The organism is Pseudomonas sp. JZ114, assembly GCF_051027705.1.
Lineage (GTDB): Bacteria > Pseudomonadota > Gammaproteobacteria > Pseudomonadales > Pseudomonadaceae > Chryseomonas > Chryseomonas luteola.
Map to the genome: position 1 here is coordinate 1,607,595 of NZ_CP069256.1, position 114,404 is coordinate 1,721,998.

The 114,404-nt window shown below is 52.3% G+C and carries 107 protein-coding genes, 2 tRNA genes and 1 pseudogene (2 of these 110 cut by a window edge); 88 read left to right on the forward strand and 22 right to left on the reverse strand.

The window, feature by feature from the left end:
- Window positions 1-179, reverse strand: partial view of a methionine--tRNA ligase gene (metG, locus tag JQR90_RS07525; RefSeq protein ID WP_010797825.1) — the 5' portion only. It extends 1,867 nt beyond the left edge of the window; 179 of the gene's 2,046 nt are visible here — the first part of the coding sequence; its start codon is at window positions 177-179; its stop codon lies off the left edge, out of view.
- A 162-nt stretch (window positions 180-341) separates the two neighbouring features.
- Between metG and apbC the strand changes: the two genes are divergently transcribed.
- The 4 genes from apbC (at window position 342) to JQR90_RS07545 (ending at window position 4,217) form a co-directional block, all read left to right on the forward strand.
- The gene (gene apbC / locus JQR90_RS07530; protein WP_010797826.1) at window positions 342-1,436 is read left to right on the forward strand and encodes an iron-sulfur cluster carrier protein ApbC; all 1,095 of its coding nucleotides are present in this window, start codon (window positions 342-344) and stop codon (window positions 1,434-1,436) included.
- 125 nt (window positions 1,437-1,561) lie between these two features.
- Window positions 1,562-2,128: a dCTP deaminase gene (dcd, locus tag JQR90_RS07535; RefSeq protein ID WP_010797827.1), complete on the forward strand. Its 567-nt coding sequence runs from the start codon at window positions 1,562-1,564 to the stop codon at window positions 2,126-2,128.
- 256 nt (window positions 2,129-2,384) lie between these two features.
- A complete protein-coding gene (locus JQR90_RS07540; protein ID WP_010797828.1) occupies window positions 2,385-3,314 on the forward strand; it encodes a chemotaxis protein CheV in 930 nt (309 codons plus the stop codon).
- Between the two features lie 96 nt (window positions 3,315-3,410).
- Complete coding sequence (locus JQR90_RS07545; protein ID WP_010797829.1) at window positions 3,411-4,217, forward strand: MOSC domain-containing protein; 807 nt, start codon at window positions 3,411-3,413, stop codon at window positions 4,215-4,217.
- Window positions 4,218-4,260: 43 nt separating this feature from the next.
- Here JQR90_RS07545 and rapA read toward each other — a convergent pair whose 3' ends face one another.
- Window positions 4,261-7,083, reverse strand: coding sequence for an RNA polymerase-associated protein RapA (gene rapA / locus JQR90_RS07550; RefSeq protein ID WP_010797830.1), 2,823 nt, complete (start codon window positions 7,081-7,083; stop codon window positions 4,261-4,263).
- Window positions 7,084-7,198: 115 nt separating this feature from the next.
- Here rapA and JQR90_RS07555 point away from each other — a divergent pair, with 115 nt between their 5' ends.
- The 4 genes from JQR90_RS07555 to ccoM all read left to right on the forward strand — a co-directional run bounded on the left by JQR90_RS07555 (window position 7,199) and on the right by ccoM (window position 8,509).
- The gene (locus tag JQR90_RS07555; protein ID WP_010797831.1) at window positions 7,199-7,465 is read left to right on the forward strand and encodes a hypothetical protein; all 267 of its coding nucleotides are present in this window, start codon (window positions 7,199-7,201) and stop codon (window positions 7,463-7,465) included.
- A gap of 99 nt (window positions 7,466-7,564) precedes the next feature.
- The gene (locus JQR90_RS07560) at window positions 7,565-8,146 is read left to right on the forward strand and encodes an alpha-ketoglutarate-dependent dioxygenase AlkB family protein (RefSeq protein WP_010797832.1); all 582 of its coding nucleotides are present in this window, start codon (window positions 7,565-7,567) and stop codon (window positions 8,144-8,146) included.
- Window positions 8,143-8,301 carry a hypothetical protein gene (locus JQR90_RS07565; protein WP_010797833.1) on the forward strand — a complete coding sequence of 53 codons (159 nt, stop codon included), beginning with the start codon at window positions 8,143-8,145 and terminating at the stop codon, window positions 8,299-8,301. Before JQR90_RS07560 ends, JQR90_RS07565 begins: the two co-directional genes overlap by 4 nt.
- A 100-nt stretch (window positions 8,302-8,401) precedes the next feature.
- The gene (gene ccoM, locus JQR90_RS07570) at window positions 8,402-8,509 is read left to right on the forward strand and encodes a cytochrome c oxidase subunit CcoM (protein ID WP_010797834.1); all 108 of its coding nucleotides are present in this window, start codon (window positions 8,402-8,404) and stop codon (window positions 8,507-8,509) included.
- A gap of 108 nt (window positions 8,510-8,617) precedes the next feature.
- Here ccoM and JQR90_RS07575 read toward each other — a convergent pair whose 3' ends face one another.
- The 4 genes from JQR90_RS07575 to JQR90_RS07590 all read right to left on the reverse strand — a co-directional run bounded on the left by JQR90_RS07575 (window position 8,618) and on the right by JQR90_RS07590 (window position 13,888).
- On the reverse strand, window positions 8,618-9,853 hold the full coding sequence (locus JQR90_RS07575) for a sugar MFS transporter (protein WP_010797835.1): 1,236 nt from the start codon (window positions 9,851-9,853) through the stop codon (window positions 8,618-8,620).
- Window positions 9,854-10,078: 225 nt separating this feature from the next.
- On the reverse strand, window positions 10,079-11,296 hold the full coding sequence (fabB, locus tag JQR90_RS07580; protein WP_010797836.1) for a beta-ketoacyl-ACP synthase I: 1,218 nt from the start codon (window positions 11,294-11,296) through the stop codon (window positions 10,079-10,081).
- 12 nt (window positions 11,297-11,308) lie between these two features.
- Complete coding sequence (gene fabA, locus JQR90_RS07585) at window positions 11,309-11,824, reverse strand: 3-hydroxyacyl-[acyl-carrier-protein] dehydratase FabA (protein ID WP_010797837.1); 516 nt, start codon at window positions 11,822-11,824, stop codon at window positions 11,309-11,311.
- A 180-nt stretch (window positions 11,825-12,004) separates the two neighbouring features.
- A complete protein-coding gene (locus JQR90_RS07590; protein WP_010797838.1) occupies window positions 12,005-13,888 on the reverse strand; it encodes an ATP-binding protein in 1,884 nt (627 codons plus the stop codon).
- A gap of 196 nt (window positions 13,889-14,084) precedes the next feature.
- Here JQR90_RS07590 and JQR90_RS07595 point away from each other — a divergent pair, with 196 nt between their 5' ends.
- The 7 genes from JQR90_RS07595 to JQR90_RS07625 all read left to right on the forward strand — a co-directional run bounded on the left by JQR90_RS07595 (window position 14,085) and on the right by JQR90_RS07625 (window position 19,692).
- On the forward strand, window positions 14,085-15,113 hold the full coding sequence (locus JQR90_RS07595) for an NAD(P)H-dependent glycerol-3-phosphate dehydrogenase (protein WP_010797839.1): 1,029 nt from the start codon (window positions 14,085-14,087) through the stop codon (window positions 15,111-15,113).
- A gap of 8 nt (window positions 15,114-15,121) precedes the next feature.
- Complete coding sequence (locus JQR90_RS07600) at window positions 15,122-15,415, forward strand: DUF4389 domain-containing protein (protein ID WP_010797840.1); 294 nt, start codon at window positions 15,122-15,124, stop codon at window positions 15,413-15,415.
- On the forward strand, window positions 15,412-15,867 hold the full coding sequence (gene sixA / locus JQR90_RS07605) for a phosphohistidine phosphatase SixA (protein WP_010797841.1): 456 nt from the start codon (window positions 15,412-15,414) through the stop codon (window positions 15,865-15,867). The genes JQR90_RS07600 and sixA overlap by 4 nt, the downstream gene beginning before the upstream one ends.
- Window positions 15,868-15,963: 96 nt before the next feature.
- Window positions 15,964-16,401 (forward strand): hotdog fold thioesterase, encoded by a 438-nt coding sequence (locus JQR90_RS07610; RefSeq protein ID WP_010797842.1) that lies wholly within the window; start codon window positions 15,964-15,966, stop codon window positions 16,399-16,401.
- A 159-nt stretch (window positions 16,402-16,560) separates the two neighbouring features.
- Window positions 16,561-17,427: an alpha/beta fold hydrolase gene (locus JQR90_RS07615; protein ID WP_010797843.1), complete on the forward strand. Its 867-nt coding sequence runs from the start codon at window positions 16,561-16,563 to the stop codon at window positions 17,425-17,427.
- A gap of 247 nt (window positions 17,428-17,674) precedes the next feature.
- On the forward strand, window positions 17,675-18,475 hold the full coding sequence (locus tag JQR90_RS07620) for a DUF4892 domain-containing protein (RefSeq protein ID WP_037030141.1): 801 nt from the start codon (window positions 17,675-17,677) through the stop codon (window positions 18,473-18,475).
- Between the two features lie 164 nt (window positions 18,476-18,639).
- On the forward strand, window positions 18,640-19,692 hold the full coding sequence (locus tag JQR90_RS07625; protein WP_037030858.1) for an AI-2E family transporter: 1,053 nt from the start codon (window positions 18,640-18,642) through the stop codon (window positions 19,690-19,692).
- Window positions 19,693-19,736: 44 nt separating this feature from the next.
- On the opposite strand, the gene JQR90_RS07630 is transcribed toward JQR90_RS07625, so the two are convergent.
- Window positions 19,737-20,942 carry a CynX/NimT family MFS transporter gene (locus JQR90_RS07630; protein WP_037030143.1) on the reverse strand — a complete coding sequence of 402 codons (1,206 nt, stop codon included), beginning with the start codon at window positions 20,940-20,942 and terminating at the stop codon, window positions 19,737-19,739.
- Window positions 20,943-21,481: 539 nt separating this feature from the next.
- Between JQR90_RS07630 and selD the strand changes: the two genes are divergently transcribed.
- From selD to JQR90_RS07645, 3 genes are all read left to right on the forward strand, one after another.
- Window positions 21,482-22,516, forward strand: a complete 1,035-nt coding sequence (gene selD, locus JQR90_RS07635) for a selenide, water dikinase SelD (protein ID WP_150347677.1) — start codon at window positions 21,482-21,484, stop codon at window positions 22,514-22,516.
- Window positions 22,516-23,607: a tRNA 2-selenouridine(34) synthase MnmH gene (mnmH, locus tag JQR90_RS07640; RefSeq protein ID WP_010797848.1), complete on the forward strand. Its 1,092-nt coding sequence runs from the start codon at window positions 22,516-22,518 to the stop codon at window positions 23,605-23,607. Before selD ends, mnmH begins: the two co-directional genes overlap by 1 nt.
- A gap of 64 nt (window positions 23,608-23,671) precedes the next feature.
- A complete protein-coding gene (locus tag JQR90_RS07645; RefSeq protein ID WP_010797849.1) occupies window positions 23,672-23,953 on the forward strand; it encodes a hypothetical protein in 282 nt (93 codons plus the stop codon).
- A gap of 57 nt (window positions 23,954-24,010) precedes the next feature.
- On the opposite strand, the gene JQR90_RS07650 is transcribed toward JQR90_RS07645, so the two are convergent.
- From JQR90_RS07650 to JQR90_RS07665, 4 genes are all read right to left on the reverse strand, one after another.
- Window positions 24,011-24,754 carry a YciK family oxidoreductase gene (locus JQR90_RS07650; protein ID WP_010797850.1) on the reverse strand — a complete coding sequence of 248 codons (744 nt, stop codon included), beginning with the start codon at window positions 24,752-24,754 and terminating at the stop codon, window positions 24,011-24,013.
- 38 nt (window positions 24,755-24,792) lie between these two features.
- Window positions 24,793-25,464: an N-acetylmuramic acid 6-phosphate phosphatase MupP gene (gene mupP / locus JQR90_RS07655; RefSeq protein WP_010797851.1), complete on the reverse strand. Its 672-nt coding sequence runs from the start codon at window positions 25,462-25,464 to the stop codon at window positions 24,793-24,795.
- 4 nt (window positions 25,465-25,468) lie between these two features.
- A complete protein-coding gene (gene ubiG, locus JQR90_RS07660) occupies window positions 25,469-26,167 on the reverse strand; it encodes a bifunctional 2-polyprenyl-6-hydroxyphenol methylase/3-demethylubiquinol 3-O-methyltransferase UbiG (RefSeq protein WP_010797852.1) in 699 nt (232 codons plus the stop codon).
- Between the two features lie 89 nt (window positions 26,168-26,256).
- Window positions 26,257-27,579: a TRZ/ATZ family hydrolase gene (locus tag JQR90_RS07665; RefSeq protein WP_010797853.1), complete on the reverse strand. Its 1,323-nt coding sequence runs from the start codon at window positions 27,577-27,579 to the stop codon at window positions 26,257-26,259.
- Window positions 27,580-27,761: 182 nt separating this feature from the next.
- On the opposite strand from JQR90_RS07665, the gene mtnA reads away from it, so the two are divergent.
- From mtnA to pheA, 4 genes are all read left to right on the forward strand, one after another.
- Window positions 27,762-28,838 carry an S-methyl-5-thioribose-1-phosphate isomerase gene (gene mtnA, locus JQR90_RS07670; protein WP_010797854.1) on the forward strand — a complete coding sequence of 359 codons (1,077 nt, stop codon included), beginning with the start codon at window positions 27,762-27,764 and terminating at the stop codon, window positions 28,836-28,838.
- Between the two features lie 116 nt (window positions 28,839-28,954).
- Window positions 28,955-31,774, forward strand: a complete 2,820-nt coding sequence (gyrA, locus tag JQR90_RS07675) for a DNA gyrase subunit A (protein WP_010797855.1) — start codon at window positions 28,955-28,957, stop codon at window positions 31,772-31,774.
- Window positions 31,774-32,859: a 3-phosphoserine/phosphohydroxythreonine transaminase gene (gene serC / locus JQR90_RS07680; RefSeq protein ID WP_010797856.1), complete on the forward strand. Its 1,086-nt coding sequence runs from the start codon at window positions 31,774-31,776 to the stop codon at window positions 32,857-32,859. The genes gyrA and serC overlap by 1 nt, the downstream gene beginning before the upstream one ends.
- A gap of 3 nt (window positions 32,860-32,862) precedes the next feature.
- Entirely contained in the window at window positions 32,863-33,957 is a 1,095-nt protein-coding gene (gene pheA / locus JQR90_RS07685) for a prephenate dehydratase (protein ID WP_010797857.1), read from the forward strand.
- Window positions 33,958-33,975: 18 nt separating this feature from the next.
- Here pheA and bamE read toward each other — a convergent pair whose 3' ends face one another.
- The gene (gene bamE / locus JQR90_RS07690; protein WP_010797858.1) at window positions 33,976-34,509 is read right to left on the reverse strand and encodes an outer membrane protein assembly factor BamE domain-containing protein; all 534 of its coding nucleotides are present in this window, start codon (window positions 34,507-34,509) and stop codon (window positions 33,976-33,978) included.
- 301 nt (window positions 34,510-34,810) lie between these two features.
- On the opposite strand from bamE, the gene mgtE reads away from it, so the two are divergent.
- Complete coding sequence (mgtE, locus tag JQR90_RS07695) at window positions 34,811-36,244, forward strand: magnesium transporter (RefSeq protein WP_010797859.1); 1,434 nt, start codon at window positions 34,811-34,813, stop codon at window positions 36,242-36,244.
- 48 nt (window positions 36,245-36,292) lie between these two features.
- On the opposite strand, the gene JQR90_RS07700 is transcribed toward mgtE, so the two are convergent.
- Window positions 36,293-36,610 (reverse strand): Arc family DNA-binding protein, encoded by a 318-nt coding sequence (locus tag JQR90_RS07700; protein ID WP_010797860.1) that lies wholly within the window; start codon window positions 36,608-36,610, stop codon window positions 36,293-36,295.
- 282 nt (window positions 36,611-36,892) lie between these two features.
- Between JQR90_RS07700 and JQR90_RS07705 the strand changes: the two genes are divergently transcribed.
- From JQR90_RS07705 to JQR90_RS07745, 9 genes are all read left to right on the forward strand, one after another.
- A tRNA-Arg gene (locus JQR90_RS07705) sits at window positions 36,893-36,969 on the forward strand.
- A gap of 522 nt (window positions 36,970-37,491) precedes the next feature.
- Complete coding sequence (locus JQR90_RS07710; RefSeq protein ID WP_010797861.1) at window positions 37,492-38,517, forward strand: glycosyltransferase; 1,026 nt, start codon at window positions 37,492-37,494, stop codon at window positions 38,515-38,517.
- A gap of 14 nt (window positions 38,518-38,531) precedes the next feature.
- The gene (locus JQR90_RS07715) at window positions 38,532-39,638 is read left to right on the forward strand and encodes an FAD-dependent oxidoreductase (RefSeq protein WP_010797862.1); all 1,107 of its coding nucleotides are present in this window, start codon (window positions 38,532-38,534) and stop codon (window positions 39,636-39,638) included.
- On the forward strand, window positions 39,619-41,268 hold the full coding sequence (locus JQR90_RS07720) for a hypothetical protein (RefSeq protein ID WP_010797863.1): 1,650 nt from the start codon (window positions 39,619-39,621) through the stop codon (window positions 41,266-41,268). The genes JQR90_RS07715 and JQR90_RS07720 overlap by 20 nt, the downstream gene beginning before the upstream one ends.
- Before the next feature lie 5 nt (window positions 41,269-41,273).
- Complete coding sequence (locus tag JQR90_RS07725; protein ID WP_010797864.1) at window positions 41,274-42,071, forward strand: NAD(P)-dependent oxidoreductase; 798 nt, start codon at window positions 41,274-41,276, stop codon at window positions 42,069-42,071.
- Window positions 42,071-42,910 (forward strand): sugar phosphate isomerase/epimerase family protein, encoded by an 840-nt coding sequence (locus tag JQR90_RS07730; RefSeq protein WP_010797865.1) that lies wholly within the window; start codon window positions 42,071-42,073, stop codon window positions 42,908-42,910. Before JQR90_RS07725 ends, JQR90_RS07730 begins: the two co-directional genes overlap by 1 nt.
- Window positions 42,907-43,266 carry an EamA family transporter gene (locus JQR90_RS07735; protein WP_010797866.1) on the forward strand — a complete coding sequence of 120 codons (360 nt, stop codon included), beginning with the start codon at window positions 42,907-42,909 and terminating at the stop codon, window positions 43,264-43,266. The genes JQR90_RS07730 and JQR90_RS07735 overlap by 4 nt, the downstream gene beginning before the upstream one ends.
- A gap of 7 nt (window positions 43,267-43,273) precedes the next feature.
- The gene (locus JQR90_RS07740) at window positions 43,274-44,086 is read left to right on the forward strand and encodes a glycosyltransferase family 2 protein (RefSeq protein WP_230382325.1); all 813 of its coding nucleotides are present in this window, start codon (window positions 43,274-43,276) and stop codon (window positions 44,084-44,086) included.
- A 187-nt stretch (window positions 44,087-44,273) separates the two neighbouring features.
- Window positions 44,274-45,647 (forward strand): MFS transporter, encoded by a 1,374-nt coding sequence (locus JQR90_RS07745; protein WP_010797868.1) that lies wholly within the window; start codon window positions 44,274-44,276, stop codon window positions 45,645-45,647.
- Here the strand turns inward: JQR90_RS07745 and JQR90_RS07750 are convergent.
- The 4 genes from JQR90_RS07750 to flgA all read right to left on the reverse strand — a co-directional run bounded on the left by JQR90_RS07750 (window position 45,644) and on the right by flgA (window position 48,160).
- Window positions 45,644-46,378 (reverse strand): flagellar brake protein, encoded by a 735-nt coding sequence (locus JQR90_RS07750; RefSeq protein ID WP_010797869.1) that lies wholly within the window; start codon window positions 46,376-46,378, stop codon window positions 45,644-45,646. The two genes, JQR90_RS07745 and JQR90_RS07750, sit on opposite strands and share 4 nt — an antisense overlap.
- Before the next feature lie 74 nt (window positions 46,379-46,452).
- Window positions 46,453-46,920, reverse strand: coding sequence for a flagella synthesis protein FlgN (locus JQR90_RS07755; RefSeq protein ID WP_434140690.1), 468 nt, complete (start codon window positions 46,918-46,920; stop codon window positions 46,453-46,455).
- A 41-nt stretch (window positions 46,921-46,961) separates the two neighbouring features.
- Window positions 46,962-47,288 (reverse strand): flagellar biosynthesis anti-sigma factor FlgM, encoded by a 327-nt coding sequence (gene flgM, locus JQR90_RS07760; RefSeq protein WP_010797871.1) that lies wholly within the window; start codon window positions 47,286-47,288, stop codon window positions 46,962-46,964.
- Between the two features lie 146 nt (window positions 47,289-47,434).
- Window positions 47,435-48,160: a flagellar basal body P-ring formation chaperone FlgA gene (flgA, locus tag JQR90_RS07765; RefSeq protein WP_010797872.1), complete on the reverse strand. Its 726-nt coding sequence runs from the start codon at window positions 48,158-48,160 to the stop codon at window positions 47,435-47,437.
- A gap of 98 nt (window positions 48,161-48,258) precedes the next feature.
- Between flgA and JQR90_RS07770 the strand changes: the two genes are divergently transcribed.
- The 23 genes from JQR90_RS07770 (at window position 48,259) to JQR90_RS07880 (ending at window position 72,723) form a co-directional block, all read left to right on the forward strand.
- Entirely contained in the window at window positions 48,259-49,191 is a 933-nt protein-coding gene (locus tag JQR90_RS07770; RefSeq protein ID WP_010797873.1) for a chemotaxis protein CheV, read from the forward strand.
- Between the two features lie 43 nt (window positions 49,192-49,234).
- Window positions 49,235-50,062 (forward strand): protein-glutamate O-methyltransferase CheR, encoded by an 828-nt coding sequence (gene cheR, locus JQR90_RS07775; RefSeq protein ID WP_010797874.1) that lies wholly within the window; start codon window positions 49,235-49,237, stop codon window positions 50,060-50,062.
- Window positions 50,063-50,288: 226 nt separating this feature from the next.
- Window positions 50,289-50,702, forward strand: coding sequence for a flagellar basal body rod protein FlgB (gene flgB / locus JQR90_RS07780; RefSeq protein ID WP_010797875.1), 414 nt, complete (start codon window positions 50,289-50,291; stop codon window positions 50,700-50,702).
- A gap of 2 nt (window positions 50,703-50,704) precedes the next feature.
- Window positions 50,705-51,148: a flagellar basal body rod protein FlgC gene (gene flgC / locus JQR90_RS07785; RefSeq protein WP_010797876.1), complete on the forward strand. Its 444-nt coding sequence runs from the start codon at window positions 50,705-50,707 to the stop codon at window positions 51,146-51,148.
- Between the two features lie 13 nt (window positions 51,149-51,161).
- Window positions 51,162-51,872 carry a flagellar hook assembly protein FlgD gene (locus JQR90_RS07790; protein WP_010797877.1) on the forward strand — a complete coding sequence of 237 codons (711 nt, stop codon included), beginning with the start codon at window positions 51,162-51,164 and terminating at the stop codon, window positions 51,870-51,872.
- Between the two features lie 27 nt (window positions 51,873-51,899).
- Complete coding sequence (gene flgE, locus JQR90_RS07795) at window positions 51,900-53,207, forward strand: flagellar hook protein FlgE (RefSeq protein ID WP_010797878.1); 1,308 nt, start codon at window positions 51,900-51,902, stop codon at window positions 53,205-53,207.
- Between the two features lie 184 nt (window positions 53,208-53,391).
- Window positions 53,392-54,129 carry a flagellar basal-body rod protein FlgF gene (gene flgF / locus JQR90_RS07800; RefSeq protein ID WP_010797879.1) on the forward strand — a complete coding sequence of 246 codons (738 nt, stop codon included), beginning with the start codon at window positions 53,392-53,394 and terminating at the stop codon, window positions 54,127-54,129.
- 52 nt (window positions 54,130-54,181) lie between these two features.
- A complete protein-coding gene (gene flgG, locus JQR90_RS07805; protein WP_010797880.1) occupies window positions 54,182-54,967 on the forward strand; it encodes a flagellar basal-body rod protein FlgG in 786 nt (261 codons plus the stop codon).
- 29 nt (window positions 54,968-54,996) lie between these two features.
- Window positions 54,997-55,692, forward strand: coding sequence for a flagellar basal body L-ring protein FlgH (flgH, locus tag JQR90_RS07810; RefSeq protein WP_010797881.1), 696 nt, complete (start codon window positions 54,997-54,999; stop codon window positions 55,690-55,692).
- A gap of 11 nt (window positions 55,693-55,703) precedes the next feature.
- Complete coding sequence (locus JQR90_RS07815; RefSeq protein ID WP_239380463.1) at window positions 55,704-56,804, forward strand: flagellar basal body P-ring protein FlgI; 1,101 nt, start codon at window positions 55,704-55,706, stop codon at window positions 56,802-56,804.
- A gap of 13 nt (window positions 56,805-56,817) precedes the next feature.
- Window positions 56,818-58,041: a flagellar assembly peptidoglycan hydrolase FlgJ gene (flgJ, locus tag JQR90_RS07820; protein WP_434140691.1), complete on the forward strand. Its 1,224-nt coding sequence runs from the start codon at window positions 56,818-56,820 to the stop codon at window positions 58,039-58,041.
- A gap of 9 nt (window positions 58,042-58,050) precedes the next feature.
- Entirely contained in the window at window positions 58,051-60,102 is a 2,052-nt protein-coding gene (gene flgK, locus JQR90_RS07825) for a flagellar hook-associated protein FlgK (protein ID WP_010797884.1), read from the forward strand.
- An 11-nt stretch (window positions 60,103-60,113) separates the two neighbouring features.
- Window positions 60,114-61,667 carry a flagellar hook-associated protein 3 gene (locus tag JQR90_RS07830; protein WP_434140692.1) on the forward strand — a complete coding sequence of 518 codons (1,554 nt, stop codon included), beginning with the start codon at window positions 60,114-60,116 and terminating at the stop codon, window positions 61,665-61,667.
- A 341-nt stretch (window positions 61,668-62,008) separates the two neighbouring features.
- A complete protein-coding gene (locus tag JQR90_RS07835) occupies window positions 62,009-62,857 on the forward strand; it encodes a flagellin domain-containing protein (RefSeq protein ID WP_312507840.1) in 849 nt (282 codons plus the stop codon).
- 588 nt (window positions 62,858-63,445) lie between these two features.
- Complete coding sequence (locus tag JQR90_RS07840; protein ID WP_312507840.1) at window positions 63,446-64,294, forward strand: flagellin domain-containing protein; 849 nt, start codon at window positions 63,446-63,448, stop codon at window positions 64,292-64,294.
- Window positions 64,295-64,852: 558 nt separating this feature from the next.
- Complete coding sequence (locus tag JQR90_RS07845) at window positions 64,853-65,701, forward strand: flagellin domain-containing protein (protein ID WP_312507841.1); 849 nt, start codon at window positions 64,853-64,855, stop codon at window positions 65,699-65,701.
- Between the two features lie 71 nt (window positions 65,702-65,772).
- A complete protein-coding gene (locus JQR90_RS07850; protein ID WP_010797888.1) occupies window positions 65,773-66,126 on the forward strand; it encodes a flagellar protein FlaG in 354 nt (117 codons plus the stop codon).
- Between the two features lie 70 nt (window positions 66,127-66,196).
- Window positions 66,197-67,612: a flagellar filament capping protein FliD gene (gene fliD / locus JQR90_RS07855; protein ID WP_312507842.1), complete on the forward strand. Its 1,416-nt coding sequence runs from the start codon at window positions 66,197-66,199 to the stop codon at window positions 67,610-67,612.
- Between the two features lie 107 nt (window positions 67,613-67,719).
- A complete protein-coding gene (gene fliS / locus JQR90_RS07860) occupies window positions 67,720-68,106 on the forward strand; it encodes a flagellar export chaperone FliS (RefSeq protein WP_312507843.1) in 387 nt (128 codons plus the stop codon).
- A 19-nt stretch (window positions 68,107-68,125) separates the two neighbouring features.
- A complete protein-coding gene (locus tag JQR90_RS07865; protein WP_010797891.1) occupies window positions 68,126-68,422 on the forward strand; it encodes a hypothetical protein in 297 nt (98 codons plus the stop codon).
- A gap of 125 nt (window positions 68,423-68,547) precedes the next feature.
- Window positions 68,548-70,029, forward strand: a complete 1,482-nt coding sequence (locus tag JQR90_RS07870; RefSeq protein ID WP_010797892.1) for a sigma-54 dependent transcriptional regulator — start codon at window positions 68,548-68,550, stop codon at window positions 70,027-70,029.
- A gap of 91 nt (window positions 70,030-70,120) precedes the next feature.
- On the forward strand, window positions 70,121-71,326 hold the full coding sequence (locus JQR90_RS07875) for a sensor histidine kinase (protein ID WP_434140693.1): 1,206 nt from the start codon (window positions 70,121-70,123) through the stop codon (window positions 71,324-71,326).
- Entirely contained in the window at window positions 71,323-72,723 is a 1,401-nt protein-coding gene (locus JQR90_RS07880; protein WP_434140694.1) for a sigma-54-dependent transcriptional regulator, read from the forward strand. Before JQR90_RS07875 ends, JQR90_RS07880 begins: the two co-directional genes overlap by 4 nt.
- Before the next feature lie 29 nt (window positions 72,724-72,752).
- Here the strand turns inward: JQR90_RS07880 and JQR90_RS07885 are convergent, their stop codons facing one another.
- The 3 genes from JQR90_RS07885 to JQR90_RS07895 all read right to left on the reverse strand — a co-directional run bounded on the left by JQR90_RS07885 (window position 72,753) and on the right by JQR90_RS07895 (window position 75,882).
- Window positions 72,753-74,270, reverse strand: a complete 1,518-nt coding sequence (locus JQR90_RS07885; RefSeq protein ID WP_150347647.1) for an amino acid permease — start codon at window positions 74,268-74,270, stop codon at window positions 72,753-72,755.
- Between the two features lie 273 nt (window positions 74,271-74,543).
- Window positions 74,544-74,619: transfer RNA gene (locus JQR90_RS07890), tRNA-Asn, on the reverse strand.
- A gap of 66 nt (window positions 74,620-74,685) precedes the next feature.
- Window positions 74,686-75,882 carry an amino acid aminotransferase gene (locus JQR90_RS07895; protein ID WP_286790826.1) on the reverse strand — a complete coding sequence of 399 codons (1,197 nt, stop codon included), beginning with the start codon at window positions 75,880-75,882 and terminating at the stop codon, window positions 74,686-74,688.
- A 297-nt stretch (window positions 75,883-76,179) separates the two neighbouring features.
- Between JQR90_RS07895 and uvrB the strand changes: the two genes are divergently transcribed.
- The 8 genes and pseudogenes from uvrB to JQR90_RS07935 all read left to right on the forward strand — a co-directional run bounded on the left by uvrB (window position 76,180) and on the right by JQR90_RS07935 (window position 88,647).
- Window positions 76,180-78,189, forward strand: coding sequence for an excinuclease ABC subunit UvrB (gene uvrB, locus JQR90_RS07900; RefSeq protein WP_010797897.1), 2,010 nt, complete (start codon window positions 76,180-76,182; stop codon window positions 78,187-78,189).
- Between the two features lie 119 nt (window positions 78,190-78,308).
- Entirely contained in the window at window positions 78,309-79,790 is a 1,482-nt protein-coding gene (gltX, locus tag JQR90_RS07905) for a glutamate--tRNA ligase (RefSeq protein WP_010797898.1), read from the forward strand.
- A 211-nt stretch (window positions 79,791-80,001) separates the two neighbouring features.
- Entirely contained in the window at window positions 80,002-81,114 is a 1,113-nt protein-coding gene (hisC, locus tag JQR90_RS07910; RefSeq protein ID WP_434136027.1) for a histidinol-phosphate transaminase, read from the forward strand.
- Between the two features lie 16 nt (window positions 81,115-81,130).
- A complete protein-coding gene (locus tag JQR90_RS07915; protein ID WP_037030159.1) occupies window positions 81,131-83,338 on the forward strand; it encodes a bifunctional prephenate dehydrogenase/3-phosphoshikimate 1-carboxyvinyltransferase in 2,208 nt (735 codons plus the stop codon).
- The gene (cmk, locus tag JQR90_RS07920) at window positions 83,335-84,021 is read left to right on the forward strand and encodes a (d)CMP kinase (RefSeq protein ID WP_010797901.1); all 687 of its coding nucleotides are present in this window, start codon (window positions 83,335-83,337) and stop codon (window positions 84,019-84,021) included. The genes JQR90_RS07915 and cmk overlap by 4 nt, the downstream gene beginning before the upstream one ends.
- A 147-nt stretch (window positions 84,022-84,168) precedes the next feature.
- Window positions 84,169-85,848, forward strand: coding sequence for a 30S ribosomal protein S1 (rpsA, locus tag JQR90_RS07925; protein WP_010797902.1), 1,680 nt, complete (start codon window positions 84,169-84,171; stop codon window positions 85,846-85,848).
- 201 nt (window positions 85,849-86,049) lie between these two features.
- A complete protein-coding gene (ihfB, locus tag JQR90_RS07930) occupies window positions 86,050-86,334 on the forward strand; it encodes an integration host factor subunit beta (protein ID WP_010797903.1) in 285 nt (94 codons plus the stop codon).
- A 1,476-nt stretch (window positions 86,335-87,810) separates the two neighbouring features.
- Window positions 87,811-88,647 (forward strand): annotated as a pseudogene (locus JQR90_RS07935) (IS5 family transposase).
- A gap of 473 nt (window positions 88,648-89,120) precedes the next feature.
- Here JQR90_RS07935 and JQR90_RS07940 read toward each other — a convergent pair.
- Both JQR90_RS07940 and JQR90_RS07945 read right to left on the reverse strand, forming a co-directional pair.
- Entirely contained in the window at window positions 89,121-89,345 is a 225-nt protein-coding gene (locus JQR90_RS07940) for a hypothetical protein (protein WP_010797905.1), read from the reverse strand.
- Window positions 89,342-90,616, reverse strand: coding sequence for a rhamnan synthesis F family protein (locus tag JQR90_RS07945; protein ID WP_010797906.1), 1,275 nt, complete (start codon window positions 90,614-90,616; stop codon window positions 89,342-89,344). The genes JQR90_RS07940 and JQR90_RS07945 overlap by 4 nt, the downstream gene beginning before the upstream one ends.
- Before the next feature lie 1,031 nt (window positions 90,617-91,647).
- On the opposite strand from JQR90_RS07945, the gene JQR90_RS07950 reads away from it, so the two are divergent.
- The 25 genes from JQR90_RS07950 to fliR form a co-directional block, all read left to right on the forward strand.
- Window positions 91,648-92,553, forward strand: a complete 906-nt coding sequence (locus JQR90_RS07950) for a glycosyltransferase family 2 protein (protein WP_010797908.1) — start codon at window positions 91,648-91,650, stop codon at window positions 92,551-92,553.
- On the forward strand, window positions 92,543-93,454 hold the full coding sequence (locus JQR90_RS07955) for a glycosyltransferase (RefSeq protein ID WP_010797909.1): 912 nt from the start codon (window positions 92,543-92,545) through the stop codon (window positions 93,452-93,454). The genes JQR90_RS07950 and JQR90_RS07955 overlap by 11 nt, the downstream gene beginning before the upstream one ends.
- A complete protein-coding gene (locus JQR90_RS07960) occupies window positions 93,455-94,414 on the forward strand; it encodes a UDP-glucose 4-epimerase family protein (RefSeq protein ID WP_010797910.1) in 960 nt (319 codons plus the stop codon).
- Entirely contained in the window at window positions 94,414-95,433 is a 1,020-nt protein-coding gene (locus JQR90_RS07965; protein WP_010797911.1) for an MraY family glycosyltransferase, read from the forward strand. Before JQR90_RS07960 ends, JQR90_RS07965 begins: the two co-directional genes overlap by 1 nt.
- A gap of 44 nt (window positions 95,434-95,477) precedes the next feature.
- On the forward strand, window positions 95,478-97,466 hold the full coding sequence (locus JQR90_RS07970) for a polysaccharide biosynthesis protein (RefSeq protein WP_010797912.1): 1,989 nt from the start codon (window positions 95,478-95,480) through the stop codon (window positions 97,464-97,466).
- Between the two features lie 339 nt (window positions 97,467-97,805).
- A complete protein-coding gene (gene rfbB, locus JQR90_RS07975) occupies window positions 97,806-98,870 on the forward strand; it encodes a dTDP-glucose 4,6-dehydratase (RefSeq protein WP_010797913.1) in 1,065 nt (354 codons plus the stop codon).
- 62 nt (window positions 98,871-98,932) lie between these two features.
- Window positions 98,933-99,814: a glucose-1-phosphate thymidylyltransferase RfbA gene (gene rfbA, locus JQR90_RS07980; RefSeq protein ID WP_010797914.1), complete on the forward strand. Its 882-nt coding sequence runs from the start codon at window positions 98,933-98,935 to the stop codon at window positions 99,812-99,814.
- Window positions 99,814-100,350: a dTDP-4-dehydrorhamnose 3,5-epimerase gene (gene rfbC, locus JQR90_RS07985; protein WP_010797915.1), complete on the forward strand. Its 537-nt coding sequence runs from the start codon at window positions 99,814-99,816 to the stop codon at window positions 100,348-100,350. Before rfbA ends, rfbC begins: the two co-directional genes overlap by 1 nt.
- The gene (gene rfbD, locus JQR90_RS07990; protein WP_010797916.1) at window positions 100,347-101,276 is read left to right on the forward strand and encodes a dTDP-4-dehydrorhamnose reductase; all 930 of its coding nucleotides are present in this window, start codon (window positions 100,347-100,349) and stop codon (window positions 101,274-101,276) included. Before rfbC ends, rfbD begins: the two co-directional genes overlap by 4 nt.
- 154 nt (window positions 101,277-101,430) lie before the next feature.
- Window positions 101,431-101,799, forward strand: a complete 369-nt coding sequence (locus JQR90_RS07995) for a ComEA family DNA-binding protein (protein WP_010797917.1) — start codon at window positions 101,431-101,433, stop codon at window positions 101,797-101,799.
- Window positions 101,800-102,130: 331 nt separating this feature from the next.
- On the forward strand, window positions 102,131-102,469 hold the full coding sequence (fliE, locus tag JQR90_RS08000; RefSeq protein ID WP_010797918.1) for a flagellar hook-basal body complex protein FliE: 339 nt from the start codon (window positions 102,131-102,133) through the stop codon (window positions 102,467-102,469).
- Window positions 102,470-102,480: 11 nt separating this feature from the next.
- A complete protein-coding gene (fliF, locus tag JQR90_RS08005; protein WP_010797919.1) occupies window positions 102,481-104,292 on the forward strand; it encodes a flagellar basal-body MS-ring/collar protein FliF in 1,812 nt (603 codons plus the stop codon).
- Window positions 104,279-105,292: a flagellar motor switch protein FliG gene (gene fliG, locus JQR90_RS08010; protein WP_010797920.1), complete on the forward strand. Its 1,014-nt coding sequence runs from the start codon at window positions 104,279-104,281 to the stop codon at window positions 105,290-105,292. The genes fliF and fliG overlap by 14 nt, the downstream gene beginning before the upstream one ends.
- A 121-nt stretch (window positions 105,293-105,413) precedes the next feature.
- Window positions 105,414-106,196, forward strand: a complete 783-nt coding sequence (gene fliH / locus JQR90_RS08015; RefSeq protein ID WP_010797921.1) for a flagellar assembly protein FliH — start codon at window positions 105,414-105,416, stop codon at window positions 106,194-106,196.
- Complete coding sequence (fliI, locus tag JQR90_RS08020; protein ID WP_010797922.1) at window positions 106,186-107,532, forward strand: flagellar protein export ATPase FliI; 1,347 nt, start codon at window positions 106,186-106,188, stop codon at window positions 107,530-107,532. The genes fliH and fliI overlap by 11 nt, the downstream gene beginning before the upstream one ends.
- Before the next feature lie 6 nt (window positions 107,533-107,538).
- Complete coding sequence (gene fliJ, locus JQR90_RS08025) at window positions 107,539-107,985, forward strand: flagellar export protein FliJ (protein ID WP_434156948.1); 447 nt, start codon at window positions 107,539-107,541, stop codon at window positions 107,983-107,985.
- 425 nt (window positions 107,986-108,410) lie between these two features.
- Window positions 108,411-108,764, forward strand: a complete 354-nt coding sequence (locus tag JQR90_RS08030; protein ID WP_010797924.1) for an Hpt domain-containing protein — start codon at window positions 108,411-108,413, stop codon at window positions 108,762-108,764.
- A gap of 74 nt (window positions 108,765-108,838) precedes the next feature.
- A complete protein-coding gene (locus tag JQR90_RS08035) occupies window positions 108,839-110,158 on the forward strand; it encodes a flagellar hook-length control protein FliK (RefSeq protein ID WP_010797925.1) in 1,320 nt (439 codons plus the stop codon).
- A 159-nt stretch (window positions 110,159-110,317) separates the two neighbouring features.
- Window positions 110,318-110,830: a flagellar basal body-associated protein FliL gene (gene fliL / locus JQR90_RS08040; RefSeq protein ID WP_010797926.1), complete on the forward strand. Its 513-nt coding sequence runs from the start codon at window positions 110,318-110,320 to the stop codon at window positions 110,828-110,830.
- 8 nt (window positions 110,831-110,838) lie between these two features.
- The gene (fliM, locus tag JQR90_RS08045; RefSeq protein WP_010797927.1) at window positions 110,839-111,810 is read left to right on the forward strand and encodes a flagellar motor switch protein FliM; all 972 of its coding nucleotides are present in this window, start codon (window positions 110,839-110,841) and stop codon (window positions 111,808-111,810) included.
- A gap of 67 nt (window positions 111,811-111,877) precedes the next feature.
- Window positions 111,878-112,333, forward strand: a complete 456-nt coding sequence (gene fliN, locus JQR90_RS08050) for a flagellar motor switch protein FliN (protein ID WP_010797928.1) — start codon at window positions 111,878-111,880, stop codon at window positions 112,331-112,333.
- A gap of 4 nt (window positions 112,334-112,337) precedes the next feature.
- Window positions 112,338-112,751 carry a flagellar biosynthetic protein FliO gene (fliO, locus tag JQR90_RS08055; RefSeq protein ID WP_010797929.1) on the forward strand — a complete coding sequence of 138 codons (414 nt, stop codon included), beginning with the start codon at window positions 112,338-112,340 and terminating at the stop codon, window positions 112,749-112,751.
- 82 nt (window positions 112,752-112,833) lie between these two features.
- Window positions 112,834-113,616: a flagellar type III secretion system pore protein FliP gene (fliP, locus tag JQR90_RS08060; protein ID WP_371106385.1), complete on the forward strand. Its 783-nt coding sequence runs from the start codon at window positions 112,834-112,836 to the stop codon at window positions 113,614-113,616.
- Between the two features lie 13 nt (window positions 113,617-113,629).
- Window positions 113,630-113,899 carry a flagellar biosynthesis protein FliQ gene (gene fliQ, locus JQR90_RS08065; protein WP_010797931.1) on the forward strand — a complete coding sequence of 90 codons (270 nt, stop codon included), beginning with the start codon at window positions 113,630-113,632 and terminating at the stop codon, window positions 113,897-113,899.
- Window positions 113,900-113,902: 3 nt separating this feature from the next.
- A protein-coding gene (fliR, locus tag JQR90_RS08070) for a flagellar biosynthetic protein FliR (RefSeq protein ID WP_010797932.1) crosses the window boundary here: on the forward strand, window positions 113,903-114,404 show its 5' portion. It continues 275 nt past the right edge of the window; 502 of the gene's 777 nt are visible here — the first part of the coding sequence; the start codon lies at window positions 113,903-113,905; its stop codon lies beyond the right edge, outside the window.

Below are 114,404 nucleotides of genomic sequence, written 5' to 3' on the forward strand. Positions count from 1 at the left end.
AGCATGATGGCGGAGCCATGGGCATCATCGGCACAGACATAGATGCACTGATTGCCGCGCAGTTTTTGATAGCGCACCCAGATATCAGTCTGGATGTACTCCAGCATATGGCCAAGGTGAATCGAACCGTTGGCATAGGGGAGGGCGCTAGTGACAAGAATCTTCCGGGGTTCGGACATAGGGCTCGACTGTCAATTAAGGCTAAAAATAATTGAACACTATAAAGGCCGAACCGTTTTTTTTCACGCCTGGTCCAATAGCTGAGTATTTGGGTAGGTTTTATCCTGTCTGACCGGTAGCATAGTGACTACGATTACACCGTACCCTTGTTTGGAGCTGTTATGAGCGCACTTACCCGCGAAGTGGTAGAAGCCACTCTGCGCCAGTACACCGATCCCTACCTCAACCAGGACCTGGTCACCGCAGGTTGCCTGCGCGATGTCACCCTTAACGGCGGACACATCGTCGTTAGCATCGAACTGGGTTATGCGGCGGGACTGTTCAAGAATGGCATGGCACAGGTGCTCAAGAATTCGTTGGAAAACCTGCCAGGTGTGACCCAGGCGGATGTCCAGATCCAGTGTGTCATCAAGCCCCATGCGGCTCAGCCTCAGGTTGAGGCGATGTCGAACGTAAAGAATATTATTGCGGTCGCGTCTGGTAAGGGTGGGGTCGGCAAGTCCACGACTTCTGCCAACCTCGCGCTGGCCCTGGCACGTGAAGGGGCTCGAGTAGGTATCCTGGATGCCGACATTTACGGCCCCAGCCAGGGCATCATGTTTGGTTTGCCTGAAGGTACACGTCCCAAGATCCAGGATGAGAAGTGGTTCATTCCGCTGGTGGCACATGGGGTCGAAGTCATGTCCATGGCTTTCCTGACCGATGAGCGCACACCTGTGGTGTGGCGTGGTCCGATGGTGTCGGGCGCGCTGCTGCAGCTGATTACTCAGACCGCTTGGAATAATCTGGATTACCTCGTCATCGATATGCCGCCAGGCACGGGTGACATCCAGCTTACGCTGGCCCAGAAGGTTCCTGTAGCTGGTTCTGTCATCGTAACGACTCCGCAGGATCTGGCCCTTCTTGATGCCAAGAAGGGCGTTGAGATGTTCCGTAAGGTCAATATTCCAGTGTTGGGCGTAGTCGAGAATATGGCTGTGCACATCTGCTCAAATTGTGGTCATGCCGAGCATTTGTTTGGCGAGGGCGGCGGCAACAAGCTTGCCAGTCAGTATGGGGTTGATCTTCTAGCCTCTCTGCCGTTATCCATGGCTATTCGCGAGCAGGCGGACCAAGGACGTCCTACGGCCATCGCTGATCCAGACAGCCAGATCGCCATGATTTATCAGGATATGGCGCGTCATGTTGGCGCACGCATTGCCCAGAGTGGAAAAAAGGCTGCCATCATGCCCACCATCACGGTTTCGGACGACTGATACCATTGACGAGCGAGGGACTGAATAGCGTTGGTCCTTCGCTTTCTCATGGTTTAGGTCTTTGATGAGTGCCGCCGTACCGGTAAGATGTGCGGTTATGTTTTTACCCCTGACAGGACAGTGCCATGAGCATCAAAGCAGATAAGTGGATTCGCCGCATGGCCCAGGAACACGGCATGATCGAGCCGTTCGTTGAGCGGCAGATGCGTGGGGAGGGAGCCGACCGGCTGATCTCTTTTGGCGTGTCCAGCTACGGTTACGATGTGCGCTGCGCTGATGAGTTCAAAGTATTCACCAACATCCATTCAGCTACCGTCGACCCGAAGAATTTCGATGAAAAAAGCTTCGTCGATATCAAGGGAGATGTTTGCGTTATTCCGCCAAACTCCTTTGCGCTGGCGCGTACCGTCGAGTACTTCCGTATTCCTCGTAACGTATTGACCATCTGCCTTGGCAAAAGCACTTATGCCCGCTGTGGCATTATCGTGAATGTCACGCCGCTTGAGCCGGAGTGGGAAGGGCACGTAACACTGGAGTTCTCCAATACTACAAACCTGCCGGCCAAAATCTACGCCAATGAGGGCGTGGCTCAAATGCTGTTCCTGGAATCTGACGAGCCTTGCGAGGTGTCTTACAAGGATCGTGGTGGAAAGTATCAGGGGCAACGCGGTGTAACACTGCCGAAAGCCTGACTGACAATAGTGGAAGAAGCCGGGCGTGTCCCGGCTTTTTCATGCCTGCTGATCTAACCAGTCTGCTCAACTGTATTAAGAGGCCGGTTAGACGGAGGCATAATAAACGCTTTAAGTAGACCCTACCGCATGCCGATACAGTAAGAGCCATACAGCCATCTGTCGTGGCTGAGCGGACGGGCTTTTGCAGAGTTTCGCTTCAAGGTCCTTGCAAGATGGCCGATACCTAGGAAACGCTATTCTTAGGAGATTTGGCATGGCTAGCATTCTTGACTCTGTCGACCAGCGCACGCAGCTGGTAGGCGAGAACCGTCTGGAAATTCTGATGTTTCGTCTGTCCAGTCGGCAGATGTTTGCCATCAACGTGTTTAAGGTGCAGGAAGTATTGCACCTGCCCAAACTGACTTTAATGCCCAAGCGTAATCCGATGGTCTGCGGTGTCATTCATCTGCGCGGACAAACACTGCCGGTTATTGACCTGGCATGTGCCATTGGCATGAGGCCGATTGTGCCTGATCAAAACAGCACGATTATCGTCACTGAGTACAACCGCACCGTCCAGGCGTTCCTGGTAGGAAGCGTGGATCGCATCATCAACCTTAACTGGGACAGCATCCAACCACCTCCGGGTGGAGCCGGTCGTCAACATTATCTGACGGCTATTACCAAGTTTGAGGACAAGCTGATCGAAGTCATCGATGTAGAAAAAGTACTGGCTGAAATCGTGCCTTATAACGTCAAGGTTTCCCGCGAGCGCTTGGACGACTCGTTGCTGACCAAGGCGAAGTCACGTGAAATTATGTTGGTGGATGACTCCAGCACCGCGCTCAATCAGATGCGCGATACGTTGACGCAGCTCGGTTTGACGTTCCACATCGCTACGGATGGTCTCAAGGCGTTGCAAAAGCTCAAGCAATGGGCCAAGGACGGGGTCAATGTCTCTGAAAAGCTGCTAATGCTTATTACAGACGCTGAAATGCCGGAAATGGATGGCTATCGCCTAACGACGGAGATCCGTCAGGATCCTCAGCTCAGTAGCCTCTACGTCGTACTCCATACCTCGCTATCCGGTAGTTTCAACGAGGCGATGGTCAAGAAAGTAGGCTGCAACGCATTCCTGTCCAAGTTCCAGCCTGATTTGTTGGTTGAGGCGGTACGAACCCGATTGAGCCTGCTAGACCAATAAGTGTAGGTCCTGACGATAATTTTGTCCGTCAAGCCTGCACACAGGCGCTGATCTTTTCTAGACTCACGGCTTCTTTGGTCGACAGGAAGCCGTGCCATGTTTCATCTCAGCGGACTTTATCGTTATCCCGTCAAATCTACTGCGCCTGAGCCTCTTGAGCGTGCCGATATTGATTGCCTAGGCGTGGCGGGTGATCGGCGATGGATGGTGGTAGAGGCTTCGACAGGACGTTTCCTGACCCAGCGATTGTTACCCAGCATGGGGCAGATTGTAGCCCGTTGGATCAGTAACGGTTGTCTCTCGCTTGATGCCCCTGGAATGTCAACGCTTGAAATTTCCGTTCCTCTGCCAGATGAGGCCTTGCAGGGCGTCACACTCTGGCGAGACACGTTCCAGGTTCCAGAGGCAGGAGAAGAAGCCAATGCCTGGTTAAGCACCTTCTTGGACAGACCTTGTCGCTTGGTGTACATGCCCGAAAGTCGGGCGCGTCAGGTTGATACTGCTTATGCCAGTCCTGGTGATTACGTTAATTTCGCAGATGGTTTTCCATTGCTACTGATTGGCCAAGCCTCTCTGGATGATCTGGCTCAGCGCGTGGGCCGGCCTTTGGATATGAGGCGGTTCAGACCTAATCTGGTCGTTGAAGGTAGCAAGGCTTACGCGGAGGATAAATGGACGCATATACGAATAGGGGAGGTTGAATTTCGTATTGTGAAGCCTTGCTCTCGGTGTGTACTGATTACTGTTGATCCGGTTACCAGCGTGCGCAGTCATGACCGGGAGCCTTTAGCAACACTGAAGACTTATAGAGAACATGAGGGCGCCGTTTACTTTGGGCAGAATCTGATCCAGCTTAATCCAGGCGCAGTGAATATCGGTATGCCTGTTGAGGTGCTGGCATAGCGCAGTGGAAATGAAAAGGCCCTTCTGAGAAGGGCCTTTGTCATCAACCAGCTACTAGAACCCGTATGGATTCAAGGCGTAGCGATGCTTTGTCCAAGTGGGTAATACCTTCTTCACGCTGCTGACGCAGGGTGTCGATTTCAGTATCACGAACACTTGGGTTGACGGCTTGCAATGCCGTCAAGCGAGCCAGCTCCTCGTCCATGTTAGCAACGAAACGCTGACGTGCCAGTTCGACGCGCTCGTTATGACGAGGCAATACCTTGCCTTCGCCAGCCGCCACGAGTTTGCTCAAGGCGTCACGCTGGGCTTGAACAAACTTGTTGGCGCTTCCGCGTGGTACGCTTTCCAGCTGATCATTAAGCGTCTCGAACGAAACGCGTGCAGCCAGATCATTGCCGTTTGCATCCAGCAGGCAGCGAAGGGCAATAGGGGGCAGGAAGCGAGTCAACTGAAGTGAACGTGGGGCTACCGCCTCGCTGACGTAAAGCAATTCAAGCAGTACTGTGCCAGGCTTGAGTGCCTTGTTCTTGATCAGCGCTACCGCCGTGTTGCCCATCGAGCCTGATAGCACAAGGTCCATGCCGCCCTGGACCATGGGGTGCTCCCAGGTAAGAAACTGCATGTCTTCGCGTGCCAAGGCCAGATCCCGATCATAGGTAATCGTCACACCTTCATCGTTACCCAGCGGGAAGCCTGCATCGAGCATTTTTTCGCTGGGCTTGAGAATGAGCGCATTATCGGAGTGGTCTTCGCTGTCAACACCAAAGGCATCCAATAGCTTCTCCATATAGATCGGCAGTGCAAACTCGTCATCCTGTTCCAGGATCGCCTCCTGAAGCTCTTCACCTTCGCCGGAGCCACTGGAGTTAAGCTCAAGCAACCGATCGCGGCCTATATGCAGCTCGGCTTCAAGTGCTTCACGTGTGCGGCGACCCTCTTCAAGCAGAGCTTGCCAGCTGTCTTCATCTCCACCAGGGAGCAGCGTGTTGAGCTGTTCACCGAAGCGCTGCTCTAGCGTATTGCCGGTAGGGCAGGTTGACAGAAACGCATTCAGTGCATGGTGATACCACTGGAACTTGCGCTCCTGTGCGCTACCTTCGAGGTAAGGAACATGCAGCTGAATAGTGTGGCGCTGACCGATCCGGTCCAAACGGCCGATTCGCTGTTCCAGCAAGTCAGGGTGCGCGGGTAGATCGAACAACACGAGATGATGGGCAAACTGGAAGTTGCGTCCTTCACTACCAATTTCAGAGCAGATTAGTACCTGCGCCCCAAATTCTTCGTCAGCGAAGTAGGCGGCAGCCCGGTCACGCTCAAGAATGCTCATCCGCTCATGGAAAACCGTGGCCGGAATACCCGAGCGCAGTCGCAAGGCGTCTTCCAAATCCAGTGCAGTCTCTGCATGTGCACAGATGACTAGAACCTTGAATTTTTTCAAGCTCTTGAGGGTTTCAATCAGCCACTCTACACGTGGGTCATGGCGCCACCAGCGATCGTTTTCATCCTCTGGAACATACAGTGTTTCAGGATACAGCGAGGCGCTGGCATCCATGTACTGATCCGGGAAGGGCAAGGCTGATGCGTCCAGGTTTCGCTCTGGAAAGCCCAGCACTGCGGCGCGAGTATTACGGAAAAGAACCCGACCTGTCCCGTGACGGTCCAGCAGCTCACGAATAAGACGTGAGCGAGCCTCTTCATCACCAGCCGCAGCGGATGTAAGCAGCGTGTCGCCTTCCTCGCCCAGGAAGCCATGAATGGCAGCACGTGAAGCATCGCTCATCGTGCCGTGATCCAGCAGCTCTTGAACAGCTTCGGCAACCGGGCGGTAATTGGCACTTTCATTACGGAATGCTTCAAGATCGTGGAAGCGATTAGGATCCAGCAGGCGCAGGCGGGCAAAGTGGCTGTCTTGACCAAGCTGTTCGGGCGTAGCGGTCAGAAGCAGGACGCCAGGGATGACTTCAGCCAGCTGCTCGACCAGAGCATATTCGGGACTTACCTGTTCCGGGTGCCATACAAGGTGATGGGCTTCATCCACAACCATAAGGTCCCAGCCGGCTGCAAACGCGGCGTCCTGGGCGCGCTCATCACGCTTTAGCCAGTCCAAAGAGACCAAAGCAATCTGATTATCTTCAAAAGGATTGGTCGCGTCACTGGCGCGGAAGCGCTCTGAATCGAACAGGGCGACTTCCAGATTGAAGCGCCGGCGCATCTCTACCAGCCACTGATGCTGGAGGTTTTCAGGCACAAGAATCAGAATGCGACGCGCACGACCACTGAGCAGCTGGCGATGGATAACAAGACCTGCTTCGATCGTCTTGCCAAGGCCCACTTCGTCGGCCAAAAGGACACGTGGAGCAATACGGTCAGCTACACTACGGGCAATATGCAGCTGGTGTGGGATAGGTTGGGCTCGAGCGCCTGCCAGCCCCCAGAGTGGCGATTGTAAGAGACGACTGCTGTGTTCAAGTGTGTGGTAACGCAGGCTGAACCAGGAAAGCGGGTCGATTTGACCTGCGAAAAGACGATCACTTGCCAGACGGAACTGAATAAAGTTGGACAGTTCAGCCTCGGTCATCGTGCGAGGTTCGTTTTTGGCATTCAAACCGTGATAGGTGAGCAGGCCTTCGTTTTCTTCCACCTCACGAACGGTGAGTTTCCAGCCTTCAAAGTGGGTGATTTCATCACCTGGTGCGAAGCGTACGCGGGTCAAGGGTGCGTTGCGTTGAGCATACTGGCGTGTTTCTCCGGTAGCCGGATACAGTACGGTCAGAAGGCGTCCATCCTGTGCCAGGATGGTACCGAGCCCCAGCTCGGCTTCACTGTCACTGATCCAACGTTGCCCAGGTTGATACTGCGCCATGTAGTAGCTTCTCCCGCCCATTCAAAAAGCCGGTTATGTTAACGAATGCGCCCGCCGAGGCCAAAGCCTGATGGCATAAAATCTTTAAATAGGTATATCGCGAGAGGACAAGTTGATGTTACCGCCCATACCGCAAGCCTTGATTCCGATCACTACGCAGCACGATTCCGTAAAGCCTCGACCGGACATCGCTCCAGTAACAGCTGTCGCCCATGCAAAGGACGCGGGCTTTCAATCCGTTCTGGATGAGCAAAAGCTGGAGCAGGAAAGCGAAAAACGTCGCAAGCGTAAGCGGGGACTGCAGGTTTTACTGCCGGATGAGCGTGCCGAAGCATTGATGGAACCTTCCGAAAAAGGGCAGTGTGTTGATATCAAAGTTTAGGCGGCGGCTGGGTTCTATCAAGCCATATATAGCGCTCTGTATAAGTCAATGCCAAGAGAGGGTCGGCCGCAAGCCCTCTCGGGAAGGAGAAGGGAGGCCATGACTCAGACAGGTTTGGCGAATGCCGATGTGACGCTCTATGAGTCTTGGGTTGTTTCTCAGGAAGCTGACGACTGGATGGCGGAGCTGATTAAACAAACGCCATGGGAGCAGCCGCAGGTGCAGGTTTACGGCAAGAGCTATCCAATTCCCAGGCTCGTTGCTTGGTATGGTGATCCTGGAATCAGTTATGGATATTCCAGTCTTGCGCATCCTTCTTTGCCTTGGACGGAGCTTCTTGGCGATATTCGTGGTCGAGTAAGTCGGTTTTGTGAACACCCATTCAATGGGGTGTTGATCAACTATTATCGTAACGGCCAAGATGCCATGGGTTGGCATAGTGATAGCGAGGCCGTGCTGGGCCGAAACCCTACAATTGCTTCGTTAAGCTTGGGAGAGGCGCGACGTTTCGACCTGCGTCGTCGCGGTGTGCAACGTATCGAGCATTCCATCGAGCTAACGCACGGCTCGCTTCTGGTTATGCGAGGTGCTACCCAGCATTATTGGCAGCATCAAGTTGCCCGTACAAAACGGTCCATGTCTTCTCGACTCAATCTTACTTTTCGTTGGATACGAACGTGAGCGATAACAACCTGATTGATTTTACTTCCGAGCGAAGCAAGCGCATCCATGATTTGAATGAAAAACGGCTGAACGAGATGCGTCAGGCGTTCGAACAGGCTCTGCCATTGGCGAAGCCCAAAAAGAAAGGCAAGTCAAAGCCCAAGAAACGTTGAGTGTCAGTTACCTACCTACCCAACCATTGACTGAGGTCAATAATCCGAAGCTGTCTCTCGTTTAACGTATACCCATTGCTTGGCCGCAGAGATCATCACCATGTTTATCGATGATGTCATCACAATGGGTATCGGCGCGTTGGCTTCGATTTCGCTATTTATTGCGGTTGTAGGTTTCATCGTCTGGAAGGATATGCATAAACGCTGACCTTCTGGACAAAGGGCACGCAAGGCACTTGGGCGACTTCGGTCGCCTTTTTTTTGCTTTATTTTCAGGGATTAGAAAAAGGCTGGCTAAAAAGCCAGCCTTTTGTGTTTAGTGAGCAACTACAGGTTTGGTGCGATAGCCTTTCAAACCGTAGAAGAGAATGTAGACATAGCCCAGCATCGGAACAAAGAACGACATCAGCAGGCCGATAGAGTCAGCAAACATAGCCTGGATAAACGGAACCAGTGCGCCGCCAACGATGCCCATGCACAGCAGACCAGAGCCCTTACTGGTGAACTTGCCTAGGCCGTCTAGAGCCAGGGAGAAGATGGTGGGGAACATAATGGAGTTGAACAGACCAATGCAAAGCAGAGCCCACATTGCTGCCTTACCACTGACTGCCATGGCAATCGCAAGCAATACGACGTTTGCAACGCTGTTGAAGGCCAGCACATAGTTAGGTCTGACGCGTGCCATGATCACACCACCGACAAAGCGGCCTACCATCGCGCCGCCCCAGTACAGAGCCAGGTAGCGTCCAGCTACATCACTCGAGAGGCCTGCCACGTCAGGGCTTTCCATCAGGCTGATCAGGTAGGTGCCGATCGATACCTCGGAGCCTACATACATGAAAATACCGATAACACCGAGAAGAAGGTGCTTGTACTGCCAGATGCTTTTGGCTTCGTGCTGAGGAGCGCTGTTCTGCTGGGTCTGAACTTCGTCATTACCGCCTTTGATTTGCGGCAATTTGATAAAGCCAATGATCACGGCAATTGCCAGAAGCATACCGGCCAGAATCAGGTAGGGCATCTGTACCGAAGAGGCATCTGTGCTGTGCTCGACCAGTGCCAGAATGGTTACGGCGCCAATCAGCGGGCCTACGGTTGTGCCCAGGGAGTTGAAGGCCTGAGTCAGGGTCAGACGGCTTGCAGCGGTTTCCGGCTTACCAAGAACAGTAACGTAGGGGTTGGCTGCCACCTGAAGGACAGTGATACCACCCGCTAGTACGAATAGGGCCAGTAGGAAGAAGGCGTAGGAGTGCGCTCCGGCAGCTGGATAAAACAGCAAACAGCCAACAGCAGCTGTACATAAACCGAAGATAATTCCCTTCTTGTAGCCAAGCCCCTCAACCAGGCGACCTGCCGGGAACGAGACGATGAAGTACGCGGTAAAGAAACAGAACTGAATCAGCGAGGCTTGAACGTAGCTCAGCGTGAAGACAGCCTTGAGGTGAGGAACCAGAATATCATTCAGCGAGGTAATCAATCCCCACATGAAGAACAGTACGGTCAGTACCGACAGGGGGCCTCTGTAATTTGGAACTTCGTTGGAATTATTCATCTTCTCTCCAAAGGGGTAGGCGACTCAAATAAACGCCCGTTTAAAGCTCGCATATGATTGATCCAATCCGTTTCGGTTCAATCCGCGCGGAATAATAGTTATGAACCGTGCAGAAATCGATTCAGCGAGAGGTTAAATTTTTAAAAAGTTCGTCTAAAGTCATGTTTTGGTTGTAAAAAAACCCGCACGGTGTGCGGGTTTTAGGGTGTTGCACGCGGCGCTGGATCAGCTATTCCAGCGCTTGAGAATCAGCGTGGCGTTGGTTCCACCAAAGCCAAAGCTGTTGCTCATGACGACGTCGAGCTTGGCATTCTCCTGAGTCTCACGAAGAATGGGCAAGTCTGCTACCTGAGAGTCGAGCTCATCGATATTGGCTGAGCCAGCGATGAAGTTGCCTTCCATCATCAACATGCAGTAGATCGCTTCATGAACACCAGCGGCGCCCAAAGAGTGACCTGACAGGCTCTTTGTAGAGCTGATGGCCGGGGTCTTGTCACCAAAGACTTCTCGTACCGCCTTGATCTCCGCAACATCACCCACCGGGGTGGAGGTGCCGTGGGTGTTCAGGTAGTCAATCGGGGCGTCCACTGTAGACATCGCCTGGCGCATGCAGCGTGCAGCGCCTTCACCGCTCGGCGCAACCATGTCATAGCCATCGGATGTTGCACCGTAGCCTACGATTTCTGCATAAATCTTGGCACCACGAGCAAGGGCATGCTCGAGTTCCTCGACTACAACCATACCGCCGCCGCCAGCGATGACAAAGCCATCACGATTGGCATCGTACGCGCGGGAAGCTTTTTCAGGGGTTTCGTTGTACTGGCTAGACAGGGCGCCCATGGCGTCGAACAGGAAGGACTGGGACCAATGTTCCTCTTCACCGCCACCGGCAAACACGACGTCCTGCTTGCCCAGTTGAATCTGCTCCATCGCCAGGCCAATGCAGTGCGCACTGGTTGCGCAGGCCGATGCCACGGAATAGTTCAGGCCTTTAATTTTGAAAGGCGTTGCAAGGCAAGCCGATACCGTGCTGCTCATAGTACGAGTAACCCGGTAGGGGCCGACACGCTTGACGCCTTTTTCGCGCAAGATATCCAGCGCTTCCATCTGGTTGAACGTAGAGGCGCCCCCGGAGCCGGCAATCAGGCCGGTACGTGGGTTTGAAACCTGCTCTTCGGTCAAGCCTGAGTCTTTGACAGCCTGTTCCATTGCCAGGTAGGCATAGGCGGCTGCATCACCCACGAAGCGCTTGACCTTGCGGTCGATCAGCTCTTCCAGGTTCAGGTCGACGGACCCGGACACTTGGCTGCGAAGCCCCATTTCGGCATATTCCGGATTGAAACGAATGCCGGGACGACCTGCGCGCAGGTTGGCGGAAACGGTGTCTTTGTCATTGCCGAGGCAAGAAACAATGCCCAAGCCGGTGATCACGACGCGACGCATGCGGAAGGACCCTTAGAAACTTTCTGTTGAAGTGAATAGGCCGACACGAAGACCTTCGGCCGAGTAAATCTCGCGACCATCAACGCTAACCGTACCATCTGCAATGGCTAGAATTAGCGAACGTGTAATGGTGCGCTTGATATGTATGTTGTAGGTCACTTTCTTGGCAGTGGGCAGTACCTGGCCAAAAAACTTGACCTCTCCTGAGCCCAGCGCACGGCCGCGGCCAGGATTTCCCTGCCAGCCAAGATAGAAACCTACCAATTGCCACATGGCATCCAAGCCCAGGCAGCCTGGCATTACCGGGTCACCTTCGAAATGGCATTTAAAGAACCAGAGATCTGGATTGATATCCAGCTCGGCGACCAGTTCACCCTTACCGTACTTGCCGCCTACATCGCTGATATGAGTGATCCGATCGATCATCAGCATGTTCGGGGCGGGCAGTTGCGCATTACCCGGGCCGAATAGCTCGCCACGGCTGCAGCGCAGCAAGTCTTCGTGGGTGAAGGCGTGTTGTTTGGTCATGCAAGCTCCTGTAGCTGGCCTGGTGATCAATGTCGGCGATTATAGTGTCGCTCTCGCTATTGGACAGCCACCACATAGACAGCCAAGCCATTTTTAAAGTCACAGCGAGGCGGTAAAACCTCGCGAAAGACGAATTGTGCACGTTGGAGATCAAATACTCCAATAGTGATGCATATCCGATTACAAGGACGTTGCTCCTCGAGACCGCTCGGGCTGGCTAATCCAGCGTTGCAGCATCTGCTGAAGATCAGCTCGCTTGAAGGGTTTTGCCAGATAATCATTCATTCCGGCAGCCAGACAATTTTCCCGATCCCCCTGCAGCGCATTAGCCGTCAGTGCAATGATGGGAACCATAGGTCCAGGCTGTTGGCGGATCAGGCGAGTAGCCTGATAGCCATCCAGCACCGGTAAGCGACAGTCCATGAGAATTGCACTGAAAGACTGCTGTTCGGCCAGACTTACCGCCTGGGCTCCATCCCCTGCGATAGTAATATGATACCCCAGGCTGCGTAACATGGCTTCGATAACTGTCTGATTGACCGGGTTATCCTCAACCAGCAGGACGTTCAGTCCATTGACCTGAAACTCCTGAAGAGGAGACTGGTTGCGCTCTGTCTGCTGGACATGTCGGAAGGGAAGCGGCAATTCGAGCGTAAAGGTTGATCCCTGGCTTTCCTGGCTTATGGCATGAAGCGATCCACCCATCCGCTCCGCCAGTGTGCGTGCGATGGACAGGCCAAGCCCGGTACCTCCGTAACGGCGACTGATGGTTGGGTCAGCCTGCTGGAAGGCATCAAACATGCGCTCCAGACGTTCTGCCGAAATACCTATGCCGCTATCGTGTACCGAGCAGGTGAGCCAGAGCAGGCGCTCATCCAGCGGTTGGCAGTAGCATTTAACCTCGATTGAGCCGCTCTCGGTAAATTTGAGTGCATTGCCAACCAGATTGACCAGGATCTGCCTCAGGCGCGTCGGGTCTCCGGTAACCTCCAGTCGCTCCAGACTTTCGGCGCCTTCAAGCGCCAGCTGCAGACCACGTTGTGTTGCACTGTGCTGGAAAACCTGCACCGAACCTGTAATCAGGTCGGCCAGATTGAATGGAATGCTTTCCAGCTCCAGCGCACCACGCTCGATACGTGAGAAATCCAAAACATCGTTGATGACTTTCAGCAAATGCTCTGTGGATTCGGTAGCAAGGCTGGTGTATTCACTTTGCTCGCGGGATTGCTCTGTGGTTTCAAGGAGCTGCAACATGCCCAGTACGCCATTGAGTGGTGTACGAAGCTCATGACTCATCATGGCGAGGAAGTCTGATTTGGCGCGGTTGGCCTGCTCGGCCTCTTCACGTGCCGCAACCAGCTGATCAATGCTGCGCTGTTGCTCTTCACTGGCCCGCTGCAGGGCTTGGGCAAGATCATTGATCAGATGCGCCAATACGCCCATTTCGGAGTTGTCTGGTACCGGAAGACGGCTGTGGTAGTCGCCTGCGCGAATGGCATTCACGGTACGACCCATGTCGCTTAGCGGCGCGGAAAGGCGCTTGGCCAGGCGCCAGGCCAGCAAGAAGGTAAGCCCAAGTGCCAGTAAGGCCAGTGCGCCTGCCTTGGTCAAAATAGCCTGTTGGCGCTCATGGAAGGCTTCGTTGGTCACGCCAACGGCAACACGGCCAAGGGACCCATTCGAATTGGGTGTGCCCGAGCGGCTGATGCTTGCGTGAAATATCTCTACCTGTGAAGCCGATTGCGCATTGGGGGGCGGATTATGCGCATACATGATGATGCGCTCCTGACGATCGCGGATTTCGATAAAGCGAACGTAGCGGGTCGCCAGTGTGGCCTCCAGGAGGTTGCGTAGCATCGGGAGGTTATCGGTTGAGACCCCATATTCACTGGCAGATGCCAACTGAATTGCAATCAGCTGACCTGTGTGACTGAGTTCGTGATGCAGATCCTGAAGGCGGGCGTATGTGAAATAGCCCGTCAGTACCAATGTAATAATCAGGGCAGGTCCCAGGCTGATGGCTAAAGTACGGGTACGTATGCCCCAGCCGCGTCGCTTGTCCAATAGAGCGTTCTCCGTGAGCCTTGAGCTCGATGCTCTTACTACAATAGGCCATTCTGGCCGTTATGGTGTTAGCGTCCACCTTCAGGAAGAAGGATACGGTAATTACACATGGTTCAATAAAAGAGAGCGGAATGTTAAATAGGGGCTTCGTATAATGTGGATACCGTCGCACATTGCGGCATAAATGGATAACCCGATGAGTGTAAAGCAATCCATAGCAGTCTTGGGCGGAGGCAGTTTTGGAACTGCCCTGGCCAATCTGCTGGCGGAGAATGGTCATCCTGTAAAGCTCTGGATGCGCGATCCTGAGCAGGCTGAAGCTATTCGTCAAGTTCGTGAGAATCCGCGATATCTAAAGGGCATAAAGGTTCATCAATCTGTCGAGCCGGGATGTGATCTTGATGCCTCTCTGGCAGGGTGTGACATTGTCTTTGTCGCGCTGCCCTCCAGTGCGTTACGTAATGTGCTTGCCCCGGTAGCCGATCGCCTGGCGGGTAAGGCGTTGGTCAGCCTCACCAAAGGAATTGAAGCGCATACCTTCAAGCTGATGAGCCAGATCCTTGAGGAGATCGCACCGAAAGCCAGAATTGGTGTGATTTCAGGACCTAACCTGGCGCGAGAGATTGCAGAGCACGCACTGACGGCTACCGTTATTGCCAGTGAAGATGATGCGCTCTGCCAGCAGGTGCAGGCTGTTCTCCATGGGCGTACTTTCAGGGTCTATGCTAGCCGTGACCGGCTGGGAGTAGAGCTGGCCGGAGCCTTGAAGAACGTATATGCCATCATGGCGGGGCTGGCAGCTGCGCTGAATATGGGTGAAAACACCCGCAGCATGCTGATTACCCGCGCGCTCGCCGAGATGACTCGCTTTGCCGTACAGCAGGGTGCCAATCCTATTACATTCATGGGTTTGGCCGGGGTAGGTGATCTTATCGTCACTTGTTCTTCGCCCAAGAGCCGCAACTATCAGGTAGGGCACGCGCTTGGCGAGGGCCTTACGCTTGAGGCGGCAGTTGCTCGAATGGGGGAGACGGCGGAAGGAATTAACACCTTGCGTGTCCTCAAGGAAAAAGCCGATGAACTCGGCGTCTACATGCCACTGGTGCAAGGCCTGTATGCGGTACTGTTCGAGTCCCGCACGCTGGATCAGGTTATTGCTGCGTTGATGCGTGGAGAGCCGAAAACCGATGTCGATTTCTATTTGCCGATAGGCTCCGAAACTTAGGAGAGAATATGTCAGCAGACACTCATGAACGCGAAAGCCTCGCGTTGCGTCTTATCTGGATGGTGATTTTCCTGCTTGTATGGTTAGTGTCGCAGTACATTTTTGCAGGCGTGGTAATTGCTCAGCTGGGCTATCGCCTCGTCAAAGGTACACCAAGTGACGCCTTAAGTGAATTTGGTTCGAGTTTGTCCTGCTATCTGGCGCAGATTGTTCGTTTCGGAACCTTTGCTACAGAAGAAAAGCCATGGCCTCTTGCTGACTGGCCCGATACCGCTTCCTCTATGCAAGAGAAGCAGCCATGACGCTCTGGTTGCTAAGGCATGGTGAGGCGGAGCCGCGTTCAGAGGGCGATGAGTTCAGGCCGTTGACGGATAGAGGGCGTACTGAGGTCAGGCGCAGTGCAGAGCGGCTATTAGGGCAAAGAATCGATGTGATTTATGCCAGTCCATACGTCCGAGCCCAGCAGACAGCCGAGCTGGTCAGGGGTGTTCTAGGGCACAAAGAGCCCATTGTCACTCTGCCCTGGATAACGCCTGATGATGACGTGATCAAGGCTATTGATCTTCTGGATGATCTTTCCGGCAGTAATATCCTGTTAACTACCCATAATCCCTTTGTCAGCTATCTGGCTGGTCTTCTGGTTCATGGAAACCTACAGCAGCCACTGAGTATGGCTACAGGCTCACTGGCTACGCTTGAAGGGGAAATGCGCATTGCAGGTGCTATGGAGCTGGTTGAGCTTTTCCATCCTTGACTGATTCGACGATTCCATAATTTCTAACAAAAAAGAGGTCGTTATGTTAATTGATGCATCAGGTGTGTCTTTACGGGTCTATGCGGAGTACCTGGTATGAGTATCTGGTTCACCGAGCCGGACCTCGCTGCGCTGGATGAGAGTTTGCAAAACACTATTTGCGAGCGCGTGGATATTCATTTTGAGGCTTATGATGAAGATTCGCTCACTGCAAGCATGGCGGTAGATGAGCGTACCCACCAGCCGTTTGGGTTGCTTCATGGAGGGGCTTCTGTTGTCTTGGCAGAAACCGTCGGCTCCATTGCCAGTCTGCTCTGTATCGACAGGAGCCAGTACACCTGCGTGGGGCTTGAGGTCAATGCCAATCATTTGCGCGCTGTTAGACGTGGACGGGTGACCGCTGTGGCAAAGCCTGTCCATCTGGGTCGAAGTACTCATGTATGGGATATCCGATTGTCAGATGAAGCGGGGCGTGCAACCTGCATTTCGCGTTTAACGGTAGCTGTCATCCCCAAAGACCGCATTTCGTCCTGATGCCGCGCCTGGACCAGCCCTTTCGGTTATTAGGTGTTGGTCTTGCGCCTCTTTATATCTAGAGCATTTACTGGTTCGTCGAGCATGAGCGCCATTGCTCTGCGAAGCCCTTCTGCTTGCTTTATTGTCTGATCTGAAAATCAATTATGAGAACTAGACATGACTGCCCATGTACAGGAGTTGCGCCTTAACTTACCCCACCTTGAGCTTGCGGCTCGTTTATTCGGCCCTGAAGACGGGCGGCCAGTGCTGGCTTTGCATGGCTGGTTAGATAATGCCATGACGTTCTCGCGATTGGCCCCTTATCTGGAGGGGTTGCGCATTGTTGCAGTCGACCTGCCGGGGCATGGTTTATCCGCTCATCGCCCGGCCGGTGTTGGCTACCTGCTGCAAGACTACGTGCAGGACGTCTTGATGGCAGCAGAGCAGCTAGGGTGGGAGCGCTTCTCGTTACTGGGTCACTCACTCGGGGCCATTATTTCGGTGCTTTTCGCAGCAGCATTGCCGGAACGTGTCGAGCGTCTGGCGTTGATCGACGGGCTGCTACCGTACACGACAGAGCCGGATGAGGCGCCTGAAAAACTAGGCAATGCCTTGCGTGCTCAGCTTAATTTGCCCAATAAGCGCAAGCCGGTTTATGAGACTGTTCAGCAGGCCGCTCAAGCCAGACTCAAAGGTGTGGGATCGGTCAGTATGGAGGCTGCAGAGCTACTGGCAGAGCGAGGGTTGATGCCTATTCCAGGAGGGTATACCTGGCGCTCCGATGCTCGTTTAACCTTGCCGGCCACATTAAGGCTGACGCATGAGCAGGCCTTGGCGTTCATTAAAAAAGTGCAGTGCCCCGCGAGTCTCGTTGTGGCTGACAAGGGGCTGCTCGTCAACATTCCCGGTATCGATGGACTTCTACAGGAGCTTGCTTGCTATGAAGTTACCCGTTTGGCTGGAGGGCATCACTTGCATCTGGATAACGAGGTTGGCGCAAGAGCGGTAGCAGATTGTTTCAATCGCTTTTTCTCTGCAGCTTGACTCGAATACGGGTATTGATAAGGCTTGTTATGCATAAAGGATCAATAGCGATCAAGTCACAGGGAGCCATGCCTCTAAAGAATGCAGCGTTTGGGCGGTTTTTGAACGTGTATTCGCTCTGTCAGATTCGCCTGTCAGTCCTCAGACAGGAAAAAGCGCGTGCCGGTATAACACGCCACTCTAGGTAAATATGTCCCGCTATTATTTATGGGTCTTTAAATTAATTCAGGGTGATTCACTAATATATATGCGACTTTTTTTTGCGCTTGGTCTGGGGTTCATGACGTGTGCTGCTGTTGCGGCAGATATGCCAGGCGGTGTCGATCTTCCAGTGCTGGCGCGACCTGCCCATGCCGAAATTATTGATTATCGTGAGGCTGGGGCTGTCGAGAAAATGTACCCACAGGGCGCTGTAATTCGTATAGGGGGCAAGTTGCGCCTGGAGGGAGACGTCCAAGCAGAGGGTAAGCTCGTCACGCTGACCTATGAATTACCCCGTGGACATGACCCTATTGCGGCACTCAATGAGGCTAGAAGTACATTGCAGAAGCAGTCTGCGATACCGTTATCGTGGTGTGAAGGACGCGATTGTGGCTCCAGTAATGTGTTTGCCAATGCTATTTTTGGCAAATCGCAGTTGTATGGGCCGGACGAGCAGCAGTCGTATCTCCTATTGCGTCTCGCTCCACCACAAGACGAGACATTGCTGGCGCTTTACGCGATTACTCGGGGTAATCGAAGGGGTTATCTGCACGTGGAACAGCTCGAGGCTTCCACACCTTTGGGCAAGCTGGTAGCAAGTCCTGCAACATTGCTTCGTCAATTGCGGCAAGATGGTGAATTACATCTTCCTGCGTTAGCCGATCCACCAGACGATATCTGGCTGGACCTGGTAGGGCAGTGCCTTAATCTGGACACGGGTACCCGAGTGATCATCGGTGGGCCGCAAGCGGGCAAGTGGGAAAAAGCGTTGCTGGCCAGGCGTATACGAGCGGCCCGGCTTGAAGCTGATCCGAATCGTGAGCCTGGGCTCTATCTGCAGCCATAATCCATCTAGCGGTAACGACAGGTATCTGCCGGGGCGTTAAGCTCTGACACTATCGCTTGCCTGTCCGGCGGATGGAGCCGCTTAAGCAGGACAGTGATTCGATTGTCATCTTAGGAATTTATATGCGGCTTCCTGCTGGTCAGTCTCCCCAATTACCTCCGCCCATGTATGAGCACGATCGCCTGCTCGTCCGCATACTTCTCCTGTCACTCCTTGGTGCCTGTCTATGGGTGTTGCTGCCATTCATGTCGGCCCTATTTTGGGCTGCGGTACTGGCTTACGCCAGTTGGCCTCTGATGCGGGGCTTGACCCGCAGGCTGAACGGCCGTAATACGGTGGCCGCTGCGATTCTTACGATCGGTTGGATATTGTTGGTGGCATTGCCGCTTGTATGGGTCGGTATCGGACTTGCTGATCATGTGCGTGGAACGATTGAGTTAGTTCGCAGCATTCAAGTGGGCGGTTTGCCGCCTGTGCCAGAGTGGGTAGTGCGGTTGCCTCTTGTTGGCGACCGGCTGGCCAGTCTATGGCAAACCCTGGATGCACGAGGTACTGCCTATTTTGACAGCTTGAAGCCCTATCTGGGGCAGATGGGGAATTGGCTTCTGGCGCGAAGTGCGCGCGTAGGTGGCGGCTTTTTAGAGCTGGCGCTAAGTCTTGTCCTGGTGTTTTTCTTCTACCGTGACGGACCTCGGCTGGCTACCTTGGTTGAGAAGCTGCTCGTCAGGCTGATTGGTGCTCAAGCCGGCCATTATATGCAACTGGTCGGCGGCACAGTGCATCGAGTCGTTAATGGAATTCTAGGAACGGCGGCGGCTCAAGGTGTCTTGGCGATGATAGGCCTAATGATCGCTGGGGTGCCCGGCGCGTTAGGATTGGCGCTGTTGACCTTTGCATTGAGCTTGATCCCTGTAGGGCCTCCGCTGGTCTGGATACCTTCAACGATCTGGCTGGTGCTCCAGCAGGAATATGGATACGCCATATTCATGGGACTTTGGGGGCTCTTTGTCATTAGCGGTGTAGATAATATTCTCAAGCCGTATTTGATTAGTCGGGGAGGGGATCTGCCATTGGTAGTCGTATTGCTTGGTGTCTTTGGCGGCCTGCTGGCGTTTGGTTTTATGGGATTGTTTCTGGGGCCTATTCTTTTGGCCGTTGCCTACAATCTGATTCGTGACTGGATGGCAGGCGCTACAGATCAGGTCCCAAAGCCATAACCAAACGAGTGGGGCAAACAAGACGTTTTACCCACTCAAGCACGTTATAGCGGAAGGCTCTTGGCGTTTACATGCAGGTTGCGTCCTGCAAGCAGGCCAAATAACGCGGCTGAAATGGCGATTCCAATAAACAGGATGTCCACACTGCTCCAGCCGCTGCTCATGTCATGGATCACGCCTACCAGCAGGGGACCCATGGCTGCCAATGTATAGCCTACGCCTTGGGACATTCCTGACAGGCGAGCTGCAATATGCGCATCAGGCGAACGAAGTACGATCAAGGCCAGGGCTATACTGAAGGTTCCGCCTTGGCCCAGGCCTAGAATGCAAGCCCAGAACCATAGACTGCCGAGGGAACCGTACAGGCAGCCAAGAAGGCCGGTTAGCGTCATGCTCAGCACCAGGATGATGGCCAGGCGCTGGTCCTTGCCTCGGGTAGCCAGCCAGGGCGTGATAAGCGCGGTCAGTAATTGAAGTAGGACTGAAATGGACAGCATGAGTCCTGCCTCTACAGCGCTGAGACCTCGATCAATCAGGATGGAGGGTAGCCATCCAAAAACAATATAGGCGAGCGACGATTGAAGCCCCATATAAAGAGTGACCTGCCAAGCCAGCTTATCCTGCCATAAGCCTACCACCTGCCATTTCTGGCTGTTCGCATGATGATTAGCGCGGGTTTGCGGCAACCAGACGATTGCTGCCAGGATCGCTGGCGTTGCCCAGAAAGCCAAGGCCGGTTGCCAGCGGTCGTTGAACATATGCTCCAGTGGGGCTGTTGCACCGGCGGCGAGGGCGGCACCCAGGCATAGCGCCATGGTATAGGCGCCCATGAGCATGCCTGCCTGCTCCGGAAAGTCCCGCTTGATAATGCCGGGTAATAGAACGCCGATGACTCCAATGCTGGCACCTGCAACAAGACTGCCTATAAACAGGCCGGCAGGGGGTAACAGACTACGTAAGACAATACCGCCTGCCAGTGTAAGCAGTATCACCAGCACAGTTCTTTCGCTGCCCAGCCACCGGGAGAGGCGAGGCGCCAATGGCGCAAAAAGTCCCAGACACAGGACGGGTGCTGTGGTCAGTAGTCCGGCTGCCGAGCTGGACAACCCGGTCGAGGCCTCGATCTGACGAAGCAGAGGGGAAAGACTTGATAAGGCGGGCCTTAAGTTAAGTGCGACAAGAAAGAGTCCCAGCAGGAGTAACCACGCACGTGCGGGTACAGATGAGGTGTGGGTTGATGGGGCAGACATTAAGTAATCCAAATGTATAAACATGCTCATCCTACCTCAAACAATCGGCAGGACATTTTTGTAGTTGGGGTGGCGAGATATACACACCCGACTAAAACGCCATTGGGCGTAATGTCAAGGGGTTGTAATGCGTAGTAAAGCTATACTTTAAAATTATAAATGACTGAAAAGGCACAGGATTTATGGATTGCCTAAAAAAACGACAGTTTAGTTAAAGGTGGCGTGGCTACTGGCGTTGCGGTGATTTCCACCATCTTTTCCACGAACTTATCCACAGCTTTTGTGGATTAAAAACGTTCATGTCAGGTACTTTTAGGCGTTTATACAATGTTTTTTCGCGACATTTTGTCCTTGTAAATAGCTGGCAAGTTCCATCCGTGGCTCCGTACGAGCCTCGAATCACGCGTATAGCAGGCGTATGCTGGCTATTTAGTCTGGTCATTTACCAAGCAAGCCTAACCTTATCCAGGCTTTGTTAGAATACTGACCTATAAGCGCGCCTCGCGCGTATGAAATTCTTAGCCTTCAGCGGAGTACTTATGTCCGAGCCGATTCGCCTTACCCAATACAGCCATGGAGCCGGCTGTGGTTGCAAGATTTCGCCTAAGGTATTGGAAATCATTCTGGCCGGCAGTGGTGCCCAGCATCTGGACCCGAATCTTTGGGTAGGAAATGCCTCAAGGGATGATGCAGCGGTATATGCCCTTGATGCTGAGCGAGGTGTGGTTTCCACAACTGACTTCTTCATGCCCATTGTGGATGATCCCTTTGATTTCGGTCGTATCGCGGCGACCAACGCCATTAGCGATATCTACGCCATGGGTGGCGATCCTTTGATGGCAATTGCAATTTTGGGCTGGCCTGTCAATGTGCTTCCGCCTGAGGTTGCACGGGAAGTGGTGGCAGGTGGTCGCAAGGTTTGTGACGAGGCGGGCATCCCGTTGGCTGGTGGACACTCTATCGATGCGCCTGAACCTATTTTTGGTCTGGCAGTAACAGGTGTCGTCGAAAAGCGAAACATGAAGCGAAACGACACGGCTTCGTTAGGCTGCAAGTTGTTCCTTACCAAGCCTCTGGGCATCGGCATTCTGACTACCGCTGAAAAAAAATCAAAATTGCGTGTGGAAGACATGGGTGTCGCACGCGATTGGATGTGTCAACTGAACAAGCCGGGTAGTCGCTTTGGCAAGTTGGCTGCCGTCACCGCAATGACAGATGTAACGGGCTTCGGGCTACTGGGACATCTGGTGGAAATGGCTGACGGCAGCGGCTTAACTGCCCGGGTCGAATATAACGCAGTTCCACGTTTGCCTATGGTTGAGCAGTATCTGGAGTGGGGGTGTGTGCCTGGTGGCACCTTACGCAACTTCGATAGCTACGGTGACCGTATTGCATCGCTATCCGAGCAGCAGAAATTGCTTTTGTGTGATCCCCAGACCAGTGGCGGGCTGTTAATCGCGGTCGAGCCGCAGGGCGAGTCAGCATTCATGTCGGTCGCTCGAGAGCTAGGCCTGTCACTTCAGCCTATTGGCGAAATGGTTGATCGACAGCGGCATGCGGTTGAGGTGTATTGATGCGCGATGACGCTCGGGACTACCGCTCCCTCTTTCTTTCTGGTGTGCCGCTAATGGATGTGCGTGCACCCGTCGAGTTTTCCAAGGGCGCTTTTCCGGGCGCAACCAACCGGCCGTTGATGAATGACATCGAGCGGCAAAAGGTGGGTACCTGTTACAAGCTGAAGGGGCAGCAGGCTGCTCTGGAGCTTGGACACTCTCTGGTTTCCGGCAAGTTGAAGGAAGCGCGGGTACAGGCGTGGGCCGAGTTTGCCGAGGCCAATCCGGAGGGCTATCTGTACTGCTTCAGGGGTGGCCTGCGGTCGCAAATCACTCAGCAATGGCTGCTTAGTGAGGCAGGTATTGCCTATCCGCGTGTAGCCGGCGGCTATAAGGCCATGCGTACGTTTCTCATGGAAACACTGCTTCAGTCTGTTGAGGAATGCCGCTTCGTATTGGTGGGCGGTATGACTGGAACTGGCAAAACAGAAGTCATCGCTCAGCTCGACGATAGTGTTGATCTGGAAGGGCATGCCAATCATCGCGGCTCAAGTTTTGGTAAGCGCGCCACCGTACAGCCATCACAAATCGATTTTGAAAACAGTCTGGCCATCGACCTGTTGAGGCGTCGTGCAAAGGGGCAGGATCGTTTTGTGCTGGAAGATGAGTCTCGGTTGATTGGGCGGTGCTCCTTGCCTTTTGAGTTGCACCAGGCCATGCAGCATTTTCCTATGGTATGGCTGGAAGACACCCTGGAGGGGCGTGTCGAGCGAATACTAAAGGACTACGTGACTGATCTGGCAGCCGAGTTCAATCGTGAGCATGGCGACAGCGGATTTGATTTGTTTGCTGAACAGCTTTGTAAGAGTCTTTCCAATATTGCCAAAAGACTGGGCGGCGAGCGCTATCAACGCCTGGTGGAAATCATGAATGAAGCACTCGCGGTGCAGAAGGTCAGTGGCGATGTAGAGCAGCATCGTGAATGGATTCGAGCGTTGCTAAGTGAATATTACGACCCTATGTATGCCTATCAACGCGAGAATAAGTCAGGGCGCATCCTCTTTGCTGGAGATCAGCAGGCGGTCGTGAGTTATCTCAAGGCAAACCGTTGAACAGGCTAGTTAAAACGAGGTCTTTAATGCGCCGGATTTACTTATCCATTGAAGGAGTCAAATCATGAATCGCTGGCTTGCAATGATGCCTGTCGCGGCGCTGGTACTTGCTGGATGTGCAGCCAAAACGGTCAATCGAGACAGTTGTGCAGCGGAAGTGAACGCTGCATGGAAAGAACTGGATATAGCCAAAACCGAAGGGTTTGCAGGTACGGTCAGCTACTCCAAGGCGCTGGGCTTGATTTCAACCGCCAAGACTCAGCAGCAGGTAGAGGCCTATAACGGCTGCGTTCAGAATGCTCAAAAGGCGCGCTTTTATATTCGCGAATCACGCGCTGGTCGTTGATTGATCCAAGGATGAACATCTCACATGTTCATCCTTTCTTGCTTCCCTTTCCTCTATCTAGCCTTGAGCGTTGAACGCTTGCCCATTGACGTGTGCGCTGTCTGGTCCCATCAAATAGAGGTAGACGGGCATGATCTCCTCGGGTGTTGGGTTGCGTGCAGGGTTTTCAGCAGGGTAAGCGAGGGCACGCATGTCGGTTCGGGTTCCGCCGGGATTGATACTGTTGGCCCGTACGGCCGCAGTGCCATCCATTTCATCGGCAACCACCTGCATAAGGCCTTCGTTGGCAAATTTAGAAACGGCGTATGCTCCCCAATAGGCACGTCCTTTTCGCCCCACACTGCTGGAGGTGAAAATGATCGAGGCATCGTTCGATTGTCTGAGCAGTGGCAGTAGCGCACGCGTTAACATGAAGGCTGCGTTGACGTTGACTTGCATAACCTGCATGAAGGCTTCTCCGCTGGTCTGCTCAACAGAGGCGCGAGGACCTAGAATACCTGCATTGTGCAAAAGACCATCAAGTCGACCAAACTCCGTCTCTACCATGGCAGCCAGCTCTTCGAACTGCTCAGGCCGTGCGGCTTCAAGGTCAAAAGGAACGACTACCGCTTGTGGATGGCCAGCAGCCTCGATTTCATCGTAGACCTCGTTGAGGTTCTCTTCTGTCTTACCCAAGAGCAGGATGGTTGCGCCATGGGCAGCATAGGTTTTTGCCGCTGCCCGGCCAATGCCTCGTCCGGCACCTGTTACAAGGATGATTCGATTTTTGAGAAGGTCAGGGCGGGCCTTGTATTCAAACATCTTGACTCCCAGCCGCTCGCTTGAGCGGCCCTACTGTTTTAACAGCCGCAAATGGCGCGGTCCAAGGCGTCACGCAGCTCAAGCGGGTGATCTACTACCAGATCGGCGCCCCAGTGAGCAGGATTGTCCTCTGGATGGATATAGCCATATCGCACGGCCGCTGTTTTGGTGCCCGCTGCGCGCCCCGATTCGATATCTCGACGATCGTCACCGACAAAAATGACGGCTTGCGGCTCGATATTGATCTGTTTACACGCTAACAACACGGGCTCTGGATCAGGTTTGCTGTAGGTGACATGGTCAGGGCAGACCAGAACGGCTGAACGTTTAGCAAGGCCAAGTGCCTGCATGATGGGCTCAGCATAACGGACGGGCTTGTTGGTGACTACGCCCCAAGTCAGACGAGCCCGTTCCAGGTCCGCCAACAATTCTTCCATGCCCTCGAATAGGTGAGAGTGAATGGCGCAGTGATCCTGATAGCGGTCAAGAAAGTCCAATCGTAGTGGGTCAAACTCATCGCTCAAGGGATCTACTTCGAACGCGCTGGCTACCATGGCTCGCGCGCCACCCGATACGACGTCCCGGACAGTTTTCTCATCGACGGCTGGCAAGCCTCGATCAGCGCGCATGGACTGGATCACGGCGATAAAGTCAGGTGCCGTGTCGAGCAATGTGCCGTCCATATCGAACAGTACTGCTTTTATTCGCATCCTATTACTCCTCGCGGATGGTGCGCAGCATGTAGTTTACGTCGACATCATTGCCCAACTTGTAGACCTTGGTAATCGGGTTGTAAGTCATACCGATGACATCGCGTACGTGTAGGCCGGCGTTTCGGCACCAAGCGCCTAATTCGGATGGACGAATAAACTTGCGGAAGTCATGAGTGCCGCGCGGCAGCAGACGCAAGACATATTCGGCGCCCACAATGGCAAATAGATAGGATTTGGGGTTGCGGTTAATCGTAGAGAAAAAGACATGGCCGCCAGGTTTGACTAGTGTCCGGCATGCTTGAATCACAGATGCCGGATCTGGGACATGCTCAAGCATTTCCATGCATGTGACGACATCGTAAGCGCCGGGCGTTTCAGCTGCCAGCTCCTCAGCGGTAATGCGGCGGTAGCTGACGGGCACACCTGATTCCAGTTGGTGAAGCTGTGCAACTGAAAGCGGCGCTTCGCCCATGTCGATTCCTGTGACGTCCGCACCCCGTACTGCCATGGCTTCGCTCAGGATGCCGCCGCCGCAGCCTACGTCGAGTACTTTTTTGCCGGCGAGGTTGGCGTGTTGGTCAATCCAATTGACGCGCAGCGGATTGATATCATGAAGCGGCTTGAATTCACTCTCTCTGTCCCACCACCGCGAGGCCAGGGCTTCGAATTTGGCGATCTCGGCATTATCGACGTTGGACATCCCTTACACTCCATTCTCTAAATTCGTTGTGCAAATGCGCTTGTGATTTGGCATTTGCTAGATGAACGCACCACTGACGCAGCCAGTCGTTAGCGAGTGGCTATCTTTTGGCCCCAGGTGCGAGCGTTCTCGATAAGTTCTTGTTCATCCAGGCGGGTCAGCTTGCCGTCCTTTAACAGGGGGCGACCACCCACCCAGACATGCTTCACGCAATCACGGTTGCTGGCATAAATCAGTTGAGACACTGGGTCATAAATGGGTTGCTGAGCCAGTCCGCTCATGTCGAAAGCGACCATGTCAGCTGCCTTGCCTACCTCAAGGGAGCCCAAGCAGCGCTCAAGACCCAGGGCTCGTGCCCCATTGAGTGTGGCCATACGCAAGGCTCTGTGTGCATCCAGTGCTGTTGCGGAACCGGCTACGGCCTTGGCCAGGAGAGCGGCGGTACGGGTTTCGCCCAACAGATCCAGGTCATTGTTGCTGGCTGCCCCATCCGTACCTATGGCGACGTTCACGCCTGCCTGCCAAAGCGTTTCTACCGGGCAGAAACCGCTGGCTAGCTTGAGATTGGACTCAGGGCAGTGGATTACATGAGTGTTGGTCTCAACCAGGTTTTCCAAGTCTTCCTCGTCGATCTGGGTCATGTGGACAGACTGGAAGCGGGGACCTAAAAGTCCTAGCCTGCGCAGGCGAGCAAGCGGACGTTCCCCTGTCTTTTCGATTGCCTCCTGAACCTCGCCAGCCGTTTCATGCACATGCATGTGGATGCATGCGTCAAGTTGATCGGCCAGCATCAGGACATTGGCTAGCTTGTCATCGCTGACGGTGTAGGGAGCGTGAGGCCCAAAAGCGACCTTGATGCGCTCATGGAGCTTCAGGTCATCAAAAAGCTCAAGTCCCCGGCGTATCGCCTCATCTGCAGTCCTTGCCCCTGGTACAGGAAAGTTCATGATCGGCAGGGTGACTTGCGCCCGCATACCTGACTCGTGGATGGCCTCACACGCTACCTGCGGAAAAAAGTACATATCCGAAAAGCAGGTTATGCCGCCTTTGATTTGCTCTGCGATGGCCAATCGGGTGCCGTCGCGGACAAAATCCTCGCTTACCCATTTGGCTTCAGCGGGCCAGATATGCTCCTGTAGCCAAGTCATGAGCGGAAGGTCATCCGCAAGGCCACGAAACAGTGTCATCGCAGCATGGCCGTGCATATTGATGAGGCCCGGACTCAGTAGCATGCCGGGAAGTTCGACTGACTCGGCCGCCTGATAGCGTCGCAGATCAGAGCGGGGTGCCAATACGGCGACTTGCCCATCCTTGATGCCGATAGCGTAGTCAGTCAGTACCACCCCGGCCGGTTCCACCGGAACGATCCAGGTGGGGAAAAGAAGCAGGTCAAGGGGCACGACACCGGGCATGGAAGGGCTTCCTGAAAGTAAATAAATGAAAGTATAACTGGCGTCAGCCCAATGACGGGACTCAGTCGGGCCACATTATCGATAAAAGCGTTTATAAACCCATGTATTCGCGATGTCCTGTCACAGCGGCTTGTATCACCCCTGTATAATCGACTTTTTTGTTTCAGGCGATGAGGGTGATCATGCGCGAGCGACTTCTGGCCGCAGAGAAGGTCAAGGCTATCGAGTGGAAAGAGGGCGTACTGCATCTGCTGGATCAGCGTTTATTACCCATGCAGGAAGTCTGGCTCACGTATGACTCGGCCAGTGGTGTGGCCGAGGCAATCAGGCAGATGGTCGTGCGAGGAGCACCGGCAATCGGTATTAGTGCAGCCTACGGCGTTGTGCTAGGCGCTCGAGCGCGCCAGCAGGCAGGAGAGGACTGGTTGCAAACGCTGGATGAGGATATGCAGATGCTCGCAGAGTCCCGTCCTACAGCGGTCAACCTGTTCTGGGCGCTTAACCGTATGCGAGAGCGCCTGAAGCGACTCAAGCCGGGCGAGGAGGCACTAGCGGCCCTTGAAGCGGAGGCCGTTGCCATCCATGAGAGCGATCGCGAAGCCAATCTGACCATGGCGCAGCTCGGGGTCGAGTTGATTCGCAAGCATGGCGATGGCGTTCAGACGCTTCTGACCCATTGCAATACCGGTGCGTTGGCGACCGGAGGGTTTGGAACCGCCCTGGGGGTTATTCGTGCGGCTCACCTGGAGGGACTTGTGGACAAGGTATTTGCCGATGAGACGCGCCCGTGGCTACAAGGTGCCCGCCTTACTGCCTGGGAGTTGGCTGGCGAAGGCATTCCTGTCACTTTGAATGCCGATGCGGCAGCGGCCCATCTGATGAAAACCGGCAATATCTCCTGGGTCATCGTAGGGGCTGACCGAATCACAGCCAACGGTGACGTTGCCAACAAGATCGGGACCTATCAGCTGGCCGTCAATGCAATGCACCATGGGGTGCGCTTTATGGTTGTGGCGCCCAGTTCGACCATCGACATGAATCTAACATCCGGTGAGGACATCCCCATCGAGCAGCGTGAGGGACGCGAACTGCTTGAAATAGGCGGTGTTCGGATTGCGGCAGAAGTCGATACTGTAAATCCTGTTTTCGATGTAACGCCTGCTGATCTGATTGATGCGATTGTCACGGAGCGAGGCGTCGTGGAGCGGCCCACTGCAGAGAAAATGGCTGCACTTATGAACCGCAAGCGCTTGCACTGATTTTTCCGTTTAACACGACTCACACATCGCCTGCGGGAAACCGCTGGCAACCCTTGGTTTGTGGTAGTATTTACCGCTTTCCCGCAGGGTGTTGAAACTAAGGAACCAGGCTTCTCATGGGCGAACTGGCCAAAGAAATCCTCCCGGTCAATATTGAAGACGAACTCAGACAGTCTTACCTCGATTATGCGATGAGCGTAATCGTCGGACGCGCATTGCCGGATGTGCGCGACGGCTTGAAACCTGTGCATCGCCGTGTGCTTTATGCCATGAGCGAGCTGGGTAACGATTGGAACAAGCCTTATCTAAAATCCGCCCGTGTCGTGGGCGACGTAATCGGTAAATACCACCCTCACGGCGACTCTGCGGTATACGACACGATTGTACGTATGGCGCAGCCGTTCTCCCTTCGCTACATGCTGGTGAATGGTCAGGGTAACTTCGGTTCGGTTGACGGTGACTCCGCAGCCGCTATGCGATACACCGAAGTGCGCATGTTCAAATTGACCCACGAAATCCTGGCGGACCTGGATAAGGAAACCGTTGACTGGGTAGACAACTATGACGGGTCCCTGAAGATCCCGGCAGTCATGCCTACAAAGGTTCCGAACCTTCTGGTCAATGGCTCCAGTGGTATCGCGGTGGGGATGGCTACTAACATTCCGCCTCACAACCTGACCGAAGTGATTGATGGCTGCCTGGCGCTGATCGAAAACAGAGAGCTGACTGTCGACCAACTGATGCAGTATATCCCGGGACCTGATTTCCCGACGGCAGGCATCATCAACGGCCGGGCAGGTATCATCGAGGCTTATCGCACAGGGCGGGGACGTATTTACGTACGTGCACGTGCTGACGTCGAAGATATCGACAAGTCAGGCACTCGCCAGCAGATCGTCATCACCGAGCTGCCTTATCAGCTGAACAAGGCTCGTCTGATCGAAAAGATTGCCGAGCTGGTGAAAGAACGCAAGATCGAAGGTATCACCGAGCTGCGTGATGAGTCCGACAAGGATGGCATGCGTGTCGTGATCGAGTTGCGTCGTGGTGAAGTGGCTGAGGTTGTGCTGAACAATCTGTATGCACAAACCCAGCTGCAAACAGTGTTTGGTATCAATATCGTTGCGCTGGTGGACGGCCAGCCCAAGGTCCTTAACCTAAAGGACATGCTTGAGGCATTCATCCGTCACCGTCGCGAAGTGGTTACCCGTCGGACCATTTATGAACTGCGTAAAGCGCGTGAGCGTGGTCATATTCTCGAAGGCCAAGCGGTTGCGCTGTCCAATATCGATCCGGTTATTGAACTGATCAGGTCCTCTCCAACCCCAGCTGAAGCCAAAGAGCGGCTCATTGCGACCGGTTGGGAGTCCAGTGCTGTCGAGGCGATGGTAGAACGCGCTGGTGCGGATTCCTGCCGCCCGGAAAACCTTGATCCGCAGTATGGTCTTCGTGACGGCAAATACTGGCTATCTCCTGAACAGGCGCAGGCCATCCTTGATTTGCGACTGCATCGCCTGACCGGCCTGGAGCATGAAAAGCTGCTGGCTGAATATCAGGAGATCCTGAAACAGATTGCAGAGCTGATCCGAATACTCAACAGCCCTGAGCGTCTCATGGAAGTCATCCGTGAGGAGCTTGAAAAGATCAAGGCAGAGTTCGGTGATGCACGTCGTACTGAAATCGTCGCGTCTCAAGTCGACCTGACCATTGCTGACCTGATCACAGAAGAAGATCGTGTCGTCACCATTTCCCATGGCGGCTACGCCAAGTCCCAGCCCTTGCATGCCTACCAGGCTCAGCGCCGTGGTGGTCGCGGCCGTTCTGCCTCGGGCGTGAAGGAAGACGATTACATCGAGCATCTTCTCGTCGCCAATAGCCATACCACACTGCTGTTGTTCTCCAGCCTGGGTAAGGTGTACTGGAAAAAGACCTACGAAATTCCTGAGGCTTCTCGTGCTGCACGTGGTCGTCCGCTTGTAAATCTGCTGCCATTGGCTGAAGGCGAGCGTATCACTGCGATGTTGCCAGTAGATCTGGAGGCCGTGCGTCAACAGGCACCTGAGGATGAAGACCTGGGTGATCAGGACGATGTCGTTGAAGACGTGGTGCTTGAAGATGATGTTGAGGTCGATGAGGGCGCAGAAGGGGTTGAAGATAGCGGCAAGGATGAGCCTACCGGATCCTATATCTTCATGGCTACTGCTTACGGCACGGTCAAGAAAACCCCGCTGGTGCAGTTCAGTCGTCCTCGTAGCAATGGCCTGATTGCGCTGAAGCTGGAAGAGGGCGATAGCCTGATTGCAGCGGCCATTACCGATGGCGCCCAGGAGGTCATGCTGTTCTCTGACAACGGTAAGGTCATTCGCTTCAAGGAGCGTCATGTCCGCACAATGGGACGTACAGCCCGTGGTGTCCGCGGTATGCGTCTGGGTGATGGGCAGCATCTGATTTCCATGCTGATTCCAGAAGAGCAGGCGCAGATACTGACAGCCAGTCTGAATGGTTATGGCAAGCGTACTGCTATTGCTGAGTATCCGCAGCGTGGTCGTGGTGGTCAGGGCGTAATAGCCATGGTAACCAATGAGCGTAATGGCCCGCTGATTGGCGCTATTCAAGTCCTTGAAGGTGAGGAAATCATGTTGATTTCCGATCAGGGTACGCTGGTGCGTACACGGGTTGATGAGGTTTCCCTGCAAGGCCGCAACACGCAGGGTGTAACACTGATCAAGCTTGGCAAGGGCGAGAAGCTCGTAGGCCTTGAGCGTGTGCAGGAGCCCTCTGTTGACGACGAGTTGATTGAGCATGAGGGCGAGCTTGATGACGAGTTGCTTGAAAAGGAGCTTCCTGTCATTAGCGAAGAGCCAAGCGATGAGGATGTCCTGCCGGGCGCCAACGATGTTCCCTCTGATGACATGCCCAATGAGGACGATGAGTGATGAGCAAGCGAGCGTATAACTTCTGCGCTGGCCCGGCTGCGCTGCCGGAGGCGGTACTGAAACAAGCTCAGGCCGATCTGCTCGATTGGCAGGGGCGCGGCTTGTCTGTCATGGAGATGAGTCACCGTGGCGACGACTTCACTGCAATCAGCTCGAAAGCCGAGCAGGACTTGCGGGATTTGCTTGTAATCCCCGCTGATTACAAAGTGCTTTTCCTGCAGGGCGGGGCAAGTCTACAGTTCGCTCAGATTGCACTGAACCTGCTACCTGAAAGTGGAAAGGCTGATTACATCGATACAGGGATCTGGTCACGCAAGGCTATCGAGCAGGCGCAAAACTATGGCGCAGTGAATGTTGCCGCCAGCGCCAAGAAATACGATTACCTGGCTATCCCTGGGCAGAATGAGTGGCAGCTTTCCAAGGATGCGGCCTACGTTCATTACACGCCGAACGAAACCATTGGCGGTCTTGAGTACAACTGGATTCCTGAGACAGGCGATGTTCCTCTAGTTGCTGATGCGTCCTCGAACCTGCTGTCACGTCCTTTGGACGTGTCACGGTTTGGGTTGATTTATGCGGGCGCACAGAAAAACATCGGACCCAGTGGGCTTGTAGTGGTGATCGTTCAGGAGGAGTTGCTGGGGCGGGCACGTTCCTCTTGCCCCAAGCTCCTTGATTATAAGGTCGAAGCAGACAATGGTTCGATGTACAACACGCCCGCCACGTTTTCCTGGTATCTGTCTGGCCTGGTGTTCCAGTGGCTGAAAGATCAGGGTGGACTACCTGCCATCGAGCGGATCAACCGTCAGAAGCAGGAGCTTCTGTATGGCTTCATCGATAGTAGTGACATGTACATGAATCCGATTGCGGTAAATGATCGTTCCTGGATGAACGTGCCTTTCCGCCTGGCAGATGAGCGTCTGGACAAGACTTTCCTGTCGGGTGCCGAAGAGCGAGGCCTTCTATATCTTCAGGGGCATCGCTCGGTAGGTGGCATGCGCGCATCCATCTACAACGCTGTCAGTCTTGAGGCTGTGCAAGCACTGGTCGCCTATATGACAGAGTTTGAAAAGGAGCACGGTTAAACCATGGCGGAACAAGAGCTCAAGGCCCTGCGCCTCCGTATCGATAGCTTGGATGAACGGATTCAGGAACTCATCAGTGAGCGCGCCCGCTGCGCTCAGGATGTGGCTCGCGTGAAAATGCAGTCGCTAGGTGAGGGTGAAAGTCCGGTTTTCTATCGACCGGAGCGCGAAGCGCAGGTGCTCAAGCGGGTAATGGAGCGTAACCAGGGCCCGTTGGGTAACGAGGACATGGCTCGTTTGTTTCGAGAGATCATGTCGTCATGCCTTGCGCTTGAAGAGCCATTGAAGGTTGCCTATTTGGGGCCGGAAGGTACGTTTTCGCAGGCGGCTACGCTTAAGCATTTTGGTATGGCGGTAAAGACACGGCCAATGGCCGCTATCGACGAAGTTTTTCGTGAGGTGGCGGCTGGGGCCGTAAATTTTGGTGTGGTTCCTGTTGAGAACTCAACTGAAGGTGCCGTCAACCATACGCTTGATAGTTTCCTGGAGCATGATCTGGTTATCTGCGGCGAGGTGGAATTGCGTATCCACCATCATCTGCTTGTGGGTGAAACGACCAAGACAGATAGCATTTCGCGTGTTTACTCACACGCGCAGTCCCTGGCTCAGTGCCGTAAATGGCTAGACGCGTATTTCCCTAACATCGAACGAATCGCAGTTTCGAGCAATGCCGAGGCTGCGAAGCGGGTTAAAAGTGAATGGAATAGCGCGGCGATAGCAGGGGATATGGCGGCTTCCCTGTATGGTTTGTCAAAGCTGCATGAGAAAATCGAAGATCGTCCAGATAACTCCACGCGGTTTTTGATTATCGGAAATCAGGAGGTCCCGCCTAGCGGCGATGATAAGACGTCTGTGATCGTGTCGACTCGCAATAAGCCGGGCGCCTTGCATGATTTGCTAATGCCGTTTCATGCCAACAACATTGACCTGACGCGCATCGAAACACGTCCGTCCCGCAGTGGTAAGTGGACCTATGTTTTCTTTATAGACTTCATCGGTCATCAGCATGATCCTCTCATCAAGGATGTGCTGGAAAAAATCAATGGCGATACGGTCGCCTTGAAAGTTTTAGGGTCGTATCCTAAAGCAGTGTTGTAACGCTCGAAAGCCACACCGTTAGGGTGTGGCTTTTTTATATTTGCTTTCTGTATCTGCAACGCATCCCGCATCATCAAAACTAATGACGCGTGAATGCTTCTTGCGCTGCGTTACATAGTAGTAACGGGCGCGATTATTGTTCTCGATGATCCTGTCTGGCTTTCCCAGGGCGCTTTCGACATCCTCTTTCGTCATGCCCGCTATAACCTTTTTGTGGATGACCGCCGTTCTTCTTTCCGAGCCTGAAAGCACGTTTGGGCAGGCTCCTTCCTTGGCTCCCACAACTGCCAGTTCATGGTGGGCAGGCAACTGATCCTTGGCGGGAGAAGGTGAGGATAACGGTTGTGTCGATATCGGTGTTTTGGGTCCGTTGCCGCCAGGCTTGGGATTATCAGCGGTTTGGTGGCTGATCGTATCGCCTTTAAGGCAACCATTTGCGGAAAAGCTGATATGGCCGTCTTCGCTTGCACACCGAAAGACCGTTGTGGCAGTAGCCATATTTGAAAAAAACAACGTTACCAAACATAGAAGTGTAACGGGATTACGGTACATAGCTGTCCTCCATGACATCTGTTCATAGCGTAGTGCGAGATGCGCCGTGCCGCTGTGATTGGCTCCGCAGATCAACGGCCAGGCTCGGTCAGGCATGAGCATTAGCTGCCAAATGATTGTTTTTACTGTTTTACATCGCCGATTCAGCGCATGCAGTGCTATGATTCCGCTTGTCAGCCCCGCCGGGGCTCGTGGACCCTTTCCATGGACATACCCCGATCTAACAAACTTCGATCGCTGTTTCGTTTATTAAAGATTTAATTCCCGCAGCGCGCTCCGTTGCCGGGGATGGAGTGCGCTTATGAGTGAAGTGGAAGCAAGAAAGCCACAGGAAAGTTTGCAGGAGCGACTGGCTCAAGTCGTTGAGCTGCTCCATCAGTATCGTTTCGTTGAAGGTCCCGCTCACGACGAGCAGGTTGTACAGCCTGATGAGGCGCTGCATGAAGAGGGGCTGTCCGAACTCCGTCGCCGTCTGGATGAACTGCATCCGGCCGATATTGCTTTTATCCTTGAGGCGCTTCCACTTCATGAGCGTCTGACCGTCTGGAGCCTGGTTAAGACCGAGCGTGACGGCGACATCCTTCTTGAAGTCTCCGACTCTGTTCGTGAAACACTGATCGCCGACATGGACGATCAGGAAATCCTTGCAGTGGCAGGACAGCTGGATGCTGATGAGCTGGCCGACCTGGCGCCTGACCTGCCTCGAGATGTTGTACATGAGCTTATGGAGGCTCTGGACGCCCAGCAGCGTGAGCGGGTGCGCTCAGCGCTTTCATATGAAGAGGATCAGGTTGGCGCACTGATGGACTTCGAGATGGTGACTATCCGCGACGATGTCACGCTTGAGGTTGTTCTGCGGTATTTGCGTCGCTTGAAGGAGCTGCCAGGCCATACGGATAAGCTGTTTGTTGTCGATTATGACGGCATATTGAAGGGCGTGCTTCCTGTGAAGCGGCTTTTGGTCAATGACCCGGAAAAGCAAGTCGCTGAGGTAATGGCTAACGACCCGGTAGCGTTTCATCCTGATAATGATGCCTACGAGGCCGCTCAAGCGTTTGAACGTTACGATCTAATTTCTGCGCCTGTCGTTGACAAGAATGGCAAATTGATAGGTCGTCTCACTATCGATGAAATGGTGGACTTGATTCGCGAGGAAAGTGAATCTGAAGTCCTCAACATGGCGGGTCTTCGTGAAGACGAAGATGTTTTTGCTTCTGTTTGGAAGTCGGTCGGCAATCGTTGGACCTGGCTTGCTACGAATCTGGTAACGGCGTTTGTTGCCTCTCGTGTAATCGGGCTCTTTGAAGGCAGCATTGAAAAGTTAGTAGCGCTGGCCGCCTTGATGCCTATCGTTGCAGGTATTGGCGGTAATTCGGGTAATCAGACGATCACTATGATTGTGCGTGCTATCGCGCTGGGTCAGCTCAATGCCAGCAGCACCATGAGATTGTTGAGGAAAGAGCTAGGTGTTGCGCTCTTCAATGGATTGATTTGGGGTGGGGTAATTGGCCTGATTGCCTATTACCTTTATAACAGTTGGTCGTTGGGGGTCGTCATGACGGCTGCCATGACGTTGAATCTCTTGCTAGCCGCGTTTATGGGAGTATTGATTCCCATGACGTTACAACGGTTTGGGCGAGATCCCGCAATGGGGTCCAGTGTGCTGATTACAGCAATGACAGACAGCGGCGGCTTTTTCATCTTCCTTGGTCTTGCCACTATGTTCCTTCTGTAACTTCAAGCGAAAGGATCAGGGTGTATCCCTGATCCTTTAACAAATACTTTATTCCTGTGATGACTCGACGTCATTGGCAATCAGAGAGAGGAGGGCGTTTTGCTGGCGTCCAGAAAGTTGCCTGAAGCGCTGTAGCAGTTCCCGTTCATGAGCGCTTAGCTCTGGACTATCCATACGCATGCTCGGGTCTGTATCGATAGCGCCTTCTTGAATGAGACTCTGCTCCAGTCGAGCAATGATTTCAGAATTCATGCTGCGATGATGGTTGCGTGCAACTTCGGCGATACGTTCGCGCATTCCTTCGGGAAGACGGACGACGAATTTGTCAGCTGTGCGACTGGAGTACGATCTAATTGCCTGAGTCATGAGTACATTCATCTAAGTGGTCAAGGACGATGCCAACAAGGCTTTCATGAAGCTTGGGACAGCATTTGTTATTTGCTCTCAACGCCATTACTTGCGTGAGCTTATTGGCGTCAATTTAGTGACAATTTTCAAAAAAAGCAAAGTGGCTTCTCTCTAAATCAATGCTAATGAGAAGCTTAGCAATGATTTCTGGGAATAGCGGTCTTTAACGCTAGGTTTTACATAACGCATGACAAAGTGCGCTCTTGTCGTTAACATTCTGCTCTCGCACGACGTCATTTGGTCCCAGTAGCTCAATTGGATAGAGCATCCCCCTCCTAAGGGGAAGGTTGTGAGTTCGAACCTCGCCTGGGACACCATAAAACTTGCAATACCTCACGCACTTCTACTCTTCACATCCTTGACTAACGCATAAACTGGACTTTATGGTCTTTTATATTATTGTGCGTTAACGGTTGTCCTTTCATTTTTATGCAACTATTAATATGACTTCTAATATGACTTCTACCGTAAAGTGATATTAATAGTTAGCCGTCCTATAACCGATATATAAATATGTGATGGGGTTGGCAGACTGAAGGGGAACCTTTGGTGGGCATGAGAATCTATCGCTGGCGCTAGTATTAAGGGGTAACAAGATTCCTTAATTATAGTTATGTTATTCCGGTGCTCATTGGGCTGAGCGTGTTGGCCTCGATAACGATTCGAACAAGCAGAGCCCAGCAATGAACTTGTTTTACAGGCACGGCCAATTGAGTTGGCTGTGATGGTTTGTTCGTTATGTCGCGCCCATTCTTAATGAAGCCGCAATATTAAAGTTTATCTAGACAGCTTTGCTGAATATGGATCAACCCACTTGGGCTCTCTGAGAGGAAGCGTGAATGTCTTATTATCCCGTTCTGTTATCAATCGTTTTTGTTGTCCGTAATCAGTCTAGGGAGCTTGCAGAGTCATTGACTAATGCGGCGAGTATTATCGCCTCACTAGTGAGTGACTATGAGTTGATCATTGTTGACAACGCCTCTACCGATGACAGTGTAGCCATGTTAAAAGGGTTAACCAGCGAGAAGGGTTTGCCGAATCTTCAGGTGTATGCTCTGACCAAAGAGGTCGATACGGACACGGCTTGCTGGGTGGGTTTGGAAAATGCACTTGGCGATTATGTAGCGGTCATTGATCCACTGACGGACGATGTCGGGTTCTTGCCTGCAATGCTGGAAAAGGCAGCGGAAGGAAGTGATGTCGTATTTGCGGCCAATTCTCAAAAGCCTAAGCGTACCTTAGCCTACAAGGCCTGCTTCTCCAGCTTTAACTCTTTGTACAAGCGTCTAGGCGGCATCGACCTTGCAAACGATGCCCCTCAGTATCGCCTGTTGAGCAAGCGCGTAGTTAATTTTATTCTGCAACACCCTGTTCCTGCTTTGACCTATCGTCATTTGCCGGCAACAGCGGGCTTTGCTCAGACAAAATTGACCTATAGCTCTACGCCCAAAGCGCCTCAGAACAAGCGTCTGGGAGACAGTATCGAGCGGGGAATCCGTCTTCTGATCTCTACAACGCGTGCCCCTATGCGACTGGTCAACATGCTTTGCATGTTTGGTGCTGCAGCCAACCTTATCTACTCGGCATATGTCATCGCGGTTGGGCTTCTCAAGTCGGATGTTGCGCCAGGTTGGGTAACGCTATCCCTGCAACAGTCAGGCATGTTCTTTCTTCTGTCCCTCGTGCTGCTGGTATTGGGCGAATACATCCTGCAAGTGGCTACCCGTACCAATGAAGGGCCGGCATACCATGTTGCTCAGGAGTTTACGAGCGCCATCATGACGCGACGCGAGAAACTCAACATCGAGGTCGTCAGTGACCCACAGCCGTCTACCGTGACTGCTGCTGCCTCTAATATGGCTTAAGGCATACATACATCATGCAGGATGCTATTGTCATTGGTGGCGGTTTCTACGGATCCATGATTGCCTTGTATTTGATGAAAGTACGAGGTTTCAAGGCTGTGACGTTGATTGAGCGAGAGGCGACTCTGCTCAATCGTGCGTCTTATAACAATCAGGCCCGTGTGCATAACGGCTATCATTATCCGCGTAGTTTCACGACTGCCTTCAGAAGTCGCGTCAACTTACCCCGCTTTATAAAAGATTATCCTGACGCTGTAGTCACAAACTTTACAAAGCTCTACGCCATAGCCCGTAATAACTCGAAAGTTACTGCCAAGCAGTTCGAGCGGTTTTGTCATGAAATTGGTGCAAAGCTTGAACCTGTACCTGCGTCAATGGAAAAGCTCTTTGAGCCACGGCTTATTGAGGCTGTTTATCTAACGGAAGAGTATGCGTTCAATTCTAGAGAATTGGCAGGAGAGGCGAGGCGCGAACTCGATGAAGTTGGAGTCGAGGTATTACTTAATACCAGGGTGAAATCTATTCATCGGCAGGGCAGTGACACGCTTTCGGTCACTTATGAGCAGGATGGAAAATCGGTAGAGCGCTCCACTCGGTTCATTTTTAACTGCACCTATAGTGGTCTGAATCAGTTTTCCGGCGACTTTCCGGGTACTCAGACCAAGTTGAAGCATGAGCTGACAGAAATGGCCTTGGTTGAGATGCCGGATGCGCTTAAAGGTCTAGGCGTTACGGTGATGGATGGGCCTTTCTTCTCCATGATGCCTTTCCCTGCGAGAGGGCTGCATACGCTATCCCATGTGCGATACACGCCGCATATGCAGTGGAACGACTCACCGGATCTCGACCCCTATCATCGCCTTGAGCACTATCACCGCGACACACGCGTTGATCGCATGATCCGAGATGTGGCGCGATACATGGCCCCTGTCGCCAATGTTCAGTACAGGGACTCGCTTTTTGAAGTTAAGACCATCCTCGTTAAGAACGAAGGGGATGACGGTCGTCCCATCCTTTTTGAGCAACACGCTCAACTGCCCAATTGTTACTCGGTTCTAGGCGGAAAAATCGATAACATTTTTGATGTTCTGGAGAAGCTAGATGCCGAACCCATCCACTGATGCAACAAGTTTTGCGGATGTTACCCCGGCTCGGACGGCCCGCTGGCTGGGAATTATTGCTCTACTCGCGTTTGCTTTCGTCAGTCATTTCACGCTAGGTCCAGGCAATATTGTCGATCCTTTCCATCAAGGAGAGTTTTTTGCCACTTTGCCTAACATGTTGCATGGCCAGGCAGGTGAGCATGCCTTCACCATTCATGGTGCGCTCGACTTTCTGCCTGCTTGGATCGCCACTCACTTCAGCGGGCCGGATAATAACTTTCTCTATACCCAGGTTGCCTACGCACTGTGCAACCTAGGTGCGGCTTGGCTGTTTTACTTGATAGCGTCTTTATTCATTGAGCGTGGCGCTAGATATGAGTTGCTGACACTTGTTGCAGTGGCGGTGGTAGCCAGTCAACTGGTTGGTTACCGTGACCTGTGTTTACTGCTTTCGATCTATTTATTCCTGCTGTGTTTGCGAGCCAATCGCTCCTCCGATTTTTTTGTTAAAGCGACTCTCTTGGGTATTGCTGCAGCATTCAACATGTTTTGGTCTTATGACCGGGGCATTACCGGGTTTGGGGCGATAGGGTTGGGCGTGCTTCTGGCCAGCTTTTACGATCGCCGTTTTATCTATGCTATGGCCATCTTTGTTGGGACGTTTCTTGTGCTGTCCCTGATGACTGAGGTGTTTTCCCTTAGCGATTATCTACGGAACTTCGACTTTCTACTCAGTACATCCTCGCAATGGACGTATCACAGTCCACGCTTCATCATTCAGAGCGCGCTACTGACCGTACCGACAGTGCTGGCTTATTATGCACTGTTCAAAGCGCTGCCTAAGCCGTTCCATTTCGGCTCTGCGTTTGCCATTGCTGGAATGCTGGCTGTCCTGATGTTGGTTTTGTACAAAATCGCAACCAACCGTGCAGATTTCATCCATGTTCCGATGGGTATGTGGGCGCCTTTGCTCAGTTTCCTCTTCGCTTATGACCAGCTGCGTAAGACGGGCCGAAAGCAGGAATTTGTGCTGCTGAAAAAGCCCGTAGCCGTGGCGGTGGTTGGGTCCATGCTGCTTCTAGGGCTGATTGGTAAGAACCCGATGCCCTTTTTTGCAGTTCTGCTGGGTTTGGTACTCATTAACAGCAACCGCAAGCCCTTGGGGTATGTAGCCCTGGTAGGTCTCTCGGGGTTGCTGGCTGCCTTTACACTTTACAAATCGCCAGTCCCCAATGTTCTTGTAAACGGCTACAAGTGGCTACCCAATATGGCGTCGCCCCCTGAGAACTCTCTGCTGGTCTCTGACGGTGCGCGTTGGGCGGCCAGCCAGATCAAGGGGTCAGGATCGCAGTGTGTGTTTGATCTTTCCAATAACGGAATTATCAATGGCGTGACAGGTTTGCCCGCGTGTACGAAATACATTTATCCGGTGTATGCCACGCGCGTGTATGAGCAAGACATGATTTCGGATCTGAAAAAGTCAGACCCCTCTGTCGTGGTCTACTCCACAACGTTCTGGTCGTTCAATATCAACGACATATCAATGCACGACAAATTTCCTGAACTCAAAAAGTATCTGGATGAAAGGTATCCATACGAAAAGTGTGAGTCGGAATATTGTCTTCGTTTTAAAAATACTCAGGGGTGATAGGAATGAGTTTGCCAGACGCGCTTATAGGATATAGCGGCTTTGTCGGTTCGACATTGCTCAAGCAAAAAGACTTTGAGGGCCAGTTTCGCTCGACCAACATCTCTGAGGTAGGCGAAAAGGCTTATCACACGCTTGTATGCGCCGGTGCCCCTGCTCAGAAATGGATTGCGAATAAGGACCCCGAGGCTGACCGAGAGAAGATCGACGGTTTGATCGAACACTTGAAACAGGTTAAATGCGAGACATTTGTTCTTATCAGCACTGTTGATGTATTCGGCTCGCCCGTTGGAGTCAATGAAGAAACGCCTGTTGTTGAAGAGGGCCTGCATGCGTATGGCTTGAATCGCAGACGCCTTGAGAAATTCGTAGAAAGTCATTTCCCCAATTACCTGATTGTTCGTTTGCCAGGTTTAGTCGGACCAGGACTTCGCAAGAACGTTATTTTTGACTTCCTGAACGATAATAATCTTTCGGTCATCGATAGCCGTGGGGTATTCCAGTTCTATCCCATGGTCAATCTCTGGTACGACATCCAGACTGCCCTGAAGGCTAATCTCAAACTGGTGCATTTTACTTCGGAGCCTGTCAGCGTCGCTGATATCGCTCGCTATGGCTTTGGCTTCGAGTTCACTAATGAATTAAGCAACACTCCAGCTTCGTATGATTTCCAATCCCTCCATGCTGAGGAGTTTGGCGGTGGTGCCGGCTATCAGTACAGCAAGCGTGAGACGCTTCAGGCAGTAAGGGCATATGCACAGTCCGAGCCGTTGAAAGCGAAGACTGCTTCGGAGGCTCATTGATGCGAGTCGCCATTTCCAACATCGCTTGGGATGTTTCCAATGACGAAGAAGTAGCGCAGCTGCTTTCCCGTTACGATGTAGATGCAGTCGATATAGCGCCCGGTAAATACTTTCCGCAGCCCAAGGATGCGACTGATGCAGAGATCCGGGCGGTCAAGCAGTGGTGGCAGTCCCGTGGTGTTTCGCTAACAGGTATGCAGTCCCTGTTATTCGGAACTACTGGATTAAATGTTTTTGGCTCCGCTGAGTCACAGCAGGCAATGCTGGATCACTTGGATGCCGTCTGCCGTATTGCGGCAGGCTTGGGCTCTGCGCGTTTGGTGTTTGGCTCTCCCAAGAACCGTGATCGCTCTGCAATAGCGGATGAGCAGGTAGATAGCGTAGCTATCCCTTTCTTCCGCCGCTTGGGTGATATTGCTGCTCGTCATGGTGTGCTGATATGCCTGGAGCCGAATCCCACCTGTTATGGGGCTAACTTCATGGTCACTAGTGTAGAGACTGCTCGTGTAGTTGAGGCAGTTGATCATGACTCTATCCGGATGCAACTCGATACCGGCGCCTTGGCGATCAATGACGAAAATCCTGAAGAGATCATTGCCCGCTTTGCACCTTTCATTGGGCATGTACATGCCAGTGAACCCAATCTGATTACGTTGGGTGATGGCGGTTCGAAGCATGCGCAGGTTGCCCAAGCATTGGCAAAACACCTTCCCGATCATGTCGTGACTATTGAGATGCTCCCTGCCAAGGAAGAGTCGAACATGGCATCTATCGAAAGAGCACTGGGCGTTGCTACACGGCTCTATCGAGATGGTGTGCAAGCAGGGGTAATGGCATGAAGTGGATGATCCTCATACTGGGCATCCTGTCCAATGCATCTGCCAGTGTCCTTGTAAAGATGGCCATGATGCCACCAAGAAAGTTTCCAAGTCTTTCCGATCCTATGGGAGCGTTAAGCAACTGGCCATTCTGGCTTGGGCTTTTTCTTTATGGATTGGCGTTTCTGCTGTATGCCGCTGCGCTTGCACGTTTGCCGCTGAATGTGGCGCATCCCGTTTTGACCGCTGGTGCCATAGCAACCGTGGCGATCATGTCGGCAGCGATATTCAAAGAACCTTTCCCATGGACGACCATTACCGGGATCATCATGGTAATCGCCGGTGTTGCGCTGATTACGGCCCGTGTAAGCTCATAATGTAGACATGACTATGACAGCAGATATTTCCGAACACATACGCACTTCCTGGCAAGTGCCTGCGTATGAAAAAACGATGTGGTTGGGCAAGCAGCACGCCACATGCATCATCATTCCTGTGATCAATGAAGGAAGCCGTATTGTCAGTTTGCTGACTCGGATGAAGGATCTGAACGTTGATCAAGCGTCGGATGTAATCATTATCGATGGCGGCAGCACAGACGGCTCACTGGAGCTGGAGCGCCTCAAGTCCAAGGGTGTTAGAGGCCTGTTGCTCAAAAAGGGACCTGGTAAGCTAAGTGCTCAGTTGCGTTGTGCCTACGCCTTTGCATTAGAGCAGGGCTACGAGGGCATCGTGACGATTGACGGTAACGACAAGGATGATCCTGAGGCTATCCCGCGGTTCATTAAGGCGTTGGAGGAGGGGGCAGACTTCGTGCAGGCGTCGCGCTTCCTGCAAGGCGGTGTTGCTGAAAACACGCCAAAGTCCCGTGATTTCGCTATTCGCTTCATTCATGCGCCTATGCTGAGCATGGCATCAGGCTTTCACTGGACCGATACGACCCAGGGGTTCCGGGCCTATAGCCGCAAAATGCTGTTGGATCCACGCGTCGCTCCATTCCGTGATGTGTTCATGACCTATGAGCTGTTGGCTTACCTATCCTATCGAGTGCCCAAGCTGGGTTATCGTTGTGTAGAGCTGCCTACCATCCGCCGCTACCCTAAAGGTGAAGTGCCTACCAAGATCAGTAGCGTGAGAGGAAATCTCTCTGTTCTTCAAGTTCTCTTCAAGGCGTGTACGGGACAGTACAACCCTTGAGGGACTATAAACACGGCGGCTTAGGCCGCCGTGTTTATTTCGGCTAAAAATCCCTCCTGACTCGACCGAACTCTTGGGCTTGCTGCCCATCGAAGGGGTACATCAACGTCAAGGCAACAGGCCTTCGTATCAAACGCATAAGAATCTGTCTTCGAAGCGCATTGTGCTGCCTTCGTAAGGAGCTGTAATGGGACGTACGTTATCTGCCTTCCGAGCGCTTTATGCTGCTACGTTGCTCATGCTGATCGGCTCAGGTCTGCTTAGCACCTATATGGCACTAAGGCTTGCGTCCGAGGAAGTTCCAGGGGCCTGGATCGGTGCATTGACAGGTGCTCAATACCTGGGTCTGGTGTTGGGAGGCAAGGTAGGGCATCGTCTTATTGCGCGTGTAGGGCATATAAGGGCTTACGTTGCTTGTGCGGGAATCGTAACTGCTGCAGTTCTGGGAACCGGAATATTGCCCTTTCTGCCCGTGTGGCTGCTGCTGCGTATGCTGGTAGGGATGGGCATGATGTGCCAGTACATGGTGTTAGAAAGCTGGTTGAATGAGCAAGCTGAGCCCAACCAGAGAGGCAAGGTATTCTCGGGGTATATGACGGCTTCCTACTTTGGTCTGGTTCTAGGGCAAGGTGTACTGATTGCCTGGCCTGAGCTCGGTAGCGAAAAGCTTATGCTGGTTGCGCTCTGTTTTGCGCTCTGTCTGGTGCCTGTTGCGATCACTGCGAAGATCCACCCGGCCCCGATGAGTCCGGCTCCTCTTGATCCTGGATTTTTCTTCAAACGAATCCCTCAATCGTTAACAACAACTGTAGTGAGTGGCCTCGCTATCGGTTCGTTTTATGGTCTTGCGCCTGTTTACGCCGCGGCCCAAGGGCTGCCAACCGAGCGAGTCGGCTTATTCATGGGGGTTTGTATTTTCGCAGGGCTGCTGGCTCAATGGCCTATTGGTTGGCTTTCCGACCGCCATGATCGTAGTTGGCTGATCAATAAGGTTGCGCTTGTTCTGGTGGTGGCTGCACTACCGCTGGCGTTATTGCCCAAGGTCCCCTTATTACTGCTGCTTGCTCTTGGCTTTGCAGTCAGCATGTTGCTTTTTGTGCTTTATCCTCTAGCCGTTGCGCTTTCCAATGACCATGTGGAAGGGGAGCGACGGGTATCCCTTACCGCCATGCTCCTGGCCACCTTTGGCGTGGGAGCCTGTATCGGTCCGCTATTGGTAGGTGCTTTGATGAATTGGTTCGGCGCCAACATGTTGTACGCGTCTATTGGTGTGTGCGGGTTGATTCTGGTGTGGCGTATCAGGCCGCAGGATGTAAAAGGCTTGCACCGTGTCGACGAGGCCCCACTGCAACACGTGCCTATGCCGGATAGCCTGGCCAGCTCACCTTTGGTTGCGGCACTGGACCCGCGAGTAGATGAGCAGGTAGTCCATGATCAGATGCAGAATGCAGAGGCGGTGGCAACTCCAGCGGAGGCTGCAGATGAAGAGACTTCCTCATCTGCAGTGGAGGCTATGGCTGAAGAGAGCAATCCTATACCTGAGGATGAGCCCAAGCGTTAGTCTATCCGCCGTGTTTCGCGTTGAAGTTGATAGACGAAGCGTTCGACCTGACGTTGAGTTAGGCCCGACATGCGATAGAAGCGCAGGCCTACCTCGGTACAATCTAGCCTTTCGTTATAAGAAACGTGGCGGACTTCTACTGTTGAGCTAAGGGAGCTGCCAGGAAGGGCTACGGAGAATTTTTCCAGTAGCTCACCAGGAGACACCATGGACGTTGCATTCTTGGCGATACGGATCTTGCAGCCGGTCGCCGAAATGTCCAAGAGCGAACCTTTTAGGAATTTTTTACTGGGAAGGTCTGAGAGCTCGGCTGTTGGCTGGCGATTAAGCTGAAGGCGGACCCGAAAGGCATTTCGGCGCTGGTGATAGCTTACTTCCTTCGGGAGTGGAAACCAGTAGCAGCGGCTGTCGTTCAGCTCGCTCAAATTGCCTGGAACGTCATACTCCCAAGTGATTTGCACGCCTTCATGGGAGCTGTCGATGCGAAAACGCTCTCCCTGAAGCAGTAGTCGTTCCCCCTCGGTAGGGATGAGTTCATCCAGCGCGATCAAGCCTTGTTCGGTATTGATGTCGATCAGAAAGCTCTGGAACTGTCTGTTACGTTCCAGAAAGGTTATGCGGAGTGGACTACGGGTTTCCACCAACGGTTTTAGGTATGCAGCTATCTCAATAGGTGTCTTGAGCAGCTTGGGTGGCTGAGGACCCTGCACATCATTAAATGCGTTGGACACGCCCTGTCTCCATTTCTTGACAAATAAATAAAGAATGGCCGGGATCGTTTAATCCCAGCCATTGTTTCAACAATTCATACCTGACTTAACGGGCGTTGGTAACTCGAGCGGGGCAGATGGCCGCGTCTGTTGTACAGACTGGGCACAGGAGGACCCTGCAAAATTTCGAGCATGCTGGCCACAGTATACTGGTTGGCCTTGATGATCTGGCCATTCCGGTTGTTGGTTTCCTTGCACTGCTCAATAACGGTCGTGAGCTGGTCTGCCGCCTCGATCAACTGATCGTCCTGCTCGAAGCGTTCGGCATAGGCTAACAGGCCTTCACGGCTCAAGGGTAACCCCAGGCGCTGCAATTGTGCAGAGCGCAAGTGATTATGCTGATCCAGTTGAACCAGGAGTGGCTGCTTTTCATCCAGCAGCAGGCCAAGCAAATCGAACTTGCGATTTACCAGGGCTTCGTGTTCTAACTCGATCAGTTCCAGTAACCTTGTAGCGATGTTCAAATCGCTAAGGGTTAGCTCAAGCAAGCTGGCGTTGTGCATACGATCTACACTCGTGCGTCATATTTCCAACGCTGCGTCGCTTAGCGCTGGGATTCAAAATCAAGCAGTTTGGAAGCTACGCGCTGGCTATCGACTTTATAGCTGCCATCAGCAATGGCCTGCTTCAGGCGATTAACACGCTCGCTATCAACCACCGGCTCTTGGCGAATCTTTTCGACAGCCTTCTGAAGCGTTTGGGCTTCATCGCTCAGCTTTACATTTTCGCCTGCTGGCTGGGTTGGGGATACGGCAGCTGCTTTGGCAACTTCACTGGTTTTGTTAGTTGCATTGGTCGCTGCAGGTCCAGTAGTCCGGCTAGTGCTGGCGGTGCTGGAAGTGCTGTTCGTTCTGTTGAAATCAATAACCATGATGGAGAACCTCGGACAGTTTCGGTCGCATGCCCAGCTTTTCGGCTTAGCCCAAAAAAACTTTAGGCTAAATTTTGTGCTCCGTTTGGCAAAAAGCTAATGGGCCAGTATAAACCATCTGTTAGAGGCCATGGTGGCTGTTTGGTTTACATGGCGACCTCAACCATTCCCGGGCCAGTCACACGCGCTTTAATGACGCGCTTGGAGTTCAGATTCTTGACGCGAATCTGTTCTCCCTGGGCTCCATCAACCAACGCCTCTCCCTGCATTCTTACAGTAAAGCCTCCCGATCCCGCACTAATGACAACCTGATCGCCCTTGCGCACCACTTCGGCTGCCTGGAGAAAGGAGGGAGCCAGTATCTGATCTGCCACTACCTGCCGCTTGAGTTTCTGGCCTATTATTAAATCGATATCGGTGAGATAACCTTGAGGCAATTTTCCGACGTCTCGCTCCAGTAGAGCTACATTTTGCGGATCTATAATCGTATCGCGCAGCAACGGTCGGGTAGTGACTACGACATTTCGATACAGGCGAACCTCCGCAGGAATGTAGACGGTCCAAGGGGTGCTTCCTTCGCATCGAACACGTACCGAAACACGGCCTAGCGGTGCTTCAAGGCCCTGCTGTGCAACGGTTAACGGTCGGTCGCAAGCCGCCAGACGTAAACGTGGGTCCAAGTCTTTCACCTGAACCTCGTGTCGACCCTCGGCATGACTCTCGATCAAATATTCCTGAACGCGCTCCTCAAGAAATCCTTGAGCCGCGCCGATAAGTTCTTCAGGCAGGGTTAGCTCGGCAGCTGCATAGGTCTGGTTTGCAGAGCAGAATCCTACAAGCGTTATCAGTAATGAGATGTGGCGTCTGTTCATGCGTCGAGAAACTGTCTTCGGCGGTTCATGAACCTACCTAAGCAATCCCTGTGCCGTCTTCTGTCATCCGATAGGCCGGCCTTTTCAGGAGTTCACAAATGGCTGGCGTATTAGATGCAGTCAACCAGCGTACTCAGTTGGTCGGGCAGAATCGGCTGGAACTGCTGTTGTTCCGTTTGGACGGCCCGCAGCTTTATGGAATCAACGTCTTCAAGGTAAGGGAAGTGCTGCAGTGCCCTAAACTTACCGTGATGCCGAAATCCAGTGCTGTCGTACGTGGCGTTGCAAGTATTCGTGGTGGCACCTTTCCGATCATGGACTTGGCGCTGGCAACGGGTCGCCGTGGTCTGGATGATCTGACGAACAGCTTCGTCATCATCACAGAATACAACACCAAGGTTCAGGGCTTCCTGGTGCGCTCCGTCGAGCGAATCATCAATATGAACTGGGATATGATCCAACCGCCACCCAAGGGAACCGGTCGTGATCATTACCTGACGGCTGTTACGCGTGTCGATAATCAGCTGGTTGAAATTATCGACGTGGAAAAAATCCTTTCAGAAGTAGCGCCTTCGGTCGAAACCATTTCGGAAGGTGTTATTGACACGGTTGTTCAGGCAAAAGCCGTTACCAAGCATGTGCTGATCGTCGATGACTCGTCTGTGGCACGTAAGCAGGTGAGCCGCTGTCTGGGAACCGTTGGAGTGGAAGTAACTGCGCTCAATGACGGACGTCAGGCGCTGAATTTCCTGAAGGACATGGTCGATAATGGTGAAAAGCCGGAGCGGGAGTTGCTCATGCTGATCTCTGATATCGAGATGCCTGAAATGGACGGCTATACTTTGACGGCAGAAATCCGTAACGACCCCCGGATGAGCAACCTCCATATCCTTCTTCATACCTCGCTGTCTGGTGTATTCAACCAGGCTATGGTTAAGAAGGTTGGAGCTAATGATTTCCTCGCTAAATTCCGCCCCGATGATCTTGCGTCCCGGGTTATTGAGCGTATCAAGGCAGCCGATGAAGGCTGAGATGATCAACGCTCTTCTTTTCTGATTCAGGAGCAGAACGGAAGTGTCAGCAGTTAATGCAGATTTTATGCAGTTCCGTGTCTTTCTTGAAAAGACGTGTGGAATCCTGCTTGGTGATAATAAACAGTATCTGGTTTCCAGCCGCCTCAACAAACTGATGGAGGCGGAAGGAATCAAGTCGTTGGGAGAGCTGGTGCAGCGTATCCAGACCCAGCCACGCAGCGGACTCAAGGAGAAGGTCGTCGATGCGATGACGACCAATGAAACCCTATGGTTTCGTGATACCTACCCGTTTGAGGTTCTGAAGAATCGCCTGTTACCGGAGTTGACCAAAGCCAACCCTGGACAGCGACTGCGTATCTGGTCGGCAGCCTGCTCGTCGGGCCAGGAGCCTTACTCGCTATCGATGACCATAGACGAGTTTGAGCGTAGCAGCCCAGGCCAACTACGCAGCGGTGTCCAGATCGTGGCAACAGATTTGTCCGGTGTAATTTTGACAGCGGCTAAATCGGGTGAGTATGACTCACTGGCAATCGGGCGTGGCCTTTCCCAGGAAAGACTGCAACGTAATTTTGACGTGGTTCCGCCGAATCGGTGGTCAGTAAAGCCCGCTATTAAAAGCCGCGTTGAATTCAGAGCGCTCAATCTGTTGGACAGTTATGCCAGCCTGGGCAAGTTCGACATGGTCTTTTGCCGCAACGTGCTGATTTATTTCTCGGCTGATGTGAAGAAAGATATCCTGACGCGTATTCACGGCACGCTCAAACCGGGAGGCTACCTGTTCCTGGGGGCGTCGGAAGCCTTGAACGGGCTGCCGGAACTCTATCAGATGGTCCAGTGTAATCCTGGCATCATTTACAAAGCGAAATAAGCCAAAGGCCCGACATGTCGGGCCTTTTCTTTTCCTGTCTTGCCATCCTTCCTGTCAAAGTTTTGCCGTCATCCTTGCCGCTTGCCCCTTCAAATACGGAAAAACCTTGCCGCTTTTGGCGCCGTAGCGCGCCTTATTTTTTTAAGCCATTGATATTTAAGGGTTTTAATAGTTGGCATGTGCATTGCTAAAGGGAGATAGCCCTTCTGGCAATAGGTTCATGACCATGAGTATCAGTTTCGATAAAGCATTGGGTATCCATCAGCAGGCGTTGAATTTCCGTTCTCAACGCGCCGAAGTGTTGGGCAACAACATTGCTAACGCCGACACGCCTGGATACAAGGCGCGCGATCTGGATTTCTCGGCCGTTCTGGCAGAGCAAGCCAGCAAGTCGTCGCATAGCAAATTCAACCTTGATACGACCAACACTCGTCATATCGAGGCTGAAGGTTTCGGTGATCTGTCAGCGGATGCTGCGATGCGCTATCGCATACCCACTCAGCCTTCGCTGGATCAGAACACTGTAGATGAGCAAGTAGAGCAAGCCAATTACGCAGAAAACTCTGTGCAGTTCCAGGCCAGCTTCACGTTGCTTAACAACAAATTCAAAGGGCTCATGTCTGCCCTTCGTGGAGAGTAACCATGTCCCTGAGTAATGTATTCAACATTGCTGGTACAGGTATGAGCGCACAGACCACGCGCCTGAATACCATCGCCAGTAACATTGCTAACGCCGAGACCGTTTCGTCCAGCGTGGATGAGACCTACCGTGCCCGTCACCCTGTGTTCGCAACCATGTTGAACCAGGCGCAGAACGGTGGCAGCGCTTCTCTGTTCGATGAGCAGGGCGAAGCTGGAACGGGTGTGCAGGTACTGGGCATCGTTGAAGACCAAAGCAATCTTGAGGCCCGTTACGAGCCCAATCATCCGGCTGCTGATAAAGACGGTTATGTGTACTACCCGAACGTCAATGTCGTGGAAGAGATGGCGGACATGATTTCGGCAAGCCGTGCATTTCAGACCAACGCTGACATCATGAACACTGCCAAGCAGATGATGCAGAAAGTCTTGACGTTAGGTCAGTAAGCGGAGATCACGCATGTCCACTATCAATACGAATACCAATAACGCAGGCGTTGCAGCATCGGCATTGACAAGTCTTACGAGCACTTCGTCAAAGGATGCTACTGCGTCTACCGATAAGAAAGGCAGTCTGGGAAAGGATGACTTTCTGCAGCTGCTGGTCACTCAGCTCAACAACCAGAACCCGCTAAGCCCTCAGGACAATAGTGAGTTCGTTGCTCAGTTGGCGCAGTTCAGTAGTGTTGAAAGCCTGCAGAACCTGAACTCTGCGGTTAACGGCATCGCAGGTACCTATCAGTCTTCGCAAGCGCTGCAGGCGTCGTCACTGGTGGGACGCTCCGTGATCGCCCAAACGGGGTCGTCCATGGTGGACACCTCGAAAAGTTTCAATGGCTCGCTGGTCATGCCGGCGGCCGGTAAGGATGTCACTGTCGGCGTGTACGACAGTGCAGGTTCGCTGGTCAAGACCATCGACCTGGGCGTAGCCAAGGCAGGCACTACCGATTTCATCTGGGATGGTACAGATGCGAAAGGTAATAAAGTTGATGCGGGAATTTATAGCTTCAAGGCATCTGCCGATATCGATGAAACGCGGCAAGCCCTGACTACTTATCTGCCGGCCACCGTCAATAGCGTAACGCTGGGACAGGATGGCGGTGAAATGCAACTTAACCTGGCTGGGCTGGGCAGCGTGACGCTGTCGCAAGTTCAGATGATTGGTCAGTAAGCCGGCAGTCCGGCAGAGGAAAGAATTATGTCATTCAATGTTGGTCTGAGCGGTCTGAAAGCAGCAAGCACTCACCTGAACGTTACCGGTAATAACATTGCCAACGTAGGCAGCACCGGCTTCAAGGCATCCCGTGCCGAATTTGCCGATATCTATGCAACGTCGATGTTTGGTGTAGGCAATAACACCACAGGCAGCGGCGTCTTGACTGCCAATATTTCCCAGCAGTTCACGCAGGGCACAATCAGCAAGACCGGCAATAGCCTGGACATGGCCATTAACGGTAATGGCTTTTACATCATGAGCAACAACGGTACGGAGACCTACACCCGTAACGGTACGTTCAGCACGGATAAAGAAGGCTATATCGTTGACAACTCGGGCAACCGTCTCCAGGGCTATCGCGCAGATGTCGATGGCAATATTGTGCCCGGCGCGGTGACTGACCTTGTGGTCGATACGACCAATCAGCTGCCTAAGGCCACGACTGCCGTAGCACAGACACTGACCTTGAACTCAAGCTCTACGGTACCGACGTCCACTACATTCGATCCTAATCTAGCTTCTAGCTACAACTGGTCTACCTCAGTCAGTGTGTTCGATACTCAAGGCAACGAGCACAACATGATGCAGTACTTCGTCAAGAACGATACAAACCAGTGGACCATGTATGTAACGGTTGACGGTCGTAACCCTGCAGATCCGACTTCAACCACACCGTATTCAGCGAACGTGAATTTTGACGCTGCCGGTCGCATGAGCTCAATTGCGTCGAATGACTTTCAGGTTGACGCAAACAATGTGCTGACCATGAATAATTGGGTGCCTGCTGCTGTTAAAGACAGCAAGGCTGATCCGGTCGTTTGGGGTGCCAATGGCGCGGCTGCCAACGGTGCTGGCGTTACCCTGGATATCACCAAAGTCACCCAGACTAACAGCAGCTCTGCGGTTACCAAGGTAACCCAGGATGGCTATACCACGGGTCAGCTGTCAGGTCTTTCCGTAGATGCCAGCGGCACGTTGTTCGCCAACTACACCAATGGCCAGTCGAAAAACATTGGTCAGACTGTTCTGGCTACCTTCGCCAACATGCAGGGCCTGCGTCCGGTAGGCAACACTAATTGGATCCAGACCGTTGCGTCCGGCGAGCCCGTTCGTGGTACTCCGGGTTCAGGTGTGATTGGTACGATCGAGTCCGGCGCACTGGAGGATTCCAACGTGGATCTGACGGCGCAGCTGGTAGACCTGATCGTTGCTCAGCGCAACTATCAGGCTAACGCCAAGACCATCGAAACTGAGAACGCCATTTCCCAGACGATCATTCAGATTCGTTAATTAGGGGAAGGATAGGTTTGCCGCTAGCGGCAACAATATTCCGGCGCTCTGACAAAAAGGCCTCATCCGAGGCCTTTTTCTTTTTAAATCAACTACTTAACTAATTTAAATAATATGGCACAGGCCTTGCTATAGATCCTGCATCGAAGCAATTCGCTGCAAAAAACCGTCGCTAGAGGATTCTATGGACAAGTTGCTTTACGTCGCTATGAGCGGTGCCAGCCAGAATGAAATGGCACAGCGTGCCCACGCCAACAACTTGGCGAACGTTTCCACTTCAGGATTCCGTAAGGATCTTGAGCAAGCACGCTCGATGCAGGTATTTGGTGATACTCATCCTTCACGCGTCTATGCCATGAGCGAGCGTCCGGCAACGGACTTTACGCCTGGCTCGCTTCAGGAGACCGGACGGAACCTGGATATCGCTATCGAGGGTAACGGCATGATTGCTGTCCAGGCGCCCGATGGTAGCGAGGCGTATGTGCGTACCGCCAGCCTTCAGATTGATGCATTGGGTCAGCTGCGTACTAGCGGCGGCTTTCCGGTCATTGGCAATGGCGGACCTATTGCGGTGCCTCCACAAGCCAAGGTGGAAATCGGTCAGGACGGCACAATCAGTATTCAGGCGCTAGGTGAGAGTCCTCGCGTACTGGCCGAGGTTGACCGCATCAAGCTGGTTAACCCTGATACCAAGCAAATGGAAAAAGGTCTTGATGGCCTGATCCACACCAAGAACAACCAGCCTGCAGCGCCGGATGCCAATGTCCGTGTGGCTTCGGGATTCGTAGAAAGCAGCAACGTGAATGCTGCTGAAGAAATGACCTCTGTTCTTGCCCTGGCCCGTCAGTTCGAGTTGCACATCAAGATGATGCGTTCGGCTGAAGATAACTCGGCTGCGATGGCAAAGGTTTTGCAATCCTAATTACCAGTTTGCATGAAACGCCGTAAAGCCGGCGCTTGAGGAGAACGCAATTATGATGTCTGCATTGTGGGTCAGTAAAACAGGTCTGTCCGCTCAGGACATGAACCTGACCACTATTTCCAACAACCTGGCCAACGTCTCCACGACGGGCTTCAAGCGCGACCGTGCCGAGTTCCAGGATTTGCTGTATCAGGTACGTCGCCAGCCAGGCGCCCAGTCCACTCAGGACAGCCAGCTGCCGTCAGGTCTGCAACTGGGTACTGGTGTACGTATCGTAGGTACCCAGAAAAACTTTACCGAAGGTAGCCTGCAAACCACGGATCAGCCGTTGGACATGGCCATCAACGGTCGTGGTTTCTTCCAGGTTTCCATGCCGGACGGCACGATTGCCTATACCCGTGACGGTACTTTCCACCTGAACTCTGATGGTCAGGTCGTTACCGCCAATGGTTTCGCGCTGGAGCCAGCGATTGTTGTTCCTGCCGAGACCAGAACCTTTACTGTGGGTGAAGACGGTACGGTGTCGGTAACCACTGCTAACAATGCGGCGCCGCAGGTGATCGGCAACCTTCAGACGGCTGACTTTATCAACCCGGGCGGCCTGCAGGCTGTAGGCAACAACCTGTTCATGGAAACCGCTGCCAGTGGTGCTCCGCAGAATGGTACCCCTGGCTTGAATGGTCTTGGCACCGTCATGCAGCAGACATTGGAAAACTCCAACGTAAGCACCGTGGAAGAGTTAGTGAACATGATCACTACTCAGCGCGCTTACGAGATGAACTCCAAGGTCATCTCCACCGCTGACCAGATGCTTGGCTTCGTTACTCAGAACCTGTAATCGCTTTTATTCGCGAGGTCGTTGTTTGTATGAACCGCCTTCTTGCTCTTGTTCCCGCGCTTGGCGCTGTATTGCTGGTTGGCTGCGTAGCACCTGCTGCTCAGCCAAACGATCCGTATTACGCGCCGGTGCTGCCGCGCACGCCGATGCCGGCTGCGCAGAACAATGGCTCCATTTACCAGCCTGGGTTCGACCAGAACCTGTATACCGACCGCAAGGCGTTCCGCGTGGGTGACATCATTACCATCACGCTGGAAGAAAGGACTCAGGCGAGCAAGAACGCGAGTTCGGATATTTCCAAGGACAGTTCGGCCAATCTTGGGGTCAGCTCCCTGTTTGGCACCAAGGCACAGATTGGCAACCCGCTTTCGGGTGGCAACCTGAACCTGGGCGCCCAGTTTGACGGCGCTCGAGAGAACAAGGGTGATGCCAAGGCTGCACAAGGCAACAGTCTGACGGGTTCTTTGACCGTGACGGTGGCAGATGTGATGCCCAACGGAGTATTGGCCGTCAGGGGTGAAAAATGGCTGACGCTCAACACAGGTAATGAGCTGATGCGCATTTCTGGACTGATTCGTGCAGACGATATCAGCACCAATAACACCGTGTCTTCCACTCGGGTAGCAGATGCACGGATTACCTATTCCGGTACCGGGGCATTTGCCGATGCCAGTCAGCCGGGTTGGTTGAGCCGCTTCTTTACTAGTCCGCTATTTCCGTTCTGAGGCGTGAAATCATGTTGAAACATCTATGCGTTGCTTTCGCACTGGTACTGTCAGCAACGGCAGTCCAGGCAGAACGCCTCAAGGACATCGCCACGATTCAGGGCGTGCGGACCAACCAGTTGATTGGTTATGGCCTGGTTGTAGGCTTGAATGGTACAGGTGACCAGACGACTCAGACACCGTTTACCGTCCAGACCTTCAATAACATGATGGCGCAGTTCGGTATCAAGGTCCCCAACGGCGGAAACGTCCAGCTCAAGAACGTGGCCGCTGTATCCATTCATGCGGACCTGCCAGCGTTTGCCAAGCCAGGCCAGACGATCGACATTACCATTTCGTCGATCGGTAATGCCAAGAGCCTGCGTGGCGGTAGCCTGTTGATGGCTCCGCTAAAAGGTATCGACGGTAATGTGTATGCCGTCGCGCAAGGCAACCTGGTTGTAGGTGGGTTTGACGCAGAAGGTAAGGACGGCTCGCGTATCACTGTCAACGTTCCGTCAGCAGGGCGTATCCCCGGCGGGGCCACCGTCGAGCGTCCGGTTCCGAGCGGCTTCGATCAAGGCAACTCGCTGACGCTGAACCTTAACCGTTCGGACTTTACAACCGCCAAACATATCGTTGACAAGATCAACGACCTGCTGGGTCCCGGTGTGGCAACGGCAGTAGATGGCGGCTCGGTTCGTGTGACGGCACCGCTCGATCCCAACCAGCGCGTGGACTACATCTCTGTGCTGGAAAACCTGGAAGTCAGCCCAGGCGAAGCAGTTGCCAAGGTCATTATCAACTCGCGTACCGGTACTATCGTCGTCGGGCAGAACGTAAAAGTTGCGCCTGCAGCTGTTACGCACGGCAGCCTGACGGTCACCATCAGTGAAGATCCCATTGTCAGTCAGCCCAATCCGCTCTCGGACGGCCAGACAGCAGTGGTACCCAACTCGACGGTCAAGGCCAAGCAGGAAGCCAAGCCGATGTTCAGGTTTGGTCCTGGCACGACTCTTGATGAGATTGTACGGGCCGTCAACCAAGTTGGCGCAGCACCCAGTGATTTGATGGCGATCCTCGAGGCGCTTAAGCAGGCTGGCGCCTTGCAGGCCGATCTGATTGTAATTTAACGGAGCAGTAGTCATGGACTCTCGTTTGGGCGGAACCTACAGCAGTAACGTCGATTCCGGCGCATACACCGACCTGAACCGCCTTGCCCAGATGAAGGGCAAGAACCGGGATAGTGAGGAAAACGTCAAGAAAGTGGCTCAGGAGTTCGAGTCGCTTTTCCTGAACCAGATGATGAAGTCCATGCGCTCGGCTAACGAAGTGCTGGCCGATAAGGACAGCCCATTTCAGAGCGAAACGACCAAGCAATACCAGAGCATGTACGACCAGCAGATGGCCGTATCGCTTTCGCGAGAGGGCGGTGGCCTTGGCTTGGCATCAGTGCTTGAGCGTCAGCTCTCGAAGACGGGGCAGACCAGCCATCGTCCGAATCCGTTTGCGCAGGTGGGGCAGGCGGCTGCACCGAAAAGTGAAGCGTTAGCGGCTGCCCAGCCTTCAACGCTTCGCTCCGATCATAAACTGGCCAGTGTAGATCCTGCGCGTGATGACTCCAAGTTTCTCAATCAACGCCGCCTGGCGTTGCCTGGGAAGCTGGTTGATCGCGTCATGGCCGGTATTGTGCCGGATGTACAAAATCCGACCAGTCAAGTTGCCGGCACGGCTAACACTGCACTGTCAAAAAATGATTGGAAGCCTGCTCAAGCTCTGGCCGTTTCGGCCGATAAAGGTCTGAGTACGGGTGCCTCCCACGAGATTAGTGGACGTCGGTATGCGCAACCGCCCCTGGCCAGTAAGTCATCCTTCAGTAGCCGTGAGGACTTCGTTAACACGATGCTGCCAATGGCGAAGGAAGCGGCTGAGCGGATCGGCGTCGACCCGCGTTTCCTGGTAGCCCAGGCTGCACTTGAAACCGGCTGGGGCAAATCCATCATCCAGCAGCAGGACGGCTCCAGTAGCCACAACCTGTTCGGGATCAAGGCTCATGGCTGGCAGGGTGGTTCAGCGCGTGCACTGACTACCGAATATGTGAACGGGCAGCCCGTTAAAGAGGTAGCCAAGTTCCGTGCATATGACTCGTACGCAGACAGCTTCCATGACTATGTGAGCTTTCTGCAGGACAACGATCGGTATCAGAAGGCGCTTAACAGCGGAGGCGATTCAGAGAAGTTCATGAAAGGACTCCAGCAAGCCGGCTACGCCACTGACCCGAACTATGCACGCAAGGTAACGCAAATTGCTCAAGGCATTGGTACTTACCAGAACATTGCCTCGAATAGCTCAACTACGATTCGTTCATAAGGCCTGATCATGTCGAACCTCATTTCAATCGGACTTTCGGGGCTTTCAGCCAGCCAGAGTGCTTTGAGCACGACGGGTCATAACATTACCAATGCGGATACCGCAGGGTATACCCGTCAGCAGACCGTTCAGAAAACGACGGCAGCGCGTCTTGAAGGTACCTCCTATATTGGTACCGGTACGACCATTGCCGACGTGCGCCGTATTTATAATGACTACCTGGGTACCCAGGTAAGGACGACCACTGCGCTGAATAGCGCCGCGCAGTCGTTTTACAACCAGGTCAAGCAGGTCGACTCACTGCTGTCGGACGGTACTACCGGCGTTAGCAAGGTCATGCAGTCGTTCTTTGCTGCGCTGCAGACAGCATCGGCCAGTCCTACGGATAATGCCTCTCGCCAGCTGCTTCTGACACAGGCTCAGGGCTTGAGCGAGCGCTTCAACTCTGTAACCAATCAGCTGGTAGACCAGAACAACTACGTTAACGAGCAGTTGGCCAGCATGGCCACGCAGGCCAACAAACTGGCAGGTAGCGTAGCTCAGTACAACCAGGCCATAGCCGAGGCCTCGGGCAACGGCGCTTCGCCCAACGATCTGCTGGATGCCCGTGACGAGGCGGTACGTCAGCTTTCCGAGATGATCGGCGTGACGGTGGTCAACCAGGACGGCAACTACAACCTGTATATCGGCTCAGGTCAGCCCCTGGTGGTCGGCAACTCCGTGTCTACGCTTGCAGCAGGCCCCAGCCAAATCGATCCGGCGCGTTATGCCGTTACGTTGACCAAGGCCAATACAACGCAGGATGTCTCGTCCGTAGTGACGGGCGGAGAGATGGGCGGATTGCTCAACTACCGTAACAACGTGCTGGATCCGGCTCGTAATGAGCTGGGCCGCATGGCGATGGTGATTACCGAGCAGGTGAATAGCCAGTTGGGGCAGGGCCTGGATCTTAACGGCAACTTCGGTTCGCCGATGTTTGCTGATCTTAACAGCGCCGCCAACGTTTCTCATCGCAGCCTTGCCCAGATTGGCAACAGCGATAAGACGGCAAGCCTGAACGTAGACATCAAGGACACCAGCAAGCTGACCACTAGTGACTATGAAGTCACGATGCAGGAAGGTAATAGATATTCGGTGCGCCGTCTTTCCGATGGCCAAGCCATGGGCTCTTACAGCCTGGATGCTTCGCCTGCACCGGTGATTGATGGCTTCTCACTGAGCCTGGCGAGCGGGTCTGCGGTAAAGGGTGACAAGTTCACGATCATACCGACTCGTACCGGGGCGGCAGACATCTCCGCGCAGCTCAAGGATGCCTCTCAGCTGGCGTTCGCTGCACCGCTGTCCGCCACGCTTACAACCGGTAATAAAGGGTCTGGCAGTGTGACGCAGCCGACTTTGACGACCAAGCTGGATGTCAATGATGCTACCGCCAATGCTCAGATGCAGGCGGGTATCAAGAACGGCACGCCGGTCAAGATTGTATTTGGTGACGTCGCGAATGGCTCTCAGAGCTACTCAGTATTTAACACCAAGGGTGAATCCATCGGGACCGGTACTATCGTTCCAGGCAACAACAACAAGGTTGCTGTCAATGTTCCTGTACTGGATAACACTGGCAATGCGGTACTGAATACAGACGGAACGGCCAAAACGTTCTCGTTTGAAATGACGGTGAGCGGCTCTCCATCCAAGGATGACAGCCTCACGGTGTCGTTCAACAAGAGCGGTGCCTCTGATAACCGCAACGCTCAGCAACTGCTGAATCTGCAAACCAAGAATGCGGTGGGCGTCAGTGGTGGGAGTGTAGGAACCAGCATTACTGGTGCTTATAGCTCATTGATTGAGCGAGTAGGGGCTATTACAAGTCAGGCCGAGCTCGATACCAAGGCAACGAGCGCTGTGCTGACCCAAGCAAAAGACAGTCGTGATTCGGTATCAGGTGTCAACCTGGACGAAGAGGCGGCCAACCTGGTCAAGTTTCAACAGTATTACAACGCGTCTGCGCAGGTAATCTCGATCGCCCGCAGCACGTTCGATACGCTGATCAACGCAGTTCGATAGAGGCTTTATTCATGCGCATCTCTACTTCACAAATGTTTGCTTCGAATATTGCCGGATATCAGAACGGCTATTCGAGCATTGTTAAAACCCAACAGCAGATCTCCAGCGGCGTTCGTATCCAGACGCCGGCTGACGATCCTGTTGGCGCTGCTCGTCTGCTTCAGTTGGAGCAGCAACAGGCTCAGCTTGGACAGTACAAAGGCAATCTGGATACGGCGAAAAATAGTTTGCTGCAAGAGGAAAGCGTTCTTACGTCTGTAAATAATATGTTACAGCGGGCGCGTGAACTTGCACTGTCGGCAGGAAATGGCGCTTACTCAGATAAGGATCGAAGCTCGGTTGCTGCAGAGTTAGATCAAATCCAGCAACAGCTCCTAACGGCGATGAATAGCCGTGACTCGAATGGCCAATATTTGTTTGGCGGTTCAAAGAGCGGAGAGGCACCGTTTACCCAGAATCCAGACGGTACTTACAGCTACGTTGGTGATCAAGGATCTCTTGACCTGCAGGTCTCCAGCTCTATGCGGCTGTCTTCCAACGATAGCGGTTGGAGCGTTTTTGAGAGTGTATCTAATAATGCTCGCACTGAATCTCAGGTGACAGCTTTTCCTGCCAGTGGTCAGAAGGCGTTTCTTGGTCAGGGTGTTGTAACTAACAATCAAACCTTTAGCAGTTCGTATGCTAGCGGCGCTCCCTATGTGGTAGAGCTGACAAGTAGCAAGGAGTACAAGGTTTATAGCAAGGCAGATCCTAGCCAGGCCTTGGCAACAGGTACAATCGACCCAGCAAAGTCTACAAATAATATTTCGTTCCGCGGTGTAGATTTTTCATTGGGTATTAGCGGCCTGTCAAAAGACTCTACTGTTTTAGATTCAGAGTTGACAGGGCATCAATTCGAGCTTTCCAGTGCGCCAGACAAATTTTCAGTTTCTGGTCAGAATGCATCGAATGTCCAGCTAAGTGGTGGGGCTGTTGTTGACTCTCAAGCCTATATCACGCAGTTTCCTGCGACTGGCGTTTCCATTAAATTCAGCAGTGCTACGGACTATGAAATCTATGCCCAACCTATAAGCGAGGGTAGTAAGTCTGTTGCGCAGGGATCATTAAGTGGCTCGTCGTTAACTTATGCAGGAGTTCAACTGCAAGTAGGCGGAACACCTCAGGCTGGAGACCAGCTAAGTGTGTCGCCAAAATCACAGACAACACAAGGTATCTTGGATACATTGTCCAATCTGTCTAAGGCGCTTAAAACTCCTGTAACGGGTAACGAGACGGCACAATTCAAATTGAATGAGTCACTTAACCTGGCAGTTAAAAATATTGATAGTGCCATGAGTAATGTTGACGCTACTCGGTCGTCTATTGGTGCACGGTTAAATACGATCGAGACGCTTTCGATCGAGAATGAAAGCTTGAATATGACCAACTCTTCTACCCAGTCGGATATTCGTGACACTGACATGGCTGAAGCGTCGTCTAAGCTTATACTTCAGCAAACTATGCTAGAGGCGGCTCAGGCATCCTTTGCACGAGTCAGCCAATTGAGCTTGTTTGATAAGCTTTAAATACAACGCAATAAAAAAGGCGAGCCAGGCTCGCCTTTTTTATTGCTGCCAGACTGGCAAAGGCAGCCTAATGTAGGTTTAGAACGAAAGTGCTGCGGATAAAAGGTATAGAGAAAAACTAAAGCAGCATCAAAACAGGCCGAAATAGAGAGTAACCAGTTTAGGCCATCTGCTGTAGGCGGGTGGGGTGGCGAAGTTAGCCAACTGCTTGGGAAAGACTGAAGAAAATTCTCCTAAAGCAAATTGAGCAAACGCCGATAACTTAAACGTAGGTTCTCCAGGCCATTGAGGCAACCGCCAGGCCGGGGTATCAATCAAATGACTTTTGTGAGTATCTCATCATGGCTATGACCGTAAACACTAACGTTGCCTCCTTGTCTGTTCAGAAGAACCTGAACCGTGCTTCCGACAGCCTGAGCAGCTCCATGCAGCGCCTGTCCTCTGGCCTGAAAATCAACAGCGCCAAAGATGACGCCGCCGGCCTGCAGATCGCCAATCGTCTGACCAGCCAGATCCGTGGTCTGAACGTTGCTGTAAAGAACGCCAACGACGGCATCTCCATCGCCCAGACAGCTGAAGGCGCTCTGCAAGAGTCCACCAACATTCTGCAGCGTATGCGCGAACTGGCCCTGCAGTCCCGTAACGACAGCAACAGCGAAAAAGACCGTAACGCACTGAACGCTGAGTTCACTGCGATGACGGAAGAGCTGACGCGTATTGCTTCGACCACTACTTTTGGTAAGGACAAGCAGCTGCTGGACGGTAGCGCGGGTGTTATGCAGTTCCAAGTAGGCGCGAACACTGGCGCTAACGAAGTAATTGAAATTGATCTGAGCACTGGCTTCGATGCAACTACATTGTCTTTGGATACCCAGAGTATTACTGGTGCTACCAATGGCGACGCCCACACTGCAGTAGATGCCGCTATCACCGCTATCGATGCTGCTATGGATACTATCAACTCCAAGCGTGCCGACCTGGGTGCGGTGCAGAACCGTATGAGCAGCACGATCTCCAACCTGCAGAACATCGGTGAGAACGCTACTGCCGCTCGCAGCCGTACTCAGGATGCTGACTTTGCTGCCGAAACATCGGAAATGACCAAGCAGCAGACCCTGCAGCAGGCTTCGACTGCGATCCTGGCCCAGGCCAACCAGCTGCCCAACGCTGTACTCAAGCTGCTCAACTAATCAGGGCTGCTTTGTTGAAAGGGGAAGATGCGAAAGCATCTTCCCCTTTTTTGTTTGTGTCTTTTGTATGTGAAAGTCGCTACCAGCGGCACGTGAGCTGCCTAATGCGGTTAAAGGCAAGACGCGGCATTTAGCATCTCTAGCTCCGCTGGACCTGTCTTTGCCGGGGGCTCTCTACGCCTTACTTGCCTTCCAAGAGATCTCTTGGCGATTTTGTTTGAACCAGGCAATTTCTGTTGTAGTGATTTATAGAGACTAATAAGGTGAATCTGGTAGTTATTATAAAGCAGTCATTTAATTGGCTGCATAACTAATAGTGCCAACTTTTTGAGTGGCGGGGCAGCTAATTAATGAATCATGTTTCTCTAAAGTAAGTTAGCGAAGAGCCGAAATAGAGAGTAACCAGTTTAAGCCATCTGCTGTAAGCGGGTGGGGTGGCGAAGTTAGCCAACTGCTTGGGAAAGACTGAAGAAAATTCTCCTAAAGCAAATTGAGCAAACGCCGATAACTTAAACGTAGGTTCTCCAGGCCATTGAGGCAACCGCCAGGCCGGGGTATCAATCAAATGACTTTTGTGAGTATCTCATCATGGCTATGACCGTAAACACTAACGTTGCCTCCTTGTCTGTTCAGAAGAACCTGAACCGTGCTTCCGACAGCCTGAGCAGCTCCATGCAGCGCCTGTCCTCTGGCCTGAAAATCAACAGCGCCAAAGATGACGCCGCCGGCCTGCAGATCGCCAATCGTCTGACCAGCCAGATCCGTGGTCTGAACGTTGCTGTAAAGAACGCCAACGACGGCATCTCCATCGCCCAGACAGCTGAAGGCGCTCTGCAAGAGTCCACCAACATTCTGCAGCGTATGCGCGAACTGGCCCTGCAGTCCCGTAACGACAGCAACAGCGAAAAAGACCGTAACGCACTGAACGCTGAGTTCACTGCGATGACGGAAGAGCTGACGCGTATTGCTTCGACCACTACTTTTGGTAAGGACAAGCAGCTGCTGGACGGTAGCGCGGGTGTTATGCAGTTCCAAGTAGGCGCGAACACTGGCGCTAACGAAGTAATTGAAATTGATCTGAGCACTGGCTTCGATGCAACTACATTGTCTTTGGATACCCAGAGTATTACTGGTGCTACCAATGGCGACGCCCACACTGCAGTAGATGCCGCTATCACCGCTATCGATGCTGCTATGGATACTATCAACTCCAAGCGTGCCGACCTGGGTGCGGTGCAGAACCGTATGAGCAGCACGATCTCCAACCTGCAGAACATCGGTGAGAACGCTACTGCCGCTCGCAGCCGTACTCAGGATGCTGACTTTGCTGCCGAAACATCGGAAATGACCAAGCAGCAGACCCTGCAGCAGGCTTCGACTGCGATCCTGGCCCAGGCCAACCAGCTGCCCAACGCTGTACTCAAGCTGCTCAACTAATCAGGGCTGCTTTGTTGAAAGGGGAAGATGCGAAAGCATCTTCCCCTTTTTATTGCGATTTAAAAGTATGTTTCCGAGATGTTAAGCAAATGCTGGTAGAGTGATGAGAGGTTAAAACTCTCGCTTGGGAACTTAGTCAGACGCCTGTTTCTATTTGAGTTGCAATAACATAAGGGCTTTATACGCTATAAAGAGATTTTGATGCATCTTGGGCTTTGTTTAATAACTTTCTTCAAGGGTATTTCTTTTGACTGCTTGAGCCGGTTATTTGACTGCTTTCTATGTTGCGTCAAAGTTTTGATGGCTAGAGCTTGGATATATCTGAGAAAATTTAGCTAAAGAAAGCCGAGTCTGAGCCGAAATAGAGAGTAACCAGTTTAGGCCATCTGCTGTAAGCGGGTGGGGTGGCGAAGTTAGCCAACTGCTTGGGAAAGACTGAAGAAAATTCTCCTAAAGCAAATTGAGCAAACGCCGATAACTTAAACGTAGGTTCTCCAGGCCATTGAGGCAACCGCCAGGCCGGGGTATCAATCAAATGACTTTTGTGAGTATCTCATCATGGCTATGACCGTAAACACTAACGTTGCCTCCTTGTCTGTTCAGAAGAACCTGAACCGTGCTTCCGACAGCCTGAGCAGCTCCATGCAGCGCCTGTCCTCTGGCCTGAAAATCAACAGCGCCAAAGATGACGCCGCCGGCCTGCAGATCGCCAATCGTCTGACCAGCCAGATCCGTGGTCTGAACGTTGCTGTAAAGAACGCCAACGACGGCATCTCCATCGCCCAGACAGCTGAAGGCGCTCTGCAAGAGTCCACCAACATTCTGCAGCGTATGCGCGAACTGGCCCTGCAGTCCCGTAACGACAGCAACAGCGAAAAAGACCGTAACGCACTGAACGCTGAGTTCACTGCGATGACGGAAGAGCTGACGCGTATTGCTTCGACCACTACTTTTGGTAAGGACAAGCAGCTGCTGGACGGTAGCGCGGGTGTTATGCAGTTCCAAGTAGGCGCGAACACTGGCGCTAACGAAGTAATTGAAATTGATCTGAGCACTGGCTTCGATGCAACTACATTGTCTTTGGATACCCAGAGTATTACTGGTGCTACCAATGGCGACGCCCACACTGCAGTAGATGCCGCTATCACCGCTATCGATGCTGCTATGGATACTATCAACTCCAAGCGTGCCGACCTGGGTGCGGTGCAGAACCGTATGAGCAGCACGATCTCCAACCTGCAGAACATCGGTGAGAACGCTACTGCCGCTCGCAGCCGTACTCAGGATGCTGACTTTGCTGCCGAAACATCGGAAATGACCAAGCAGCAGACCCTGCAGCAGGCTTCGACTGCGATCCTGGCCCAGGCCAACCAGCTGCCCAACGCTGTACTCAAGCTGCTCCAGTAATGAGCGTTTAGTCGCTAGCAACGAGGGGGTGCGAAAGCACCTCCTCGTTTTCTTGTTTGTGAGGTGATGACATGGACATGAATGTCAAGCTGAATACGGTTTACGCCCACAGCGGAAACTCCGCCAAGGCGGAAACAAGTGCCGGCGACCGTCAGTCTTTAAATGATTCTGCTTTGGCAAAAGCAAAAACACCTAAGCCAGATGCTAAAGAAGTAGAGCAGGCCGTTAAAAGTATCCAGGATTTTGTCGACTCGGTGCAGCGCAATCTCAAGTTTTCTATTGACGAAAGCACCGGAGATGTCGTTGTTAAGGTTATTGCCAAAGCCAGTGGTGAGTTAATCCGGCAGATTCCTTCAGAAGAAGCACTCAAACTGGCTCAAAGCTTAAAGGGTGACAATATCGCGCTTCTTCAGGATAAGGTTTAAAACTGGCCTGGATAATGCTTACTTAAAACCATGATGACTAGATAGTCAAAATTTTATTGAGGCGAAAATCATGGCAGGTATTTCGTTTAGTGGTCTTGGGTCAAGTGTCGATACAAAATCTATCGTTTCAGCGCTAGTTAATGCTGAAAAAGCACCCAAGCAGAATCAGATCGATACTCAGACCAAAAAAGCCAATACTACGCTTTCGGCAATTGGTAGTCTGAAAAGTGCTTTGGAAACGTTCCAGAGTGCGGTAAAAAAACTTAACAGCGAGTCTGCTTTTGTTGGGTTAACTGCCAAGTCATCCAACGAAAAGACTGTCACTGTCACTTCCAGCACTGGTGCTGTAAATGGCAGTTATTCCCTTGATGTTAAAAATCTTGCAACCAGTTCCAAAGTGGCTACTCAAGTCATGGCGGCTGGCGCAACGACTGCTGATGCCGGTAAGCTGACTATTACTCAGGGTTCCGCCTCGGGCACAGGCAATTCTTATGATGTCGATATTCCGGCTGGATCATCTCTATCTGAAGTGCGCGATGCGATTAACCAGCAGCTGCAAAGTAAGGGTATCACCGCTAACATCTTGACTGACTCATCAGGCAGCCGGCTTGTCTTGAGTTCAACGACCACTGGAGCGGGTACTGATCTTTCGATCACTACAGGCGATAGTGCGCTTACTGCTTTCGCAGTTGATGGCACGACTCAGGTGAAGGATGCTAACGGTAAGCTCGTTAGTGGTTTCGTAGAGGCGCGTCCGGTGGATGCCAGCTTTATAGTTGATGGTCTGGAGATGACCAGTTCAAGTAATACACTGGACAAGACTATCAGTGGGCTTACCCTAACGTTAAGTGGAGTAGGCACTTCTACCGTATCTGTTTCTACTGATAAGGACAGCCTTAAAAAGTCTGTTCAAACGTTTGTTGACGCCTATAATGCCTTGATGCAGACCGCCAACTCTCTGACTAAAGTCTCTTCTACCGTGGCTTCGGATTCTTCAAGCACTACAGCAGCTGCGCTTACAGGCGATGCTACTGTGCGGAGTCTCCTAAGTGATATTCGTAATGAACTTACGAACGTACAGAACTCTAGTACAGGTGGAATCAGTATGCTGTCCCAGTTAGGTATCATGACCAAGCAGGACGGTACGCTTGAAGTTGACAGTACCAAGCTGGATAAGGCTCTGACTGAAAACTATTCCGCTGTTGCGGGCTTTTTCACTGGCGACTCAGGACTTCTAAAAAGACTTGATAGCAGAGTTGATAGCTATACTCAGTCAAAGGGTATTCTTGATAGTAGGAAAATCAGTCTTCAAACTACCTTGGATAGTTTGACTGACCAGCAGTCAGCGCTTGATCTTCGAATTGAGAAGCTTGAAGAGACTTTGAACGCCAAGTATAACGCGATGGATAGTTTGGTAGCCCAGTTAAATGCTACCAGTACAAGCTTGATGACGACGCTAAACGCGTTAAACAACAAGAAAGAATGATTTCTTGATGTGAAAAAGCCCGCCTTGTGCGGGCTTTTTTGTTTTAAAGCTTTCATTCGTCAGGCCGATATAAAGACATCGAAACCGAGTACGTGAGGAACTCATTCATGTATGCCAAATCAGCTATGCGTCATTACCAGCAGGTAAACACGCACGCTCAAGTATTGGAAGCCAGTCCTCATCGACTGGTTCAGTTGCTAATGGAGACGGGTTTAACGAGGCTTGCTCAAGCAAAAGGAGCTATGGTTCGCGGTCAGGTTGCTGAAAAAGGCGTTCTGATTGGTAAGGCAATTGATATCATCGGTGGCTTGCGTGAAGCATTGGATCCTGAGAAAGGGGGGAAGATAGCCCTTAATCTTAATGATCTGTATGTCTATATGACACAACGTTTGATCGAGGCGAACCAGCATAACGATGAAACAAAAATAGATGAGGTTGCCAAGCTGTTACGCACCGTCAAAGAAGGTTGGGATGGCATAGCGCCTACAGTCTAAGAAAATCGGAGATCGCGTTATGTCACTGGCTATTCAGCGAATAGATGAGGCGCGGGAAGCTATGGCTACCGCACTCGATAATCAAGATTGGGACGCAATAGGGCCCTTGGATATAGCTTGCCGTTTATACATAGACGAAGCTATGCAAGAGCAGCCGCGTAATGATTATGCTTTGCGTTTAAGTTTAGAGGAATTGCTCTCTTTTTACGGGAAGCTGATCTACGCTAGTCGGATGCAGCGTAACGAGCTTGCAAAAAAAGCAACCCGAGTAAAGCGGTCCCAAAAAGCGGCCAATGTTTACAAGTTATTTGGCTGAGAATACGACCAGCGGAATAAATTTAAAGTAAGAAAAGCACGTCATAAAATTGACTCTGTTCCCACTTTTGACTTTACTAGGGCTATGCCTGTTAGTGGTCTTTGGCGGAAAGGGAATAATTGAAGATGTGGCGTGAAACTAAAATCCTCCTGATAGAAGATGACGCGAAGCGTCGCCACGATCTTGCCGTCATTCTGGCCTTTCTAGGCGAAGAGCATGTCGCCTGTACGAGTGCTGATTGGGAGCAGGCTGTCGAGTCGTTTGAAAGTAGTCGAGCGGTACTGTGTGTTTTGCTGGGCCAGATCGACGCGCAGGGGGGGAGCGTCGAGCTGCTAAAAAAGCTGGCAGCGTTTGACGAGGTCCTCCCTATTCTATTGCTAGGTGCCGTCACGTACAGCGACTGGCCGGATGATGTCCGGCGGCGCATCCTGGCGACCTTAGAGGTTCCGGTTAAATACAACCAGCTGCTCGACTCGCTCCATCGCGCTCAGGTCTATCGGGATATGTATGACCAAGCGCGAGACCGCGGACGCCAGCGTGAGCCCAATCTTTTCCGTAGCCTGGTTGGCACCAGCCGCGCCATTCAAGGCGTGCGGAAAATGATGCAGCAAGTCGCGGATACCGAAGCCAGTGTCTTGATTCTCGGTGAGTCAGGTACAGGTAAGGAGGTTGTTGCGCGCAACCTGCATTTCCATTCAAAACGTAAAGACGGCCCTTTTGTTCCAGTAAACTGCGGCGCTATTCCAGCTGAGTTGCTGGAAAGTGAGCTGTTCGGTCATGAGAAGGGTGCGTTTACCGGGGCCATTACCAACCGCGCCGGGCGGTTCGAGCTGGCCAACACCGGTACGCTTTTCCTGGACGAGATCGGCGATATGCCACTTAACATGCAGGTCAAGCTGTTACGTGTGTTGCAGGAGCGTACCTACGAGCGTGTGGGCAGTAACAAGACTCAAACAGTCGATGTGCGCATCATTGCAGCAACTCACAAGAATCTCGAGAAGATGATCGAGGATGGGTCCTTCCGTGAGGACTTGTTCTATCGTCTTAACGTTTTTCCAATCGATATGCCGCCCCTGCGGGATCGTGCAGAAGATATTCCGCTGCTCATCAATGAGTTGATTTCCCGTATGGAGCATGAAAAGCGCGGCTCCATCCGCTTTAACTCGGCGGCTATCATGTCGCTGTGCCGGCACAGCTGGCCGGGTAACGTGCGTGAGCTTGCCAACCTGGTTGAGCGACTGGCGATCATGCATCCCTATGGCGTTATCGGTGTAGCTGAGCTGCCACAGAAATTCCGTTACGTAGAAGATGAAAACGACGCAATGACCACATCCTTGCGTGAAGAACTTGAAGAGCGTGAAGCGGTAGCGCTAGCCAGTCTTCCGGGTCCGGCAGCATCCTCTGCACTACTGCCGTCAGAAGGGCTGGATCTCAAGGATTATCTGGCGAATCTTGAGCAAAGCCTTATCCAGCAAGCTCTTGATGATGCTGGCGGTGTGGTCGCTCGGGCGGCCGAGCGCTTGCGTATCAGGCGTACTACCCTGGTCGAAAAGATGCGCAAGTATGGTATGGGTCGCCGTGAGGACGAACTGGCGGATGAGGAGTAACGCTTGCCTCTGAGGCGCCTCTACTAACGGCACGCAGCTTGCACACTCTCTGTTTGGTGACGACTTCCTGTCATTAAACAGAGAGTACCGCATGAGTTCATCTGTAACGCCGGTTCCTTCTAATACGCCTTCTACGGATGACGTCAGACGAACACTTGAGCAGGCTAGTGTTCTGTTTGAGCCCATCTCCGATCTGTTCAATGAGCCGTATGGCTGGCTTGAAGATCGTCTATCGGATCTGAAAGGTGAGCTTGCACGAGAAACCGCCCAACGTGTTCAGGAGTTGGCAGAGAAGGAGCGGCTGGCTAACCGACTGCAAAGTCTTCTCGATATTCTTCCGGCCGGCATCATCGTTCTGGATGGGCAGGGCGTTGTCTGCGAGGCCAATCCTATTGCAGTCGGTCTACTAGGCGAGCCGCTGGTAGGAACGCTTTGGCGGGACGTTATCGGTCGCTGCTTCGCGCCTCGCAAAGATGATGGGCATGAAGTATCACTCAAAAGTGGTCGTCGGGTGTCATTGGCGACACGCTCGCTGGACGGTGAACCCGGCCAGCTCATCATGCTGAGCGATATGACTGAAACGCGCCGCCTTCAAGAGCAGCTGGCTCGCCATGAGCGCTTATCCTCCATGGGGCGCATGGTTGCTTCGCTTGCGCATCAGATTCGTACACCTTTATCTGCCGCCATGTTGTATGCAGGCCACCTGTCTGAGCGTCCGTTGCCATTCGAGCAGCAGCAACGATTTGCCAGCCGACTCAAAGATCGCCTCCATGAGCTTGAGAACCAGGTTCAGGATATGTTGATCTTTGCGCGCGGTGAGCTGCCGCTCAATGATCGAGTTTCTCCCGTTCAGTTGTTCGCTGCCATCCAGTCAATTGCCAATCCCTACCTGGAAGATCTGCAATTGCGATGGCAATGCGACGCATTTGTAGGAGAAGTGCTTTGTAACCGGGACACGTTTGTAGGTGCAGTCATGAATGTTGTCCATAACGCTGTGCAGGCCGCAGGCAAGACCGCGCGGTACAAGATTCACGCGTACGCCAGGCAGGACACCCTGAGGTTGTCCATCAGCGACAGCGGCCCCGGTATGACCGTTGAAACGGTAAGGCGGCTTGGCGAGCCATTTTTCACCACCAAACCCATGGGAACCGGCCTTGGCATGACTGTAGCCAGGACCGTAGCTAAGGCTCACCACGGCGACCTGTTGATTCGCTCCAGGCCAGGCAGGGGAACCTGTATGACATTTGTCTTGCCGCTTCATGGACCGCGACTGGTGCTGATGGAGAATCCCCTATGAGCGCTCGTATTCTGCTGGTAGAAGACGATGCGGCCCTGCGCGAAGCACTGGAGGATACGCTAGAGGTCGGTGGCTTCGATTTCGACTCGGTCGACAGTGCAGAGTCTGCACTGGTAGCACTGGGTCAGAGCGCTTATGGGCTGGTCATCAGTGATGTGAACATGGGCGGCATGGATGGTCATCAGCTCATGGCATGTATTCAGCAGAGACAATGGCATATACCGGTCCTGCTGATGACCGCGTTTGGCTCCATTCAGCGTGCTGTGGACGCTATGCGGCAAGGCGCTGTGGATTATCTGGTCAAGCCATTCGACCCTCGGGTGCTGCTGGAGCGAGTCGAGCGCTATGTAAGCCATTCAGCCGCTGATGAACAAGACAGCCCTGTTGCCCAGGAGCCGGCAAGTCGTCAGCTCCTGTCCTTGGCGGCCCGGGTTGCAAAAAGTGACTCAACCGTGCTGATTTCTGGCGAATCCGGTACAGGGAAAGAAGTATTGGCTCGTTATATCCATCTGCAATCAACGCGTGCAGCCGGACCTTTCGTAGCCATCAATTGCGCAGCCATCCCGGATAACATGCTTGAAGCCACCTTATTTGGTCATGAGAAGGGCGCTTTTACCGGTGCCATCGCCTCACAGCCAGGCAAGTTCGAATTGGCTGATGGTGGCACCATCCTGCTGGATGAAGTATCCGAGATGCCACTAGGGTTACAGGCCAAGCTTCTGCGGGTGCTTCAAGAGCGAGAGGTAGAGCGTGTTGGTGCGCGCAAACCCAAGCAGGTGGATATTCGAGTGTTGGCAACTACCAACCGGGACCTTTCCTCTGAAGTAGCCGCCGGGCGCTTTCGAGAAGACTTGTATTATCGACTGTCTGTTTTTCCCTTGGCATGGCGACCGCTTCGTGAGCGCCCTGCGGATATTCTGCCGCTTGCAGATCGGCTTTTGAAAAAGCATGCCGCCAGGGCAGGGCAGAGCGGTATTGTGTTTTCGGAAGGAGCTGCCAGGCTGCTTCAGCACTACGGTTGGCCGGGAAATGTTCGCGAATTGGATAATGCGGTTCAGCGAGCCTTGATTCTGCAGCAGGCGGGTACCATTGAGCCTGAAGACCTATGCCTTGACGGTGCTCCCGGATTTGTTGCGCGTGATATCGCTCCGCCAGTGACTGCGGTCAAAGCGCCTTTAAGTCCTACCGCTCTTGATGAATCACTAACTGCAGGAGCGTTGGGAGATGACCTGCGTCGCCGTGAATTCGAGGTCATCATGGAAACGTTACGTGCTGAGCGAGGAAGGCGTAAGGAAGCGGCTGATCGGCTGGGTATCAGTGCACGCACCCTGCGTTACAAGCTTGCACAGATGCGTGAGGCCGGTATTGATATCGAAGCCTATCTCTATGCCAGCTAGACCCCGGCCATGAGCCGGGGTCAAAGGCGTCAATCGCCAGAGCTCAGGTCCATCTCTTTGTACCGAACCAGTCGGCTGCGGTGCTTGAAGCGGTAGCCCAGCCAGATCAGCAGGAACAGAGGGATGCTGATGTAGGTTGCTGCCAGACCTGCCCAGTCGATCTGCTCGCCAATAAGCGCCGTGTAGTTCTGCCCCATGGTAATGAATAGGCACAGAGCGAACGCAAGAAGCGGCCCGAAGGGGAAGAGTTTGGCCCGGTAGGGCAGGTCTTCGAGTCTTCCACCCTGAGCGACATAGCCTTTGCGGAATCGATAATGGGAAATGGCAATACCCAGCCAGGCAATGAAGCCACACATGCCTGAGGTATTCAGAAGCCAGGTATAAAGCACCTTATCGCCAACAATCGAAGTCAAAAAGCACAGGGCGCCTACCAGTGTAGTCGCGTACAGAGCATTACGTGGAATGCCGTTTCGCGAGACCTTGGCAAACAGACGGGGGGCTTTACCCTGCTCGGCCAGGCTAAACAGCATGCGCGTCGAGGCGTACATGCCAGAAGTTCCGGCAGAGAGAATGGCAGAAAGAATGACAGCATTCATGACGCCAGCTGCAGCAGCGAAGCCTGCACGTTCAAACAACAGCGTAAACGGGGAAACGCTAATGTCACTGGCTTCGTTTTGCAGCAAGCGTGGGTCGGTATAAGGGATCAGCATGGCAATTACAAAAATCGCCAGAATGTAGAACATCAGGATGCGCCAGAAAACCTGGCGGATAGCGATCGGAATGTTCTTTTTCGGATTTTCGGACTCACCTGCTGCCACGCCAATCAGCTCGGTTCCCTGGAAAGAGAAGCCGGCAATCATGGCCACGCCTACCATGGCCTGAAGACCACCCACGAAAGGCGCTTCACCAAGCGTGAAATTGGAGAAACCTGGGGCTTCAACGCCGTGCATAATGCCAAAGATGCTGGCTAGACCAATGCCAATAAAGATGACTACTGTCAGTACCTTGATCAGGGCAAACCAGAATTCGCTTTCTCCAAATCCGCGCGCTGAAAAGACATTGAGCAGGAACATCAAGGCAAGAAAGCCCGCGCTCCAGATGATTCCGGGAACATCCGGAAACCAGAAGCTCATGATCAGCTGCGCAGCGACAAGCTCGGCTGCAATCGTCACCGCCCAGTTATACCAATAGTTCCAACCCAGGGCGAAGCCAAAGCCATCTTCAACGAAGCGGCTTCCATAGGTGCTAAAGGAACCTGAGACGGGCATATAGGCCGCCATCTCGCCGAGGCTCGTCATGAGGAAATACACCATTAGACCAATCAGGGCATAGGCGAGCAGGGCACCACCAGGACCTGCTGAGGCAATGGTCGCGCCTGACGCAACGAAAAGTCCTGTGCCGATCGAGCCCCCAATGGCAATCATGTTCAGATGCCTAGGTTTCAGTACCCGGTTCAGGTGAGGCTTTTCCGCCGTGGTGGCTTGCTCTGCTGTAGATTGCCCCTGCGAGGCGGTCGGTTGTTCCGGAGGGAGGGAGACGGCAGTCATAAACAAAAGGTCCAACTAGGGCAGCAAGGGTCTGGTGATAGGCTCCAGACTCGGATAGTGCTCACCGGTATTGCCAGTGAAAGGGTTCTTACAGTGCAGGCAACTGCCTATGGCAGCACCTGATTGCAAAGCAGAGTTTGCAAAAAGGGCGGGAGTGTACAGCAAAAGGAAAACACGGGGCGCTTGATCGCCATTGAATTTCTGCATGAACGCTACCGTATGAAGCCTGGATGCGCCCATAAAAAAACCCAGCCATTGGCTGGGTTTTGAATTTGGCTCCGCGACCTGGACTCGAACCAGGGACCCAATGATTAACAGTCATTTGCTCTACCGACTGAGCTATCGCGGAACAACAAAACGTATCTTACTGATTGCTAAGGAGAAGTCAACACTTCTCCTTAGACAAAAAACACGCTTAGAGAACTTCGGCGATAGCCTTGATAACCGCGTCCAGATTGTTCCTGTTCAGTGCCGCTACACAGATTCTGCCAGTTCCTACCGCGTAGATACCAAACTCAGCTTTCAGGCGATCAACTTGGTCGGTCGTCAGTCCTGAATAGGAGAACATGCCGCGCTGTCCATTGACGAAGCTGAAATCGCGTTTGGCACCGGCTGCATTGAGTCCTTCCACCAGAGCATGGCGCATGCTACGGATGCGATCACGCATTTCTGCCAGTTCGGCCTCCCACATTGCGCGTAGCTCTGGATCGCGCAGAACAGTCGCAACGATCGTGGCACCGTGCGTCGGCGGATTGGAGTAATTGGTGCGTACCACACGCTTGACTTGCGACAGCACTCGAGCGGTTTCCTCTCGATCAGCCGTTACGATCGAAAGTGCGCCGACGCGCTCGCCATAGAGAGAAAATGATTTTGAGAACGAGCTAGAAACGAAAAAGGTCAGGCCTGATTCGGCAAACAGGCGGACAGCAGCAGCATCTTCCTCGATGCCATCGCCAAATCCCTGATAAGCGATATCCAGGAAGGGCACGTGCTCTCGCGTCTTGATGACTTCCAGCACTTCCTTCCAGTCGTCCAGCTGCAGATCGACACCGGTCGGGTTATGGCAGCATGCATGCAATACCACAATGGAATGCGGAGGAAGGGCGTTAAGGTCTTCCAGCAGGCCGCCGCGGTTCAGACCATTCGTGGCAGCATGGTAGTAGCGATAGTTTTGTACAGGGAAGCCTGCCGCCTCGAACAGGGCACGATGGTTCTCCCAGCTCGGATCACTGATGGCTACCGTGGCATCAGGCAGGAGACGCTTGAGAAAATCAGCGCCAACCTTTAATGCACCGGTTCCACCCAATGCCTGAATAGTAGCAACACGGCCTTCACTGATCAGTGAAGAGCCCTGACCGAACAGCAGGGTTTGCACTGCTTCGTCATAAGCGGCAATACCGTCAATGGGCAGGTATCCACGCGGCGCGCGGGCTACAACGCGTTTCTTTTCCGCTTCTTCTACGGCGCGTAGCAGGGGGATGCGGCCCTGCTCGTCGTAATAGACACCAACGCCCAGGTTAACCTTGGTAGGGCGGGCATCGGCATTGAAGGCTTCGTTTAGGCCCAGGATTGGATCGCGGGCAGCCATTTCGACGGCAGAGAACAAACTCATTGTGCGCAAGCTCGATTTAGAAGAATGAAAACACGCACAAGACCCGATTGCCGTTGTGCGCAAGCGGGGAGACAGTATAGCGGGCATCGTCTGTCGGAGCGACAAAAAACAGGTCCCGCCTGGCAGTAACTAGACTAATGTTCAATGCTTGAAAAATATGCTGTCAGGACGCATCTAAAAGAGTCTGAATGGCAATGTCATTCCAGGAGTACAGACAACGAAACGCTGGGTTCGTGTTGGTTATTTGGGGTGCATCTCGGGCAGGATGGCTCTCTGCACCTCCTCTTGAGGAAGCTCATGTCTGCATTTCAATTGTCTACACGTTATACCCCGGCTGGTGATCAGCCGGAGGCGATTCGCCAGATGGTCGAAGGGATCAATGCTGGTCTGTCACATCAAACCTTGCTGGGTGTGACCGGTTCGGGCAAAACCTTCAGTATCGCCAACGTCATCGCTCAGATTCAGCGACCCACGATCGTGCTGGCGCCCAATAAAACATTGGCGGCTCAGCTGTACGGCGAATTCAAGGCCTTTTTTCCTGATAATGCCGTCGAGTACTTCGTCTCTTACTATGACTACTATCAGCCAGAAGCCTATGTGCCTTCCTCGGATACCTTTATCGAGAAGGATTCGTCTATCAACGACCACATTGAGCAGATGCGACTGTCGGCAACCAAGGCATTATTGGAGCGCCGTGATGCAATCATCGTAGCGTCAGTATCCTCCATCTACGGCCTGGGCGATCCCAAGGCTTACCTCAAGATGGTGCTGCATCTGGATCGCGGAGATCGTATCGATCAGCGCACGCTGCTACGGCGTCTGACTGAATTACAGTATTCGCGCAACGATATGGAGTTCTCCCGTGCAACGTTTCGGGTGCGTGGTGATGTGATCGATATTTACCCGGCTGAGTCTGACCTTGAGGCTATTCGCGTAGAGCTATTTGATGACGAGGTGGAAAATCTTTCGGCCTTCGATCCCTTGACGGGGGAGGTCATCAGAAAGCTGCCGCGTTTTACCTTCTATCCCAAGACGCATTACGCCACGCCACGCGATACGCTGCTTGAGGCCATTGAGCATATCAAGGCGGAGCTCAAGGATCGGCTGGAATTCCTGCGTACGCAAAACCGCCTGCTTGAGGCGCAGCGACTTGAACAGCGAACCCGCTTTGATCTGGAAATGATCATGGAGTTGGGTTACTGCAATGGCATCGAAAACTACTCACGGTATCTGTCCGGGCGTGCTCCGGGTGAGCCGCCGCCAACCCTGTATGACTATCTACCTCCTGATGCGCTGCTGGTGATCGACGAATCTCACGTAACCGTGCCGCAGATAGGGGCAATGTTCAAAGGTGATCGCTCACGCAAAGAGACGCTGGTCGAGTATGGCTTCCGACTGCCTTCGGCTCTGGATAATCGCCCGCTGCGATTCGAGGAGTGGGAAGCGGGGAGTCCGCAAACCATATTTGTATCAGCAACGCCAGGGCCTTATGAAGCAGAGCATGCCGGCCGTGTTATTGAGCAGGTGGTGCGCCCGACAGGCCTGGTCGATCCGGAGATTGAAATCCGCCCGGCAACGACACAGGTAGATGATCTGCTTTCTGAAATCCGCTTGCGAGTAGCCAAGGATGAGCGTGTCCTGGTGACAACCCTTACCAAGCGCATGGCTGAAGACCTGACGGACTATCTGGCCGATCATGATGTTCGGGTTCGCTATTTGCACTCTGACATCGATACGGTAGAGCGGGTCGAGATCATTCGCGATCTTCGAATGGGAACGTTTGATGTGCTCGTCGGTATCAACCTGCTCCGTGAGGGACTGGATATGCCGGAGGTTTCGCTGGTTGCCATCTTGGATGCTGACAAGGAAGGCTTCTTGCGTTCAGAGCGTTCTCTTATCCAGACGATTGGTCGTGCAGCACGTAACCTGAGCGGCAAGGCGATTCTCTATGCCGATTCGATGACAGGCTCCATGCAGCGTGCCATTGATGAAACAGAGCGGCGCCGAGCCAAGCAATTGGCCTTTAACGAGGCTAACGGTATTGTGCCTAAGGGAATCAAGAAGGATATCCGCGATATCATGGAAGGTGCGGCTGTTCCGGGTGCCCGCGGTAAGCGTCGTGCCGCCAAGGCAGCCGAGGACAGCGGTCGTTATGAGGCCGAGCTGCGTTCACCGGCAGATATCACCAAGCGGATCGCTCAGCTTGAAGAGCGTATGCTCAAGCTGGCGCGTGATCTGGAATTTGAAGCCGCAGCCAAACTGCGTGATGAAATCCAGCAACTGCGTGAACGCCTCATGGCGGCTTGAGTGAGTGTCTAACACAAAGGCCCGGTCCTAAAGCCGGGCCTTTGTGTTTTCGGCGCTGGAAGCCAAGGCTTGCCCGCTGCTACCATCTCCTTTTGTATTGTTCTGTGTCGAGACCTCCCATGACCACTGTTCGCACGCGTATCGCACCGTCGCCTACTGGCGATCCCCATGTCGGTACCGCTTACATCGCCTTGTTCAATCTCTGCTTTGCTCGTCAGCATGGCGGTCAGTTCATCCTGCGTATCGAGGATACCGATCAGCTTCGCTCTACACGTGAGTCTGAACAGCAGATCTATGATGCGCTACGTTGGCTGGGTATCGAATGGGACGAGGGTCCTGACGTAGGAGGTCCACATGGACCTTATCGCCAGAGTGAGCGGGGTGAGATTTATAAGAAGTACTCCGACGAGCTTGTCTCCAAGGGACATGCGTTCCCATGCTTCTGCTCGGCCGAGCGTCTTGATCAGGTGCGTGCCGAGCAGACGGCCCGCAAAGAAACGCCCCGTTATGATGGACACTGCATGCATATCGATCCTGCCGAGGCGCAGCGTCGTATTGCTGAGGGTGAATCCCATGTCATACGAATGAAGGTGCCAACAGAAGGCATCTGCGTCGTGCCGGATATGCTGCGCGGCAATGTCGAAATTCCGTGGGACCGCATGGACATGCAGGTTCTAATGAAGGCAGACGGCTTGCCGACATACTTCCTGGCTAACGTGGTCGATGACCACTTGATGGGCATTACTCACGTTTTGCGTGGCGAAGAGTGGCTGCCTTCCGCACCCAAGCTCATCAAGCTGTACGAATACTTTGGCTGGGAGCAACCCGCACTGTGCTATATGCCGCTGCTGCGTAATCCAGACAAGAGCAAACTTTCCAAGCGCAAGAACCCGACGTCCGTAACGTTCTATGAGCGTATGGGATATTTGCCCCAGGCCATGTTGAACTACTTGGGCCGGATGGGTTGGTCAATGCCGGACGAGCGTGAAAAGTTCACGTTGGCTGAGATGATCGAGCACTTCGATATCAATCGTATCTCGCTTGGCGGCCCCATTTTCGACATTGAAAAACTGTCTTGGCTAAACGGACAGTGGATCCGTGAGCTGAGCGTGGAGGCATTTGCTGCCGAGGTTCAGAAATGGGCGCTCAACCCTGACTACCTGATGAAGATCGCGCCTCACGTACAGGGGCGTGTTGAAACCTTCAGTCAGATTGCGCCGCTGGCCAGTTTCTTTTTTGCCGGCGCTTTGCCGCTGGATGCGGGGTTGTTTGCTCACAAGAAGCTTTCTCCAGATCAGGTGCGCCAGGTAATGCAGCTGACTCTCTGGAAGTTGGAATCGCTACGGCAGTGGACCAAGGATAATATTACGGCATGTATTCAAGGTGTAGCCGAGGGACTTGAGCTCAAACTGCGAGACGTGATGCCATTGATGTTTGCAGCTATCACTGGACAGGCCAGCTCTGTCTCGGTCCTTGATGCTATGGAAATTCTTGGTCCCGACCTCACACGCTTCCGCTTGCGTCAGGCCATAGAGCTGCTCGGGGGAGTATCCAAGAAAGAAAACAAGGAGTGGGAAAAGCTCTTGGCTACCTTGGGGTAATAGAAAAGGGCGACGTAAGCAATTACGGCGCCCTTTTTTCTGGCCTTTTGAAGTGGCTGATTACCTTGCATCAAGGTGATGAGCATTACTCATGTAGATCGGTTGTTGTTGAGTAATCCAGCGCCTTGGGCTGGGTTCCCGCGGCTGCATGGTCTACCATGGCGCCCATTCGTTTAATGGGTGCCGGGAGTCCGGCCATTATGAGGTTACAATGAGCTGCGATTTTCTAGCGCAAGCCCTGCCAGGCGTGCAGAAACTTTCACCTTATGTTCCAGGCAAGCCAGTCGATGAGTTGGCGCGCGAATTGGGACTGGATCCTCAGCGTATCGTCAAGTTGGCGAGCAATGAAAATCCATTAGGCCCGAGTCCCAAGGCAACTGAGGCGATAAGAGCCGAGCTGGCTGAGCTGACACGTTACCCGGATGGCAATGGGTTTGAGCTCAAGCAGAAAATTGCCAGTCGATGCGGCGTCAATATCGATCAGATAACCTTGGGCAACGGTTCTAACGATATTCTCGAGCTGGTTGCACGCGCTTACCTAGCTCCTGGTCTTAATGCGGTATTTAGCGAGCATGCATTTGCCGTATATCCTCTGGTGACGCAGGCAATTGGTGCCGAAGGTCGTGCAGTTCCCGCCGTGAATTGGGGGCATGATCTGGATGCAATGCTCAAGGCTATCGACGAGCATACGCGAATCGTCTTTTTGGCTAATCCCAATAACCCAACAGGTACCTGGTTTGGTCCACGCGCTTTGGCGGCCTTTCTGAAGGCAGTACCCGAGAATGTGTTGGTGGTGCTTGATGAAGCCTATATTGAGTATGCCGAGGGAGACGAGTTGCCGGATGGTTTGAGCTATCTGGCGGACCACCCCAATCTCATGGTTTCACGTACATTCTCCAAGGCTTATGGCTTGGCCTCGTTACGGGTGGGGTATGCCATTTCTTCAGTGCAGATTGCGGATGTATTGAATCGCGTACGACAGCCATTCAATGTCAACAGCCTTGCCTTGGTTGCAGCATGCGTGGCTATGGATGACGCTGATTACTTGGCTAAAAGTCGTCAGGTCAATGACGAGGGAATGGCTCAGTTTGAACAGAGTTTTCAGCAGCTGGGACTTTCCTGGATTCCTTCCAAGGGAAACTTTATCGCCGTTGATCTCGGGCAGCCGGCCGCGCCTGTTTATCAGGCATTGCTGCAAGAGGGTGTGATTGTCCGTCCGGTCGCTGGATACGGCATGCCAACATTCCTTCGTGTTTCTATTGGTACGAAAGAGGAAAACAGTCGTTTCCTTGAGGCGCTTGCCAAGGTGCTGGCTCGTGGTTGAATCGCAAAAAGTCCCCATGTTTGGTCGTCTCGTCGTAGTAGGACTTGGACTGATTGGCGGCTCGTTTGCCAAGGGCATGAAGGAGAGCGGCCTGTTTCATGAAGTGGTCGGCGTAGATCGGGATAGAGAAACACGGCGTCTAGCGGTTGAGTTAGAGGTTGTTGATAGCGCTGAGGCAGAGCTGGCCGTTGCTTGTCAGAATGCAGACGTTATCCAGTTGGCGGTTCCCATTCTTGCCATGGAACGAGTCCTTGCAGAGCTTGCGGCTCTCGACATCGGCCAGGCTGTGCTGACCGATGTTGGGAGTGCAAAAGGCAGCGTTGCCCGGGCAGCCAGAAAGGCCTTTGCCGGCAAAGCGCTCCGCTTCGTCCCAGGGCATCCAATCGCTGGTTCTGAAAAGAGTGGTGTTACGGCGGCTAATGGTCAGCTATTCAAGCGGCACAAAGTCATTCTTACACCCCTTGATGAGGCGGATGCTGAGGCGCTTGCAAATATTGATCTACTTTGGCGGGCACTGGGTGCTGACGTTGAATACATGACGGTTGACCACCATGATGAGGTGTTGGCTGCAACCAGTCACTTGCCGCATCTGCTGGCTTTTACCCTGGTTGATTCGCTCGCCCAGCGTAGTGAGAATCTTGAGATATTTCGTTATGCCGCTGGTGGCTTTCGAGACTTCACCCGTATCGCTGGCAGTGATCCGGTCATGTGGCACGATATTTTTCTAGCCAACCGGGAAGCCGTACTGCGGACACTGGATACATTTCGTGACGACCTGGATGCATTGCGTCAGGCTGTCATTACACAGGATGGGCATCAGCTGCTGGGTGTCTTTACCCGCGCCCGGGTTGCCCGCGAGCATTTCGGCAAAATACTGGCCCGCCGGGCCTATGTGGACGCTATGCAAACTAAAGATCTTACCTATATCGCCAATCCTGGCGGCTCGTTGTCCGGACGCGTTCGAGTGCCCGGAGATAAGTCCATTTCGCATCGATCAATCATGCTGGGCTCCCTGGCGGATGGAACGACAGAGGTGGAAGGGTTCCTTGAGGGTGAGGATGCCCTCGCTACGCTGCAGGCGTTCCGTGATATGGGGGTCGTCATCAAGGGGCCCACCAATGGTCGTGTAACCATTCATGGTGTGGGATTGCATGGCCTCAAGGCGCCTGCAGGTCCGCTATACCTAGGAAATTCAGGCACCTCAATGCGACTGTTGTCCGGGATTCTTTCCGCTCAGGCATTTGATACCACCCTGACCGGTGATGCCTCGCTCTCCAAGCGCCCCATGAACCGGGTTGCCGATCCATTGCGGGAGATGGGGGCTGTTATCGAAACAGCAGAGCAGGGACGGCCACCGATGACCATTCGCGGCGGACAGAAGCTCAAAGGTATCCATTACGACATGCCCATGGCCAGCGCCCAGGTTAAGTCCTGCCTATTGCTGGCAGGCCTGTATGCCGAAGGGGAGACATCGGTTACTGAGCCTGCTCCGACGCGTGATCACACCGAGCGAATGTTGCAGGGGTTTGGTTATCCGGTGACGGTAGAAGGTAATGTGGCAAGAGTGCGCTCGGGCTCCAGGCTCACTGCCAATCGTATCGAAGTACCTGCAGATATTTCCTCGGCAGCTTTTTTCCTCGTGGCCGGAAGCATTGCGGAAAACTCCGAGTTGGTTCTTGAGCACGTGGGTATCAATCCTACTCGTACCGGGGTCATCGATATCCTGCGCCTGATGGGTGGCGACATTACGCTTGAGAATCAGCGTGAGGTAGGGGGAGAACCTGTAGCTGATCTGCGCGTCCGTTCAGCTACGTTGAAGGGAATCGAAATACCGGAAGCGTTGGTGCCGCTGGCAATTGATGAGTTCCCGGTTCTGTTTGTTGCCGCCAGTTGTGCTCAGGGGCGTACCGTTCTGCGAGGCGCAGAAGAGCTACGTGTCAAGGAGTCTGACCGTATTCAGGTCATGGCCGATGGTTTGAAAGTACTGGGTGTAAGTGCTACTCCTACGCCTGATGGAATCGTGATCGAGGGCGGCTCCATGGGTGGCGGAGAAGTGGAAAGTCATGGTGATCATCGCATCGCAATGGCGTTTAGTGTGGCCTCGCTGCGAGCGAGCGCACCGATACGAATCCGTGATTGTGCAAATGTTGCAACTTCCTTTCCCGGCTTTCTTGAACTGGCAGCTAAAGCTGGGATTCGTGTGAAAGAAGAGGCTTCCGTATGATGAGTACCGCTCCGGTTATTACAGTCGATGGGCCTGGAGGCTCTGGGAAGGGCACTATCGCGGCACTTCTTTCCCGCCGTCTGGGCTGGAATCTACTGGACTCCGGAGCGCTTTATCGCCTGCTGGCCTTCGCAGCGCGCAACCATGGCGTTGACCTGACGAATGAGGAGTCACTCAAGGCGTTGGCGGCGTATCTGGACGTACAATTCCAGGCTGGGCATGAGCATGGTCAGCGCATTGTCCTAGAGGGGGAGGATGTTACCGACTTCATTCGAACCGAAGATATTGGGGCAGGCGCTTCACAGGTGGCGATCCTGCCGGCTGTACGTGAAGCGTTGTTGCAGCGACAGAAAGCCTTTCGCGAGGCGCCTGGCCTTATTGCGGATGGTCGGGATATGGGAACCGTAGTTTTCCCAGATGCGGAATTAAAGATATTTCTGACCGCTAGCGCCGAAGAACGCGCCAGACGGCGCTATCTTCAGTTGAAGAAAAAGGGCGAAAGTGTTAATTTGCCGGGTCTCCTCGAAGAGATTCGTGAGCGCGACGAGCGTGATACTCAGCGCACCGTCGCCCCACTCAAGCCGGCAGATGATGCCATTGTCCTGGATTCGACGAATCTCTCGATTGAACAAGTGCTCGACCACATCCTTGCATTGGCTGCCGAGCGTGACCTGGCAGGATGACAGCCAGATTATCCTATCTTGGGATATTTGGTGAAGGCAGGCAGGAACCAGTCTCAACCTGTCTGCTGGATATTGATAACGAACCCCGCATTGGCTGGTGATGCGGTAGATCGGGTGCATCGTGTACCCAACATTACAGGTATAAACATGAGCGAAAGCTTCGCAGAACTCTTTGAAGAAAGTCTGAAATCCCTCGACATGCAACCGGGTGCCATCATCACAGGTACTGTGGTTTCCATCGATGGTGACTGGGTAGTTGTCGACACTGGCCTGAAATCTGAGGGTCTTGTTCCGCTCGAGCAGTTCTACAACGAACAAGGCGAGCTGACCATCAACGTGGGCGATGAAGTCCATGTGGCTCTCGATGCCGTGGAAGACGGTTTCGGCGAAACCAAAGTGTCTCGCGAGAAAGCCAAGCGCGCTGAGTCCTGGTTGGTCCTGGAAGCTGCGTTCAACGCTGACGAAGTGGTTAAGGGTGTTATCAACGGTAAGGTCAAGGGTGGTTTCACTGTTGACGTTAGCGGCATCCGCGCTTTCCTGCCAGGCTCCCTGGTTGATGTCCGTCCTGTGCGTGACACTGCCCACCTGGAAGGCAAAGAGCTAGAGTTCAAGGTCATCAAGCTTGACCAGAAGCGCAACAACGTTGTTGTTTCTCGCCGTAGCGTTCTTGAGGCTGAGAACAGTGCCGAGCGTGAAGCGCTGTTGGAGTCCTTGCAGGAAGGTCAGCAGGTTCGCGGTATCGTCAAGAACCTCACCGACTACGGTGCGTTCGTTGATCTGGGCGGCGTAGATGGCCTGCTCCACATCACTGACATGGCGTGGAAGCGTATCAAGCATCCTTCCGAGATCGTTAATGTTGGTGACGAGATCGACGTTAAGGTTCTGAAGTTTGATCGCGAGCGTAACCGCGTATCCCTGGGCCTGAAGCAGCTGGGCGAAGACCCATGGGTTGCTATCAAGGCGCGTTACCCAGAAGGTACACGTGTTCAGGCTCGTGTTACCAACCTGACTGATTACGGCTGCTTCGCTGAGCTGGAAGAAGGCGTTGAAGGTCTGGTACACGTATCCGAAATGGATTGGACCAACAAAAACATCCACCCGTCCAAAGTCGTACAGGTTGGCGACGAAGTGGAAGTTATGGTTCTGGATATTGACGAAGAGCGTCGTCGTATCTCTCTGGGTATCAAGCAGTGCCGTCCGAACCCATGGGAAGAGTTCTCCGGTCAGTTCAATAAGGGCGATCGTATCTCCGGTACTATCAAGTCCATTACTGACTTCGGTATCTTCATTGGTCTGGATGGTGGCATAGACGGTCTGGTTCACCTGTCCGATATTTCTTGGAACGAGCCGGGCGAAGAAGCCGTACGCCGCTTCAAGAAGGGTGATGAGCTGGATACCGTTATCCTGTCCGTTGATCCTGAGCGTGAGCGCATTTCTCTGGGCATCAAGCAGTTGGAAGACGATCCGTTCTCCAGCTACGCTGCTCTGAACGAGAAGGGCACCATCGTTCGTGGTACTGTGAAGGAAGTTGACGCCAAGGGCGCCATCATCACTCTGGGCCATGAGATCGAAGGCGTTCTGAAGGCTTCTGAAATCAGCCGTGATCGCGTTGAAGATGCGCGTAACGTTCTGAAGGAAGGCGACGAAGTTGAAGCCAAGATCATCAGCATCGATCGTAAGAGCCGCGTGATCAGCCTTTCCGTCAAGTCTAAGGATGTTGACGATGAGAAGGAAGCGATGACGTCCCTGCGTAACAAGCAGGAGCCGAGCGCAGGCCCGACTACTATCGGTGACCTGATCAAGGCGCAGATGGAAAACCAGGGTTAATCACCTTAGGTTTTCTAAGAAAGGGGTGGCTTAGGCCACCCTTTTTTATTGCCTAAAAAAAGCTTCTCAGATCTAAGGGGTTATATGTTTAGCGTCAAATAAATTTACAGCCTTTTGCTGGGTATATGCTTTTCAAAGCCAAGCGGTCATGCTAAAAGAGTTAAAAAATGATCTAGCCGCTTGAAAAAGAAGGAAAATTCCATGACCAAGTCGGAGTTGATCGAACGTATCGTTTCGGAGCAAGGGCAGCTGTCAGCTCGCGATGTTGAGCTGGCTATCAAGACAATGCTTGAGCAAATGGCCCAAGCGCTCTCAACCGGAGATCGTATTGAAATACGAGGCTTCGGCAGCTTCTCTTTGCATTATCGTTCACCTCGTACAGGGCGAAACCCTAAAACAGGAGAGTCTGTAACGTTGGATGGGAAATATGTTCCGCATTTTAAGCCAGGTAAAGAGTTGCGAGATCGTGTCAATGAGCTGGAGTAATCTTGGTAGCGTTAAAGCTTGATGGGGTGGACGGGTGGACCATATCGCAATGTTCCATGCGGATAAAGAGACGCAAGATTTGTCCGCCTTATATCTGTAAGTTGTTTAGTGCTCAAATGTGACACGGCAGACGGGGTACATCATGTTGTCAGTTGCTTTAGGGTGCGGAATTTATATCGCGAGTGTCTGGCCTTGGCTCCTTATTTATAGTCTTCGAATCGCATTGGCGCGGAATACTATGAGTTCTAAATTTTAAAGATTCTGAGTCCAAGCGAACAATTTGTATCTAATTGCAAAGACGGTGTGCAGCGAGCCATTCTAGGATTTTTGCCATGGTGCGCTGATGTATCACCTTATTCTATTATTAACTAATAACTTTACTAAACAATGTTGCTAATTGGCTACAGCTCTCATCAAGATTTTTAACTATCTATCCAAGACTAGATTGAGGCTGATTTTATCGATTTTTTATCGTCTTGGAGAGATTCTTGAGGTTTGGTGGTAAGCGGGACTGTTGCAAAATTTGAGCACTCCGCTAGGGCGATGAATAGGCATATTATTATTTTATAAGGCTTAGTTTATTTTGCGGGAGGTAAAAATTTTACCTGTAATATCTGGTAGTGAATGCAGAATATGTACTTTAGCTTTTAATAAAGGATGTATTGGGATTGTTTTAAGTAAGTGTAGTTTTGTTTAAGATGTTTTGCATGAATATCTTGTTTTTAAAATAAAAAGGTAGATGTGAAGCTTGTGTCTTGGGTGTTTAGATCCTGGTTATAGATTATATGATTTAAGTTAATATAAATATAAGCAGCGATTTTTTTTAATGTCTTTTTATTTGATGGCTTTTGATTTATTTATATGCCGTTGATTGCATGCGTAAGCTGATATGAATCATAAATCTTTGCTCTTTTTTAAGTGATAACTTGGCTTCTTGTTCTCGATCATTAGTTTGTTTCAAGCTGAGAATATTTTATTTTCACTGATTCATGATTATCTTTTTATCTAATTTCCGAAAGATGAGTTTTACAAAGTAGAATTCATTAAGGAAAATGGATCGAGTAGTAATCCGTTTCGCCAGTTTAATTAAAGCAGGTGTGCCGATTTTCATAAGTACCAAGAATTTTATAATTTTCTTCAGGATCATTTTTCTCGCAAAGCATCCTGCTTGATAAGAAGATAATGTATTGGGTCGAAACGCTCTTTATATGGTGATAGGGTTGACGTGTAATTCTTTAAGAACCTAGGCTGGCTTGAATATTTGCCAATTTCCTCCAGGGCTATAAGGAGCTTCTGTTTTATAATTTCGGTCTGCTTGTCTTCAGATTCATGGGTGTCCGCTTTCCAGAGTTGCTGTTAGGAATTCAATTATTTTCTTTTTTGAAGGCTGCGAGCTCTATTTTTTCATTCTGTCTACGCTCTGTCTGAAAAATCGGTTTGCTACTCTGTGATGTCTTTTCTAGGCGGAGATCAGAGATGACAGGGCGCTACGAGTTGGACGATCAATCATGGGAGCGGATCAGCGATCTGATTTCTTACAGGCAGCAACGGGGGCGGCATCGCAAGGATGATCGCCTGATGCTTAATGGCATCTTTTGGGTACTATGTTCAGGAGCTAAGTGGCGTGATTTGCCCGATCGCTTTGGAGCCTGGCAAACGGTCTATCACCGTTTCCGTACCTGGCGAGACCGCTCTTTATTTACGGCCCTGCTCAAACGGCTTCATTTAAGCTTGAGGCAGGACGGTCGTATTGACCTCAACACCTGGATGGTTGACTCAAGCTCCATCCGTGCAACGCGTGCGGCTTCGGGTGCCGCTAAAAAAGGGGTGACCAAACGCTGGGACGCAGCCACGGTGGCCTGACCAGCAAGCTCCATCTGGTGTGATACACAAGGCATCCCCTTAAGCTTAACGGTTTCGCCTGGACATCACTCCGATAGCCGCTACTTTTCAACTGTCTTGGACAAGGTTTGCCTGCCGTCTTCACTAGGTCGACCGATCAAACGGTGCCGTACGGTTCTGGCTGACAAGGGTTATGACAGCGAGGCGCTGCGTCAGTACTGTGATCGCTTCAGGATCAAGCCCATCATCCCGTTACGCCAGATGCATTGTCGTCCCAAGAAAGGCCTGCCCAGACTCTTTGACCGACCGGCCTATTGCAAACGCAATGCGATTGAAAGGCTCTTTAGCTGGCTTAAGGAGCATCGCCGATTAGCCACCCGTTTCGAGAAACTCACCAGCAGCTTCGAAGCCATGATTTCTCTAGCCTGCATACGGATTTGCTTGAGAAAATCTTTTTCAGACAGAACCTAGTAGAGGCATTGATGGCGCGGCTATCATTTTTTATCTTTTTCTAGATAAGGCGTGTTTTCATAAATCTAGCGGTCTGTTCGCAATTAAATTATTAAGCTCCGCCTATTTCAATAAATTTTTTAGTAAATAAAGTCACCAAGAAGCCCATTTTTTGTACAGCAGTACATAAATGTCTTGAGTTCCAGTGTCCAATTTTTTCAGGGTTTTGGCTATTGCTAGGTAGAATTCATTCAGAAACTAATTATATCATAGGTGGCTGCATGCCTTTTAATGTACTGGTTATAACTTGAATAAGTCAGTTCGCTTATGGACCTGGCTACAATAATAAGCGAAATATTAGAACTGTACTGCTTTAGCGTGCATAAGGGTTCGGCTAGGGAGCTCCTTTTCTACAGAGGAAAAATGTTCACAAGACAGCAGCAGTTGATCCTTTTCACTGCTAGCTCTACTTAATCACTGTTTGATTTTGGCTTCTATACGCGCTTTGCAGAACGCTTTGGGGCAGCCATAGACAATGACATCGCCAAGTCTAACGCATTACCGCCTCGTATCGTTTGAAAGTCGCCACCAGCTATATTTACAGGATAAATCATGTTTTCGAACGTGCCGCTCAGCTCCAATTGTTGGAAGCAGCTCTGAAGGTGAGAGCTGCCAGTTTTATCCATTCCAATATGAATAAATGTATTTTTGAATTTCATATCAGGCCTCTATAAAATGCGGCACGCTTCCAGCCGAAAAACACGTTCCCGCCAAACGGGCGTGAATACATAAGCTGCCTAAATTCGTCTACTTGGTGACCGTCTAGATCCTGAGCGAGGCTTTCAACATCGCGGGCGATAAACATCCCTCGATAAAGCCCGTCAAGCTTTATCAGTGGCATGCCAATATGATGCAGAAAGATATTATTTTGATGAATCTGTGAGCCTCTGGAGAATGTTTCGACAAAGTGGGCTATCGCTTCTATACAGATGGTTTTATAAACGTCATCGTATGTTAGGTCTACATCTTCCAAATGCTTATAAACAAAGCCTGCTAAGGATCTAGTAGACATAACGAAGTTCATCCCAAAATCTTCAATCTCATTGCTTTTAACGTCTTTGCCCCATAAGCGCATCAGCTTATGGTTGCTATAAAGATATTTTTTTGTAAGCCCTTTTACCATGATACCTGAAGAATACGTGGGCCAGGGTAAAAGCTCGGATGCTCTGGATAGCGTAACCAGGCTGTCGATTAGGTCTGTGTGAGTTTCTAGGACTTTGGCAATACGTGTTGAGTCGTACAGCGCCTTGAACTGATCAGGTGACGTCACCACTCGCTTTAATGTCTTGGAAAGCACCATTTCCCCGCGCTTGATGACATCTGGTCGTACATCGGTCAGCTCGTAGTTCTTCCAATAATTTTGAAATACTTCGTTATTGAGTATCTTTTTATCAAGGGCTATACAGAATGAGCCAAGATGATGCTCTATTTCAAAGTTTTCAGTTGCACCCAGTGCTTCTATTTTGCTCTCAAACATTTCCTCCAAGAATTTATCGATGTGCTTGGAGCTGAAAAATATGCTGTCATTGATCATAAGAAGGCGAGGGCAGTCTTTCTGCATGCCTCTCCTGAAAAGGTGCTCAAAACCAGTTTTATAACTGCCGAAGTCCCGGCCGTAGTTATGCTTGTCAATGTAGCAATCAATGATGTCTTTGTGCTTTTCTATACTGGTTAGTTTTAGTGTGTTAACACAGATCGTATATATGCCTTGTTTCTTCGCGCTTTGAAGAAGGCCAATGACGTCATTTCTTAGAATGCCTTTCTCGTATAGTGCGAGGAGCATTATTTTTTGCCCTTCATAAGGCTTGTCTAAAATAATTTGTTCTTTGAATTTTTTTGACTTTTTCCAGTTCTGATACGATTGAAGCTTTAAGTAGTTATTTGCTGCTTGAAATACCAGCGTGTTTAAAATTTTGCTTAAGAGTCGCATTTAATACATCCGTCCTGGTTGACTGCTGTATAGCCTAATATTTATAGAAATTATGTTAACTGATAATGAGCAGGGTTTTTCTGCTAGAGGCATGGCATTCATTCAGCTGAAATATGCTTCTGTAACATCTTTTGCAGATCTAATCATCTTTACTGTTCCATGCTCCAACCAGATGGCACGGTTGCATACTTTTTCAATTAGCTCCCGCGAATACCTGGCTATGACCAGAATCTTGTTGGCGCTGATTATTTCCTTGATTCTTGCCTCCCCTTATGTTAGAGGTCTTCGTCCTCTGCCGAAAGCCATTCATCCATGAGCAGAATTTCCGGCCTAAATATTGCCGAAGGCCAGTCCCATGGTGCCGGTCATCACGCCCATACTAATTGTTAACCAGAATGGACCTAGCGCAGATCTCTTGTAGCGCTGTCTTACAGCCTGCCATCCTAGAAGGCCGATAGGTGATGAACATTTAATCGATGAATAGATATCGTTGAGTGCTGAAGAATTGTCTAGATGCATTGAGTTAGTACCATCCTCATTATTGGGCATGAGTTTTGTGACCGAGAGACCAGTTAAGATTGTTCCTAGCAAACTCTGTTACTGGAGTTATCAAACAAATATAGATGTTTAGCTTACAGCATCACTTGATTGGAAGCCGGTCTAGTGTCGCACCAACTGGCTGGACGGCAGAGCATCTATTAGGCGCAGATAGTGAAAAGGTGCGAGCAAAAACAAAAAAACGTGTCGCAGTTCTCACTAGCAAGGTGTCGGTCACCCTTTTTAAATAATTTTCTTGCCGGACTTTGGTTAGTCTCTCCAATCTTCAGACTTGCTTTTCATCATTAGTAAGAAAACCTGATAGTTCATACCCCTCCTCGGTTATGGCTGATGGGTTGCGCTTGTTAGCTTCGAGCCGGTCATGGCTTTTACGGCTGGCTTTGCTCGGAACAATTCACGCTTTTCTCTATCAAAGGGCAGCAATACAGATATGGCCCGGGCATTAGGGTGGACGGAAAATTTAGGTCAGGATGATGCTGAGAGTAATAGTTGCGGTCGTTGTTACGTATCATCCCGACATGGTAGCCCTCTGCAGGCAGCTGAAGCTAATTGCTCGTCAAGTTCATGCTGTCATGCTTGTGGATAATGCATCGCTTGGCGTCGAGGAAATCGATGAACTTTCTGAAATCGCGCAAGTTCATCAATGTGAGAGCAATGTAGGTATTGCCAAGGCTCAGAATATCGGTATTCAAAAAGCAATAGTGGCAGGCGCTGACGGGATTATTTTTTTCGATCAGGACAGCGTGGTGCCTGAAGGTATGATCGCTTCGCTTAGCCAAGAGTTCGATAGGCTATCGGTTAGACATCGAGTTGGCGCTGTCGGTCCAATTTATCGGGACTCCGAGCTTGGTTTCTACTATCCCGTTATTCGGATCGATAAATTAGGTTTGGTGCGGAAAATCATTCCATCAAGCGCCTCTGAACCTATACAGGTATCTTGTTGTATTTCTTCAGGCACTTTGGTCCCTGTTCATGTTCTGAATGATGTGGGTTTATTACAGCAGGCACTGTTTATTGATTATGTTGATACGGAGTGGTGCCTGCGTGCCGTCGCGAAGGGGTACGAGATTTTTGTAGTCCCCGATGCCCTGATGGAGCACAAAATTGGGGACGACACCTTGTCCTTTGGTCGCTGGAAAGTGCCTGTCCATTCACCGTTCCGCCGTTATTACCGTCTACGTAATGTTTTTATCCTTGCGGGGCTGAAGCATATTCCCATCCTTTTAATTGTTAAGGAAGGAGTGCAAGGGATATGCCACCAACTAATACTTGTTGCAACGCAAAAAGGCAGTCGGCTCGCCTATGCCAGGGCGGGAGTCAAAGGGCTGCTCGATGGCCTGAAATTATGTGCAAGTAGGCGGTTTGTAAATGATGCTTAGGCGGCCGCGGTTCGCCGTGGCGCTTGCGGCTTACAACGGCATGCTTTGGATTGACGACCAGCTCTCCAGTATTCTCGAGCAGCGGAGTGTAGATGTCGTCGTATTTATCAGTGTCGACATCTCGTCTGATGAAACATATGAGCATGTACTTTCGCTTGCCTCTAAAAATTCTCGCATATGTGTTTTGCCACAGATCGAGCGGTTTGGTGGGGCAGCCAAGAACTTCTATCGCTTGATACGCGATATAGACATTTCTGGATTTGACTATCTAGCCTTGGCTGACCAAGACGATATCTGGCTTGAGAATAAATTGATTAGAGCTCACCAAGTACTGATCGAACGGCAAGCTGAGGTCTATTCGGGTAATGTCATGGCATTTTGGGAGGATGGTCGGCAACGTCTCCTGGATAAGGCGCAGCCAATGCGCGCTTATGATTATCTTTTTGAGGCGGCTGGTCCCGGATGTTCCTACGTGATGGGTAGGGCCTTTGCTCAGCGTTTACAAGCGTTCATGGAAGAAAATTGGTCGGCTGTCAATGAGGTCGCGCTTCATGATTGGCTCATTTACGCGTATGGTCGTAGCTCTGAGGCGCAATGGTATATCGATCCGTGGCCTTCTGTTCTGTACAGACAGCATGGAGGTAATGTTGTGGGAGCCAATGTAGGTGTCCGCTCAGCCTTGAGCCGAATCAGGCGCATAAAAGGTGGGTGGTACCGAGACGAGTCGCGGAAGATCATCCGCTGTCTTGGTCTAGAAGATACCCCGGGTATCGCCCATATCATCTTAAAGAAAGAACGTTTAAGCGCGATTCGTTTGCTGGTTGAGGTCAATAAGACCAGGCGGAAGCTAACGGATCGGATCGCTTTAGCTCTCTTCATATTGCTAGGGCTGTACCGGTAGATGGCTAGAGTTCTGGTAACCGGGGCAGCCGGTTTTGTAGGCTCTAATCTTGTCTCGGCGTTAAATCAGCAGGGACATGAGGTTGTGGCGATGTCTCGTATGACAATCGAGACTGCAAGCGATCTTGTACAGCCCTGTCAAGCAGATTTTACAAGTCTGGATGCTAGTGCTTTTCGACGCCACCGTGTCGAGAGTGTCGTCCATTGCGCTGCTAAGGTTCATGCCATGCACGAAAAGCCAGGGCAGGGGCTGGGTGAGTACCAGCGGGTAAATGTCGACGGAACGATGAAGCTTGCGCGTCTGGCGGCTGCCCATGGGGTGCGTCGGTTTGTCTTTGTCAGCTCGGTAAAGGTCAACGGTGACGAGACGGTACCCGAACAACCTTTTTCTCCCTTAGACGCACCCCAGCCTTCCGATGCCTATGCCATTTCAAAATGGACTGCCGAACAGCAGCTCATGGAGCTGGCAAGAAATGGAGTAATGGAGGTCACCATTATTCGTCCGGTACTGGTATATGGGCCAGGCGTAAAAGCCAATTTTCTTACTATGCTACGTTGGTTAGACAAAGGCATTCCATTGCCGTTGGGTGCTATCGATAATCGTCGCAGCCTGGTTTCGGTCAACAACTTGGTGGATTTCATTTCAACATGCCTTTTTCATCCGGCTGCTGCCGGTCAGACCTTTATGGTGAGTGATGGAGAAGACCTTTCTACTACTGAGCTGCTTAAGCGCCTAGCCCGATTTTTAGAGCGTCCCATAAGGTTGATTCCTGTACCTCGAGGATTGGTAGAGGTTGGTGCAACCCTTCTTGGGAAGGGTGCGTTATCTCAGCGAGTGTGCCGTTCCCTGCAAGTCGATATTTCCAAGAACCTTGATATCACCGGTTGGCGGCCGCCTGTAGCTGTGAACGATGCTCTCCAAGCTACTGCAATTGATTTTTTGAGAAGCAAGGAAAGCTGATGACGCTATTTTTGGCTGTCTGCACGGTCGTCGCGTCTTGGGCTATGACACACTACGTTCGGCGTTATGCGTTAAAGGGACATCTTATGGATATTCCTAGTGTGCGCAGCTCTCACTCTATTCCTACGCCCCGGGGTGGTGGCTTAGCTATAGTTATCGTGTTTTCTATCGCCACCTTGGTCTGGCAATTTATTGGCGCCAATCTCTATTGGACGGATCTTGTCGCGTTGCTCGGTGCGGCATGTGGCGTTGCTCTAATTGGTTTTATTGATGACCATGGTCATATTCCGGCCAGGTGGAGGCTGCTCGGGCATTTTGCTTGCGCTGCTTGGGGGCTCTGGTGGTTGCAAGGATTTCCAACGGTCATGATTAATAATACGGCTATTAATTTTGGCTGGTTGGGCAACGCGTTTGCGTTGTTTTATCTGGTCTGGCTGCTTAATCTCTATAATTTCATGGATGGGATCGATGGCATTGCAAGTGTCGAGGCGATTTGCGTAGGAGCAGGCGGTGCCGCTCTATTCTGGATTACCGGACACGGTGCCATTGCATGGCTCCCGTTGCTGTTAGTGGCTGCCGTCTTAGGCTTTTTGATTCTAAATTTTCCGCCCGCTAGAATTTTCATGGGGGACGCGGGCAGTGGGTTTTTAGGAATCATTTTAGGATGTCTTTCTATCCTGGCTGCACGGCTTGATCCGGCTTTTTTTGTGGCATGGATTATCTTATTAGGTGTATTTGTGACGGATGCTTCCTTTACGCTGTTTCGTCGCTTGCTTAGAGGCGAAAAGGTTTATGAGGCTCATAGAAGTCACGCATACCAATCTGCTGCGCGCTTTCACAATGGGCATCGCCCCGTCACGTTGGCCGTTCTGTTAATCAATACTATTTTGCTTATACCTACGGCACTTTTGGTTGGTACAGGTTATCTATCGGGAGTTATAGGCGTGGCTGTTGCCTACGTTCCCTTGATCTATCTTGCCGTTCGTTATGAGGCAGGAAGGCCGGAAAGCTCTCGATAGATCATATTGGTAGGATTGGTGAAGGATTTGAGGGAGCTGTAGTTATGCTACGCGAGCGATTAGTCAGCCTAAGTCGTCGTAAAAAGCGTATTGTTCAAATAGCTGCAGATCTGATTCTGATCTGGGTCGCCTTATGGCTCGCCTTCTTCATACGTCTCGGAACCTCTGAAAGTATCGAGCCCTTTAGTGGTCACGCCTGGCTGTTTGCTTCGGCTCCAGTAATATGTATTCCACTGTTCATCCGCTTTGGTATGTACCGTGCAGTCATGCGTTACTTGGGGTATGACGCAATGATGGCTATTGCCAAAGCTGTTACGCTTTCGGTGTTAGTGTTGTCCCTAGTGATCTACTGGTATCAGGACAAGCCCGAGATTGTTCCAAGGTCGATGATCTTCAACTTCTGGTGGTTGAGCTTGTTCATGATTGGCGGGCTACGCTTGGCCATTAGACAGTACTTTCTCGGCGATTGGTATGCGGCATTGACCAGTGTTCCCTTTATGCGCCAGCAGACTGGACTGCCTAGGGTCGCGATTTATGGGGCTGGCTCGGCTGGTAATCAGTTAGTCGCTGCGCTCCGTGCGGGGCGTGCAATGCGACCTGTTGCGTTCATCGATGACGACAAGAGTATTGCCTGTCGTGTTATTGCTGGACTTAAAGTTTACCGCCCTAAACATATTCAGCAGATGCTCAATGAAACCGGGGCGGAAGAGGTATTGTTAGCTATCCCTTCATCTTCACGTGCTCGCCGGCGTGAGGTATTGGCTCAGCTGGAACCTTACCCTTTGCATGTTCGTACTGTTCCGGGTATTACCGATCTGGCTAGCGGCAAAGTCAAGGTCGAGGATATTCAGGAAGTTGATATTGCAGACTTGCTTGGACGGGACCAGGTTGCACCGAACCAGGCGCTTTTTGAGCGTTGTATTCGCGGTAAGGTTGTTTTAGTCACCGGAGCGGGTGGATCGATTGGCTCCGAACTATGCCGCCAGATTATGGGCCAGGGTCCATTAGGGCTAATTCTATTTGATCACTCAGAGTTTAATCTCTATAGCATTCATCAGGAGTTGGCGGGCGCTATAGAGCGCGAATCCTTGCCCATTTCTCTGGTTCCGATTCTAGGATCGGTGCGTAACAACAAACACTTGCTGCACATTTTGAGGTCATGGAAAGTCAATACTATTTATCATGCCGCTGCGTACAAGCATGTTCCTATAGTTGAGCACAATATTGTCGAAGGCGTGCTGAACAATGTATTTGGTACCGTTAATACTGCCGAGGCGGCCATTCAGGCAGGTATCGAGCACTTTGTTTTAGTCTCCACGGATAAGGCTGTACGACCGACGAATGTGATGGGGAGTAGCAAGCGGCTTGCAGAAATGGTGCTACAGGCCTTGAGTCAAGAATCTGCTCCAACGCTGTTTGGTGAGCAAGGTGGAATTCATCGTGTCAATAAGACGCGCTTTACCATGGTTCGTTTCGGTAACGTCTTGGGATCCTCTGGCTCTGTAATACCGCTGTTTCGCGCTCAGATTCGCAAGGGCGGTCCGGTAACCGTGACGCATCCTGGCATTACTCGTTTTTTCATGACCATTCCCGAGGCGGCTCAGCTCGTCATTCAGGCGGGGTCCATGGGTGCGGGAGGGGATGTATTCGTACTTGATATGGGTGAGCCAGTCAAGATCGTGGAGCTGGCGGAAAAGATGATCAACCTCTCGGGCATGACAGTCCGTTCGGAGAAAAATCCCCACGGAGATATTGCCATTGAGTTCACTGGTCTGCGCCCGGGGGAGAAGCTCTACGAGGAGCTGTTGATTGGTGACAACGTCTTGCCTACAGAGCATCCAATGATCATGCGGGCCAGTGAGGATTTCGTGTCTTGGGATGCCTTCAAGCTAGTGCTGGCTGATCTAAAGTCAGCGGTGCAGGCAGATGATTATTCTCGCATTAGGCAGCTATTGCGCGAAACCGTAGTGGGATATGTACCGCAGGGCGAAATCGTCGATTGGTTATACGTACAAAGCCGTCGGGACAGATAATAAGTAGCTCGTGTTAACCATCCTTTCGCCTTTATTAAGCAGTAAAATAGAATATAGATCAGCGTAGATGCAATTAAGAATCTTTCAGAGAAATTTTTGATGATGAGCACATTGAGTTAAGTTTTTCTTTCTTCGTGGAAACTTTTCTAAGTCAAAGCTGTTTAAGTCAGGTCTTGATGGCGGGTGGTGCTATTCATCAGCCTTAGGGCTTGCGTTCTAAATCTAGGGAACGAGACGCCTGTTGAGCTGTATTGGCTGCTTAACAGGAATTTATGATTTTTTAGCTGTGCCTTGCGCGTTTTGCTAACTGGCGCAGGCGTTTAAAAAGGCAGGTTCAGGATGAAAGTGCTGGTAACTGGTGGTGCGGGTTTCATTGGTTCTGCAGTGGTCCGTTTTTTGATCAACGAGACGAATTGCCATGTGGCAAACGTCGACAAACTGACTTACGCAGGCAACCTTGAGTCGCTAAATGAGGTCGCGTCATCTGATCGGTATGAGTTTCATCAGGTCGACATCTGCGATGCACCTGCCCTAAAAACTGTCTTCGATTCATTTCAGCCCGATGCGGTGATGCACCTTGCTGCCGAGTCACATGTGGATCGCTCTATCGAGGGGCCGGCTGAGTTCATTCGGACCAACGTTTTGGGGACCGGAATTATTCTAGAAGTGGCTCGTGCCTATTGGTCTGGACTCAATGCCGACCGGAAAGAAGCGTTCCGCTTCCATCATATTTCCACAGATGAGGTGTTCGGGGATCTGCATGGCACGGACGACTTGTTTACCGAAACGACACCTTATGCGCCAAGCTCTCCCTATTCAGCCAGCAAGGCGGGCAGCGATCATCTGGTACGCGCATGGGGGCGCACCTATGGATTGCCGGTGCTGATCACTAATTGTTCGAATAACTACGGACCGTTCCACTTCCCGGAAAAATTGATTCCTCACGTTATTCTGAACGCCATGCATGGCAAGCAGTTACCCGTATATGGTGACGGCTCGCAGATCCGCGATTGGCTATTCGTTGAAGACCATGCCCGTGCGCTCTACACCGTTGTAACCAAGGGTGTTATAGGTGAGACCTATAATATTGGCGGACATAACGAAAAGCGTAACCTGGAAGTGGTAGAAGCTATTTGTGATTTGCTCGAAGAGTTGGCACCTGAAAAGCCAGCTGGTATCACAGCCTACCGCGACTTGATTACTTTTGTGAAAGACCGCCCAGGCCATGACCTACGCTATGCGATTGATGCCAGCAAAATTGAGTCGGAGCTTGGTTGGGTTCCGCAGGAAAGCTTTGAAACAGGGCTTCGTAAGACTGTTCAGTGGTACCTCAACAACCGTTCCTGGTGGCAGCGCGTTCTTTCTGGTGCTTACCGTCTCGAGCGATTGGGTGAAGCTGTTTAATTTTCAGCCAGGGTTATTTGTATTTAGATCCTTAAGCCTATATCGATTGAGAGGGACGCGTAATGAAAAAGTATAAAGGGATATTGTTGGCGGGCGGTTCTGGAACCCGTTTGCACCCCATCACACTAGGTGTTTCGAAGCAGTCACTGCCTGTCTACGATAAGCCGATGATTTATTATCCTTTGTCGGTGTTAATGCTGGCCGGTATTCGGGAGATTCTCATAATTTCTACACCGACAGACTTGCCAGGTTTCAAGCGCATGCTGGGTGATGGTAGTCAATATGGTATCGAACTTAGTTATGCGGAGCAGCCAAGTCCCGATGGACTAGCTCAGGCGTTTATAATTGGATCCGAGTTTGTTGGTCAGGATAATGTCTGTCTTGTTCTGGGTGACAACATATTTTATGGTCAGCATTTCAGCGAAACGCTTATAAACGCTGCGTCCCGTGAACAAGGCGCAACGGTATTTGGTTATTACACTGCTGATCCAGAGCGTTTCGGTGTCGTTGAATTCGATGAAAATGGCAAAGCCATCAGCATCGAAGAGAAGCCTAAAAAGCCTAAGTCCAACTATGCAGTGACTGGTCTTTACTTCTACGATAACGACGTACTTGAGATTGCAGCCAATATCAAGCCGTCACCGCGCGGTGAGCTTGAAATTACCGATGTCAATAATGAGTATTTGCGTCGCGGCGATCTGAATGTTTCCGTTCTTGGCCGCGGCTTCGCTTGGCTTGATACCGGGACTCATGATGCGTTGCTAGAGGCTGGGCATTTTGTCCAGACCATTGAAAAGCGTCAGGGTCTCAAGGTTGCCTGCCTTGAAGAGATTGCCTTTCAGAAGGGGTGGGTTACTCGCGAGCAGGTAGCACTGCAGGCCGAGGCCTTGAGCAAGACAGGCTATGGTCAATATCTGGCCCGCTTGATTGCAGGAGATCGATGATGGAAGTGATCGATACGATCATTGCAGACGTAAAGATCATTCAACCGCGAGTCTTTGGCGACTCGCGGGGATTCTTTCTAGAAACGTTTCAAGCCGATCGCTATGCAGAGCTGGCTGGCATAACATTGCCTTTTGTGCAGGACAATCATTCACGCTCAACGAGAGGTGTATTACGTGGCCTGCATTTTCAGCGCAGCCGTCCGCAAGGCAAGCTCGTTCGTTGCGTAAAGGGCGAAGTGTTGGATGTGGCTGTTGATATCCGTCAAGACTCGCCTACGTTTGGTCGCTGGGTTGCGGAAATCCTTTCTGAGGACAACAAGCGGCAGCTTTGGATCCCGCCAGGGCTTGCTCATGGTTTCGTTGTACTTTCTGAGACAGCGGATTTTGAATACAAATGTACTGACTATTATGATCCTTCCGCCGAGGGATGCTTGATCTGGAATGATCCTGATCTGGGTATTGACTGGAAGATCTCTGATCCTCAGTTGTCAGCCAAGGATGCTCAAGGCCTACGCTTGGTGGAGCTTTATAAATGAGAGTCATGGTCGCAGGGGGAAATGGTCAGGTAGGACAATGCCTGATTGATCGCTTGAAGCGCAGTGACTTGGCGTGGGAAGCGCATGGTCGTGCCACGTTGGACATTGCAGATGAGCGCTCTGTGGCCGAGCACCTGCAGCGTTTCAAGCCATCTGTGCTGATAAACGCTGCAGCCTATACCTCAGTGGACAAGGCGGAAATGGAGCCTGATGTAGCGGCACGCGCTAATATCAAGGGTCCTGCTACGTTAGCCAAGCTTTGCCATGAGCACGGCTGTTCGATATTACATATTTCTACCGACTATGTATTTTCGGGTGATGCTTCTGTTCCATATACACCTGATGACCCCGTGGGGCCGTCAGGTGTATACGGGGCGACCAAGTTGGAAGGTGAGTACCGTATTCAGGATGCCTGTCCGAATCATGTCATCATGAGAACGGCTTGGGTGTTTAGCGAGCATGGAAATAACTTCATGAAAACCATGCTCCGCCTGGCCTCGGAGCGAGACAAGCTACAGGTGGTGGACGACCAGCAAGGGACGCCCACTTACGCAGGGCATATTGCCGATGCTTTACTGTTGGTGGCTCATCGTATCGCTACTATTGATGACTCCCAGTTATTTGGTCTCTATCACTATGGGGGCAGCGATGCTGTTACCTGGTGTGGGTTCGCGCGGTATATTCTTGATGTTGCGCTTGAGAAGGGAATTATCAATAAGCTTCCCAAGGTAAACGGGATTACGACTGCTGATTTTCCTACCCCAGCGCGTCGTCCTTCCTATTCGGTACTAGACAGCACGCTACTCAAGAAACGGTTTGGTGTTGACCCGAGCGATTGGAAGACAGGGGTTAATGACTCCCTTGATGCATTAATAGCTGCAACCGCTGCTCACGCAAAGAATGCACCCAATCAGGTAAGTGCGTAACGTTAATAATGTGATGCTGCCAGTAGTTGGCCTTTCTGATAAGGCGTGAGTGGTTGGTAGCATATGCATTTAATTTCGAGTGAGGCCAAGGATACAGGCTCAAACTCTCCTGTAGTTGAACGTCAATTATGCGCTTGGAAAAGGATGTCTATTTATGCGCGCACTTCTATTATTTCGTATTGCCGTCTGTTTTACTCTTTTTACGCTCACTTCTGTTGCCTATGCTGAGACGTACGGTGATCCGCTGCATTATCAGTTACCCAAACCTGTACCTATCGCGCGGACCTCTACAGAGGTGTCCAGATCCTCTGGACCTGTTTCTTCCAGTAAGGTCAATATCAACACGGCAGATGCCGCTACGCTGGACAAAAGACTTAAAGGTGTTGGAGCTGCCAAAGCAAAAGCGATCGTTGATTATCGGAATGCGCATGGCCCGTTTCAGGCGATTGACGAGTTGATAGAAGTTAAGGGCATTGGACCTGCAATCTTGGAAAAGAATTCTGACGTCCTGACAATCAATTGACAAAAGCGGTGCTGGTAGCCAACTAGCCAGAGTTATTCTTTTGGCACACGGTAGTTGTTGAGCCAAATTTTACTAATTGCGTTTCCCCAAGGTATCTAAACCATTTTCTTCGCTTAAGCGCCTAGCCTTACTTAGTTCAACGCTAGGCTGCTTTCGCCCAAACCCCTTTCTGGCCTGTTAATTGCTCTGACCTTGATAGTGATTGAAACCTGGCGCCAAGCCGGTTCAGTTAGCCAATTTCAGCTGACAGACAAAACTTGGCATCGCCATTGCTACATCAAGGTATAGCTAAAAGCGCGGCGTCAAAAATCTGCGCTGGTTGGAGGGTGAAATGGTTCAAGGTGTTGAGTTCAATCGTTTAATGCTGGAGATGCGCTCCATGCAGACAGAGGCAATGGCGCGAAAGCCCGTTGCGAGCCCTGTCGGTGTTGAGGGTGCTGCAAATGTTCCCAGCTTTCCGGATTTACTTGGACAGGCTGTCCGTAAAGTCAACGAGACGCAAAAGGTTTCCAATGAGATGGCCACAGCGTTCGAGCTTGGTCAAGGCGGCGTTGATCTGACGGAAGTCATGATTGCCTCGCAGAAAGCTAGCGTTTCCTTCCAGGCCATGACCCAAGTCCGTAACAAGATGGTCCAGGCCTACCAAGACATTATGCAGATGCCTATCTGAGGATAGATTGAATGGCCGACACCGCCCTCAATAATCAGGTTCCCGCTAAGGTAGACGCCTCTGGCGCATCCAAGAAGCCTTTTCCGGGCCTGGGCTTTCTAGACAACCTGTCTGAAATGCCGATCTTGCGTCAAGTAGGCCTTATGGTTGGCTTGGCTGCCAGCGTTGCCTTAGGGTTTGCAGTAGTGCTGTGGTCACAGCAGCCTGATTACCGCCCCTTGTATGGCAGTATGTCAGGCCTGGATGCCAATCAGGTAGTTGAAGCGCTGACTTCAGCCGATATCAACTACAAGGTTGATCCTAATACCGGTGCCTTGTTGGTAAAGGCGGACGATCTGGGCCGTGCTCGCTTGAAAATGGCCAGCGCTGGCGTAGCGCCTACTGACGGTATCGTTGGTTTCGAGCTGTTGGACAAGGAGCAGCCTCTGGGAACCAGCCAATTCATGGAAGCGGCAAATTACCGTCGCGGCCTTGAGGGTGAACTGTCTCGTACGATTGCCAGCTTGAATGGCATTAAAAGTGCACGTGTTCATTTGGCGATTCCGAAGAGTTCTGTATTCGTACGGGATGAACGCAAGCCGACGGCTTCGGTTCTGGTCGAGTTGTATCCAGGCCGTACCTTGGAAACTGGGCAAGTAATGGCGATCGTTAATCTGGTTGCTACCAGTGTTCCAGAGTTGACGAAGTCTCAGGTAACGGTAGTCGATCAGAAGGGACAGCTCCTGTCGGATCAACTGAACCAGTCTGAGTTCAGTGTTGCAGGTAAGCAGCTGGATTATACGAACCGCATCGAAAGCACATTGACTCAACGTGTGCAAAACATGATGCAGCCAATCGTAGGAAACGGTCGCTTCAAGGCAGAAGTATCGGCAGATGTAGATTTCAATGCGGTTGAGTCAACGTCCGAGCAGTTTAACCCTGATCAGCCCGCACTGCGCAGCGAGCAGATCAATACCGAACAGCGTCAAACTGCCGGCGGTGGGCCGCAGGGTGTGCCGGGAGCCTTGTCGAACCAGCCGCCTGGACCAGCCACTGCACCTGAGAACGCAACAGCGGCAGCGGGTACCAACTTTACGGCGCCGGGTCAGCTGATTCGTGACCCTAATGATCAGTTCATTACTGACCCGAAGACAGGTCTGCCGGCGACAGTGCCTTATCCGACAGACAAGCGTGACCAAAGCACACGTAATTATGAGTTGGATCGCAGTATCAGCTACACCCGCCAGCAGCAAGGTCGAGTACGTCGTCTCTCTGTAGCGGTAGTGTTGGATGATCAAGTGAAATTGGATGCAGCGACAGGGCAGGTAAGTCATACGCCCTGGAGTGCAGATGACCTGGCTCGTTTTACTCGCCTGGTGCAAGACGCGGTAGGTTTCGATGCAAGTCGTGGTGATAGTGTTAGCGTGATCAACGCTCCCTTTGCTCCGATCGCTGCTGATGATGTGGAAAGTATCCCCTTCTACTCGCAGCCCTGGTTCTGGGATGTCGTTAAGCAAGGTCTAGGTGTGCTGTTTATCCTGGTCCTGGTGTTTGGTGTCCTGCGCCCTGTTCTGAACAACCTGGCAGGTACCAACAAGAGCAAGGACTTGGCACTGGCTGATGGTATGGGTGGTGCTGGAGATCTGGCGGGTAGTGGAGCGGGCGGCCTGAGTGGTGGTGATCTGGCCGATGACAAGGTAAGTCTGGCAAGTCCTGCAGCGCTGATGTTGCCTGGACCTAGCGAAAACTACGAAGTACAACTCAATGCCATCAAGCAATTGGTGACTGAAGACCCGGGCCTGGTTGCCCAAGTTGTGAGGGACTGGATCAATGCCGACGAGTGAATTCAACAGCATGAGCAATGTCGATAAAGCCGCTGTTCTGCTGCTCTCCCTGGGTGAGGCAGACGCTGCCCAGATCCTGCGTCACCTGGGCCCGAAAGAAGTACAGCGCGTCGGTACTGCGATGGCTCAAGTGCGTAACATCAGTCGTGACCAGGCCGAGCATGTACTGGGCAACTTTATCGAAGTGGTAGGTGAGCAGACCAGCCTGGGTGTAGGCACTGACGGTTATATCCGCAAGATGCTGACCCAGGCCCTGGGCGAAGACAAGGCTAACGGTCTGATCGACCGGATTCTGCTGGGTGGTAATACGAGCGGCCTGGATAGCCTCAAGTGGATGGAGCCTCGTGCGGTCGCGGATGTCATCCGTTACGAGCACCCACAAATCCAGGCGATTGTAGTGGCTTACCTGGATGCGGATCAGGCTGCCGAAGTTCTGGCGCATTTTGATCAGAAGATTCGGTTGGACATTATCCTGCGGGTGTCTTCGCTGAATACGGTCCAGCCAGCAGCACTGAAAGAATTGAATATGATTCTGGAGAAGCAGTTCTCGGGTAGTGCAAGCTCCGCCCGTACGACGCTGGGTGGCGTGAAGCGTGCAGCCGACATCATGAACTATCTGGATAGCGCGGTTGAGGCTCCGCTCATGGACGCTATCCGCGAAGTGGACGATGCGCTGTCTGCTCAGATCGAAGACCTTATGTTTGTCTTCGGCAACCTGGTTGATGTGGATGATCGGGGTATTCAGGCGCTGCTGCGTGAAGTCTCTTCCGATATCCTGGTTCTGGCGCTTAAGGGCGCAGATGACGGGATCAAGGACAAGTTCTTCCGCAACATGTCCAAGCGTGCAGGCGAGTTGCTGCGTGATGACTTGGAGTCCCGTGGCCCGGTTCGTATCTCCGAGGTGGAAGGGGCGCAGAAAGAGGTTATCGCAGTGGCCCGCCGTATGGCTGAGGCTGGCGAGATCGTCCTGGGTGCCAAGGGCGGCGAAGAAATGGTGTAAATCACCAAGTGGTTTCGAGCCCGGTCACTGTGTATTTGCAGTGGTCGGGCTTTTTTTATTCTGAGTTGGCCCAAGCTTTGCTATCTACCTGGCATACCGTAGCTTTTCTGTCAGGTGAGTCATGAACAAAGAGGACGCTAGCGATCTGATTCGCGCGAAGGAAGTCAGTATCTTCGAGCGATGGCTTTTGCCTGATCTGGATAGCAACCATGTTGAAGACGTGGCCGTTGAGCCTGATCCAGAGCCGGAAGCAGCGGAAGAGGAAACCGTCACCGTTGAAGACGTTCCGGTAGAGGAAGTCAAGCCGTTGACGTTGGAAGAGCTAGAGGCCATTCGGCAAGAGGCTTACAACGAAGGCTTCACTGCCGGTGAGCGCGATGGTTTTCACTCCGGGCAGGTAAGAGCGCGGCAAGAGGCTGAAGTAGCATTGACAGCCAAGCTGCGAAGTCTGGAAATCGTTATGGAGCAGCTGCTCGAGCCAATCGCCCAGCAGGATCGGGAGCTGGAGCAGGCGTTGGTTCGTCTGGTCGAGCATGTCACCAAACAAGTGATCCAACGTGAGTTGAAAGACGATTCTACGCAGCTGCAACGTATCCTGCGTGAGGCGCTGAAGCTTTTGCCCATGGGTGCTGAGAATATCCGCATTCATCTCAACCCGCAGGACTTCGATTTGGTGAAGGCCCTGCGTGATCGGCACGATGAGCGTTGGAAGCTGTTGGAAGATGAAAACCTGCTGCCGGGTGGTTGCCGTATCGAAAGCGAGAACAGCGTAATCGATGCAAGTATCGAAACGCGACTGGCTCAGGCACTGACGCAGATTATGGAACAGCAACGCCATCAGGCTACACAGCCTGCCGACCCTGACCTGCATATTCCTTTGGAGGATGCTGCTGATGCATCTTGATCGCCTGAGTTTCCAGCGTCGACTGGGTGGTTATATTGATGCAGTAAGCCTCCCGGGTGAGCCCGTAATCGAAGGGCGTCTGCTGCGCATGGTGGGTTTGACGCTTGAGGCAGAAGGCTTGCGTGCTGCAGTCGGAAGTCGCTGCCGGGTCATCAATGGAGGTACCTACCAACATGCTCAGGTAGAAGCCGAGGTCATGGGGTTTTCAGGTGATAGAACCTTTTTGATGCCGATTGGCAGTCTGGCAGGTATTGCTCCTGGGGCGCGTGTCGTGCCTCTGCCTGATACCGGACGCCTGCCTATGGGAATGTCGATGTTAGGGCGTGTGCTCGATGGGTTGGGTAATGCCCTCGATGGCAAAGGGCGGATGCGCGCCGAGGATTGGGTGCCGATCGACGGCCCGACCATCAACCCGCTCAAGCGCGAGCCTATTCATGAGCCGCTTGATGTTGGTGTACGTAGTATCAATGGTTTGTTGACGGTAGGACGCGGTCAGCGTCTTGGACTGTTTGCCGGTACTGGTGTTGGTAAGAGCGTGCTGCTCGGCATGATGACCCGCTTTACCAAGGCGGACATCATCGTTGTCGGGCTGATCGGTGAGCGGGGTCGTGAGGTTAAGGAATTTATCGAGCACATCCTGGGCGAAGAGGGCATCAAGCGTTCCGTCGTTGTTGCCTCGCCAGCGGATGATGCGCCTCTGCTGCGTCTGCGTGCAGCCATGTATTGCACACGTATTGCAGAGTACTTTCGTGACAAGGGTAAAAACGTTCTGTTGCTGATGGACTCTCTGACCCGGTATGCACAGGCTCAGCGTGAAATCGCACTGGCTATTGGTGAGCCGCCAGCGACAAAGGGTTATCCGCCATCCGTGTTTGCCAAGCTGCCCAGCTTGGTGGAGCGCGCGGGTAATGCTGAAAAGGGCGGTGGTTCTATCACGGCGTTCTACACTGTACTGTCAGAGGGTGATGATCAGCAGGACCCGATCGCTGATGCGGCGCGAGGGGTGCTGGATGGTCACTTTGTTTTGTCCCGTCGTCTGGCGGAAGAAGGTCATTACCCTGCCATTGACATTGAAGCGTCGATCAGCCGAGTGATGCCGCAGGTCGTAAGTCCTGAGCATTTGCGTAATGCCCAGCGTATGAAACAGTTGTGGTCTCGCTTCCAGCAAAGCCGCGATTTGATCAGTGTGGGCGCCTATGTACCAGGCGGCGATCCTGAAACTGACCAGGCAATCAAGCGCTACCCTGCGATGCAGCAGTACTTGCGCCAAGGACTGAATGAAAGCGAGTCGCTCGAGCAGAGCGGGCAAAATCTAGGCGTATTGCTGGAGAGCTGATGAATCATGAAAGGTCGTGCTGAGCGGTTGACCCCAGTGATAGACATGAGTGAGCAGGAGGAGCGGGACGCTGCTCGGCAATTAGGTAAGTATCAGACACAACTGATGCAGGCAGAGCAAAAACTTGCTGACCTGCAGCGCTACCGGGACGATTACCACAAGCAATGGCTGAATGCGGGAAGTCAGGGTGTGTCAGGCCAGTGGATGATCGGTTATCAGCGTTTCCTCAGTCAGTTGGAGGATGCCATTGCGCAGCAGGAGCGGAGCACTAACTGGCACCGCGATGTTGTCGAAAAGGCACGCCAATCCTGGCAGCAACGATACGCACGCTTGGAAGGTTTGAAAAAGCTGGTAGAGAAATATCGCCAGGAACAGCGGCTGGTTGAGGACAAGCGAGAGCAGAAGCAGATGGATGAGTTTTCCCAACGGCTTTTGCAACGGGTTCGGATGTAAGGAAAAAGGGCCGGCCTTTTTGCAGGCCCTTTTTATTTCTTGCCAAACCTTCTAAAAGAGATCCTGAGGGTTGGCAGCCAATTTTCCAGCAACATAGATCCTCTGTTGCTCATTCGCTGGAATTTTGACGTCGGGCTTATGTTTACCTTCCAAAGTCTGGTAAAAGAGCAATTACCAGAGCGCCTTCCAGCGTAAGTCCACTGATATAAACGGTAGTAATGAGCGCTTTAGAACAAATTATTGTGTTCCAGGGGTGCCATTAGAGTGCCAGCTTTGCCAAAATCGCACTGACAGAAGGTTTGTTTAACCTAACTCCTAACGGAGGGCTTGATATGTCAGCGTTGTGTAGCAGAGCTCTTACGTTTCATCCTCATGTTACTTTGCCATTTCGTCTGGCATCTTTGGCCTGATGAGTGAGTCCTACCATGTCATTGCCACACTTAGATACCGATACTCTGCTTGCCCTGCAGGAAATTATGGAGGACGAGTACGGTAATCTGCTCGACACCTATATTTCCGACTCGGAAGAGCGTATCCGTGCGTTGAAGGAGGCCTATGCCGAACAGGAGCTGGTACAGCTTCGGCATGTGGCTCACAGCTTCAAGGGAAGTTCCAGTAACATGGGCGCCGTCGTTCTGACAAATCTTTGCCGGGACTTGGAGGAAGCTGCCCGTCGAAACGCTCCCTTGTCCGTTATAGATGAAAAGATCGAAAGCGTTCAACGCGAGTTTGCCATTGTGCGCATTCTGTTCAAGTCGGAACGGCAACGGCACGCGTGATTTTCAGCCGTTTTTCTTAAAGCTGGCCCAGCGTTTGCTTCTCTAGCTCCAGATACCTTAACTGGAGCAATTTTATGGCTGTCGCCTCTGACTTCATTTTGTCGTCGACGCCTGATATCAGCTCGGCCAAGACCGCGTTCAAAGCGCCGTTCAAGCCCGCTGAGTCAACTCGCAGCGATACCCCACGTTTCTCGGATGTTTATGCCAAAGAGCAGCAGCCTGCTCGTAATGAGGTGCGTACTCGCGATACGGATCCAAAGTCCGTGAAGCGCGAGGCTTCCGCATCGCGTCACGATAGCAAGGTTAACGACAGCGAGACTGGCGAGTCTGTTTCCTCAGACGTAAAGCAGAAAGAGACCTCTGGATCTGCCGATAGCGGCAAGGCCTTGCCGGTGGCCGATGAGCACGCCTCTGTTCCAGACGCGCAGCTGGACCCGTTATTGCTGCTTGGCATGACTGGAACCCTGCCTACGGAAGTGGCACCTTTGCCGGTTCCAAATGCTGTCAGCTCTTTGACGTCCCTGACGGAAGATACGCTGACATCGGGTATTACGTCAGCGCTTCCACAGGGGCTGGATCAAGTGGCTTCCTCGAATGACCAGGCTGCCTCTTCTGATGAGACTGCTGGCCAGCTGCTGGCCCAGGCCGGTAGTAAGCTACTTCAGACTACCGATACAGCATCTGGCACTGCTCAGGCCAATACAAGTCAAGGCTCATCTAAACAGGCCGAGGTTGTAAATGCTCTTCTGGCTGCGGCCGCTCAAAGTCAGCCTGCTGAGGGTGAGGCCGCCCTTGAAGCATTGCAGGGATTAAAAGATATCGATGATAGGGCCTTGCCTGACGGTCGAAACGAGACCTTTGCAGACAAGCTGAATAGCTTGTCCCAGACAATGGGAACGCCTGTGCAGACGGCTCGTCCCGTTGCGCCTACAGTGCCGGGCCAACCGCTGGCAATGAATCAGTCCGACTGGCATGAAGGTGTAATTGATCGAGTCATGTGGATGTCGAGTCAGAACCTCAGGAGTGCTGACATTCGGCTCGAACCGGCCGGGTTGGGGCGTCTTGAAGTTCGTATCGATATGACTAACGACCAGGCTCAGGTCACTTTTGCTAGTCCGCATGCGGATGTTCGTGATGCACTCGACAGCCAGTCTCATCGCTTGCGAGACATGTTCGTGCAGCAGGGGATGACGCTTGATGTAAACGTCTCGGATCAATCAGCGCATCGTAACTGGCAGGCCGCACAGCAGGACACGGGAACCGGAGGGCGACGGTCTTCGAATACTGGGTCAGGTAGCGAAGATCGTGCGATTGATGAAGTGGCAGGTACCTCAAGTGAGACGGTAGCGCGCACAATAAAGAGAAATGATGGAGTGGTGGACTTCTACGCTTGACCGGGACGCCTCCCGCAGGTGATGAGGTCCGTCTTACCAAGGGCGAATCTGACGGCTACGCCTCAAGCGATTGGCTAAAGATGAATGTATCAACAAAACTGCTGTTATTCCCTCTGCGTTTTAGGGCTGTAGGCGGTTCACTCAATTACGGATGTAAGCATGGCCAAGAAAGAACAAGCGGCTGATGACGCGGCCAAACCCGCTGGCAAAGGCAAGCTCAAGCTCATCATCATTATCGTGGTCGCATTGTTGTTGACGATAGGGGCTTCGGTAGGTGCAACATGGTTCATCATGAACAAGAAGGTTCATGATGCCGAGGCCGCAAAGGCGGAGCCCACCACTCCTGTCCGACTGCCTGCCATCTACGAAAAATTAACGCCATCTTTTGTGGTCAACTTCAATGTGAACGGCAGGCAGCGTTATATGCAGGTGGGTGTGGCGCTGATGGGACGCGATCAGGCAAAGATGGATGAACTCAAGGCTCATTTGCCCCAGGTACGCAATCAACTGGTCATGCTGCTTTCTGCCCAGAGTTATGACGCCTTATTGACGCCGGTTGGCAAGGAGTTGCTACGTCAACAGGCAACTTCCAAGATTCAGGAGCTTGCTCAGAAGCAGGTGGGTCAACCTACGGTCGAGCAGGTTTTGTTCACTAACTTCGTCCTGCAATAGGGATTGCCATGTCTGTACAAGATTTACTGTCTCAGGATGAAATCGACGCGCTTCTTCACGGAGTCGATGATGGTCTTGTCGAAACGGATCCTATAGCGCCTACAGGCTCGGTCAGGGGATATGACCTGACCAGCCAGGATCGTATCGTCCGTGGGCGGATGCCGACATTGGAGATGATCAACGAGCGCTTTGCCCGCTATACCCGGGTCAGCATGTTCAACCTGCTTCGTCGCTCGGCTGACGTGTCCGTAGGGGGTGTGCAGGTCTTGAAGTTCGGTGAGTATGTTCGCTCGCTGTATGTACCGACCAGCTTGAACATGGTGAAGATCAAGCCTTTGCGTGGTACGGCACTGTTTATTCTGGATGCCAAGTTGGTGTTCAAGCTGGTAGACAACTTCTTTGGTGGCGATGGCCGTCACGCCAAGATTGAAGGTCGTGAGTTTACGCCGACCGAGCTGCGTGTTGTACGCATGGTGCTTGACCAGTGCTTCGTTGACCTTAAAGAGGCCTGGGGCGCAATGCTCGCGTGTCAGTTCGAGTACATCAACTCCGAAGTCAACCCGGCCATGGCAAATATTGTCAGTCCGAACGAGGTGGTAGTGGTCAGCTCGTTCAGCATCGAGCTGGATGGCGGTGGCGGTGAGCTGCATATCGCCATGCCATACTCAATGATCGAGCCTATCCGCGAAATGCTGGACGCCGGCTTCCAGTCGGATGTGGATGATCAGGACGAGCGCTGGGTCAAGGCTATGCGCGAGGACCTTCTGGATATCCGTGTACCGCTGGAAGCGACGGTGGTGCGTCGTCAGCTCAGGCTACGTGACATCCTGCATATGCAGCCTGGCGATGTAATTCCGGTTGAGATGCCGGAGGAAATGCTGATGCGCGCCAATGGTATGCCAACTTTCAAAGTAAAGATGGGGGCTCGTAAAGGAAACCTGGCCTTGCAAATCATTGAACCGGTCAAGAACTCTCGCTGACGCGATTTTGACTGAATGCTTTTATTTCTTTCGAGCCGTAGGCTCACCGTTTTAGATTGAGGTTAAGATGGCAGATCAAAACACCAACAGCGAAGAACAGGCTCTGGCTGATGAGTGGGCCGCGGCGATGGCAGAGGCAGGCGACTCCAATCAGGATGAAATCGATGCGATGATGGCTCAGGGCTCGAACCCGGCTTCTCGCGCGCCTGTAGAGGAATTTGCCGGGATCCAAGGTAACAATCAGCAGATTACAGGTATGGAAGGTCCGAACCTGGATGTGATTCTGGACATTCCTGTCATGATTTCGATGGAAGTCGGCCATACCGACATTTCCATCCGGAACCTGCTACAACTGAATCAGGGCTCGGTTATCGAGCTTGATCGCCTGGCGGGAGAGCCGCTCGATGTACTGGTCAACGGTACCTTGATTGCTCACGGCGAGGTGGTGGTGGTTAACGAGAAGTTCGGTATCCGGCTGACCGATGTCATCAGCCCCAGTGAACGTATCAAGAAACTACGCTGACCTTATGCGAATGCTCATTGCTCTACTGGCGACCTTGCCGCTTGTCTCCCAGGCGGCTGAAACAGCTGCACCGTCAACCAATATGGGATCGCAGCTGACACAACTCGTGTTGGGTCTGCTGCTGATCATTGGCCTGATTTTCGGGCTGGCCTGGCTTATCCGTCGGGTACAGCAGGTGGGGCCGCGTGGCAATAATGCTATCAAATTGGTAGCCACCCAGCATCTGGGGCCGCGAGAGAGGCTGGTGCTGGTGCAGGTAGGGCAGGAGCAAATACTCGTAGGACTCACGGCTGGGCGCATTACTCCCTTGCATGTGATGAAGGAGCCGGTTCGCCTGGCCGATGAGCAACCGGCTTCGCCTGAGTTTGCTCAACGGCTTTTCGAGCTGATCAGCCGTGACCCAAAGGATAAGTCATGAGATTCGACTCATTGAAGTCTTTCGCGCGAGTGGTGCGGAGAATGAACTGGTGCTGACTGGTACAAGCGGTGTGTTTACGACGTTGTTGAAATCCCATCTTCGTTTGCTTCGTAATTGCCTGCTTGTGCTGGTAGCACTGGCGGCACCTTTGGCGTTTGGGCAGGAAAATGGGGCTAATAATCCGTTGTCCATTTCCGCTATTACCATGAGTACAAACGCCAACGGCCAGCAGGAGTACTCCGTAAGCCTGCAGATCCTGCTGATCATGACGGCGCTGAGTTTCATTCCAGCGTTTGTCATGCTGATGACCAGCTTTACGCGGATCATCATTGTGTTCGCCATTCTCCGCCAAGCCCTGGGCTTGCAGACAACGCCGTCAAACCAGGTGTTGATCGGACTGGCACTGTTCCTGACATTGTTCATCATGGCGCCGGTCTTTGATCGCATCAATAACGATGCCTTGCAGCCCTATATGAATGAGCAGCTGACGGCCCAGGATGCAATTGCGCGGGCAGAGGGGCCAATCAAGGACTTCATGTTGGCGCAGACCCGGCAATCCGATCTGGACATGTTCATGCGGCTATCCAAGCGTACAGACATCGCCACACCTGATCAGGCGCCGCTGACGATCGTGGTTCCGGCCTTTGTGACATCCGAATTGAAAACAGCCTTCCAGATCGGCTTCATGATCTTTATTCCATTCCTGGTAATTGACCTTGTGGTAGCCAGCGTGCTGATGGGGATGGGCATGATGATGCTTTCACCGATGATCATCTCGTTACCGTTCAAGCTGATGCTGTTCGTGCTGGTTGACGGTTGGTCGTTGATCATGGGTACGCTGGCTGGCAGCTTCGGTACTGTCTAAGAGGAGATACCCCATGACGCCTGAAGTAGCCGTAGATCTGTTTCGCCAAGCGCTCTGGTTGACGGCATTGCTGGTGGGCATCCTGATCGTGCCGAGCTTGCTGGTGGGCCTGGTCGTTTCAATGTTCCAGGCCGCTACACAGATCAACGAGCAGACCTTGAGTTTTCTGCCTCGACTGATTGTCACGTTGTTGACGCTGATTGTCCTAGGGCCTTGGCTCACCCGTGAGCTGATGGAGTTCATGCGCAACATGATCACCAATGTTCCGATGTTGATTGGTTAAATCATGCTTGAGCTGAGTGATGCGCAGATTGGCGGCTGGGTCGGTACGTTCCTGCTGCCTCTGTTCCGTATTGCTGCCGTCTTTATGACGATGCCTATCATCGGGACCAACATGGTTCCCGCGCGCGTAAAGCTCTATATGGCACTGGCCTTTACCGCTCTGCTGGTGCCTACGCTGCCCCCCATGCCGCAGGTCGATGCCGTGAGCGTACAGGCCTTGCCGCTGATTGCAGAGCAGATCCTGATTGGCGCTCTGATGGGTTTTAGCCTTCAGCTGTTCTTTCACGTCTTCGTGATTGCCGGGCAACTGCTCTCCACCCAGGCAGGACTTAGCTTTGCATCAATGGTCGATCCGGCCAATGGGATTTCGGTGCCTGTGCTGGGGCAGTTCTTCAACGTACTGGTGACGCTATTGTTCCTGTCCATGAACGGACACCTGATTGTCATGGAAATCCTGGCGGAAAGCTTTACCACGCTACCGGTTGGTCAGTTGCTGTCTGTTGACC

Excerpts from the sequence above, each read along its gene's own strand:
- apbC (WP_010797826.1), top strand. The coding sequence starts at position 342 with ATGAGCGCACTTACCCGCGAAGTGGTAGAAGCCACTCTGCGCCAGTAC.
- dcd (WP_010797827.1), top strand. The coding sequence starts at position 1,562 with ATGAGCATCAAAGCAGATAAGTGGATTCGCCGCATGGCCCAGGAACAC.
- JQR90_RS07540 (WP_010797828.1), top strand. The coding sequence starts at position 2,385 with ATGGCTAGCATTCTTGACTCTGTCGACCAGCGCACGCAGCTGGTAGGC.
- JQR90_RS07545 (WP_010797829.1), top strand. The coding sequence starts at position 3,411 with ATGTTTCATCTCAGCGGACTTTATCGTTATCCCGTCAAATCTACTGCG.
- rapA (WP_010797830.1), bottom strand. The coding sequence starts at position 7,083 with ATGGCGCAGTATCAACCTGGGCAACGTTGGATCAGTGACAGTGAAGCC.
- JQR90_RS07555 (WP_010797831.1), top strand. The coding sequence starts at position 7,199 with ATGTTACCGCCCATACCGCAAGCCTTGATTCCGATCACTACGCAGCAC.
- JQR90_RS07560 (WP_010797832.1), top strand. The coding sequence starts at position 7,565 with ATGACTCAGACAGGTTTGGCGAATGCCGATGTGACGCTCTATGAGTCT.
- ccoM (WP_010797834.1), top strand. The coding sequence starts at position 8,402 with ATGTTTATCGATGATGTCATCACAATGGGTATCGGCGCGTTGGCTTCG.
- JQR90_RS07575 (WP_010797835.1), bottom strand. The coding sequence starts at position 9,853 with ATGAATAATTCCAACGAAGTTCCAAATTACAGAGGCCCCCTGTCGGTA.
- fabB (WP_010797836.1), bottom strand. The coding sequence starts at position 11,296 with ATGCGTCGCGTCGTGATCACCGGCTTGGGCATTGTTTCTTGCCTCGGC.
- fabA (WP_010797837.1), bottom strand. The coding sequence starts at position 11,824 with ATGACCAAACAACACGCCTTCACCCACGAAGACTTGCTGCGCTGCAGC.
- JQR90_RS07595 (WP_010797839.1), top strand. The coding sequence starts at position 14,085 with ATGAGTGTAAAGCAATCCATAGCAGTCTTGGGCGGAGGCAGTTTTGGA.
- JQR90_RS07600 (WP_010797840.1), top strand. The coding sequence starts at position 15,122 with ATGTCAGCAGACACTCATGAACGCGAAAGCCTCGCGTTGCGTCTTATC.
- sixA (WP_010797841.1), top strand. The coding sequence starts at position 15,412 with ATGACGCTCTGGTTGCTAAGGCATGGTGAGGCGGAGCCGCGTTCAGAG.
- JQR90_RS07610 (WP_010797842.1), top strand. The coding sequence starts at position 15,964 with ATGAGTATCTGGTTCACCGAGCCGGACCTCGCTGCGCTGGATGAGAGT.
- JQR90_RS07615 (WP_010797843.1), top strand. The coding sequence starts at position 16,561 with ATGACTGCCCATGTACAGGAGTTGCGCCTTAACTTACCCCACCTTGAG.
- JQR90_RS07620 (WP_037030141.1), top strand. The coding sequence starts at position 17,675 with ATGCGACTTTTTTTTGCGCTTGGTCTGGGGTTCATGACGTGTGCTGCT.
- JQR90_RS07625 (WP_037030858.1), top strand. The coding sequence starts at position 18,640 with ATGTATGAGCACGATCGCCTGCTCGTCCGCATACTTCTCCTGTCACTC.
- JQR90_RS07630 (WP_037030143.1), bottom strand. The coding sequence starts at position 20,942 with ATGTCTGCCCCATCAACCCACACCTCATCTGTACCCGCACGTGCGTGG.
- selD (WP_150347677.1), top strand. The coding sequence starts at position 21,482 with ATGTCCGAGCCGATTCGCCTTACCCAATACAGCCATGGAGCCGGCTGT.
- mnmH (WP_010797848.1), top strand. The coding sequence starts at position 22,516 with ATGCGCGATGACGCTCGGGACTACCGCTCCCTCTTTCTTTCTGGTGTG.
- JQR90_RS07645 (WP_010797849.1), top strand. The coding sequence starts at position 23,672 with ATGAATCGCTGGCTTGCAATGATGCCTGTCGCGGCGCTGGTACTTGCT.
- JQR90_RS07650 (WP_010797850.1), bottom strand. The coding sequence starts at position 24,754 with ATGTTTGAATACAAGGCCCGCCCTGACCTTCTCAAAAATCGAATCATC.
- mupP (WP_010797851.1), bottom strand. The coding sequence starts at position 25,464 with ATGCGAATAAAAGCAGTACTGTTCGATATGGACGGCACATTGCTCGAC.
- ubiG (WP_010797852.1), bottom strand. The coding sequence starts at position 26,167 with ATGTCCAACGTCGATAATGCCGAGATCGCCAAATTCGAAGCCCTGGCC.
- JQR90_RS07665 (WP_010797853.1), bottom strand. The coding sequence starts at position 27,579 with ATGCCCGGTGTCGTGCCCCTTGACCTGCTTCTTTTCCCCACCTGGATC.
- mtnA (WP_010797854.1), top strand. The coding sequence starts at position 27,762 with ATGCGCGAGCGACTTCTGGCCGCAGAGAAGGTCAAGGCTATCGAGTGG.
- gyrA (WP_010797855.1), top strand. The coding sequence starts at position 28,955 with ATGGGCGAACTGGCCAAAGAAATCCTCCCGGTCAATATTGAAGACGAA.
- serC (WP_010797856.1), top strand. The coding sequence starts at position 31,774 with ATGAGCAAGCGAGCGTATAACTTCTGCGCTGGCCCGGCTGCGCTGCCG.
- pheA (WP_010797857.1), top strand. The coding sequence starts at position 32,863 with ATGGCGGAACAAGAGCTCAAGGCCCTGCGCCTCCGTATCGATAGCTTG.
- bamE (WP_010797858.1), bottom strand. The coding sequence starts at position 34,509 with ATGTACCGTAATCCCGTTACACTTCTATGTTTGGTAACGTTGTTTTTT.
- mgtE (WP_010797859.1), top strand. The coding sequence starts at position 34,811 with ATGAGTGAAGTGGAAGCAAGAAAGCCACAGGAAAGTTTGCAGGAGCGA.
- JQR90_RS07700 (WP_010797860.1), bottom strand. The coding sequence starts at position 36,610 with ATGACTCAGGCAATTAGATCGTACTCCAGTCGCACAGCTGACAAATTC.
- JQR90_RS07710 (WP_010797861.1), top strand. The coding sequence starts at position 37,492 with ATGTCTTATTATCCCGTTCTGTTATCAATCGTTTTTGTTGTCCGTAAT.
- JQR90_RS07715 (WP_010797862.1), top strand. The coding sequence starts at position 38,532 with ATGCAGGATGCTATTGTCATTGGTGGCGGTTTCTACGGATCCATGATT.
- JQR90_RS07720 (WP_010797863.1), top strand. The coding sequence starts at position 39,619 with ATGCCGAACCCATCCACTGATGCAACAAGTTTTGCGGATGTTACCCCG.
- JQR90_RS07725 (WP_010797864.1), top strand. The coding sequence starts at position 41,274 with ATGAGTTTGCCAGACGCGCTTATAGGATATAGCGGCTTTGTCGGTTCG.
- JQR90_RS07730 (WP_010797865.1), top strand. The coding sequence starts at position 42,071 with ATGCGAGTCGCCATTTCCAACATCGCTTGGGATGTTTCCAATGACGAA.
- JQR90_RS07735 (WP_010797866.1), top strand. The coding sequence starts at position 42,907 with ATGAAGTGGATGATCCTCATACTGGGCATCCTGTCCAATGCATCTGCC.
- JQR90_RS07740 (WP_230382325.1), top strand. The coding sequence starts at position 43,274 with ATGACTATGACAGCAGATATTTCCGAACACATACGCACTTCCTGGCAA.
- JQR90_RS07745 (WP_010797868.1), top strand. The coding sequence starts at position 44,274 with ATGGGACGTACGTTATCTGCCTTCCGAGCGCTTTATGCTGCTACGTTG.
- JQR90_RS07755 (WP_434140690.1), bottom strand. The coding sequence starts at position 46,920 with ATGCACAACGCCAGCTTGCTTGAGCTAACCCTTAGCGATTTGAACATC.
- flgM (WP_010797871.1), bottom strand. The coding sequence starts at position 47,288 with ATGGTTATTGATTTCAACAGAACGAACAGCACTTCCAGCACCGCCAGC.
- flgA (WP_010797872.1), bottom strand. The coding sequence starts at position 48,160 with ATGAACAGACGCCACATCTCATTACTGATAACGCTTGTAGGATTCTGC.
- JQR90_RS07770 (WP_010797873.1), top strand. The coding sequence starts at position 48,259 with ATGGCTGGCGTATTAGATGCAGTCAACCAGCGTACTCAGTTGGTCGGG.
- flgB (WP_010797875.1), top strand. The coding sequence starts at position 50,289 with ATGAGTATCAGTTTCGATAAAGCATTGGGTATCCATCAGCAGGCGTTG.
- flgC (WP_010797876.1), top strand. The coding sequence starts at position 50,705 with ATGTCCCTGAGTAATGTATTCAACATTGCTGGTACAGGTATGAGCGCA.
- JQR90_RS07790 (WP_010797877.1), top strand. The coding sequence starts at position 51,162 with ATGTCCACTATCAATACGAATACCAATAACGCAGGCGTTGCAGCATCG.
- flgE (WP_010797878.1), top strand. The coding sequence starts at position 51,900 with ATGTCATTCAATGTTGGTCTGAGCGGTCTGAAAGCAGCAAGCACTCAC.
- flgF (WP_010797879.1), top strand. The coding sequence starts at position 53,392 with ATGGACAAGTTGCTTTACGTCGCTATGAGCGGTGCCAGCCAGAATGAA.
- flgG (WP_010797880.1), top strand. The coding sequence starts at position 54,182 with ATGATGTCTGCATTGTGGGTCAGTAAAACAGGTCTGTCCGCTCAGGAC.
- flgH (WP_010797881.1), top strand. The coding sequence starts at position 54,997 with ATGAACCGCCTTCTTGCTCTTGTTCCCGCGCTTGGCGCTGTATTGCTG.
- JQR90_RS07815 (WP_239380463.1), top strand. The coding sequence starts at position 55,704 with ATGTTGAAACATCTATGCGTTGCTTTCGCACTGGTACTGTCAGCAACG.
- flgJ (WP_434140691.1), top strand. The coding sequence starts at position 56,818 with ATGGACTCTCGTTTGGGCGGAACCTACAGCAGTAACGTCGATTCCGGC.
- flgK (WP_010797884.1), top strand. The coding sequence starts at position 58,051 with ATGTCGAACCTCATTTCAATCGGACTTTCGGGGCTTTCAGCCAGCCAG.
- JQR90_RS07830 (WP_434140692.1), top strand. The coding sequence starts at position 60,114 with ATGCGCATCTCTACTTCACAAATGTTTGCTTCGAATATTGCCGGATAT.
- JQR90_RS07835 (WP_312507840.1), top strand. The coding sequence starts at position 62,009 with ATGGCTATGACCGTAAACACTAACGTTGCCTCCTTGTCTGTTCAGAAG.
- JQR90_RS07840 (WP_312507840.1), top strand. The coding sequence starts at position 63,446 with ATGGCTATGACCGTAAACACTAACGTTGCCTCCTTGTCTGTTCAGAAG.
- JQR90_RS07845 (WP_312507841.1), top strand. The coding sequence starts at position 64,853 with ATGGCTATGACCGTAAACACTAACGTTGCCTCCTTGTCTGTTCAGAAG.
- JQR90_RS07850 (WP_010797888.1), top strand. The coding sequence starts at position 65,773 with ATGGACATGAATGTCAAGCTGAATACGGTTTACGCCCACAGCGGAAAC.
- fliD (WP_312507842.1), top strand. The coding sequence starts at position 66,197 with ATGGCAGGTATTTCGTTTAGTGGTCTTGGGTCAAGTGTCGATACAAAA.
- fliS (WP_312507843.1), top strand. The coding sequence starts at position 67,720 with ATGTATGCCAAATCAGCTATGCGTCATTACCAGCAGGTAAACACGCAC.
- JQR90_RS07865 (WP_010797891.1), top strand. The coding sequence starts at position 68,126 with ATGTCACTGGCTATTCAGCGAATAGATGAGGCGCGGGAAGCTATGGCT.
- JQR90_RS07870 (WP_010797892.1), top strand. The coding sequence starts at position 68,548 with ATGTGGCGTGAAACTAAAATCCTCCTGATAGAAGATGACGCGAAGCGT.
- JQR90_RS07875 (WP_434140693.1), top strand. The coding sequence starts at position 70,121 with ATGAGTTCATCTGTAACGCCGGTTCCTTCTAATACGCCTTCTACGGAT.
- JQR90_RS07880 (WP_434140694.1), top strand. The coding sequence starts at position 71,323 with ATGAGCGCTCGTATTCTGCTGGTAGAAGACGATGCGGCCCTGCGCGAA.
- JQR90_RS07885 (WP_150347647.1), bottom strand. The coding sequence starts at position 74,270 with ATGACTGCCGTCTCCCTCCCTCCGGAACAACCGACCGCCTCGCAGGGG.
- JQR90_RS07895 (WP_286790826.1), bottom strand. The coding sequence starts at position 75,882 with ATGAGTTTGTTCTCTGCCGTCGAAATGGCTGCCCGCGATCCAATCCTG.
- uvrB (WP_010797897.1), top strand. The coding sequence starts at position 76,180 with ATGTCTGCATTTCAATTGTCTACACGTTATACCCCGGCTGGTGATCAG.
- gltX (WP_010797898.1), top strand. The coding sequence starts at position 78,309 with ATGACCACTGTTCGCACGCGTATCGCACCGTCGCCTACTGGCGATCCC.
- hisC (WP_434136027.1), top strand. The coding sequence starts at position 80,002 with ATGAGCTGCGATTTTCTAGCGCAAGCCCTGCCAGGCGTGCAGAAACTT.
- JQR90_RS07915 (WP_037030159.1), top strand. The coding sequence starts at position 81,131 with ATGTTTGGTCGTCTCGTCGTAGTAGGACTTGGACTGATTGGCGGCTCG.
- cmk (WP_010797901.1), top strand. The coding sequence starts at position 83,335 with ATGATGAGTACCGCTCCGGTTATTACAGTCGATGGGCCTGGAGGCTCT.
- rpsA (WP_010797902.1), top strand. The coding sequence starts at position 84,169 with ATGAGCGAAAGCTTCGCAGAACTCTTTGAAGAAAGTCTGAAATCCCTC.
- ihfB (WP_010797903.1), top strand. The coding sequence starts at position 86,050 with ATGACCAAGTCGGAGTTGATCGAACGTATCGTTTCGGAGCAAGGGCAG.
- JQR90_RS07940 (WP_010797905.1), bottom strand. The coding sequence starts at position 89,345 with ATGAAATTCAAAAATACATTTATTCATATTGGAATGGATAAAACTGGC.
- JQR90_RS07945 (WP_010797906.1), bottom strand. The coding sequence starts at position 90,616 with ATGCGACTCTTAAGCAAAATTTTAAACACGCTGGTATTTCAAGCAGCA.
- JQR90_RS07950 (WP_010797908.1), top strand. The coding sequence starts at position 91,648 with ATGCTGAGAGTAATAGTTGCGGTCGTTGTTACGTATCATCCCGACATG.
- JQR90_RS07955 (WP_010797909.1), top strand. The coding sequence starts at position 92,543 with ATGATGCTTAGGCGGCCGCGGTTCGCCGTGGCGCTTGCGGCTTACAAC.
- JQR90_RS07960 (WP_010797910.1), top strand. The coding sequence starts at position 93,455 with ATGGCTAGAGTTCTGGTAACCGGGGCAGCCGGTTTTGTAGGCTCTAAT.
- JQR90_RS07965 (WP_010797911.1), top strand. The coding sequence starts at position 94,414 with ATGACGCTATTTTTGGCTGTCTGCACGGTCGTCGCGTCTTGGGCTATG.
- JQR90_RS07970 (WP_010797912.1), top strand. The coding sequence starts at position 95,478 with ATGCTACGCGAGCGATTAGTCAGCCTAAGTCGTCGTAAAAAGCGTATT.
- rfbB (WP_010797913.1), top strand. The coding sequence starts at position 97,806 with ATGAAAGTGCTGGTAACTGGTGGTGCGGGTTTCATTGGTTCTGCAGTG.
- rfbA (WP_010797914.1), top strand. The coding sequence starts at position 98,933 with ATGAAAAAGTATAAAGGGATATTGTTGGCGGGCGGTTCTGGAACCCGT.
- rfbC (WP_010797915.1), top strand. The coding sequence starts at position 99,814 with ATGGAAGTGATCGATACGATCATTGCAGACGTAAAGATCATTCAACCG.
- rfbD (WP_010797916.1), top strand. The coding sequence starts at position 100,347 with ATGAGAGTCATGGTCGCAGGGGGAAATGGTCAGGTAGGACAATGCCTG.
- JQR90_RS07995 (WP_010797917.1), top strand. The coding sequence starts at position 101,431 with ATGCGCGCACTTCTATTATTTCGTATTGCCGTCTGTTTTACTCTTTTT.
- fliE (WP_010797918.1), top strand. The coding sequence starts at position 102,131 with ATGGTTCAAGGTGTTGAGTTCAATCGTTTAATGCTGGAGATGCGCTCC.
- fliF (WP_010797919.1), top strand. The coding sequence starts at position 102,481 with ATGGCCGACACCGCCCTCAATAATCAGGTTCCCGCTAAGGTAGACGCC.
- fliG (WP_010797920.1), top strand. The coding sequence starts at position 104,279 with ATGCCGACGAGTGAATTCAACAGCATGAGCAATGTCGATAAAGCCGCT.
- fliH (WP_010797921.1), top strand. The coding sequence starts at position 105,414 with ATGAACAAAGAGGACGCTAGCGATCTGATTCGCGCGAAGGAAGTCAGT.
- fliI (WP_010797922.1), top strand. The coding sequence starts at position 106,186 with ATGCATCTTGATCGCCTGAGTTTCCAGCGTCGACTGGGTGGTTATATT.
- fliJ (WP_434156948.1), top strand. The coding sequence starts at position 107,539 with ATGAAAGGTCGTGCTGAGCGGTTGACCCCAGTGATAGACATGAGTGAG.
- JQR90_RS08030 (WP_010797924.1), top strand. The coding sequence starts at position 108,411 with ATGTCATTGCCACACTTAGATACCGATACTCTGCTTGCCCTGCAGGAA.
- JQR90_RS08035 (WP_010797925.1), top strand. The coding sequence starts at position 108,839 with ATGGCTGTCGCCTCTGACTTCATTTTGTCGTCGACGCCTGATATCAGC.
- fliL (WP_010797926.1), top strand. The coding sequence starts at position 110,318 with ATGGCCAAGAAAGAACAAGCGGCTGATGACGCGGCCAAACCCGCTGGC.
- fliM (WP_010797927.1), top strand. The coding sequence starts at position 110,839 with ATGTCTGTACAAGATTTACTGTCTCAGGATGAAATCGACGCGCTTCTT.
- fliN (WP_010797928.1), top strand. The coding sequence starts at position 111,878 with ATGGCAGATCAAAACACCAACAGCGAAGAACAGGCTCTGGCTGATGAG.
- fliO (WP_010797929.1), top strand. The coding sequence starts at position 112,338 with ATGCGAATGCTCATTGCTCTACTGGCGACCTTGCCGCTTGTCTCCCAG.
- fliQ (WP_010797931.1), top strand. The coding sequence starts at position 113,630 with ATGACGCCTGAAGTAGCCGTAGATCTGTTTCGCCAAGCGCTCTGGTTG.